Annotated in this window: 109 protein-coding genes and 2 tRNA genes (1 of these 111 only partly in view); 30 read left to right on the forward strand and 81 right to left on the reverse strand. The window is 63.4% G+C overall.

Translation table 11 applies throughout. The features are described 5' to 3' along the window. The first annotated feature begins 135 nt into the window (after nt 1-135). The 8 genes from mnmA to RSO41_RS05525 all read left to right on the forward strand — a co-directional run bounded on the left by mnmA (nt 136) and on the right by RSO41_RS05525 (nt 8,433). A complete protein-coding gene (gene mnmA / locus RSO41_RS05490; RefSeq protein ID WP_315618067.1) occupies nt 136-1,248 on the forward strand; it encodes a tRNA 2-thiouridine(34) synthase MnmA in 1,113 nt (370 codons plus the stop codon). Continuing rightward, a complete protein-coding gene (hflD, locus tag RSO41_RS05495) occupies nt 1,245-1,883 on the forward strand; it encodes a high frequency lysogenization protein HflD (RefSeq protein ID WP_315618068.1) in 639 nt (212 codons plus the stop codon). Before mnmA ends, hflD begins: the two co-directional genes overlap by 4 nt. A 28-nt stretch (nt 1,884-1,911) precedes the next feature. Beyond that, complete coding sequence (gene purB / locus RSO41_RS05500) at nt 1,912-3,291, forward strand: adenylosuccinate lyase (RefSeq protein ID WP_315618069.1); 1,380 nt, start codon at nt 1,912-1,914, stop codon at nt 3,289-3,291. Nucleotides 3,292-3,479: 188 nt separating this feature from the next. Beyond that, complete coding sequence (locus tag RSO41_RS05505; RefSeq protein ID WP_315618070.1) at nt 3,480-4,655, forward strand: cupin domain-containing protein; 1,176 nt, start codon at nt 3,480-3,482, stop codon at nt 4,653-4,655. A gap of 4 nt (nt 4,656-4,659) precedes the next feature. Further along, nucleotides 4,660-5,094 carry a GNAT family N-acetyltransferase gene (locus tag RSO41_RS05510; RefSeq protein ID WP_315618071.1) on the forward strand — a complete coding sequence of 145 codons (435 nt, stop codon included), beginning with the start codon at nt 4,660-4,662 and terminating at the stop codon, nt 5,092-5,094. A 328-nt stretch (nt 5,095-5,422) separates the two neighbouring features. Beyond that, nucleotides 5,423-7,021, forward strand: a complete 1,599-nt coding sequence (locus RSO41_RS05515) for an isocitrate lyase (protein WP_315618072.1) — start codon at nt 5,423-5,425, stop codon at nt 7,019-7,021. A 472-nt stretch (nt 7,022-7,493) separates the two neighbouring features. Beyond that, nucleotides 7,494-7,715, forward strand: coding sequence for a hypothetical protein (locus RSO41_RS05520; RefSeq protein ID WP_315618073.1), 222 nt, complete (start codon nt 7,494-7,496; stop codon nt 7,713-7,715). A gap of 250 nt (nt 7,716-7,965) precedes the next feature. Then, nucleotides 7,966-8,433 carry a glycine zipper 2TM domain-containing protein gene (locus RSO41_RS05525; protein WP_315618074.1) on the forward strand — a complete coding sequence of 156 codons (468 nt, stop codon included), beginning with the start codon at nt 7,966-7,968 and terminating at the stop codon, nt 8,431-8,433. Nucleotides 8,434-8,519: 86 nt separating this feature from the next. Here RSO41_RS05525 and RSO41_RS05530 read toward each other — a convergent pair whose 3' ends face one another. Then, nucleotides 8,520-8,801, reverse strand: a complete 282-nt coding sequence (locus RSO41_RS05530; protein ID WP_315618075.1) for a hypothetical protein — start codon at nt 8,799-8,801, stop codon at nt 8,520-8,522. 210 nt (nt 8,802-9,011) lie between these two features. On the opposite strand from RSO41_RS05530, the gene RSO41_RS05535 reads away from it, so the two are divergent. Continuing rightward, on the forward strand, nt 9,012-9,494 hold the full coding sequence (locus RSO41_RS05535) for a peptidylprolyl isomerase (protein WP_315618076.1): 483 nt from the start codon (nt 9,012-9,014) through the stop codon (nt 9,492-9,494). A 149-nt stretch (nt 9,495-9,643) separates the two neighbouring features. Here RSO41_RS05535 and RSO41_RS05540 read toward each other — a convergent pair whose 3' ends face one another. Then, nucleotides 9,644-10,273, reverse strand: a complete 630-nt coding sequence (locus RSO41_RS05540; RefSeq protein ID WP_315618077.1) for a CDP-alcohol phosphatidyltransferase family protein — start codon at nt 10,271-10,273, stop codon at nt 9,644-9,646. Nucleotides 10,274-10,290: 17 nt separating this feature from the next. After that, nucleotides 10,291-12,429, reverse strand: a complete 2,139-nt coding sequence (locus RSO41_RS05545) for an FAD-dependent oxidoreductase (RefSeq protein ID WP_315618078.1) — start codon at nt 12,427-12,429, stop codon at nt 10,291-10,293. A gap of 150 nt (nt 12,430-12,579) precedes the next feature. On the opposite strand from RSO41_RS05545, the gene msrA reads away from it, so the two are divergent. Continuing rightward, nucleotides 12,580-13,203 carry a peptide-methionine (S)-S-oxide reductase MsrA gene (gene msrA, locus RSO41_RS05550; RefSeq protein WP_315618079.1) on the forward strand — a complete coding sequence of 208 codons (624 nt, stop codon included), beginning with the start codon at nt 12,580-12,582 and terminating at the stop codon, nt 13,201-13,203. Nucleotides 13,204-13,211: 8 nt separating this feature from the next. Here the strand turns inward: msrA and RSO41_RS05555 are convergent, their stop codons facing one another. Next, nucleotides 13,212-14,420 carry an MFS transporter gene (locus RSO41_RS05555; RefSeq protein ID WP_315618080.1) on the reverse strand — a complete coding sequence of 403 codons (1,209 nt, stop codon included), beginning with the start codon at nt 14,418-14,420 and terminating at the stop codon, nt 13,212-13,214. An 87-nt stretch (nt 14,421-14,507) separates the two neighbouring features. On the opposite strand from RSO41_RS05555, the gene RSO41_RS05560 reads away from it, so the two are divergent. Beyond that, nucleotides 14,508-15,386: a LysR family transcriptional regulator gene (locus tag RSO41_RS05560; protein ID WP_315618081.1), complete on the forward strand. Its 879-nt coding sequence runs from the start codon at nt 14,508-14,510 to the stop codon at nt 15,384-15,386. 226 nt (nt 15,387-15,612) lie between these two features. On the opposite strand, the gene RSO41_RS05565 is transcribed toward RSO41_RS05560, so the two are convergent. Together RSO41_RS05565 and RSO41_RS05570 are read right to left on the reverse strand one after the other, a co-directional pair. Continuing rightward, on the reverse strand, nt 15,613-16,254 hold the full coding sequence (locus RSO41_RS05565) for a C40 family peptidase (RefSeq protein ID WP_315618082.1): 642 nt from the start codon (nt 16,252-16,254) through the stop codon (nt 15,613-15,615). Nucleotides 16,255-16,469: 215 nt separating this feature from the next. Continuing rightward, nucleotides 16,470-18,929 (reverse strand): DUF1266 domain-containing protein, encoded by a 2,460-nt coding sequence (locus RSO41_RS05570; RefSeq protein WP_315618083.1) that lies wholly within the window; start codon nt 18,927-18,929, stop codon nt 16,470-16,472. A gap of 194 nt (nt 18,930-19,123) precedes the next feature. On the opposite strand from RSO41_RS05570, the gene RSO41_RS05575 reads away from it, so the two are divergent. Together RSO41_RS05575 and gabT are read left to right on the forward strand one after the other, a co-directional pair. Next, nucleotides 19,124-20,569 (forward strand): NAD-dependent succinate-semialdehyde dehydrogenase, encoded by a 1,446-nt coding sequence (locus RSO41_RS05575; RefSeq protein ID WP_315618084.1) that lies wholly within the window; start codon nt 19,124-19,126, stop codon nt 20,567-20,569. A gap of 34 nt (nt 20,570-20,603) precedes the next feature. Then, nucleotides 20,604-21,902, forward strand: a complete 1,299-nt coding sequence (gene gabT / locus RSO41_RS05580; protein ID WP_315618085.1) for a 4-aminobutyrate--2-oxoglutarate transaminase — start codon at nt 20,604-20,606, stop codon at nt 21,900-21,902. Nucleotides 21,903-21,971: 69 nt separating this feature from the next. Here gabT and RSO41_RS05585 read toward each other — a convergent pair whose 3' ends face one another. Together RSO41_RS05585 and RSO41_RS05590 are read right to left on the reverse strand one after the other, a co-directional pair. After that, the gene (locus RSO41_RS05585; RefSeq protein ID WP_315618086.1) at nt 21,972-22,217 is read right to left on the reverse strand and encodes a GlsB/YeaQ/YmgE family stress response membrane protein; all 246 of its coding nucleotides are present in this window, start codon (nt 22,215-22,217) and stop codon (nt 21,972-21,974) included. Between the two features lie 51 nt (nt 22,218-22,268). After that, nucleotides 22,269-22,820, reverse strand: coding sequence for a DUF924 family protein (locus RSO41_RS05590; RefSeq protein WP_315618087.1), 552 nt, complete (start codon nt 22,818-22,820; stop codon nt 22,269-22,271). A gap of 220 nt (nt 22,821-23,040) precedes the next feature. Between RSO41_RS05590 and RSO41_RS05595 the strand changes: the two genes are divergently transcribed. Next, nucleotides 23,041-24,636, forward strand: a complete 1,596-nt coding sequence (locus tag RSO41_RS05595) for a solute:sodium symporter family transporter (protein ID WP_315618088.1) — start codon at nt 23,041-23,043, stop codon at nt 24,634-24,636. A gap of 16 nt (nt 24,637-24,652) precedes the next feature. Here RSO41_RS05595 and RSO41_RS05600 read toward each other — a convergent pair whose 3' ends face one another. Beyond that, nucleotides 24,653-24,802: a hypothetical protein gene (locus RSO41_RS05600; RefSeq protein WP_315618089.1), complete on the reverse strand. Its 150-nt coding sequence runs from the start codon at nt 24,800-24,802 to the stop codon at nt 24,653-24,655. On the opposite strand from RSO41_RS05600, the gene RSO41_RS05605 reads away from it, so the two are divergent. Genes RSO41_RS05605 through RSO41_RS05620 form a run of 4 tightly spaced genes read left to right on the forward strand, consistent with a single transcriptional unit; the run spans nt 24,796 to nt 29,449 of the window. Next, on the forward strand, nt 24,796-25,821 hold the full coding sequence (locus RSO41_RS05605) for a GlxA family transcriptional regulator (RefSeq protein ID WP_315618090.1): 1,026 nt from the start codon (nt 24,796-24,798) through the stop codon (nt 25,819-25,821). The two genes, RSO41_RS05600 and RSO41_RS05605, sit on opposite strands and share 7 nt — an antisense overlap. Continuing rightward, on the forward strand, nt 25,812-26,981 hold the full coding sequence (locus RSO41_RS05610) for an MFS transporter (protein WP_315618091.1): 1,170 nt from the start codon (nt 25,812-25,814) through the stop codon (nt 26,979-26,981). The genes RSO41_RS05605 and RSO41_RS05610 overlap by 10 nt, the downstream gene beginning before the upstream one ends. Nucleotides 26,982-27,005: 24 nt before the next feature. Then, nucleotides 27,006-28,397: a YcjX family protein gene (locus tag RSO41_RS05615; RefSeq protein WP_315618092.1), complete on the forward strand. Its 1,392-nt coding sequence runs from the start codon at nt 27,006-27,008 to the stop codon at nt 28,395-28,397. Then, nucleotides 28,394-29,449: a YcjF family protein gene (locus RSO41_RS05620; RefSeq protein ID WP_315618093.1), complete on the forward strand. Its 1,056-nt coding sequence runs from the start codon at nt 28,394-28,396 to the stop codon at nt 29,447-29,449. The genes RSO41_RS05615 and RSO41_RS05620 overlap by 4 nt, the downstream gene beginning before the upstream one ends. 9 nt (nt 29,450-29,458) lie before the next feature. Here the strand turns inward: RSO41_RS05620 and RSO41_RS05625 are convergent, their stop codons facing one another. From RSO41_RS05625 to RSO41_RS05700, 16 genes are all read right to left on the reverse strand, one after another. Further along, nucleotides 29,459-30,685 (reverse strand): YbiU family protein, encoded by a 1,227-nt coding sequence (locus tag RSO41_RS05625; protein ID WP_315618094.1) that lies wholly within the window; start codon nt 30,683-30,685, stop codon nt 29,459-29,461. Between the two features lie 12 nt (nt 30,686-30,697). Next, a complete protein-coding gene (locus RSO41_RS05630) occupies nt 30,698-31,819 on the reverse strand; it encodes an ABC transporter ATP-binding protein (RefSeq protein ID WP_315618095.1) in 1,122 nt (373 codons plus the stop codon). 19 nt (nt 31,820-31,838) lie between these two features. Continuing rightward, nucleotides 31,839-32,717, reverse strand: a complete 879-nt coding sequence (locus RSO41_RS05635) for a carbohydrate ABC transporter permease (RefSeq protein WP_315618096.1) — start codon at nt 32,715-32,717, stop codon at nt 31,839-31,841. Then, a complete protein-coding gene (locus RSO41_RS05640) occupies nt 32,710-33,651 on the reverse strand; it encodes a sugar ABC transporter permease (RefSeq protein WP_315618097.1) in 942 nt (313 codons plus the stop codon). The genes RSO41_RS05635 and RSO41_RS05640 overlap by 8 nt, the downstream gene beginning before the upstream one ends. Before the next feature lie 59 nt (nt 33,652-33,710). Continuing rightward, the gene (locus tag RSO41_RS05645) at nt 33,711-34,988 is read right to left on the reverse strand and encodes an ABC transporter substrate-binding protein (protein ID WP_315618098.1); all 1,278 of its coding nucleotides are present in this window, start codon (nt 34,986-34,988) and stop codon (nt 33,711-33,713) included. Nucleotides 34,989-35,121: 133 nt separating this feature from the next. Further along, nucleotides 35,122-36,312: an AGE family epimerase/isomerase gene (locus RSO41_RS05650; protein ID WP_315618099.1), complete on the reverse strand. Its 1,191-nt coding sequence runs from the start codon at nt 36,310-36,312 to the stop codon at nt 35,122-35,124. A 184-nt stretch (nt 36,313-36,496) separates the two neighbouring features. Beyond that, nucleotides 36,497-37,981, reverse strand: a complete 1,485-nt coding sequence (locus tag RSO41_RS05655; RefSeq protein WP_315618100.1) for an ATP-binding protein — start codon at nt 37,979-37,981, stop codon at nt 36,497-36,499. Then, a complete protein-coding gene (locus tag RSO41_RS05660) occupies nt 37,978-38,703 on the reverse strand; it encodes a response regulator (protein WP_315618101.1) in 726 nt (241 codons plus the stop codon). Before RSO41_RS05660 ends, RSO41_RS05655 begins: the two co-directional genes overlap by 4 nt. Before the next feature lie 116 nt (nt 38,704-38,819). Continuing rightward, the gene (locus RSO41_RS05665) at nt 38,820-39,626 is read right to left on the reverse strand and encodes an HAD family hydrolase (RefSeq protein WP_315618102.1); all 807 of its coding nucleotides are present in this window, start codon (nt 39,624-39,626) and stop codon (nt 38,820-38,822) included. 96 nt (nt 39,627-39,722) lie between these two features. Continuing rightward, nucleotides 39,723-42,455, reverse strand: a complete 2,733-nt coding sequence (locus RSO41_RS05670) for a beta-N-acetylhexosaminidase (protein ID WP_315618103.1) — start codon at nt 42,453-42,455, stop codon at nt 39,723-39,725. Between the two features lie 83 nt (nt 42,456-42,538). Beyond that, nucleotides 42,539-43,897 (reverse strand): OprD family outer membrane porin, encoded by a 1,359-nt coding sequence (locus tag RSO41_RS05675; RefSeq protein ID WP_315618104.1) that lies wholly within the window; start codon nt 43,895-43,897, stop codon nt 42,539-42,541. Between the two features lie 283 nt (nt 43,898-44,180). Beyond that, a complete protein-coding gene (gene nagE / locus RSO41_RS05680) occupies nt 44,181-45,878 on the reverse strand; it encodes an N-acetylglucosamine-specific PTS transporter subunit IIBC (protein ID WP_315618105.1) in 1,698 nt (565 codons plus the stop codon). Further along, nucleotides 45,875-48,427: a phosphoenolpyruvate--protein phosphotransferase gene (ptsP, locus tag RSO41_RS05685; RefSeq protein WP_315618106.1), complete on the reverse strand. Its 2,553-nt coding sequence runs from the start codon at nt 48,425-48,427 to the stop codon at nt 45,875-45,877. Before ptsP ends, nagE begins: the two co-directional genes overlap by 4 nt. Before the next feature lie 30 nt (nt 48,428-48,457). Further along, nucleotides 48,458-49,477 carry an SIS domain-containing protein gene (locus tag RSO41_RS05690; RefSeq protein WP_315618107.1) on the reverse strand — a complete coding sequence of 340 codons (1,020 nt, stop codon included), beginning with the start codon at nt 49,475-49,477 and terminating at the stop codon, nt 48,458-48,460. Continuing rightward, complete coding sequence (locus RSO41_RS05695; protein WP_315618108.1) at nt 49,461-50,582, reverse strand: N-acetylglucosamine-6-phosphate deacetylase; 1,122 nt, start codon at nt 50,580-50,582, stop codon at nt 49,461-49,463. Before RSO41_RS05695 ends, RSO41_RS05690 begins: the two co-directional genes overlap by 17 nt. Before the next feature lie 45 nt (nt 50,583-50,627). Beyond that, nucleotides 50,628-51,362: a GntR family transcriptional regulator gene (locus RSO41_RS05700; protein ID WP_315618109.1), complete on the reverse strand. Its 735-nt coding sequence runs from the start codon at nt 51,360-51,362 to the stop codon at nt 50,628-50,630. A 234-nt stretch (nt 51,363-51,596) separates the two neighbouring features. Between RSO41_RS05700 and RSO41_RS05705 the strand changes: the two genes are divergently transcribed. The 7 genes from RSO41_RS05705 to siaD all read left to right on the forward strand — a co-directional run bounded on the left by RSO41_RS05705 (nt 51,597) and on the right by siaD (nt 59,718). Further along, nucleotides 51,597-53,537 (forward strand): exoribonuclease II, encoded by a 1,941-nt coding sequence (locus RSO41_RS05705; protein ID WP_315618110.1) that lies wholly within the window; start codon nt 51,597-51,599, stop codon nt 53,535-53,537. 128 nt (nt 53,538-53,665) lie between these two features. Continuing rightward, complete coding sequence (locus RSO41_RS05710) at nt 53,666-54,784, forward strand: glycosyltransferase family 1 protein (RefSeq protein ID WP_315618111.1); 1,119 nt, start codon at nt 53,666-53,668, stop codon at nt 54,782-54,784. After that, nucleotides 54,777-55,805 (forward strand): lysylphosphatidylglycerol synthase transmembrane domain-containing protein, encoded by a 1,029-nt coding sequence (locus RSO41_RS05715; RefSeq protein WP_315618112.1) that lies wholly within the window; start codon nt 54,777-54,779, stop codon nt 55,803-55,805. The genes RSO41_RS05710 and RSO41_RS05715 overlap by 8 nt, the downstream gene beginning before the upstream one ends. Before the next feature lie 98 nt (nt 55,806-55,903). After that, complete coding sequence (gene siaA / locus RSO41_RS05720; protein ID WP_315618113.1) at nt 55,904-57,931, forward strand: biofilm regulation protein phosphatase SiaA; 2,028 nt, start codon at nt 55,904-55,906, stop codon at nt 57,929-57,931. 39 nt (nt 57,932-57,970) lie between these two features. After that, nucleotides 57,971-58,504, forward strand: coding sequence for a biofilm regulation protein kinase SiaB (siaB, locus tag RSO41_RS05725; protein ID WP_315618114.1), 534 nt, complete (start codon nt 57,971-57,973; stop codon nt 58,502-58,504). A 13-nt stretch (nt 58,505-58,517) separates the two neighbouring features. Further along, complete coding sequence (gene siaC / locus RSO41_RS05730) at nt 58,518-58,907, forward strand: biofilm regulation phosphoprotein SiaC (protein ID WP_315618115.1); 390 nt, start codon at nt 58,518-58,520, stop codon at nt 58,905-58,907. A 19-nt stretch (nt 58,908-58,926) separates the two neighbouring features. Further along, a complete protein-coding gene (gene siaD, locus RSO41_RS05735; RefSeq protein WP_315618116.1) occupies nt 58,927-59,718 on the forward strand; it encodes a biofilm regulation diguanylate cyclase SiaD in 792 nt (263 codons plus the stop codon). Nucleotides 59,719-59,797: 79 nt separating this feature from the next. Here the strand turns inward: siaD and sucD are convergent, their stop codons facing one another. From sucD to sdhC, 9 genes are all read right to left on the reverse strand, one after another. After that, nucleotides 59,798-60,670, reverse strand: a complete 873-nt coding sequence (gene sucD / locus RSO41_RS05740; RefSeq protein WP_315618117.1) for a succinate--CoA ligase subunit alpha — start codon at nt 60,668-60,670, stop codon at nt 59,798-59,800. Further along, the gene (gene sucC, locus RSO41_RS05745) at nt 60,670-61,836 is read right to left on the reverse strand and encodes an ADP-forming succinate--CoA ligase subunit beta (RefSeq protein WP_315618118.1); all 1,167 of its coding nucleotides are present in this window, start codon (nt 61,834-61,836) and stop codon (nt 60,670-60,672) included. The genes sucD and sucC overlap by 1 nt, the downstream gene beginning before the upstream one ends. A 166-nt stretch (nt 61,837-62,002) precedes the next feature. Beyond that, nucleotides 62,003-63,442 carry a dihydrolipoyl dehydrogenase gene (gene lpdA / locus RSO41_RS05750; RefSeq protein WP_315618119.1) on the reverse strand — a complete coding sequence of 480 codons (1,440 nt, stop codon included), beginning with the start codon at nt 63,440-63,442 and terminating at the stop codon, nt 62,003-62,005. Between the two features lie 48 nt (nt 63,443-63,490). Beyond that, nucleotides 63,491-65,065 carry a 2-oxoglutarate dehydrogenase complex dihydrolipoyllysine-residue succinyltransferase gene (gene odhB / locus RSO41_RS05755; RefSeq protein WP_315618120.1) on the reverse strand — a complete coding sequence of 525 codons (1,575 nt, stop codon included), beginning with the start codon at nt 65,063-65,065 and terminating at the stop codon, nt 63,491-63,493. A 42-nt stretch (nt 65,066-65,107) separates the two neighbouring features. Then, the gene (locus RSO41_RS05760; RefSeq protein ID WP_315618121.1) at nt 65,108-67,939 is read right to left on the reverse strand and encodes a 2-oxoglutarate dehydrogenase E1 component; all 2,832 of its coding nucleotides are present in this window, start codon (nt 67,937-67,939) and stop codon (nt 65,108-65,110) included. A gap of 215 nt (nt 67,940-68,154) precedes the next feature. After that, nucleotides 68,155-68,865 (reverse strand): succinate dehydrogenase iron-sulfur subunit, encoded by a 711-nt coding sequence (locus tag RSO41_RS05765; RefSeq protein WP_315618122.1) that lies wholly within the window; start codon nt 68,863-68,865, stop codon nt 68,155-68,157. A gap of 12 nt (nt 68,866-68,877) precedes the next feature. Then, the gene (sdhA, locus tag RSO41_RS05770) at nt 68,878-70,650 is read right to left on the reverse strand and encodes a succinate dehydrogenase flavoprotein subunit (RefSeq protein WP_275286955.1); all 1,773 of its coding nucleotides are present in this window, start codon (nt 70,648-70,650) and stop codon (nt 68,878-68,880) included. 3 nt (nt 70,651-70,653) lie between these two features. Then, nucleotides 70,654-71,001 (reverse strand): succinate dehydrogenase, hydrophobic membrane anchor protein, encoded by a 348-nt coding sequence (gene sdhD, locus RSO41_RS05775; protein ID WP_315618123.1) that lies wholly within the window; start codon nt 70,999-71,001, stop codon nt 70,654-70,656. Then, nucleotides 70,995-71,372, reverse strand: a complete 378-nt coding sequence (sdhC, locus tag RSO41_RS05780) for a succinate dehydrogenase, cytochrome b556 subunit (RefSeq protein ID WP_315618124.1) — start codon at nt 71,370-71,372, stop codon at nt 70,995-70,997. The genes sdhD and sdhC overlap by 7 nt, the downstream gene beginning before the upstream one ends. A 455-nt stretch (nt 71,373-71,827) precedes the next feature. Between sdhC and gltA the strand changes: the two genes are divergently transcribed. Beyond that, nucleotides 71,828-73,114, forward strand: coding sequence for a citrate synthase (gltA, locus tag RSO41_RS05785; RefSeq protein WP_315618125.1), 1,287 nt, complete (start codon nt 71,828-71,830; stop codon nt 73,112-73,114). 114 nt (nt 73,115-73,228) lie between these two features. Next, the gene (locus RSO41_RS05790; RefSeq protein WP_315618126.1) at nt 73,229-74,113 is read left to right on the forward strand and encodes an NAD(P)-dependent oxidoreductase; all 885 of its coding nucleotides are present in this window, start codon (nt 73,229-73,231) and stop codon (nt 74,111-74,113) included. Nucleotides 74,114-74,561: 448 nt separating this feature from the next. Here RSO41_RS05790 and RSO41_RS05795 read toward each other — a convergent pair. From RSO41_RS05795 to gltX, 3 genes are all read right to left on the reverse strand, one after another. Further along, a tRNA-Glu gene (locus tag RSO41_RS05795) sits at nt 74,562-74,637 on the reverse strand. 23 nt (nt 74,638-74,660) lie between these two features. Continuing rightward, a tRNA-Ala gene (locus tag RSO41_RS05800) sits at nt 74,661-74,736 on the reverse strand. Between the two features lie 167 nt (nt 74,737-74,903). Then, nucleotides 74,904-76,382: a glutamate--tRNA ligase gene (gene gltX / locus RSO41_RS05805; protein WP_315618127.1), complete on the reverse strand. Its 1,479-nt coding sequence runs from the start codon at nt 76,380-76,382 to the stop codon at nt 74,904-74,906. A gap of 258 nt (nt 76,383-76,640) precedes the next feature. Here gltX and RSO41_RS05810 point away from each other — a divergent pair, with 258 nt between their 5' ends. Next, complete coding sequence (locus RSO41_RS05810) at nt 76,641-77,222, forward strand: helix-turn-helix transcriptional regulator (protein WP_315618128.1); 582 nt, start codon at nt 76,641-76,643, stop codon at nt 77,220-77,222. Nucleotides 77,223-77,231: 9 nt separating this feature from the next. Here the strand turns inward: RSO41_RS05810 and RSO41_RS05815 are convergent, their stop codons facing one another. Next, complete coding sequence (locus RSO41_RS05815) at nt 77,232-77,795, reverse strand: hypothetical protein (protein ID WP_315618129.1); 564 nt, start codon at nt 77,793-77,795, stop codon at nt 77,232-77,234. Nucleotides 77,796-78,134: 339 nt separating this feature from the next. Beyond that, the gene (locus RSO41_RS05820; RefSeq protein ID WP_315618130.1) at nt 78,135-78,698 is read right to left on the reverse strand and encodes a hypothetical protein; all 564 of its coding nucleotides are present in this window, start codon (nt 78,696-78,698) and stop codon (nt 78,135-78,137) included. A 1,060-nt stretch (nt 78,699-79,758) separates the two neighbouring features. Between RSO41_RS05820 and RSO41_RS05825 the strand changes: the two genes are divergently transcribed. After that, nucleotides 79,759-79,896 carry a hypothetical protein gene (locus RSO41_RS05825; RefSeq protein WP_315618131.1) on the forward strand — a complete coding sequence of 46 codons (138 nt, stop codon included), beginning with the start codon at nt 79,759-79,761 and terminating at the stop codon, nt 79,894-79,896. Between the two features lie 125 nt (nt 79,897-80,021). Here RSO41_RS05825 and RSO41_RS05830 read toward each other — a convergent pair whose 3' ends face one another. The 6 genes from RSO41_RS05830 to RSO41_RS05855 are packed head-to-tail and all read right to left on the reverse strand — an operon-like array spanning nt 80,022 to nt 88,787. Then, nucleotides 80,022-81,200, reverse strand: a complete 1,179-nt coding sequence (locus RSO41_RS05830; protein WP_315618132.1) for a hypothetical protein — start codon at nt 81,198-81,200, stop codon at nt 80,022-80,024. Continuing rightward, complete coding sequence (locus RSO41_RS05835; RefSeq protein WP_315618133.1) at nt 81,200-81,580, reverse strand: hypothetical protein; 381 nt, start codon at nt 81,578-81,580, stop codon at nt 81,200-81,202. The genes RSO41_RS05830 and RSO41_RS05835 overlap by 1 nt, the downstream gene beginning before the upstream one ends. Then, nucleotides 81,573-81,971, reverse strand: a complete 399-nt coding sequence (locus RSO41_RS05840; RefSeq protein ID WP_315618134.1) for a hypothetical protein — start codon at nt 81,969-81,971, stop codon at nt 81,573-81,575. The genes RSO41_RS05835 and RSO41_RS05840 overlap by 8 nt, the downstream gene beginning before the upstream one ends. Then, nucleotides 81,968-87,472 carry a phage tail protein gene (locus RSO41_RS05845; protein WP_315618135.1) on the reverse strand — a complete coding sequence of 1,835 codons (5,505 nt, stop codon included), beginning with the start codon at nt 87,470-87,472 and terminating at the stop codon, nt 81,968-81,970. The genes RSO41_RS05840 and RSO41_RS05845 overlap by 4 nt, the downstream gene beginning before the upstream one ends. After that, a complete protein-coding gene (locus RSO41_RS05850; RefSeq protein ID WP_315618136.1) occupies nt 87,472-88,068 on the reverse strand; it encodes a hypothetical protein in 597 nt (198 codons plus the stop codon). Before RSO41_RS05850 ends, RSO41_RS05845 begins: the two co-directional genes overlap by 1 nt. Continuing rightward, entirely contained in the window at nt 88,065-88,787 is a 723-nt protein-coding gene (locus tag RSO41_RS05855; RefSeq protein ID WP_315618137.1) for an NlpC/P60 family protein, read from the reverse strand. The genes RSO41_RS05850 and RSO41_RS05855 overlap by 4 nt, the downstream gene beginning before the upstream one ends. Before the next feature lie 109 nt (nt 88,788-88,896). Between RSO41_RS05855 and RSO41_RS05860 the strand changes: the two genes are divergently transcribed. Further along, the gene (locus RSO41_RS05860) at nt 88,897-89,118 is read left to right on the forward strand and encodes a hypothetical protein (RefSeq protein WP_315618138.1); all 222 of its coding nucleotides are present in this window, start codon (nt 88,897-88,899) and stop codon (nt 89,116-89,118) included. 25 nt (nt 89,119-89,143) lie between these two features. On the opposite strand, the gene RSO41_RS05865 is transcribed toward RSO41_RS05860, so the two are convergent. From RSO41_RS05865 to RSO41_RS06040, 36 genes are all read right to left on the reverse strand, one after another. Continuing rightward, complete coding sequence (locus RSO41_RS05865) at nt 89,144-89,440, reverse strand: hypothetical protein (RefSeq protein ID WP_315618139.1); 297 nt, start codon at nt 89,438-89,440, stop codon at nt 89,144-89,146. A gap of 12 nt (nt 89,441-89,452) precedes the next feature. Beyond that, entirely contained in the window at nt 89,453-90,163 is a 711-nt protein-coding gene (locus tag RSO41_RS05870; protein ID WP_315618140.1) for a phage minor tail protein L, read from the reverse strand. After that, nucleotides 90,160-90,510, reverse strand: coding sequence for a phage tail protein (locus tag RSO41_RS05875; protein WP_315618141.1), 351 nt, complete (start codon nt 90,508-90,510; stop codon nt 90,160-90,162). Before RSO41_RS05875 ends, RSO41_RS05870 begins: the two co-directional genes overlap by 4 nt. Further along, nucleotides 90,510-93,011: a phage tail length tape measure family protein gene (locus tag RSO41_RS05880; RefSeq protein WP_315618142.1), complete on the reverse strand. Its 2,502-nt coding sequence runs from the start codon at nt 93,009-93,011 to the stop codon at nt 90,510-90,512. The genes RSO41_RS05875 and RSO41_RS05880 overlap by 1 nt, the downstream gene beginning before the upstream one ends. A gap of 91 nt (nt 93,012-93,102) precedes the next feature. After that, entirely contained in the window at nt 93,103-93,642 is a 540-nt protein-coding gene (locus RSO41_RS05885) for a hypothetical protein (RefSeq protein WP_315618143.1), read from the reverse strand. Between the two features lie 61 nt (nt 93,643-93,703). Further along, complete coding sequence (locus RSO41_RS05890; RefSeq protein WP_315618144.1) at nt 93,704-94,096, reverse strand: hypothetical protein; 393 nt, start codon at nt 94,094-94,096, stop codon at nt 93,704-93,706. A gap of 94 nt (nt 94,097-94,190) precedes the next feature. Then, complete coding sequence (locus tag RSO41_RS05895; RefSeq protein ID WP_315618145.1) at nt 94,191-94,379, reverse strand: hypothetical protein; 189 nt, start codon at nt 94,377-94,379, stop codon at nt 94,191-94,193. 107 nt (nt 94,380-94,486) lie between these two features. Then, nucleotides 94,487-94,957, reverse strand: a complete 471-nt coding sequence (locus RSO41_RS05900; RefSeq protein WP_315618146.1) for a hypothetical protein — start codon at nt 94,955-94,957, stop codon at nt 94,487-94,489. A 9-nt stretch (nt 94,958-94,966) separates the two neighbouring features. Next, nucleotides 94,967-95,905 carry a phage tail tube protein gene (locus RSO41_RS05905; RefSeq protein WP_315618147.1) on the reverse strand — a complete coding sequence of 313 codons (939 nt, stop codon included), beginning with the start codon at nt 95,903-95,905 and terminating at the stop codon, nt 94,967-94,969. Nucleotides 95,906-95,974: 69 nt separating this feature from the next. Further along, nucleotides 95,975-96,490, reverse strand: coding sequence for a KilA-N domain-containing protein (locus tag RSO41_RS05910; protein ID WP_315618148.1), 516 nt, complete (start codon nt 96,488-96,490; stop codon nt 95,975-95,977). Between the two features lie 174 nt (nt 96,491-96,664). Continuing rightward, the gene (locus tag RSO41_RS05915; protein WP_315618149.1) at nt 96,665-97,042 is read right to left on the reverse strand and encodes a phage tail terminator-like protein; all 378 of its coding nucleotides are present in this window, start codon (nt 97,040-97,042) and stop codon (nt 96,665-96,667) included. After that, the gene (locus RSO41_RS05920) at nt 97,039-97,428 is read right to left on the reverse strand and encodes a hypothetical protein (protein WP_315618150.1); all 390 of its coding nucleotides are present in this window, start codon (nt 97,426-97,428) and stop codon (nt 97,039-97,041) included. Before RSO41_RS05920 ends, RSO41_RS05915 begins: the two co-directional genes overlap by 4 nt. Then, nucleotides 97,428-97,808 carry a hypothetical protein gene (locus RSO41_RS05925; protein ID WP_315618151.1) on the reverse strand — a complete coding sequence of 127 codons (381 nt, stop codon included), beginning with the start codon at nt 97,806-97,808 and terminating at the stop codon, nt 97,428-97,430. The genes RSO41_RS05920 and RSO41_RS05925 overlap by 1 nt, the downstream gene beginning before the upstream one ends. After that, the gene (locus tag RSO41_RS05930; RefSeq protein WP_315618152.1) at nt 97,795-98,199 is read right to left on the reverse strand and encodes a hypothetical protein; all 405 of its coding nucleotides are present in this window, start codon (nt 98,197-98,199) and stop codon (nt 97,795-97,797) included. Before RSO41_RS05930 ends, RSO41_RS05925 begins: the two co-directional genes overlap by 14 nt. Nucleotides 98,200-98,238: 39 nt before the next feature. Continuing rightward, nucleotides 98,239-98,445: a hypothetical protein gene (locus tag RSO41_RS05935; RefSeq protein ID WP_315618153.1), complete on the reverse strand. Its 207-nt coding sequence runs from the start codon at nt 98,443-98,445 to the stop codon at nt 98,239-98,241. 2 nt (nt 98,446-98,447) lie between these two features. Beyond that, complete coding sequence (locus tag RSO41_RS05940) at nt 98,448-99,413, reverse strand: DUF2184 domain-containing protein (protein WP_315618154.1); 966 nt, start codon at nt 99,411-99,413, stop codon at nt 98,448-98,450. 15 nt (nt 99,414-99,428) lie between these two features. After that, nucleotides 99,429-99,854: a hypothetical protein gene (locus RSO41_RS05945; protein ID WP_315618155.1), complete on the reverse strand. Its 426-nt coding sequence runs from the start codon at nt 99,852-99,854 to the stop codon at nt 99,429-99,431. Continuing rightward, on the reverse strand, nt 99,851-100,930 hold the full coding sequence (locus RSO41_RS05950) for a DUF2213 domain-containing protein (RefSeq protein WP_315618156.1): 1,080 nt from the start codon (nt 100,928-100,930) through the stop codon (nt 99,851-99,853). The genes RSO41_RS05945 and RSO41_RS05950 overlap by 4 nt, the downstream gene beginning before the upstream one ends. Beyond that, nucleotides 100,927-101,763, reverse strand: a complete 837-nt coding sequence (locus RSO41_RS05955; RefSeq protein ID WP_315618157.1) for a phage minor head protein — start codon at nt 101,761-101,763, stop codon at nt 100,927-100,929. The genes RSO41_RS05950 and RSO41_RS05955 overlap by 4 nt, the downstream gene beginning before the upstream one ends. Beyond that, a complete protein-coding gene (locus RSO41_RS05960; RefSeq protein WP_315618158.1) occupies nt 101,756-103,000 on the reverse strand; it encodes a DUF1073 domain-containing protein in 1,245 nt (414 codons plus the stop codon). Before RSO41_RS05960 ends, RSO41_RS05955 begins: the two co-directional genes overlap by 8 nt. 8 nt (nt 103,001-103,008) lie before the next feature. Then, the gene (locus RSO41_RS05965) at nt 103,009-104,274 is read right to left on the reverse strand and encodes a PBSX family phage terminase large subunit (protein ID WP_315618159.1); all 1,266 of its coding nucleotides are present in this window, start codon (nt 104,272-104,274) and stop codon (nt 103,009-103,011) included. Beyond that, nucleotides 104,255-104,830, reverse strand: a complete 576-nt coding sequence (locus RSO41_RS05970) for a terminase small subunit (protein WP_315618160.1) — start codon at nt 104,828-104,830, stop codon at nt 104,255-104,257. The genes RSO41_RS05965 and RSO41_RS05970 overlap by 20 nt, the downstream gene beginning before the upstream one ends. Nucleotides 104,831-105,376: 546 nt before the next feature. Further along, on the reverse strand, nt 105,377-105,616 hold the full coding sequence (locus RSO41_RS05975) for a hypothetical protein (protein ID WP_315618161.1): 240 nt from the start codon (nt 105,614-105,616) through the stop codon (nt 105,377-105,379). A gap of 1 nt (nt 105,617) precedes the next feature. After that, entirely contained in the window at nt 105,618-105,932 is a 315-nt protein-coding gene (locus RSO41_RS05980) for a hypothetical protein (RefSeq protein WP_315618162.1), read from the reverse strand. A gap of 75 nt (nt 105,933-106,007) precedes the next feature. Next, nucleotides 106,008-106,574, reverse strand: a complete 567-nt coding sequence (locus tag RSO41_RS05985; protein ID WP_315618163.1) for a hypothetical protein — start codon at nt 106,572-106,574, stop codon at nt 106,008-106,010. Between the two features lie 182 nt (nt 106,575-106,756). Beyond that, a complete protein-coding gene (locus RSO41_RS05990) occupies nt 106,757-107,395 on the reverse strand; it encodes a hypothetical protein (protein WP_315618164.1) in 639 nt (212 codons plus the stop codon). A 168-nt stretch (nt 107,396-107,563) separates the two neighbouring features. Further along, nucleotides 107,564-107,905, reverse strand: a complete 342-nt coding sequence (locus tag RSO41_RS05995) for a hypothetical protein (RefSeq protein WP_315618165.1) — start codon at nt 107,903-107,905, stop codon at nt 107,564-107,566. Between the two features lies 1 nt (nt 107,906). Further along, on the reverse strand, nt 107,907-108,119 hold the full coding sequence (locus RSO41_RS06000) for a hypothetical protein (RefSeq protein WP_315618166.1): 213 nt from the start codon (nt 108,117-108,119) through the stop codon (nt 107,907-107,909). Continuing rightward, nucleotides 108,116-108,421: a hypothetical protein gene (locus RSO41_RS06005; RefSeq protein WP_315618167.1), complete on the reverse strand. Its 306-nt coding sequence runs from the start codon at nt 108,419-108,421 to the stop codon at nt 108,116-108,118. Before RSO41_RS06005 ends, RSO41_RS06000 begins: the two co-directional genes overlap by 4 nt. After that, nucleotides 108,418-108,888: a DUF968 domain-containing protein gene (locus tag RSO41_RS06010; protein WP_315618168.1), complete on the reverse strand. Its 471-nt coding sequence runs from the start codon at nt 108,886-108,888 to the stop codon at nt 108,418-108,420. Before RSO41_RS06010 ends, RSO41_RS06005 begins: the two co-directional genes overlap by 4 nt. Before the next feature lie 133 nt (nt 108,889-109,021). Further along, nucleotides 109,022-109,471, reverse strand: a complete 450-nt coding sequence (locus RSO41_RS06015; RefSeq protein WP_315618169.1) for a recombination protein NinB — start codon at nt 109,469-109,471, stop codon at nt 109,022-109,024. Then, nucleotides 109,468-109,656: a hypothetical protein gene (locus tag RSO41_RS06020; protein WP_315618170.1), complete on the reverse strand. Its 189-nt coding sequence runs from the start codon at nt 109,654-109,656 to the stop codon at nt 109,468-109,470. Before RSO41_RS06020 ends, RSO41_RS06015 begins: the two co-directional genes overlap by 4 nt. Further along, nucleotides 109,653-111,119 carry a DNA (cytosine-5-)-methyltransferase gene (dcm, locus tag RSO41_RS06025; protein WP_315618171.1) on the reverse strand — a complete coding sequence of 489 codons (1,467 nt, stop codon included), beginning with the start codon at nt 111,117-111,119 and terminating at the stop codon, nt 109,653-109,655. The genes RSO41_RS06020 and dcm overlap by 4 nt, the downstream gene beginning before the upstream one ends. Beyond that, a complete protein-coding gene (locus RSO41_RS06030) occupies nt 111,116-111,364 on the reverse strand; it encodes a hypothetical protein (protein WP_315618172.1) in 249 nt (82 codons plus the stop codon). The genes dcm and RSO41_RS06030 overlap by 4 nt, the downstream gene beginning before the upstream one ends. Next, the gene (locus tag RSO41_RS06035) at nt 111,361-112,710 is read right to left on the reverse strand and encodes a replicative DNA helicase (RefSeq protein ID WP_315618173.1); all 1,350 of its coding nucleotides are present in this window, start codon (nt 112,708-112,710) and stop codon (nt 111,361-111,363) included. The genes RSO41_RS06030 and RSO41_RS06035 overlap by 4 nt, the downstream gene beginning before the upstream one ends. Continuing rightward, nucleotides 112,707-113,007: the 3' end of an ATP-binding protein gene (locus RSO41_RS06040; RefSeq protein WP_315618174.1), read on the reverse strand. 470 nt of this gene lie beyond the right edge of the window; only the last 301 of its 771 coding nucleotides appear in the window; the start codon falls outside the window, past its right edge; the stop codon is at nt 112,707-112,709. Before RSO41_RS06040 ends, RSO41_RS06035 begins: the two co-directional genes overlap by 4 nt.

Raw genomic sequence — 113,007 nt, forward strand, 5'->3', positions numbered from 1 at the left:
GAAGCTCGAAGCTCGAAGCTCGAAGCTCGAAGCTCGAAGCTCGAAGCTCGAAGCTCGAAGCTCGAAGCTCGAAGCTCGAAGCCAGGATAAGGTATAATCCTGCTCCATTTGCGACCCATTCAACCCGAGAGCGCCATGACAGCCACCAACGGCAAGGTCATCGTCGGCATGTCCGGCGGTGTCGACTCCTCCGTATCCGCCCAGTTACTGCTCGAGCAGGGCTACGAGGTCGAGGGCCTGTTCATGAAGAACTGGGACGAGGACGACGGCACCGAATACTGCACCGCCAAGGAAGACCTGGCGGATGCCGAGGCCGTGTGCGCCAGGCTCGGTATTCATCTGCACACCGCCAACTTCGCCGCCGAGTACTGGGACAACGTCTTCGAGCACTTCCTCGCCGAGTACAAGGCCGGCCGCACGCCAAACCCGGATATCCTCTGCAACCGCGAGATCAAGTTCAAGGTATTCCTCGAGTATGCCGAGATGCTGGGCGCCGAGTGGATCGCCACGGGGCACTATGTACGCCGTGCCGAGCGCGACGGGCACGCGCGCCTGCTCAAGGGCCTCGACGCCAACAAGGACCAGAGCTACTTCCTGCACGCCGTCCCCGAGGCCGCCATCGCCCGTAGCCTCTTTCCTGTCGGCGAGCTGGAAAAGACCGAAGTCCGCGAGATCGCCGAACGACACGACCTGGCGACGGCACGCAAGAAGGACTCCACCGGCATCTGCTTCATCGGCGAGCGACGCTTCCGCGATTTCCTTCGCCAGTATCTGCCCGCCCAGCCGGGCATCATCGAGACACCGGAAGGCGACGTCATCGGCGAGCACATGGGGTTGATGTACTATACCCTCGGGCAACGCCAGGGCTTGGGCATCGGCGGGCTTGCGAACTACTCCGATGCTCCCTGGTACGTGGCCGGCAAAGACCTTGAGCGCAATGTGCTCACCGTGGTTCAGGGCAAGCATCATGCCCTGCTTTACACCGACACCCTGGCCACCGAAGCCATGGACTGGGTGGCTGGCGAGCCACCGGCTCGCGAAGGCCGCTATCACGCCAAGACACGTTATCGTCAGGCCGATGTGCCCTGCACCATGCGCGTCCTTGAGGATGGCGGCGTCGAGGTGCATTTCGACGAGCCTCAGCGGGCCGTGACGCCCGGCCAGTCACTGGTGCTCTACGACGGAGACACTTGCCTCGGCGGTGGTGTGATCCGTGCCATCTGGAATGCCGCGGAGACTGCTGCATGACCGCAACCACCCCTATTCACCCGGCCCCCGACGCGCCTGCAGGGCGTCAGGCTCTGGCGCTGGCCGGCGTCTTCCAAGCCGCCAGCCTGGTCGACGAGCTGGCGCGTACCGGCCAGGTCGACCAACGCGCCTGGGACACCCTGGTCCACGCCACTCTGGATACCCATCCCGAGAGCTTCGAATCCATCTACGGAGGCCATCCCAACAACCTGCGCCAGGGCCTCGACACGCTCGAGGGCGTGCTGGGACGTCGCCAGGCCAACCCGGTGGTCATGCGCTACGGCTTTTCGCTTCTGATGCTGATGAGCAAACTGCGCGGCAACAACGCCATGATGGATGACCTCGGCCAACGCCTGACGCGCGTCCAGGGCCAGGCCGAACACTTCGGCGAGACCCACGAGAACATCATCGCCAGTCTCGGCGAGGTCTATCAGCAGACCCTTTCCACCCTCAAGACGCGCATCGTTGTCCAGGGCGACCCCTCACTGCTGCAGAGTCGCATGATGCCCGAGCGAGTACGGGCCTGCCTGCTGGCCGGCGTCCGTTTTGCCCTGCTCTGGCACCAGCAAGGCGGTCGTCGCTGGAAACTGATCTTCCAGCGCAACGCCCTGAAGAAAGCCCTCGACACCCTGTAACCGACCACGCCCACCCGGAACACGAATCATGCAGCCCACGTCTCTTCCCTTGTCCGCCCTCACCGCCCTGTCTCCCGTCGATGGCCGTTACGGTGGCAAGGCCGACATTCTGCGCGAGCACTTTAGCGAGTTCGGCCTGATCCGCGCCCGCGTCACCGTCGAGGTTCGCTGGCTGCAGCGTCTCGCCGCCCATCCCGGCATCACCGAGGTCCCGGCGCTTTCCGCCGAGGCCAGTGCAGCCCTGGATACGCTGGTACGTGATTTCTCGGTCAGCGATGCCGAACGCATCAAGAACATCGAGCGCACCACCAATCACGACGTCAAGGCCGTCGAGTACTTCATCAAGGAACGCATCGCCGACACGCCTGAGTTGCACGCCATCACCGAGTTCGTGCACTTCGCCTGCACCAGCGAGGACATCAACAACCTCTCCTATGGCGTGATGCTGACCGACGGCCTGACCACCCTGCTTCCGGTAATGCACCGGGTCGCCGATGACATCGCGCGGCTGGCCGCGGAACACGCCGACCAGCCGATGCTCTCGCGCACCCATGGCCAGACCGCCAGCCCCACCACGCTGGGCAAGGAAATGGCCAATGTCGCCTACCGTCTGCGTCGCCAGTTGAAACAGATCGAGTCGGTGGAAATCCTCGGCAAGATCAACGGCGCGGTGGGCAACTACAACGCCCACCTGACCACCTACCCGGAAATCGACTGGGAGGCCAATGCCCGCACCTTCGTCGAGGCGCTGGGGCTGACCTTCAACCCCTACACGACCCAGATCGAGCCCCACGACTACATCGCCGAGCTGTTCGACGCCGTGTGCCGCTTCAACACGGTGCTGATCGACTTCGACCGTGATGTCTGGGGTTACATCTCCCTGGGCTACTTCAAGCAGAGCACCGTGGCCGGCGAAATCGGCTCCTCGACGATGCCGCACAAGGTCAACCCCATCGACTTCGAGAATTCCGAAGGCAACCTGGGGCTCGCCAATGCCATACTCGGCCATCTGGCGGAAAAACTGCCGATTTCCCGCTGGCAGCGCGACCTGACCGACTCCACGGTGCTGCGCAATCTCGGTATCGGCCTGGCCTATGGCCTGATCGCCTATCAAGCCTCGCTCAAGGGGATCGGCAAGCTCGAAGCCAACGCCGCGCGCCTGAACGAGGACCTGGACGCCAGCTGGGAAGTCCTTGCCGAGCCGATCCAGACGGTCATGCGACGCTATGGCATCGAAAAGCCCTACGAGAAACTCAAGGAGCTGACCCGCGGCAAGCGCATCGATCAGGCCGGCTTCGCCGCCTTCATCGATACGCTGGAGCTTCCCGCCGCCGTAAAGGAAGATCTCAAGGCCTTGACGCCGGCGACCTATACCGGCAACGCCGAGACCCAGGCGCGCAAGCTGTAAGCTTCGAGCTTCAAGGATAAGCGGCACCGGAGACAGGCCTGAAGAGGGTCTTTTTCCAGGGATGGAAAAAGTAGCGCCCAGGGAAGGGTTTACAGCGCCCTCGCACAGGCCTGTCGCAGGGATAGCCGCGGCTCGACGTCACGCCCCCCCATCCACCAAGGCTTCTGCTTCAACAAGAGGTGGTCCCCATGTCTTCCGATTCTCCGCTGCAACTGCTCGGCGGCCGCACCGCCGCTGACTTTCTGCGCGACTACTGGCAACAGCAACCACTGCTGATCCGTGGCGCCTTTCCCGATATCGAGAGCCCACTCGAGCCCGATGAGCTCGCCGGCCTCGCCTGTGAAGACAACATCGAGGCCCGCCTGGTCGAGGAGCACGGCCCCGAAGGCCCCTGGCAGGTCAGCCACGGCCCCTTCGACGAGGCGACCTTCACCCGGCTTCCCGAGCGCGACTGGACACTGCTCGTCCAGGCGGTGGACCACTATGTTCCCGAAGTGGCCGAACTGCTGGAATGCTTCGACTTTCTGCCCCGCTGGCGGCTCGATGACATCATGATCAGCTATGCCCCGCCGGGCGGCTGCGTCGGCCCCCATGTCGACCAGTACGATGTCTTCCTGCTCCAGGCCAGTGGCCAGCGCCATTGGCAACTCGGCGGACGCGTGCCGGAAGATGCCCCGATCGTCGCCGGCGTCGATCTGCGCATACTGGAACGCTTCGAGGTCCAGCCCGGCCAGGACTGGGTGCTGGAACCCGGCGACATGCTCTACCTGCCACCGGGCTGGGCTCATCATGGCGTCAGCCAGTCCGACGACTGCATGACGTTCTCGGTCGGCTTTCGTGCACCATCGGCGGACGAAGCCATCACCTCCTTCGCCGACTACCTCGGCGAGCAGCTCCCCGCCTCACACCGCTATGCCGACGGCGGCATGGATGTCCCCGAGGACCCCGCCCAGCTCGACGACGCCTCGCTATCCCGCATGCGAGCCCTGATTCTCGAGACATTGGACGATCCCGCCCAGTTGGCTCAATGGTTCGGTCGCGTCATGACCCAGCCAAAGTATGTCGACCAACTGGTGCCCAACGAGACACCCACCGAGGAAGCCGAGCTTGTCGCCGCACTACACGCCGGCGAGACGCTGGAACGCAGCCTCGGCTCGCGCTTCGCCTGGCGCGCCCTGGATGACGAACGCGCCACTCTGTTCGTCGACGGTGACGGCATTGAATGCGCCACGCCCCTGGCCCGCGAACTGGCCGGTACCGCGCCCCTCGACGCTCGCCTGTTGGACGATCCCGAGGCACCACGGGTCCTGACTCAACTGCTGGATGCCGGTAGCCTGGACTGGTGTCCCCACGACGAGGAATGAACGCATGACACCCCCACTTGCCATCCGTGAGGGCGACTGGGCCGAACTCGGCATGGACGCCAGCGAAATCCGCCGCGTGGTTTTCATCGAGGAACAGCAGGTTCCCCAGGAAGAGGAGTGGGACGGCCGCGATGAAGACTGCCGCCACTTCCTGGCCATCGACAGGGATGGCAAGGCACTGGGGACCGCACGCTTGCTTCCCGACGGCCATATCGGCCGTGTGGCCGTACTGGAGGAGGCCCGGGGCCGGGGCATCGGCCTCGCTCTAATGGACGCTGCCATCGCCTCGGCACGCCGTCGTGGCGATCCCAGCGTGGTCCTGGACGCCCAGACCCATGCCTTGGCTTTTTATGAACGACTCGGCTTTCGTGCCTACGGCGACACCTTTCTCGACGCCGGAATACCGCACCGCAGCATGATACTGACCCTCCACGACTGACCCTCCTTTCCCATTCCTATCCGCGAAAGAAGACTACAGAAGTCCACCGACTCACAGGGCTTCTGTAGTCGAGCTACAACGTGACCTTCTCCCAAATATCAATGGTGAAAGCCCGCCATACGGGGCCATAGTGATCAACAAGACGAGTGAGCCAACACTCGCTGGTCAACGACTTTGTCGTCGAATGATGCGACATGAGCACTTTTCAGGTGTCGGCAAAGGCGAGAAAGGCAGCATGTCCATCGCCACGAAAGACGACAAAATTTCGCAGTTGCAGCACAGACGTGACCCAGCAGCAGTTCCTGGACCCGAACGAGAGGATCACCCCATGGCAGCATTCAATGACGAACGTCAGTCCCTGGCCCAGCATCGTGAAGCCCAGCGCGGCAAGTGGGACAACATCAATCCCGACCATGCGGCGCGCCTGCGCATGCAGAACCGCTTCCGCACCGGGCTCGACATCGCTCGCTACACCGCCGCCATCATGCGCGAGGACATGGCGTCCTATGATGCCGACCCCTCGACGTACACCCAGTCCCTGGGTTGCTGGCACGGTTTCATCGGCCAGCAGAAAATGATCTCCATCAAGAAACACTTCGGCGAGACCAGGGGACGCTACCTCTACCTCTCCGGCTGGATGGTCGCCGCCATGCGTTCCGAGTTCGGACCGCTCCCCGACCAGTCGATGCACGAGAAGACCAGCGTGCCGGCGCTTATCGAAGAGCTCTACACCTTCCTGCGCCAGGCTGATAGCCGGGAGCTCAACCACCTCTTCCGGGAACTCGACGATGCCCGACAGGCAGGCGATGAGGTGAAGCGCAAGGAGCTGCTCGACAGAATCGACAACTTCCAGACCCATGTGGTGCCGATCATCGCCGATATCGACGCCGGCTTCGGCAACGCTGAGGCCACCTACCTGCTGGCCAAGAAGATGATCGAAGCCGGTGCCTGCTGCCTGCAGATCGAGAACCAGGTCTCCGACGAGAAACAATGCGGGCATCAGGACGGCAAGGTCACCGTGCCCCATGAAGACTTCATCGCCAAGCTCAATGCCGTGCGCTACGCCTTCCTGGAGCTCGGCGTGGAAGATGGCGTGATCGTCGCTCGCACCGACTCCCTGGGCGCAGGGCTGACCCAGAAGATTGCCGTCAGTCGCGAACCCGGCGACCTGGGCGACCAATACAATCGCTACCTCGACGGTGACGAGATCGCCTCCGCGGACGATATCGCCAACGGCGACGTGGTCATCAAGCAAGACGGCAAGCTGGTCAAGGTCAAGCGCCTGGCCTCCGGGCTCTACCAGTTCAAGCCAGGCACCGGTGAGGACCGGGTGGTGCTGGACTGCATCACCAGCCTCCAGAACGGGGCCGACCTGCTGTGGATCGAGACGGAAAAGCCCCACGTCGGCCAGATCAAGGGCATGGTGGACCGCATTCGGGAAGTCTGCCCGGACGCCAAACTGGTCTACAACAACTCACCGTCATTCAACTGGACCCTGAACTTCCGCCAACAGGTGTTCGATGCCTGGCAGACCGAAGGTCGCGATGTCTCCGCTTATGATCGCGCCGACCTGATGAATGCCGAATACGACAATACCGAGCTCGCCGCCCTGGCCGATGAATGGACCCGGAACTTCCAGCGCGACGGCGCACGTGAGGCGGGGATCTTTCACCACCTCATCACCTTGCCGACCTACCACACGGCCGCCTTGTCCACCGACAACCTGGCACGCGGTTATTTCGGCGACGAGGGCATGCTGGCCTACGTGGAAAATGTGCAACGCCGCGAGATCCGCGAGGGCATCGCCACCGTCAAGCACCAGGACATGGCTGGCTCCAATATCGGCGACGATCACAAGGAATTCTTCCACGGCGAAGCGGCGCTCAAGGCCGGCGGCAAGGACAACACCATGAACCAGTTCGGCTGATCGAACGCATCGGCAACACCCTCGGGGAGGCTTCGGCCTCCCCTTTTACTGTCTGCTCATCCCATCCGGGCCTCACGTCTCACGCCCGTCGCCCGTCGCCCGTCGCCCGTGAAGGATACCGACAACATCCGCGACGATCCTTGCGTGATGTAGTCGAGTTACAACCGAGAGTGCACCCAAGGAGGCATTGTCGCTTTTGCTGTCCTGCACCATAGTCAAGTTACAGCGCAGGCCAGAGATTCGTTATCCCGATTCGCGACCCTGCACTGAGCTACGAACCGCGGCGCTTTTCCTGATGATCCGGGCGCCAAAGGCGATGGTCTTTCCAAGCTTGTGACCATTTCGCAACTGCAGCATCGGGCACTTACCCGGCCCGACATGAGTAGCCAACACACGACCATGCCATCGCGGATGGCGAACTTGCGCGAGACGTTATCCATTCAGCGGATGGCCACATCAAGAGGTGTTACACATGAACTGCATCGAACTGAGCCAACGAGCCGACCTCATTGCCAGCACGTTCAGCAAGCAGGATCTGGCCAAACTGGTACTGGCCCTGAAAGGGAACCGCGAATCTCTGCAGCACGCCGTCAAGGTCATCGATACCATCGACAATCGCATGGGCTACTCGCTCGACGATGCCTGGGACGAAGTATTGGCCGGCGACGTCCAGCCACTGGACGAAGCGGAATAAAGCGCCCCCCGGCCCCTGGTCATCAAGCCGCATTTGCCCACCCCGCCGCCAGGCGTGGGTGGGTTTTTCATCGAGGTGCCGGGACACCGGCCGCCGCCAGCGGAAAAAGCGCACGACATCGCCGGTTACTGGTCAAATGCGTGCCCCCGAGATAGACTCGAGGACAGATCCACTCACCATTTGCCGTTTTCCGACAGCACCTTACCGAACCGCAATGCTGTCGCGCCCACACCTGGCAAGGAGGTCAAACATGAAGCGTCTTCTCCCCGTACTGGTTCTGAGTACCCTGACACTCGCCGGCTGCGCCAACACCTCGCCCTATTCCGGCAATGTCTATTCCGGCGACCAGGCGAAGTCCGCCCAGAGCGTCACCCTGGGGACCATCACCGCCCTCCGCCCGGTCCAGATACAGGCCGACAGCCGTGCCGGCGGTATCCTAGGCGGCGGTGGCGGCGCCATCATCGGTGGCCTTCTGGGCAACCAGATCGGCGGTGGCTCCGGGCGTCAACTCGCCACCGTGGCCGGCGCCATCGGCGGTGCCGTGGCCGGCAGCAAGATCGAGGAATCTTCCAACATGATCAATGCCACGGAACTCGAGATCCGCAAGAACAACGGCGAACAGGTCGTCGTGGTTCAGAAAGCGGACCAGAACTTCCAGGTGGGACAGCAGGTCCGGCTGATCGGTACCGGCCGCAACGTCAGCGTCGCGCCCTACTGAGTCACCGTCACGTACATGAACGCATGAAAAAAGGGCCCGCAGAACTGGCTGCGGGCCCTTTTCTTCGTCGGAACGTCGAGGCGACGTCAGTGGAAATCGATCTTGTTCATCGCCCAGCACATCAGCTTGCCACCGATCAGAGCCAGCAGGCCAATGATCAACAGCGTCAGCAGCATGTCCACGGGACGCACGAGAGCCGTCGCTCCCAGCACCGCGATGGCGGGACTCCAGACCCAGCGATCATCCTCGCTGCGCAAGGCACCGGGGAGCAGCTTGTCCAGCATGTCACTGACAGACGCCTCCCAACGTTTCAGGCACAACAGCAGGATCACGGCGAAGGCGATCACCCAGATCAAGGTCACGATCATGACGTTCTCCACAACAGGACGGGAAGAAAGCGAGGAAAGCTCCAGTGCCCAAAGGGTATCCCCGCCCGCCACGGCACGCAACCAGCGGCCCTAGACGTGAATCCGGTTCAGGCGCACGAGAGATAAGCTGAAAATTCCCCAGAGCCACTGACAGAGCTAGAGATCCCACGTTACCATGCCACCTTACATGCACTCACCAAAGGTTCATCAATGCAGATTGCGCAAAATTCGGTTGTCGCGTTTCACTACACCCTGACCAACGATGCAGGTGAAGTGCTGGACAGCTCAGAGGGTCGTGAGCCGCTGACCTACCTCCATGGCGCCGGTAACATCATTCCGGGGCTCGAGAAGGAAATGGAAGGCCGTGCGACTGGCGACAAGCTTCAGGCTCAGGTCACACCGGAGGAAGGCTACGGCGAAGTACAGCCGCAGCTGGTGCAGGAAGTCCCGCGGGATGCCTTCCAGGGCGTCGAAAACGTGGAAGCCGGCATGCAATTCCAGGCGCAGACCCAAGGTGGACCGCTGATGGTCACCGTGACCAAGGTCGAAGGCGACACCGTCACCGTCGACGGCAACCATCCGCTGGCCGGCCAGCAACTGAACTTCGACGTCGAGATCGCCGAAGTTCGCGAGGCCAGCCAGGAAGAGATCGAACATGGCCATGTGCATGGCGAGGACGGCCAGGAGCACTGAGTGCTCGTCCGCGCCGAGCCGATGGTTCGATATCGGGAGCGGCCGATGGGTCGCTCCCGTTTTATGTCCGCCCTTTCCCCCCTTGTTGTGCCTCCCTTCGTGGTGCCCTCACCTGCCCTGGTCTCCTCGTGACTGCCTCGTGCAAACGGTCATGACCTATCCCCCGACAGCCTTGCCAGGGTCCAGTACCCGCCCCACAGTCGCGTCGCAGTCGTGATCAAGCAGACCACGGCAAACAATGTCGCCAGTACGGAGAACTGTCCGGGCCACAGGCAGAACGCCACCAATGCCAGTACTGTCTCGGTACCTTCTGCCAGACCATGCAGATAATAGAAGGCCTTTCTCTGAAAACGGGGCCGCTCCAGATCATGGCGGGCCGACATGATGGCGAAGGCCAGGAAGGACGTTCCAGTACCGATGAAAGAGAACAGCAGCAAGGCGCCGGCCAGAGCGTTGGCCGCTGGATCGGCCAGGACGAATCCCATCACCACGGCGGCATAGAAGACGAAATCGAGCCCGATATCGAGAAAGCCCCCGGCGTCGCTGGTACGACCGACATGCCGTGCCAGGGCACCATCCAGCCCATCCCCCACCCGATTGATCAGGATCACCACCAGGGCCGCCGTGTAGGCTTGCCATGCCAGCAGCGGTAACGCCAGCATGCCGACCACAAACGCCGCCAGGGTCACCTGGTCGGGGCGCACACCGGTGTGTGCCAATCCGTTCGCCATCAAGCGCAGCGGGGTCTGGGTCAACGGCATGGTCCAGCGGTCGAGCATAGCATCTCCTTGTGTTCTCAGCGCCGACGCCAAGCGAAATAGCGACCCAGCCAGGCAATCACTCGCTCCGGCTTGTGAGCATTCTTCCAGGCGCCAGCGGTAGCCTTCACCGCCTCGGAACGGGTCGGATAGGGATGTACGGTACCCAGCAGCTTGTTCAGGCCGATGTCGTGCGTCATCGCCAGGGTGAACTCGGCGAGCATCTCGCCGGCACCATGCCCCACGATGGTGGCGCCCAGGATGCGGTCCTTGCCGGGTGTCGTCAGCACCTTGATGAACCCATCGCGGCGTCCGTCGGTAATGGCGCGATCCAGCTCGTCCAGGCCATAGCGCGTCACTTCATGGTCGAGGTCGCGTGCCCGGGCCTCGCGCTCGTTGAGCCCGACCCGCGCCACCTCGGGATCGGTGAAGGTCACGGCCGGCAGGGCCCGATAGCTGACCCGGAAGCGCCGAAACTCGCCGAACAAGGCATTGACCGTGGCATGCCAGGCTTGATGGGCACTGGCGTGGGTCAGCTGATAGGGGCCGGCCACGTCACCACAGGCCCAGACATTGGGCAATACCGAACGCAGTGTCTCGTCCACCGACAGAGTACCGTCCTCGCGCAGCTCGACACCCAGTGCCTCGAGCCCCAGACCGGATACGTCGGCACGCCGCCCCACCGCCACCAGCAATCGATCGAATGGCAGCGTCTCGCGGGTACCGTCATTCTCGATTTCCAGGGAATGCCCGCCTTCCTGTTCCATTACGCACAGTGCCCGTGTCGAGAGCCGTACCTCGACGCCCTCCTCGACCAACCGCGCGACCAGGGCAGCAGAGACCTCGCCATCTTCCCGCGGCAGCAACTGCTCCCCCCTTTCCACCAGAGTGACCCGACTGCCCAATCGGGCGAAACTCTGCCCGAGTTCACAACCGACGGGGCCGCCCCCGAGAATCACCAGACGAGACGGCAGTGACTCGAGTGCCCAGAGATTGTCGGACGTCAGCGCTTCAATGCCCTCTATACCCGGCAACGAGGGTATTCGTGGCCGTGCGCCGGTGGCGATGATGACATGCCGTGTCGTGATCAGACGCTCGCCGACCCGCACCCGCCAGGGGTCCTCGAGATGCGCCGCGCCCTCGACCACCTCGACGCCCAATCCCTCATAGCGCTCGCGGCTGTCATGAGGCGCCACTGTCTCGATCGCTCGATGCACATGCGCCATCACCTCGGCGAAGTCCACCTCCGGCTCGCCGACCCGCACCCCATGCCGCGGTGCCTCACGGGCCTCCGCAACGATCCGGGCAGACCGGATCAACGCCTTGGAGGGTACACAGCCGGTATGCAGACAGTCGCCGCCCATGCGTTCGCGTTCGATCAGGGCGACTCGGGCCCCGACGGCCGAGGCGATGTAGCTCGCCACCAGGCCCGCCGAACCGCCGCCGATCACCACGACGTCCTGTTCGAAGGCGGCCGGCCGGGCGAAACGGCGACTCAGCCGGCGTCGCTCGACAAGCGAGACCAGCCCCCTGGCCAGCCAGGGGAACACGCCGATCAACACGAAGGCACCCAACAGGGTCGGCGACAGAATGCCCGACAAGGTCGTCAGTTCTCCTAGCTCGCGCCCTGCATTCACGTAGACGGCTGTACCGGGCAGCATGCCGAGCTGGCTGACCCAGTAGAAGGTGAGCAGGCGCATCCGCGTCAGCCCCATCACCAGATTGATGACGAAGAACGGAAATAACGGAATCAGACGCAACGTGAAGAGGTAAAAGGCACCCTCGCGTCGAATACCGGCGTTGATACGCTCCAGTTGGAGAGCAAAGCGGCGTTCCAGCGGTTCGCGCGCCAGGGTCCGAGCGATCGATGCCGCCAGGGTGGCTCCCAGGCTGCTGGCGAAGGAGATGATCACCAGCCCCCAGCCCAAGCCGAACAAGGCGCCTCCCAGCAGCGTCATCAACGCCGCCCCCGGCAACGAGAGTGCTGCCATGGCCACATAGAGTACAAAGAACGTCCCCACTGCCATGACAGGCCTTGCTTCGCGCCAGGCATGGAAGCGTGCCTGCTGGGACTTGACGGCTTCGAGACTCAGGTACTGGTCAGCGCCGCTCAGAAAGAAGGCCGCGACGGCCACGACGATTACTGTCAGCAGTAACAAGCGACGCTTGTTGGTCAAGATCAACCTCCGATCGGCCAGGGTCAGGCAGGATACGACGGTGGACTCCCTTTGACAGGGGTTGTACGGAACCCTGACATCATATAATCATCGAATCCACAGGGCACTCGACTTTTCCGTGCCGGACGAGTTCTTCCAAGGAGCGTTACCATGCCGATTTCGTCACTCCATGCACGATGCTGGCCGTTGCTTCTAATCGCCGGCCTCGCGCCTTCCGCCATGGCCGACGACAACAAGACTGCCAGCGCCGTCTTCGCCGCCGGCTGTTTCTGGTGCGTCGAGGAGGCCTACGACAAGGTCGAAGGAGTGGTCGGCACCACATCGGGCTTCAGTGGCGGAGACGTGGCCAACCCGAGCTATGACCAGGTAGTCGCCGGTGGCACCGGCCACACCGAGGCGGTGAAGGTCGAGTACGACCCCGCTCGAGTCGACTACGCCACCCTGCTTTACGTGTTCTGGCGCAATGTCGACCCCTTCGCCGAGAATCGGCAATTCTGCGACCAGGGTCCGTCCTATCGCAGCGCGCTCTTCCCGATGAACGCCGAACAGCGGCGACTCGCCGAGTCCAGCCGCGACGCGGTGGCCGAACGCTTCGACCGAGACGTCGCCACCGAGGTCAGCGACTTCGACGCCTTCTACCCGGCCGAGACCTACCACCAGAACTTCTACGACAAGAACCCGCTGCGCTACCGGTTCTACAAATCCGCCTGCGGCCGTTCGGAACGACTCGAGGAAATCTGGGGCGACGAGGCCGAAGCCAGTTCGGCGTCCTGAGCTCGCCTTCAGGGCCGAGCCGGCTCGATTGCCGCTGCCCGCCAACGATCACCGCGACGCAACCACCAGGCGATCGTGCAGGTTCCGGCCAGGATCAGCCAGGAACCGAGCACGACCCCCTTCCAGTTCGCCATCCACCAGAAGGGTTCAAACCATAGCCCGCCCAGGCTGGCTCCGGTGTAATAGAACACCAGGTACAATGCCGAGGCACTGCCCCGATCCTGCTGTGCGTGGCGTCCCACCCAGCTCGAGGCCATCGAATGGGCCAGAAAGAAGCCGAAGGCATTGAGGGTCAACCCCGCCAGGATCAAGGGCAGCCGATCGGAAAGCGTCACGGCCGTACCCGCCATCAGCAGCAGGATGCCGACCACCATGCAGGTCGGCTGGGAGATCGAACGAGACAGGCGGCCAGAGAGCGTCGAGCCCAGGGTGCCGCCGAGATAGGTCAGAAACAGCAACCCGAGCCAGCGTTCCCCGAGCTCGAAGGGAGGTTGGGCCAGCCGGAAGGTGATATAGCTGTACTGGTTGATGAAGACCAGGAAGTTCAGCCCGCCCAACAGGTAGGCGCCCAGCAGCACGGGGGTTCGCAGATGTGCGGCAAGCCCGGCCCGGGCCTCCCTCAGGCGGAATCGTCGCGGCTCGAAGCGCCGTGCCGGTGGCAGAAGGCGCCAGAATACCAGGACCCCGACCAGGGTCAGCCCGCCCACCATCAGGAAGCTGGCCGTGATACCACCTGTCTCGGCCACTGCACCACCGATCACACGTCCACCAATGCCGCCCAGGGTATTGGCGCCAATGTAGAGCCCGACCGCTGACAATAGAGCCGGCCTTTCGAACTCATCCCCCATCCAGGCGATCGCCACTGCCGGCAGCCCGCCGAGCACGAAGCCCTGCACGGCACGAAGCATCAGCAGGACCTCGAACCCTGGCGCCAGAGCCAGTGCGATCGACAGCAGCCCGGCGAGTACCAGGGTCAGTCGCATGATGCCGGCGCGGCCAATGGCATCCGACAAGGGGCCGAATACCAGCAATGCCGCGGCCAAGGAAAGTGTCGAGACCGACATCACCAGACTGGCCGCCAGCGTCGAAATCCCATGGACCTCGCGCATCATCGGCAGCAGCGGCTGCGGAACATAGAGATTGAGAAAGACCAGCAAGGACCCAAGGCACAGGGCCAGGGTCGCGCGCCACCAGGCGCGACTGCGAACGACGATCATGACCACCTCCGGCTTGGAGGGCCATGATCGTCCGGCTATCATGATAAGCCAAACAGAATATTTAGATGACTTTCATCATCAAGGCTTATGACCCTACCCTTCGACCTTCGCGCCCTGAGTGTCTTTCTGGCAGCTGCCGACTGCGGCGGCTTCGGGGCCGCTGCCCGGGAACTGCATATCGCACAATCCGCGGTGAGCCAGTCCATCGCCAACCTGGAACGCCGTCTCGAGCTGACGTTGTTTCATCGCCATGAACGCCGAATTGCCCTCACGCCAGAGGGCGAGGCCCTGGTCGGGCATGCCCGCCAGTTGCTCGAGCGTGCCGAAACCGCCCACCTGGCCATGCGCGAACTGCACGACCTCGTCAAGGGCGAGGTCCGCATCGGCATCCCCTCGATGCTCGGATCCTATTATTTCCCCCCCTTGCTGATGGGCTTCAAGGCACAGTATCCGGGTATTCGGCTGACGGTGGTGGAAGCCGGCGCACGACGCTTGCAGCACATGGTCGCCAGTGGCGAACTGGACCTGGGGGTCGTCATCGATGATGGTGCCAGCCAGCATCTGGAGAAACGCCACTTGACGCGGGAAGAGATGGTCATCTGCGTGCCTCGGGAACACCCCTTCGCCGAACACGACGCCGTGACCCCGGAGACCTTCTTCGCCGAACCCCTGGTGCTGTTTCAGGACGGCTACTTCCACCGCGAGTTCATCGACGCCTTGTCACAGCGCTGCGGCACCGAGGCGGACATTGCCTTCGAGTCCAATCTGATTCCTCTGACCAAGGCCATCGTGCGGCGTGGCTTCGGCATCACGACCTTCCTGCGGCGCGTCGTGGAGGAGCCCGAACTGGCGGCGGTCTCTCTCGAACCGCCTAGTTGGATGAACCTGTCGCTGGCCTGGGCCAAGGGCGCCTACCTGTCCCGGGCGGAACAGGCCTTCGTCGACTTCGTCATCGCCAATCGTTAGACACGACCAGCAGGATCAACACGACCTACCCCTTAGGTCTTTACGAAAAGTCGGCGAGCGAAGGTGAGGGCTAGGCCCGTTCCTGACGGGCCCGCGCATTTCCCACATCCGTGTGGGTCACAAGGCGAAATCGGTCGAGAAAGCGCAGTTTACAAGGAGTAAATGAGCATTTTGAGACCTGATTTCAACACCGTATCACCGAGTGCAGGCACTTTTCGTACAGACCCTAACCCTCGCCGGACGCCATCACACTGCTATCGAGCCTCTGCGCCAGATGCCGCGTGTCCAGCGCACGTCGGCTCTGCCAGTAATAGCGTCGCCAGTACTGATTATCCAGGGAAGATAGCTTGACGCCACGGGAGGAAGACGCATGCAGGAAGCGGCCATCGCCGACATAGATGCCCACATGCCGATAGGCGCCGGGGGGACGGAAGAACACCAGATCGCCGGGACGCAGCTCATCCCGGGAGACTCGTCGTCCCTCATGGACCTGGCGTGCGGTGGTACGCGGCATCTCGAGGCGGAACGTATCCGCGAAGACATTCTGCACCAGTGCCGAACAGTCGATCCCGCCGCGCGAGGTACCTCCCAGACGATAGGGAGTGCCCAGCCAACGCTCGTGCTGAGCCAGAAGAGCCCGGCGGACCAGGGTAGGAGGAGGGTTGCGCAACTGCCGCGCCTGAAGAATGGGATTATCCACCGGCGACATCATCGGCCCGGTTCCCGGAGGCATTCCCGGCAGGTCACGGGCAAAATAGCTGTCCGGCGACGTTTCCGGCGACGAAGCCCCTCCCGAGGCGGCACAACCCGCCAGCATGGCACACGACAGCACCACGGGAACGAGGCGACGCGACGTCGGGTTGATCATCCCTGCTCCCTCACCCTGTCATACTCCCTTTGCTTTCTACCCTGGCTGACGGTCCTGGCTTTCCGGGCTACGTGACTGCCGGCATCGTGGCCGGCGCAGCCCGGTCATGCGCTGATGGACTTATAGCGCCTCAGCATAGACATTTTTTGCATAATAGCCAAGAACAGTGGCTTATGTGCAACAGCCTTCCCGTGTTGGTTGCCAGGACAGAGCGATCAATGAAGCAATCGTTCATCCCCCGGCAAGGTATCCACATGCATCGGCGCCCAATGGCGCGGGCGCGCCCCGGGGAAGTCCAGACTCGCCCAGGGACCTGCCAGCGGCGGCGCGGCGGCGAGCCAGCTCGCCAGGGCCTGACGAAAGCCGCCCAGGAAAGCCTCACGCTCGGGGGTTTCCCCCATGAAGAAGGAAAACCCGGCATAGAGGCCTCGCGCGTATTCTTCCCATCCCCCGTAATGGGTGGCGGCCAGCGTATGGGCTCGACGCAGCCTGGCGAGAAAGTCTGCCTCATCCAGCCAGCCCAGCTGCCGACCGGCGATGGCAAGGTCCACCGCCTGGGCCAGATCCCAGGCGGCGAGGTTCAGGTCGTTGCAGCCATCCTCATTGGCCCGGACACGCTGCAGTCGAAGCAGGTGGTTGCGCTCTTCCTCGCCACACTCATCGCTCTCCAGCGTCGTGATTTCCGACGCCAGGCGTGCCGGGTTGAGCGTATAGGGCGCGTAGTTGATCTGATACTCCTGACGGTCGCCAACCTCCAGCAGATAGTCGATGAACTCCGCCAGCCCCTCCGGGCCATGCACGGCATAATGACCATCCACCCATTCCCGTATCGAAGCGCACTCACGCTCGCTCTCCGGCTGCGGCAGACTCCAGATCGCGCTGTTGAGCGGGCCGACCAACGCCATGGCGGTGAACTGACTGAGCCCCGGGCGCGCGCCCGGTTCCCGCCACTCTCCACTCTGCCAGTCGAGCCAGTGAAAGAGACTGCCCGGGTCGTCACGGTGCCAGAGAATCTCCGCCGCCAGGGAGGGCTGATCAGGCTCGGGCAGAAGCGTTTCCCATTGCGTCCAGGCCGACAGCAGGCGACGGGCATCGATATAGAATCGACACAGGGATCCCTGCAGCGCCGACGCCAGCTCCGTCAGTCGCGAGGCCTCGAACCACCCGCTGTCCATCGCCATCTGCAGGTGGAAGGCGAACTTTTCCGCCATATGGATGGTCGCGGCGTGGCGGCTGGCCCGCCCCAGGGCATCACGTCCCGCCAGGTCATCGCCGGCGACCCGTCCGAAGGGCGTTCGGGAAGACGGCAAGGCACCATGGGCCGCATCAGCCGCGAGCTGGTTGAGATGATGCGCCTGAGCCGGCAGCCAGTAACGGGCCAACGCCTCCACACCTTCGTCGGCATGCAGGTCGAGAATCTCGGTGAGATAGCGTCGGGCATCTTCACTCCGCGCCGACGGCAGACTCGGTGTCCCCCCCTGGCGCATCGCCAGCTCGGGCTCCCTTACCGCTGCCAGGGCCAGAACCCAATGCCACGGATCGCGACGCCAGTCGCGCATGCGCTCTCGGGAGATATCGATCAGCTCGGGATCGATCAATTCCTGAAGGGCCGGTTTCCAGGGGCTCACCGGTGCATGCAGGAGCAGCCGCCAGTCGGCTTCGACACTGCCCAGTAGATCCTCTCCTTCGAACAGACTTCGGCCGCGTTGATAAGCCCGGGCGAGCGCCAGCCAGTCACTGTAGCGGCGCTTCACCAGGTCCGCACCGTGAAGGGCAAACATCCGGGCCTCGTCGTCACTCAGCCAGCCGAGACAGTCGCCGGCCCAGGCCAGATCGATCAAGCGCAGCCAGTCCCAGGCGGCCCACTCCAGAGGCTCGCCTTTTTCCACGAACCCAAGCAGGACACGGCCGAAATCACGATCTCGCGGGGCGAGCCCGGCATGCCAGCGGCGACGTGCCTCGTGATCGGCCTCGCTCAAGCGATTGGCATCGAGGTCCCAGCCTTGCCGGTCACCCTGGGCGCCCAGCCACAGGAGCACCCGAATCAGCTCATCACGTCCCGTCACCTGCCAGGCCTCGGCCAGCCAGCCTTCCAGCCCATGCCAGTCCAGCGCCTCCGCCGGCACCTCCAGTACCGGGCTGAAGGCGGCCCGCAACCGCCATACTCGTGCCTCGGGCTCCTCGGGCCACAACGCCGGCGTCTGTCGGTTGGCAAGCAGCCAGTCGCGCAGCATTTCCCAGGTCACCCCCTCGCCATCACGCTCGAGCGTGGACAGGGCTTCGCAGGCCTCGACGAAACCGTCATCGCCGTGAACCCAGCCTGTATCATTGCGCGCACGGCGCAGCGCCGCCAACCAGTCATCGAGGCTAGCATGATGGGCATGAATCTCTTCGGCCAGGCGCTGCCCCCATTGCCGGGCCCGCGCCTCGCTCAACCACTCGGCCGCTCCCGCCAATGCCGTGACTTCCAATGCGGCCAGTAGCCGCGCCGGATCGGGATGGGCGCTGTCCAATGCCTCCAACAGACGCCAGCCCAGTTCACCGCGATCGACGACGTCAAGGCTTGCCAGGCGTGTGCGCGCCGTCTCTGGCGCGAGCGCGAGGGGATCGGGCGCGAAGGCCCAACCGCACAACACCAGCTGCTGGGCCCACCAGGCATTCATGGGATCGACCAAGGCACACCTCGCCACACATCAGGATCGGGGAACGCAAGACGCGTCCCTGTGAATTCGGCGACACAGTGTAACGGAAAGCTGGCGTCACGCCGATGCTTGACCACCTTACCGCGAAAGATGCCGCGGGGCTTGGCGCCATGTTGTAAATAATGCACACTCGTAAAACAAGATAGTCACCAAGCGAGTCTGCCCTCATGAACGCCGATACCTCACTGCTTATCGACAAGGCCTACGTGGCCGGACAATGGCGTGACGCCGAGCGTCGCTTTGCCGTCACCAACCCTGCCACCGGCGAAACCCTGGCCAGGGTTCCCGATCTCGATGCCGAGGACGCACGGCAAGCCGTGGCCGCTGCCGAAGCGGCCTGGCAGGGCTGGCGACGCAAGCCGGCCAAGGAACGCGCCTCGCTGCTGCGCGCCTGGTTCGACCACATCATGGCCAACCAGGATGCCCTCGCTCGGCTGATGACCCTCGAACAAGGCAAGCCGCTGGCCGAATCCCGTGGAGAGGTCGCCTATGGTGCCAGCTTCGTCGAATTCTACGCCGAACAGGCCAAGCGTGTGGCCGGTGAAACGCTGCCCAGCCATGGCGCCGATAAGCGCATCCTGGTGCTGCGCGAACCCATCGGCGTCGTAGCCGCCATCACGCCCTGGAACTTCCCCCTGGCGATGATCACCCGCAAATGCGCCCCGGCACTGGCCGCCGGCTGCACGGTAGTGATCAAGCCCGCCGAGGCGACGCCCTTGACCGCACTGGCAATGGCCCGGCTGGCCGAAGATGTCGGCATCCCCGCGGGCGTCATCAATGTGGTAACCGCGGCTCGGCCCGCCGAGATCGGCGAGGTACTCACCACCGATCCGCGAGTGCGCAAGGTCTCCTTTACCGGCTCCACTGCCGTGGGCAAGCGTCTACTCGCCCAATGCGCCGGCACGGTCAAGAAGACGTCCATGGAGCTCGGCGGCAACGCTCCCTTCATCGTCTTCGACGACGCTGACCTGGATGCTGCCGTGGAAGGTGCTGTGGCTTCGAAGTTCCGCAACTCGGGGCAGACCTGCGTGTGCACCAATCGCGTGCTGGTGCAGGCCGGTGTCTACGAAGCCTTCCTCGACAAGCTGGCCGCCCGCGTCGCCGAACTCCAGGTCGGCAACGGCCTGGAGGACGGCGTGGCTCAGGGACCGCTGATCAACGATGCTGCCGTGGACAAGGTCCGCGAGCATATCGCCGATGCCCTCGACAAGGGCGGTCGCCTGGTCTGTGGCGGCCAATCTCACGAGCTGGGCGGAACCTTCTTCCAGCCCACGGTGATCGGCGATGTCGACGGCAGCATGCGCGTGGCCACCGAGGAGACCTTCGGCCCGCTGGCCCCGGTATTCCGCTTCGATACCGAGGAGGAGGCCATCACCATGGCCAACGCCACCGAGTCCGGGCTGGCCGCCTACTTCTATGCCAACGACTACCGCCGCATCTGGCGTGTCATGGAAGCCCTCGAATATGGCATGGTGGCGGTCAACGAAGGCCTGCTTTCCACGGAACTTGCGCCTTTCGGCGGCGTCAAGGAATCCGGGCTTGGGCGCGAAGGGTCGCACCACGGCCTGGATGAATACACTGAACTAAAATACGTCTGTGTCGGCGGCTTGTAATCGCCTACTCACTTCACGATCCCGGGAGATTCTCATGAACAACGCCCAGCTCAACGAACTCAAGCAACGCTATGTCGCCAGCGGCGCCGCCAGTCCCGCCACGGCGTTCGCCGATCACGCCGAGAACGCCGAGATCTGGGATGCCGACGGCAACCGTTTCATCGATTTTGCCGGCGGCATCGGCGTGCTCAACATCGGCCATCGCCATCCCAGGGTGGTCGAAGCGGTCAAGGCCCAGCTGGACCGCGTGATGCACACCTGCCAGACGGTGATGCCCTATGAAGGCTACGTGAAGGTGGCCGAGAAGCTCAGCCAGGTCACGCCGGTTCGCGGCCATGCCAAGGTCATGCTGGCCAACTCCGGCGCCGAGGCCCTGGAAAACGCCGTCAAGGTCGCTCGTGCCGCTACCGGCAAGAACAATGTGATCTGCTTCGACGGCGGCTATCACGGCCGCACCTTCATGACCATGGCCATGAACGGCAAGGTCGCCCCCTACGCCACCGATTTCGGCAGCATGCCGGGCAACGTCTTCCGTGCGCCCTTCCCGGTGCCCTACCACGGCGTCAGCGAGGACGAAGCCCTGCGCGGCCTGAAGATGGCACTCAAGACCGATGCCAACCCCAAGGACACCGCGGCGATCGTGCTCGAGCCGGTGCTCGGCGAAGGGGGCTTCTACCCGGCCCCGCCCAGCTTCCTCAAGGCGATCCGCGAGATCTGCGACGAGCACGGCATCCTGATGATCATCGACGAGGTGCAATCCGGCTTCGGCCGTACCGGCAAGCTGTTCGCCATCGAGCACAGCGGCGTCGAGCCCGACATCATCACCATGGCCAAGAGCATGGCGGACGGCATGCCGATCTCCGCCGTGGTCGGCACCGACAAGCACATGGACGCCTCCGGCGGCAACTCTCTGGGCGGCACCTACACCGGCAGCCCGGTGTCCTGCGCGGCGACCCTCGCGGTTCTCGAGGTCTTCGAACAGGAAAACATTCTGGAGAAAAGCCAGGCGCTGGGCGACAAGCTGGCCGAGCGCTTCGCCGCCTGGCAGCGTGACTTCGCCTGCATCGACAATGCTCGCAACATGGGCGCCATGGCCGCCTTCGACGTCGTTGCCGACAAGACCGCGCACACCCCGGATGCCGACCTGACGGGAGCGCTGTGCAAGAAAGCTCGCGAGAAGGGCCTGATCCTGCTGTCCTGCGGCATGTACGGCAACACCGTCCGCTTTTTGATGCCGGTGACCATCGAGGACGCAGTGCTCGAAGAAGGCCTGGACATCATCGAGACCTGCCTGAAGGAGCTGGTGGGCAGCCAGGCCGCCGCTACCGCCTGAGGCTCCCTCCCCGGAACCAGCGCGCCGCCCTACGGGGCGGCGCTTTTTTTCATGGCAGACAAGGCGTGGTTACCCGGATTTTCTGACCTTGGCGATGACCCACAGCAGCACCACGGCCCCCACCACGGCGGTCACCAGCGAGCCGATGAACCCGCCGGAAGACAGGCCGAGCAGACTGAACAGGAAGCCGCCGACCACCGCGCCGACGACGCCGACGCCGATATTGCCCAGCAGCCCGAAACCGCCGCCACGCATGATGTTGCCGGCGATCCAGCCCGCCAGGCCCCCGATGATCAACCAGGCGATGATACCCATGCCGTTCTCCTTTCCGGTTAGTGATTTCCATGATGTTGCCTTGCCAGGATGTCAGAAGGAAGACCCTGGCTGTTCGAGAAACGCCAGCTCCTCGGGCGTCGAGTTTCGCCCCAGGATGGCATTGCGGTGCGGGTAGCGACCGAAGCGGTCGAGTATATCGCGGTGTCGGTGTTCGAAATCCAGGTTGCGCTCCAGGCCGGGTTGGTCGAAAAGGCGCAGCGCCTCGTCGTGGATGGCCCGCGACTCGCTGTGCATGTAAGGCATATAAAGGAAGGCTCGCTCCCCGGTGGCAAGCGCCTGGTCATCGCCCCGGGCGACCGCTTCCTGGGCCAGGACCAGGGCGATGGGATCGGCGGCAAAGGCCCGGGCCGTGTCGCGGTGGATATTGCGCGAAAATTGATCGAGCACGATCACCTCCGCCAGCCTGCCATGTGGCGTTTCTCGCCAGCGCCATAGTTCGCCGCGCAGCGCCGCCGCGAGCGTATCGGCGAAACGCTCGGCAATATCGGCATCCAGGGCCGGATCCTTGCGAAACCATTGCGTGGAATCCAGTGTCTCGAACCAGAAAGCCAGTACCCGCGCCGGTCCTTCTTGTATCGTCATCTCATCACTCCTCGCTTCATGGCCACCAGGCGCGACATCCAACCGGGTAGCCGGTCACGGTCGGCGAGTCCCGCACGACCGAAACATACTAGACGAAAGGCGTATGGCATATAAGCTCACGACTCCTAAACTCCCCGCGTCGCTGTAAATTTACGAAATTTTACGTCGCAAGGCGCGAGCGACACGGCAATAAACTCTGATGTTTACGGAATCTTCTGACATGCATGCCCTGACTCTCGCTTCCTTCCTGTTCTTTACAGGTCTGGTGGCCTTCATCACCTGGCGGATCACCCGCCGCGACGATCACAAGAGCGCCAACGGCCTCTTCCTGGCCGGCCGCAGTCTGACGTTCCCATTGATCGCCGGCTCGCTGTTGATGACCAATCTCTCCACCGAGCAGATGGTCGGCCTCAACGGCTCGGCCTTCAGCGACGGCCTAAGCGTGATGGCCTGGGAAGTCGTCGCCGTCATCGCCCTGGTGCTGCTGGCACTGTTTTTCTTGCCACGCTTTTTGCGCAGTGGCATCGCTACCGTACCGCAGTTGCTGGAAATCCGCTTCGACAAGGCCACCCAGCGCATCACCAATGTGATCTTCCTGCTCGCCTATGCGGTGATCCTGCTGCCGATCATCCTCTATTCAGGCGCCATGGGACTGCAGGGCATGCTCGACCTGCATGGCCTGACAGGCATCCAGTCCGATACCACCCTGCTGTGGCTGACCGTCTGGCTGGTGGGGCTGATCGGTTCGCTCTACGCCCTGTTCGGCGGCCTGCGTACCGTCGCCGTGTCCGACACGCTCAACGGCATCGGCCTGCTGATCGGCGGCTTCGTGATCGTCTATTTCGGCCTGCAGGCGATCAGCGACGGTAGCGGCGTGATGGCCGGCTGGGAGACGCTCAAGCAGACCCATCCCGACAAGCTCGACTCCATTGGCGGTGCCGACCAGCAGGTTCCCTTCTTTACCCTGTTCACCGGCGTCTTTCTGATCAACGTCTTCTACTGGACCACCAACCAGCAGATCATCCAGCGAACCTTCGCCGCCAAGAACCTGGCCGAGGGCCAGAAGGGCGTGCTGCTGACCGGCTTCTTCAAGCTGCTCGGCCCCATCTACCTGGTGCTGCCCGGGATCATTGCCTACCACCTCTATGCCGATCAGGGCATCAAGGCCGATGAAGCCTATGGCCACCTGGTGTTCAACGTGCTGCCGCCCTACCTCACCGGCTTTTTCGCCGCCGTGATGGTCGGTGCCATCCTGTCCTCCTTCAACTCGGCCCTGAACAGTACCACCACGTTGTTCAGCCTCGGCTTCTACAAGGGCGTGCTGAACAAGGAGGCCAGCGAAGCGCAGGTCGTGCGCGCCAGCAAGATCTTCGGCTGGATCATGGCCGTCATCGCCATGACCATCGCCCCCCTGCTGGCCGGCCAGGAGAGCCTGTTCGGCTATCTGCAGAAGATGAACGCCATCTACTTCATCCCGATTCTGGCGGTGGTCCTGGTCGGCCTGCTGACGCGACGGGTGCCGGCCATGGCCGCCAAGATCGCCCTGGTCGGCGGCTGTCTGCTGATCTTCGCCGGTTACTTCATTCCGCCGTTCGACAAGCTGCCCCTGGTCATGCACGAGTTCCACTTCGTCGCTGCCGTCTTCGTGCTGCTGGTCGTGGGCATGCTGATCATCGGTAAACTGCGTCCCCGAACCGATGCCTGGGTTCACGAGGACAGCGGCGCGGTCGATCTCACGCCCTGGAAGGGAGCGGTTCCCGTCGGCATCGTGCTGGTGATCCTGGTCATCATCATGTACGCCGCCTTCGCCGGCTGACCCACCTCACCCTTCCTCACCCGCCTCGACGCCCCGCTGCCATGCGGGGCGTCGTCGTTTCCGGCACCACCATGTCCTTTTCGGTGGGATATTGGTCATTGTGGACACCTTCGCCTTCCGCCAGACTCCAGGGCATGCCGTTGCGCTCAGGAGTCGTCGATGACATCCCCATTACCCCATGCACGTCGCGTCGCGCTGCTCGCCTATCCCGACTGCCAGGTGCTTGATGTCGCCGGCCCCTGGCAGGTCTTCGCCAGCGCCAACGCGCTCGCCGACCGGACACTCTACGAGCTGAGCCTGGTTGCCCGTTCCCCCGGCACCCTGGTCACCAACGGCGGCCTGATGATGATGGCCGACCTCGACTGGCAGGGACTGGCATCCCTCGGCGCCCCGGACACCTTGCTGATTGCCGGCGGCAGTGGAATCTTCGCCGAATGCCGGGCCGGACACCACCTCGACGAGCTAAGCGAGATGGCACCGCATATCAGGCGCCTCGGCGCCATCTGCACGGGTGCCTTCCTGTTGGCCCGGGCCGGGCTACTCGACGACCACCGAGCCACTACCCACTGGCGCCATGCCGACATGCTGGCACAGACCCATCCGCGGGTACGTGTCGAGCCCGATGCCCTCTACGTCAACGATCGCGACCGCTATACCAGCGCCGGTGTGACAGCGGGCATCGATCTTGCCTTGTCACTGGTCGAAGCCGACCACGGCACCGCTCTCGCGGGCCGCGTCGCCCGCGAACTGGTGATGTTCCTGCACCGTCCGGGTGGCCAGGCCCAGTTCAGCGAGGCGCTGTTGCATCAGCAACGAACGACCGGCCCCTTGCGCGAACTGCTCGACCACCTGCACGCCGACCCCGCCGCCGATCATGACCTCGAGAGCATGGCGGCGCAGGTGTCGGTCACGCCGCGTCATCTGTCGCGACTGTTCCGGCGTCACTTGGACACCACACCAGGCGCCTACCTGACCCGCCTGCGACTGGAAGGCGCACGCATGCACCTGCTCGACGCCTGCCCCGGCCCATCGCTCGAACGCCTGGCCGCCCGGTGGCGATTGGGCCACGCCGAACAACTGCGGCGGCTCTTCCACCGCCGGTATGGCGTCTCGCCATCGGTCTATCGCCAACGCTTCGGCGCCCGCCCCCATACCCCGCCTACCGAGGAGGCCCCATGCCCCTGACCGTTTCCCTGCTCTCGCTCTGCCAGGCCTTGCTGGTGAGCGGCAATATCCTGCTGATCGCCGTCTCCCCGCTCATCGGCGCCCAGCTCGCTCCGGCCCCTGCCTGGTCCACCGCACCAGTGGCAACGCAGTGGCTGGGCCTGATGTGCGCCACCATCCCGGCCTCCTTGATCATGGCCAGGCTGGGGCGCCGTCGCGGCTTTGTGCTCGGCAACCTGATGGGCATCGCCGGTGCGTGCCTCGCCGTGCTCGCCTTGCACTCGCAGCGCTTCGGCCTGTTCCTGATCGCCACCTGGCTGATCGGGATCGGCATCGGCTTCGGCCAGCTCTATCGCTTCGCCGCCGTCGAGGCCGCCCCCGAAGGAGGACGCGACCGCGCCATCGGCCTGGTGATGGGCGGGGGCGTACTGGCGGCCTTCTTCGGTCCCTGGCTGGCACGCCACAGTCACAGCCTGGCCGACACCCCCTATCTGGGCAGTTTCATCGGTCTGGGCGCACTCTATCTGTTCGCCCTGGTCCTGCTTGCCTTCGTGCGCATGCCCGCCGGCACCCACGACGCCACCGCCGGCGAACGGCGCCCATTGAGCGAGATCGTTCGCCAGCCGGTCTTCGTGCTGGCGGTGGTCAGTGCCATGGTCGGCTACGGCGTGATGAACCTGGCCATGACCGCCACGCCGCTGGCAATGGCCGAGGCCGGGCACAATTTCGATCACGTCGCCGCTACCATTCAGTGGCACGTGGTGGCCATGTTCCTGCCGTCCTTCGTGACCGGCCGGTTGACCGCCCGTTTCGGGGCGCCACGGATGATCGCCTGCGGCTGCCTGCTGCTGATCGCCAGTGCCCTGACCGCCCAGTTCGACGCCGGCCTGGCGGGCTTTCACGGCGGCCTGATCCTGCTCGGGGTGGGCTGGAACTTCACCTTTCTGCCGGCCACCGGTCTACTCACGGAAACACACAGCCCTGCCGAGAAGGCCCGCACCCAGGCCGCCAACGAATTCCTGGTGTTCTCCACCGCGGCGATCACCGCGCTGCTGGCGGGACCCGCAGCCTCCAGCCTGGGCTGGCCGCTGCTCAATGTCGTGCTGATCCCGTTGTGCGCCGTGCCCCTGGTGCTGCTCGGCCTTGCCTTCCGCGCCCATCGCCCACAGATTAGAGGCTGACATGGACGCCAGGCGGACCCTTGAATGCCCCAGGATTTGACACGCGACCTGCAGGACCTGATCGAACGCGGCCGTGACCGCCAGTTACGCCTGGCGGTCACCGGCCTGTCACGCGCCGGCAAGACCGCCTTTCTCACTTCGCTGGTCGACCAGCTCCGACACGCCGGCCTCGAGGCACGGCTGGACCTGCTCGCCGCCGCCCGGGAGCAACGGCTGCTCGGCGCCCAGCGCGTCGCCCAGCAGGACCTGGGCGTGCCACGTTTCCCGTATGATCAGGCGATGCAGGCCCTCGGCAGCGAGCCTCCGAGCTGGCCGACACCGACTCGTGGCATCAGCGAACTGCGTCTGAAAATCCGCTACCGCCGCGCCCACGCTACCTGGTGGCGCGGCCATACCGCCGAACTGACGCTCGACCTGTTCGACTATCCGGGGGAATGGCTGCTCGATCTGCCGCTGCTCGATCACGACTTCGCCAGCTGGAGCCGCACACAATGCGAGGGCGACGGCCCCGCCCGACGCGCCCTGTTCGAGGAGTGGCACGCCGCCATCGCCGATCTGGACCCCGCCAGCGACGTCGACGAAGCGCGTCTCGCCGAACTCGCCGAGCACTACGCCGTTGGCCTGCGCGCGGCTCGCGAGGCCGGTTTCTCCGACCTTCAACCCGGCCGCTTCCTGCTGCCCGGCGACCTGGCCGGCGCCCCGGTACTGCAGTTCTTCCCCCTGCCCGGTCTCGACGACTGGACGCCCGAGGCCCTGGCAGCTCTGCCCGACACCAGCCTCTACGCCACCCTGTCGAGGCGGTTCACCTACTATCAGCAGCATATCGTGCGGCCTTTCTACCGAAACCATTTCCGGCGCTTCGATCGCCAGATCGTGCTCATCGATGTGCTCGGCGCCCTCAATGCCGGTCCGGAACGCTTCGAGGACCTGTCGCGCGCCCTGTCCCGCTTGATGCAGAGCTTCGATTACGGTCAGCGCAGCCTGCTGTCGCGATTGTTCACGCCGCGTATCGACCGGCTGGCCATCGCCGCCACCAAGGCCGACCACGTTACCCCCGAGCAACATGTGCGCCTGGTGGCATTGCTCGAAGCCTTGCTGGTCGAGCCGCTCAAGGACCTGCGCTTCGCCAACGTGCCCGTCAAGGCCCTCTCCCTGGCCTCGGTGCGCGCCACCGAGGTCCGCGAAGTCACCCGCCAGGGGCGCACGACGCCGGCCCTGCGCGGTACCGACTTGAACGGCGAGTCCGTGCTGACCTTTCCCGGCGAAGTGCCCACACGCCTGCCCGACGCCGCTTTCTGGTCGCGCCAGGGTTTTGATTTCACGGCCTTTCGCCCCCTGCCACGGGCACCCGGTCCCTTGCCCCATATCCGCATGGATGCCGCCCTCGACTGGCTGATCGGAGACAAGTTGACATGAACGACGCCCCTCAACGGGACACGCCGGACCCCAGACCGGGTCAGCGGTTCGAGTCCGAGACGCCCACGCGCGAGCCGGACCCGGCGCCGGCCCGCCGCTTCGACAGCGACCTGGCGAGTCGAGCCCTGTCCCCGGGCGACGAGCCGGACGATCGCGTGCACCCGGATCCGTCGACACATCTCGGCCGACCGCGCAAGCGGCGCTGGGGACTGCTCGGCATGCTCGCCGGCGCACTGGGCCTGGGCGCGGCCGAGTTCGTCACCGGTCTGCCCGCCAGCGTGGCCAGCGGCGACTGGCTGACCACCGGCTGGCAGCTGCTCGGGCTCGGCGCCGTGGGACTGGGCGGTCTGGCGATCCTGCGTGAACTCTGGCGGCTGCGCCGACTCGGCCGGCACAACCGCCTGCGCGAGGCACTCACCCGACTGCCCGAGTGCTCACCCGAGCAGGCCATGGCGCTGGCACGACGCCTCAAGACCCAGCTCGACCTGCATGACGATCATCCTCACTGGCAAGGCTTTCTCGCCGCACGCGAGCCCCATCACGACGGCCGGGATCTCGCCCCGCTGCTGGCCCATCACCTGCTGGCGCCCCGCGACCGCGAGGCACGGCGACTGATATCGCGCATGAGCGGCGAGACCGCCGTCATGGTGGCGGTCTCGCCGCTGACTCTGGTCGACATGGGCCTGGTCGCCTGGCGTCACCTGGCCATGATCGACCGGCTGTGCCGACTCTACGGACTGGAACTCGGCTACGCCGCCCGGATCAGCCTGCTGCGCGACGTGCTCCGGCAGATGGCCTTCGCCGGCGCCACGGAGCTGGCCAGCGACGCCAGCATGCAGATGCTCTCGCTGGATCTCGCCGGCCGGCTTTCCACCCGGGCCGCCCAGGGTCTCGGCGTCGGCCTGCTGGGCGCACGACTCGGGCTACGCACCCAGCGCCTGACCCGCCCGCTGACGTTCGACGACACGGAACGCCCGCGCCTGGCCGACTTGCGCCGGGAGCTCTGGCAGCAACTGCGCCGCCTGGAGGACAAGGACAAGCCCTCATCTTGAAGGCTCGATTTACCCTCCCATCTGCTGACGCCCCCGCTCGCCGAGATCCGCCGGCCGTGCGCGGCCGGTGAAGTCGACCTCGAAGTCGTCCGGGGCGAAATCGGGCGGCGTGCGTCCCTCGACGAAGGCCTGCCATTGCCCCGGCAGGTAGGCCGCGTTCTTGTCGCACCAGGGGGCGGCCCCGATATACATGACGTTGCTGTCATACTCGCCTTCATGCTCGGGGTCCACGGCGTGCACCACGTCACAGTGCCACCAGATGGTATCGCCGGGATCGAGATCCGGGATCGGCGTCAGGGCCTCCAACAGGGGCGCGTGCCAATGAGGATCGATCGAGAGCGCACGGCCGGGCCGCGCACCGCACAGGTCGTCCTCCGGGACATCGTCCTGCAAGGCCCGCAGCAGCAGATAGCTCATCACGTTGGCGACGGGAATCAGGTTCAGGGTCCCGGCGCCCGAGCGTTGCGGCGTCAGCGCCGTCCAGCCCTGGAAGGTGCGGAACATCGAACATACCGCCGGCGAGGCGATCTCGCGTACTTGCGTGCGTCCCAGGCCTGCGAAGGGGTCGAAGCGCTCGGGCGCTCCGCGGAAGACATGCCGATAGACGTGGCGAAACCCCTCGTCGAGCCAGCGCTCCACGGAGCCGCCATCGACATGCGGCGACAGTCCCAGGCTGCCGGAACCAGGCGGCCGGCGGCGCAGCCGGTCGACATAGCTGGCCAGGTGGCCAGGATCGAACTCTTCACCGGCATCCCACAGGCGGTTGAGGAACACCTGCACGTCGCAAAGCCGCTCGTCCTGACGCGCCTGCACCTGGGGCGACGACCAGTAGACGCCGTAGATCTGCGGCTTGCCCTGCTCGAGCTCGCCGAAATACGAATCCTCGGCAGCATTCGCCAGGCGTTCCATGAAGCGATTTCGGTCGAGGTAATCACCGATCTGTGTATTCCAGTGGCGTGCTCGCTCGGCCGGGAAGACCCCCGCGACGGCACAGGCACCGCGCTGGCGAATGCGCTGCCGATCGGCTTCGGAGAGTCGACCGGCGATGAGATCATCGGCCGCGAAGCGGGGTATCGGCTGCTCGCCGGCGACGCGCTCCGCCTGGATGCGCTCGATCTGTGCCAGGATGTCGTCCCGGGCACGTTCGAAGGCATCACGGTAGCCCGGCAGGTCGCGCTTCAGACGCCGCTTGGTCTCGCGAATCGTGTCGGAAAGCTCGGTGAATTCCTGTGTCATGGCGTTCTCTCCTCAGGCCAGGCGAGCTTCGGTTTCGGCTTCGAACAGCACGGCACGCCGCATGTCGACGCGCAGGCCTAACCGCTCGCCCGGAGCAACGCGGCAATCGGGCCCTACCCGGGCCGTGATCTCGGTGTCACCGAGCGGCAGGCGCAGCAGGATATCGGCCCCGGTAGGCTCGACCACGCTGACCCTGGCCGAGAGTGGCGTGCCCTCGGCCCGATCGCCCAGCCGCGCATCCTCCTCGGCGAAGTGCTCGGGTCGCAGCCCGAGCGTCAACGTCCGCCCGACGTACTCGGCCAGCGCCGGCGTTTCGCGGGATGCCGGCCACGGCAGCGTCAGTTCCGCTTCGCCGTCGGTGGCGATGTGCAGCCGATACGCTCCGGATTCGCCATCCAGCCGTGCCTCGATGAAGTTCATCGAGGGCGACCCCATGAAGCCCGCCACGAACATGTCCGCCGGGTTGTTGTAGACTTCGTCCGGCGAACCCAGCTGCAGGATACGACCATCGCGCATCACGGCAATGCTGTCGGCCAGGGTCATGGCCTCGATCTGGTCATGCGTCACATAGACGATGGTGGTCCCCAGCCGCTGGTGAAGCTTCTTGATCTCGGTGCGCATCTCGACACGCAGCTTGGCATCGAGATTGGAGAGGGGCTCATCGAAGAGATAGATCTGCGGCTCCCGCGCCAGGGCGCGCCCCATGGCCACGCGCTGACGCTGGCCACCGGAAAGCTGCGCCGGCTTGCGATCCAGCAGGTGCGAGATCTGCAGCAGGTCGGCGACCCGTTCCACGGCGGCCTCGCGCTCGGCCTTGGGCACCTTGCGCATTTCCAGGCCGAAGGCGATATTGCCGCGCACCGTCATGCTCGGATAGAGCGCATAGGACTGAAAGACCATGGCAATGTCGCGCTCGGCGGGGGTTCGCCAGGTGATGTCGTCGCCGCCGACCAGGATGCGCCCCGACGTGACCGGCTCCAGGCCGGCGATGGCATTCATCAGAGTCGACTTGCCGCACCCCGATGGCCCCACCAGGATCAGGAACTCACCGGAGTCGATGGCCAGGCTGACCTCCTCGAGCACCCGGGTCGTACCGAATTCCTTGCAGACATTGTCGATTTCCAGAGCTGACATGGCGAATTACCTCGCGTTGTTATCCTTTTACCGAGCCGGCGGTGAGCCCCCGGACGAAATACTTGCCGGCCAGTACATAGACCACCAGGGTCGGCAGCGCGGCGATCATGGCGGCGGCCATATCGACGTTGTATTCCTTCACCCCGGTAGAGGTGTTGACCAGATTGTTGAGCGCCACCGTCACCGGCTGGGTGTCGTGGCCCGAGAAGGCCACCCCGAACAGGAAGTCGTTCCAGATCTGGGTGAACTGCCAGATCACCGAGACCACGATGATCGGCTTGGAGACCGGCAGCAGGATCCGCCAGAAGATGCGGAAGAAGCCCGCGCCGTCGAGCTTGGCCGCCGAGACCAGTTCGTCGGGTATCGACACGTAGAAATTGCGAAAGAACAGCGTGGTGAAGGCAATGCCGAACACCACGTGCACGAATATCAAGCCGACCCGTGAACTCGACAGCCCCAACCAGCCGAGCGTCTGTGCCATGGGCAACAGGATGACCTGGAACGGGATGAAGCAGCCGAACAGCATCATGGCGAACACCAGTTCGGCCCCCTTGAAGCGCCACTTGGTCAAGGCATAGCCGTTCAGGGCCCCGATCAGGGTGGCGATGGCCACCGCCGGGATCACGATGGCGAAGGAGTTCCAGAAGTAGCCGCTAACGCCGTCGCAGCGCATGCCGGTGCAGGCCGAGCCCCAGGCCTTCAGCCAGGGCGCCAGCGTCGGATTGTCGGGCAGCGCCAGCAGACTGCCGGCCCCGATCTCGTCCAAGGGCTTGATGGACGTCAGCACCATCACCGCCAGCGGCAGCAGATACCAGAGTGCCGCCAGGATCAGCACCAGGTGCAGCGCCAGGCGCCAGGCGCGCGCCGCCGGGGTCCGGGCGCGAATCACATTATCCATGTCGACGACTCCGCAATTCCGAATAGAGATAAGGCACCAGGATCGCCAGGACGCCGCCCAGCATCAGAATGGCGCTGGCCGACCCCATGCCAATCTGAGACCGGGAAAAGGCATGGGCATACATGAAGGTCGCCGGCAGGTCCGAGGAATAGCCCGGACCGCCACCCGTCAGCGCTACCACCAGATCGAAGCTCTTGATGGCGATGTGCGAGAGGATCATGACCGCACTGAACACCACGGGACGCAGGCACGGCATCACGACCCGCCAGTAGACGCGCGGCAGGCTCGCACCATCGAGCTGGGCGGCCTTGAGGATGCTGTCGTCGATGCCGCGCAGTCCCGCCAGGAAGAGCGCCATGACAAAGCCCGAAGCCTGCCATACTGCGGCGATCACCAGGGTGTAGACGGCCATGTCCGGATCCACCAGCCAATCGAAGGTGAAGGACTCGAAGCCCCAGCCTCGCACCATGGCCTGGATGCCGAGACCGGGATTGAGCAGCCATTTCCACACCACCCCGGTGACGATGAATGACAGCGCCATGGGGTACAGATAGAGGGTTCGCAACACGCCCTCGCGGCGGATGCGCTGATCGAGCAGGATCGCCAGCCCCGCCCCCAGCACCAGGCAGAGACCGACGAAGAGCGCGCCGAATATGCCCAGATTGGTGGCCGCCACCCACCAGCGTTCGTTGTTCATCAGTCGCGCATATTGAGTGAAGCCGACGAAATCGTAGCTCGGCAGCATGCGCGAATCGGTCAGGGAGAGGATGAAGGTCCACAGCATGAAGCCGTAGACGAAGCACAGCGAAATCACCACGGACGGCGCCAGCACCAGCTTGGGCAACCAGGCCTGGAGATGACCGGTCACGCTGGGACGCGAGACCGGCGCGCCGCCAGGCCGCGCCGCCTCCCCGGGAGTCGAAACGGATTTCATAGGACTACCTCAGGCTCGAGAAGAATACGACGCCCGCTCCGGCGGGCGCCGCATGGACATCACATGGCCAGCTTGGCGGCCTGCACCAGCCGCTCGGCGGCCTGCTCGGCAGTCATGTCGCTCGAGTTGAAGTAGTTGGTGATGATATCGAAGAAAGCGCCCTGTACATCGCTGCGCATGGCCATGCGATGCGCCATGCTGGGCACCAGGGTGTCGGCGTCACGCGCCGCCTGGAAGTCTTCCATGGAACGCTTGGCGCAGCTGTCGAAGCCGCTCATGTCGAGGTCGGGGCGCGCGGGGATCGAGCCCTTGATCTGATTGAAGGTCTTCTGGAAATCCGGCTCCAGGATCAAGCGGGCCAGGGTCTGTTGCGCTTGTCGCGCGGATTCATCGCCGAGCTGGAACATGGCGAAGCTGTCGATATTGAAGGTGAAGGCATCCTCGGTGCCCGGCACCGGGGCGCAGACGTAATCCTCGCCGGCCTTCATGTCGGCGGCGGTGAACTCACCCTTGGCCCAGTCACCCATGATCTGCATGGCGGCCTCGCCGTCGATCACCATGCCCGTGGCCTGGTTCCAGTCACGCCCCGGCATGCCCTCGTCCATCAACTCGCGCAGGCGCTTGAAGGTCGTCAACGCCTCGACCATGGTGTCGCTCTGCAGCGTCTGTTCGTCGAGATCGACAAAAGCGCGACGATAGAAGTCGCTGCCGCCGAGACTCAGCACCACACTTTCGAAGGTGGTGGCGTCCTGCCAGGGCTGACCGCCATGGGCCAATGGCACGTACCCCGCCTCACTCAGGGTCTCGCCGGCGGCGAACAGTTCATCCCAGGTAGTCGGCATCTCGACGCCGGCATCGTCCAGCACCTCGGGATTGGCCCACAGCCAGTTGACCCGGTGCACGTTGACCGGCACCGCTACGTAGTGGCCGTCGTGACGCATCATGTCGGACACCACCTCGGGCAGCAATTCCTCCCAGTTGCCCTCCTCGGCCACGGCGTCGAGGTTGCCGAGCAGGCCGAGCTCGCCCCATTCCTGGATCTCCGGTCCGTTGATCTGCGCCGCCGCCGGCGGGTTGCCCGACATCGCCCGCGACTTGAGCACCGTCATGGCGCTGTCGCCGGCGCCACCGGCCACGGCGAAGTCCTTCCACTCATGGCCTTCCGCCTCGAGCAGGTCGCGCAACTCGCCCACTGCCTTGGCCTCCCCGCCGGAGGTCCACCAGTGCAGGACTTCCACCTCACCGGCCTGAACCTGCCCGGCGGTGCCCAGGGCCCCGGCCATCGCCAGGCCCAGCAGTGGCTTGCGAAGCCGGGGAAGAGTCGTGAATGCGCGCATGATGACGTCTCCTGAAGTGTTGTTGATTGTCGTGTTCATCATCCTGATACGCCGCCACTGGCGGCTCATGACACGCTAACGCACTTCAGTGCCCGGGCGGGGTTACCAAGTACTGGGTAGTATTGCCGAGATGTTACGAGGCTGAAACATGCCACCGCCCCAGGGCCTCGATCACGTCGTGACAGGCTCCCATGGTGTGATAGTCGACCTTGCCCGCCGGGCTCTTGACGTCGGAATAGCGGCGGTTGTCCGGGGTCAGGATGCGATACCAGCCGCCATGCCGGTGATCGATGAAATGGCGCCAGCTGTAGTCCCAGAGCCGCTCGTACCAGCGCCAGTAGTCATCGCGTCCCGTTCTTGCACCCAGCATGGCGGCCGCCGCAAAGCTTTCGGCCTGCACCCAGAAGTACTTGTCGGCGTCACAGATGTTGCCGCCCAGGTCGAGTCCGTAGACCAGGCCGCCAGAGTCCGGATGCCAGCCGGCCGCCACGCTGCTCGAAAAGAGACGCTCGGCGGCAGGCAACAGCCAGGCCTCGGGACGATGTCGTTCGAGCATGACCAGCAGCTTGGCCCATTCGGTCTGGTGCCCCACCTGGTAGCCCCAGGGACGAAACAGGTGACTCGGGTCATCACGGTTGTAGTCCCAGTCGGGCCGCCACTGGTCGTCGTAATGTTCCCAGATCCAGCCATGCTCATGATCGCGATTGGCGCCGACGATGGCTCGGGCGATGGTCATCGCCTGGCTCAGAAACGTCGCGTCGCCGGTCGCCTCGAAGGCCGATATCAGCGCCTCGCAGCCGTGCATGTTGGCGTTCTGACCGCGATAGCCGGACACCCGCCAGTGTCGGTCGGCCTCATCGGCGAAGCGCCCGTGGTGCGGTTCCCAGAACCGTCGCTGCAACATGTCGTGGGTCGCGTAGAGACCTTGCCGGGCTCCCGGCACATCGGCCTTGAGCGCTTCGGCATAGGCCAGCAGCACGAAGGCCAGCCCATAACAGTGGTTGGTGTCGTCCTCCACCTCGCCGTCGTACAAGGTCCAGGCATAGCCTTGATAGGCCGTCCGGAAATGGACACCTTCCAGGTAGTCGAGTCCGTGACGCGCCCAACGCCGATATTCCGCCTCGCCGCTGTGCCGGGCAAAGCGGGCATAAATCACGACATACCGAGCGCTCGATACCAGATGACGGTGCCAACGATCGAGGATCTCGCCATCGTCACGCAGGTAATGGAAGAACCCCCCCTGCGGATCGATGGCGCGCGGGTGATAGAACGCCATGGTCTCGCGTACATGGGCATCGAGAAAGTCGGGATCGAAGATGTTCAAGAGACTAGCTCCCTCCGGGTGGTTGATCGGAATCGGGACAGATGCGTTCTTGAACACTGTAAGGCGCCACGGCGATGCCGCCATCTTTCCTGATATTGCAAAGTGTTACCAAACAGCGCGTAAAGCATCGCCCAGTCGGGCGGTGATACAAGCGCGCACCGCGAAGCGCGGTGGGCAGGGAGTGTCAGAGCGTCTCGGTATCCGTTCGGGGAACGATCAGGCTTACCACCAGCCCGCCGTCGGGGTGGTTGTCCAGCGCCAGCTGCCCGCCATGCGCCTGAATGATGTGCCGGGCGATGCCCAGCCCCAGACCGCTGCCGCCGGTGTGGCGACTGCGCGACGGCTCGAGCCGTACAAAGGGCGAGAAGACCCGCTCGCGCTGCGCCGCAGCGATACCGGGACCATGGTCGCGGATCATCACCTGCAGATGAGCCGGCGTATCCTCGAGCCGCACCTCGGCGCACTGGCCATAGAAGATGGCATTCTCCAGCAGATTGGTAAGGCAACGCTTGAAGGCCAGGGGTTTGACGGCCAGCGGCGCGGCATCGCCCGATACCCGGACCTCTCCCCCCTGCAATGCCAACTCGGCGGCCAGCTCGTCGAATATCGCACGAGGGTCGATGGTCTCGATCTCCTCGTGCATATCGAGGCCCTTGACCGAGGCCAGCGCCCCCTTTACCAGCTGGTCCAGTTCGTCCAGGGAGGCGCAGAAACGCTCACGCAGCGACGGATCGTCGAGCATCTCGGCGCGCAGGCGCAATCGGGTAATGGGTGTCTTGAGGTCATGGGAAATCGCCGAAAAGAGTCGCTCGCGCTCCTCCACCTGATGCTGGATACGTCTCTGCATGCGGTTGAAGGCAATGGCGGTCGCTGCCACTTCGCGAGGGCCTCCCTCACTGAGCGGTGGGCTGTCGAGGTCGTCTCCCAGGCGTCGAGCGGCCCGCGACAGTCGCGCCAGGGTCCGGGTGGCACTGCGAATGCCGAGCCAGGACAGACCGATGACGGTCAGCAGCACGATCAAAGCCACGAACAGCCGATCTCCGGACAGCCAATTGCCGCCACGGAAGACATCCGATACCGGCAACAAGGTGGCGACATAGAGCCACTGATCTCGCTCCAGCGGCAGTTGTACCACCAGGATGGGCTGCGACAAGGGCGCACTCATCAGGCTGTGCTGTCCCCAGCGCGGCGGCATGTCCCGCAACAGCACCTCATTATTGAGCAAGCGCAGGGTATCGGGCTCGGTAAAGGTCACCTCGGCATCCATCACGCCGAGTTCGTCGCGCAGTACACCGTGGAAGTTGTCGATCACCAGGGCTTTTTCCGGCCCCTCGCCAATATCGTCCACCTCGATACGATGATCGTTGACGCTGACGAAGAAGCGTGTGCCCCCCATGTCGCGCAGCTGGTCGAGTACGATGTGGCGATAGTCATAGGGCAGGGAACGAAAGAAGCGCACCGTGGAGGCCACGCTATAGGCGGTGTTGCTCGACAGCTCGTCGAGCCGGGCGAGTTGGCCATCGCGCGCCTGAGCCGTCCAGATGGCGTAGCTGGCGAGCTGTGCGCCCAGCACCCCGACCACCATGATCAACAGGAAACGGCCACGCAGGGATCGCGGCAACAGGCGCGCCAGCGAGCGGCGCCAGCGCCGCCAGATGACACGCCTCACGCGATCACGTCCACCCGAGCCGCCAGCACATATCCCGTGCCGCGCACGGTGCGGATCAACTGCGAGTGCTGGGCGTCCTCGCCCAACCGCTGGCGCAGCCGACAGACGTGCACGTCGATGGAACGGTCCAGCGGCGGCGCCGGACGCCCGCGGGTCAGGTCGAACAGCGCCTCGCGGGAGAGTACCTGCTCGGCATGGTCGAGAAAGACCTGCAGCAACGAGAAATCGGCCCCGGACAGGGCGCTGCGCGCGCCACGCTCATCGATCAATTCGCGAGTCACACGGTCCAGACGCCAGTCGCCGAAGGCCACGACCCTCGCCATCCCCGATGCGCCCGTCCCGTCGCGGGGCCGACAGCGACGCAGTACCGCCTTGACGCGAGCCAGCAGCTCGCGGGGGTTGAAGGGCTTGCCCAGATAGTCGTCGGCACCGAGCTCCAGCCCGAGAATCCGATCGGTTTCATCCGGGCTGGCGGTCAACATGATGATCGGCATGTCACTGTCCCGGCGCACGTCGCGACAGATGGCGAAGCCGTCGTCGCCGGGCAGCATCAGGTCGACGATCAACAGATCGGGACGCTCGGTGGCGAGCAGGGCATGCAACGCCTCCGCGTCCTCGGCCATCAGGGCACGGTAACCATGGCGCGTCAGGTAGTCGGCGAGCAGGTCGCGGATTTCCGGGTCATCATCGACCACGACCAGAGTGGCGGCAGAGGTCGTCATCGGCACTGTCACCCGCATCGGTGGCGCTCGGCGAGCGCCGTGTCGAGTTTCGTCATGCCCGATACTCTAGGCGCGTCCCCGGGCGCTGGCGATACCACCAAGGTGGCAACACCCGGTCATGACAGCGAGAGTGCGAAGCGCTCGATCAGCCGTTGCGCCACGGCAGCCTGATCGTGGGAGCCGATGCGCATTGCGCCGGGGACCGCCTCGGCCAGGGCCGGATGGCCATTGGCCATCACGTGGGCCTCGCCGACCAGATCGAGCATTTCGATATCGTTGCGATTGTCGCCGAAGGCCAGGCAACGCTCGGTCGGGATGTCCAGTTGCGCCAGCAAGGCGGTCAGGGCCGCCCCCTTGTTCACCCCGCCGGCCATGATCTCCAGCGAGTTGTCCATGGAATAGGTGATGTGCAACTCCCGCTCCGCCCGGTGGCGTGCCTGCAGCTCCAGCTCACCGAGCGCGGCAGGATCACCGATGTAGAGCACCTTGCCCACGCCCTCGCCATCCAGGTCGTCGAGGTCGGCCACCCGATAGCCGAATCCCGTATGCGCATGCAGGGCCAGCAGTTCAGGGGCCGGCGCATCGATCAGCCATTCATCGTCATGGTAGAGGTTGAGCCGTACCGCCTCGGGACGCGGTAGCCGGATCAATTCACGTGCCAGCCCGGTCGGTAGATGGTGCGCCTTGACCAGGCGTCCGTCCGGCGCATGCGTATAGGCCCCGTTGGTGCTGATGATGTGGGCGTCGATGTCCAGCCGGTCGCGGAACGCCAGGATATCGCGATAGTGCCGACCGGAGGCCAGCACGATGTGGTGCCCCTGCCCCGCCAGGGCCCGCAGGGTATCAACCGTCACGTCCGCCAGGGCGTGATCGGCGCCGAGAAGGGTGCCGTCGAGATCCGTGACGATCAGGTGAGCCGTCATGCGTTGTCCCTCACACGATGAATGAGCGGCCAGTCTAGCAGCCCATCGCACCGCATGCCGCCCGGCGGGAGCGGCGCGGCGCGACGAGCCATGCAGTTAGAGCGAAACGGAACGGCTGTGGCGCTGCCCGTCGCGGCTGACGGTCCGCAGCAGGACGTCACCGTCGACCTCGGGCCTCGCCGCATCGTCGTAGGCTTGCCAGGTCTTGCCGCCATCCTGCGAGACCTCGATGGCGACACCCGGCAAGGCCACGTTGGCGACCAGCCGGCCCTCCTCGACTCTGCCGCCGGGCAGCGGCAGCCGATAGCCGATGCCCGCCGCCTCGAGCCGCGGCAGCTCACGTTGCCCCAGCAGGTTGGCAAAACGCTGCCAATCACTCATCAAGGCCTGTCGATCGACATGCTCGGTGACCCCGCCCTCGTAGGTAAGCCCCGCCACCGGATCACGCTCCCAGTCGGCGCGGTGCCAGGCTCGCTCGGCCAGGGCCAGCAGCCGGGGAAAGACCATCGACTCCATCTGCGCCTCGGTGCGCACCGTCTCGCTCCAGGCCTGGCCGGAAAGCCCCAGGGCGCCCTCCCAGGCCGGCTGACTCTCGGCGGCGAAGGTCTTGCCATCGCGATCACGGGAGGTTTCAGCATTCTGCGCCAGGCTCGCGGCGGAGAACGAGAACACCTTGCGGGTATCGGTGAAGCGCGTCGCCCAGTAGTACCCCCGCTCGTGAGGATTGACCTCGTAGGGCATGTCGAAATAGAGATAATCCGGGTTGGAGAGCACCACGTCGTAGCCACGCTGCTGCCAGTCGACGGCCGATTCGCTGCCTCCCCAGTAGAGAGTCTCCCAGAAGTTCACCGCGACCCGCTCGGTCGTGAAGTCGTCGGCATGCGCCACATCCTTGAGGCCGTCCTGCCAGGCCGACATGCCCTCGATGCCGTGCTCGGCGACCAGGTCATTGACGTGACGGGCGAAATAGCTCGGCAATTGCTCGACCGATGCCACCTCGCCCTCTTCCACCAGGCGCTGGCAGGCCGGCGACGCTTCCCAGGGATGATTCTCGTCGCTCTGGTCGATGGTGCCCCTCCAGTCCACCGGCTCGGCAGCGTCGATGTCCTGGAACCCATTGCCGAGCAGGATGTTCTTGGCCTCGTCGCCACCATAATGCCAGGTGCGCAACGCCAGTCCCGCCTCGCGATGCATCGCCGCCACCTCGCCGACCACCTTGTCGACGAATCGCAGGGAGGCATCGCGACAGGGGTTGAGGTAACTCTGCCGATCATAGAACTGCACGGAGAGCGTCTTCGAGGTGTCTCCCGGGTCCAGCAAGCGATACTCGTTGGCCGCCTGTTCATCGCCTTCGGCCATCAGCCGACGATAACGCGCCTCCATGGCCACCACCGCCGCTCGGGCATGGGCCGGCATGTCGATCTCGGGGATCACCTCGATATGGCGCGCCTTGGCATAGCGCAGAATCTCGATGTAATCCTCGCGACTGAAATGGCCACTGCCATGGGTCGCCCGAGTCGGCCCGGAACCGAGCTGGGGCAACAGGCAGTCATTTTCGTCCAGATCGTGACAACGCTCGCCGCCCACCTCGGTCAGCTCCGGCAGGCCCGGAATCTCCAGCCGCCACCCTTCGTCATCGCTGAGGTGGAAGTGGAAACGGTTGAGCTTGTAAGTCGCCATCCGGTCGAGCAGGCGCAGCACCGAGGCCTTGTCCTTCATGTTGCGCGCCACGTCCAGCATCACGCCGCGATAGTCGAAGCGTGGCGCATCCTCGACATCCAGCGCCGGCAGGTGCCCATCGGCTCCCAGGGCCCCCAACAACGACTGCACGCCGTAGAAGGCGCCGGCGGCATCGAAAGCGGTGATGCGAGCCCCTCGAGCATCCGAGACAAGTCGATAAGCCCCCTCCCGGGCCAGCTCACCCTCGAAGCTGTCCGCCGCCAGCCGCACCTCGATCGGCCAGCCTTCGCCCTCGCGCAACGCGATACCACGTCGCGAGAAAGTCGACGCCAACGCCGAACGACTGGTCGTCGATATCGCCGGCGCATCGAGCACAACGCCAGCCGAGAGGTCTGCCTCGGACGCGCCGATCTCGAGACGGCGCGGCGACGGCACGATCCCCCCACGCAGCGACGACTCCGGCATGGGACTGGCCGCGGCATTGCGCTCGAAGCGCCTCGCCGCGTTCATCACCACATTGGCGTCATCGGGAGTGCGCTTGATTCGCGCGCCCGTGATCGGTGCCACGAAGTCGTCGATATTCTCCGTTGCCGTGCTGTCGAGGGTGGCGGTGGCGTCCCCCACCGCCACATACCAGCGTGGCATGACATCGGTCATGAACAGTTGCCAATACTCCCCCACCACCGGGACCTCGAGACGTTCTCCCGCCGCCAGCCCATCGAAGCCGGAAGCGGGGTCGAGCCGATTGAGATCGCCGGTCAGGTGCTCGATATCCACCTGGTCACTATCGACGCGCAGCAGTCGTCGGATGCTGGGCAGGTAGATCGACCAGTCCTCGCGCTCGATGGCGGGTCCATGGTTGGTCAAGCCGATGGTGGCGGTAAAGCAGGAAGCATAGTCGGCGCCCAGGGCCTGACAGTCGACGCCATGGGCGGAGGCATGATTGGCGGTAATGCGGTAATCGACCTCGAGTTGATCGGCCAGGCGTTCGGCCAGTGCCTGGCCCTCCTCGGACTGGGCCTGCCCGACGCCGGGCAGCGCCAGCAGTGACAGCGCCCCGACCTTGAGCCAGCGATGGCGAGCGAGTGCCGTGGCGAGAGGGCGACGAACGAATCCATGCATCGGGCGAGTCGTGTTCGTGGTCATCATGCTTGTTCCTTATTGTCATGAAATGGCCATGGAAAGGACATCGGCATGCCCGGAGGGACACCTCCGGACACGGTCACGTGGGGTTACAGCAGGGAAAACGGCGCCACGATCAAGAACTTCACGTCGCGCTCGTCCTGAAAGGCATTCTTGAAACCGCCCCCGCCCCAAGAGGCGTAATCGGTGCGGTTGTCATAGTCGGTATAGTGCAGCTGGAAGCGAGTTCCTTCGGCCCAGCCGTCCTGCACGACGTAATGCACATCGAGGTTCCAGGCCCGTTCGCTGAAGCGTCGATCCGGGTCGGCATAGCCCGCATAGGGTTTCGCTCCCCAACCATGGGCGTAGGACACGCCGACGGCCCAGCCCGGCAACGACCAATCGTCGAGGTCATAGGTGACGCCGGCATAGATCGCCTTCTCATCGTGATGATTCCAGTCCGAACGAGCGTCCCACCAGATATCGAGGCGCCCGTTGGACGAGGCATAGGGCGTGGTCATGCGCGGCACGAAGTACCCCTGTGAACCGGGCGCCCGCACCCAGGTGAACGCCAGCCGCCAGTCGAAGGCACCGCGGGTATAGCGGGCCGTCATCGCTTGCTGCCAGGCGGTACCGTCGTAAACATCGTTTACCGAGCCGTCGTCGTGGGCGTCGTTCGCACCATAGAACTGATAGCTCAGCGACAGGGGCGAGCCGGCCAGCTCGGTGTCCCAGGACACCTTGGCGAATCCCTGGTTCATGTAGTCGTCGGCCTGGCCAAGCGCCGCCTCGAGCATCACGCCGCCATCGAAGCGATAGGACGCCCCCAGGGAGTGCAGGTAATCGATCTCCCGATCATCCGCCTGACGGAACTCATAGACATCGCGATACCAGGGCGCCTTGTAGGCATCGGTATAGAGATAACTCAGCGACAGACCGCCGATCTCGGTGCCAAACTCCGCGCCTCGATAGGTGCCCGGCAGGTAGGACCAGTTGGGCGCGATGACACTGGTGCCTCTGGGCTGCAGGTAGCCCATCCGCGCCCAGCTGTCGCCCAGCTTCAGCTTGAGGGCGGCGCGGTAGAGACTCGCACCGTTCTCCTCCTTGCCGTCCCACCGCTCGTCCCACAGGGTATCCGCCGGCCGGAAGTTGAACTCCGTGCCCTGATGCTGATTCTGGGCGTCATAGGCGGCGAAGGCCGCCAGATCCAGCCCCACTACACCACCGGCATAGCCGCTGGAGAAGTCGAGCGCCAGATTGGCGGTGGAGTGCTGGAGATTGGAAGCGTAACGGCCGGGGCGCCCTTCGCCGTTGGCTCCCCTGCCGCCCTCACGGCGATCACGATCACGGTAGATGTAGTAGAGATTGGCATCGAGACTGGCGCCTTTCCAGAAGCCTTCGGCCTCGTCCTGAGCCAGTGCCGGTGTCAGCGCGGGCCATAGCGATAACGCCGCGGCACTCATCAGCATGCGGCGGCGACTCCGCCTCCCGTTGAGCAACGTCGATATGGCGCGATGGCGATGAAACGACGACATCATTATCTCCTTGGCTTGTTGGCATTGTTATGCGGATAGCTCGATTGTCATGGGCCCGGCCGGGCCCGGCTCGACGGCCTCCTCCGCCGAGTTCTGGCGCGCAGGCACCCGTCACGGACCCGAAGGACCGTGAGGGATGACAAGGCGAGAAGGCGGCGGTCGGAAACGACCGCCGGGGATGCGCTCCGCTAGTCGCGCGGAGCGCCAGGCATGACGATCAGTCGCGTGCCGCCAGGGAAGCGGCGATGGCAGCTGCCTGTGGTCCGACCACCAGGTGCCAGGTACGCTCGCCGACGGCCATGGAGCCGAGGCAGCCCAGCGTCTTCAGCGCTGCCGTGTCGAGGGGTGCCTCGTCATGCAATTCGACGCGCAGCCGGGTACCGGCGCGAGCGGCCAGATGACGCAGGTTGTCACGCCCACCGAGCGCCGCCAGCCAGGCCGCGACCTGATCATCGGGAAGCGCGGCCTCGGCGGCGTCCTCCGTCGGCTGGCTCCTCGTGTCGGCATCCACGACCGGCGCGGCGACGCCGGCGTTCGCCACGGCGGCACGGATCTCATCGGCCACACCATCGGCAATGGGACCCAGGACGACCTGCAGACCGCCGCCCCCGAGTCGCATCACGCCGCGCGACCCCAGGGCCTTGAGCGCGGGCTCGTCGATGGCATCCGCATCGGTCAGCACCAGGCGCAGCCGCGTAGTGCAGGCACCGACGCTTTGCAGATTGCCGGCCCCGCCGAGGGCGGCAACGAAGGCCGGGCCTCGCTCGCCGGCCTGACCCTCTGCCGTCCGGGGGGCGCTCTCGGTCTCCTCATCGCGCCCCGGAGTGGGCAGGTCGAAGCGCTGGATCGCCCAACGAAAGACACCGTAATAGAGCACGAACATGGCCAGGCCGACCGGTAGCATCAGCCAGCCATTGGTGGACAGGCCATAGGACAACGCATAGTCGAAGGCGCCGGCCGAGAAAGTGAAACCAAGCTTGACGTCGAGCAGTTGCATCAACGCCATGGACAGGCCGGTCATCACCGCGTGGAACACATAGAGCAACGGCGCCAGGAACATGAAGGTGAACTCGATGGGCTCGGTCACACCGGTCAAGAAGGCGGTCAGCGCCAGGGACATCAGCAGGCCGCCCACCTGGGCGCGGCGTCCGCGCGGCGCGGCATGATACATGGCCAGTGCCGCGGCCGGCAGACCGAACATCATCACCGGGAAGAAGCCGGCCATGAAGCCACCGGCGGTGGGATCGCCGGCGAAGAAACGGTTGAGGTCACCGGTGGCGCCATCGAAGCTGCCGAACACGAACCACACGAAGCTGTTGAGCACATGGTGCAGACCGGTCACGATCAACAGACGGTTGATTGCCCCGTAGACGAACTTGCCGAGTGCACCGGCCTCGATCAGCCAGTGCCCCAGGCCATCGATGCCCGCCTGGACCGTCGGCCAGAGCCAGCCGAAGATGATGCCCAGCAACACCGCCGCCAGGCCCGTGGCAATCGGCACGAAGCGTCGACCGCCGAAGAAGGCCAAGTATTCGGGCAACTGGATCGCCTTGAAGCGATTGTAGATCAGCCCTGCCACGGAGCCGATGATCACCCCGGCCAGCACTCCCATATTGATGTCGGGGTTGAGAGTGGTGAGCACGGCGTCCAGCACCAGGTAGCCGACCACCCCGGCCAGCCCCGCCGCGCCGTTGCTGTCGTCGGAGAAACCGACCGCCAGACCGATGGCAAAGATCAGCGCCAGATGATCGAAGATCGACTGGCCGGCGGCGGCCACGAACGCGATATCCAGCAGGTCGGGTTGCCCCAGCCGCAACAGCAGGCCGGCCACGGGCAGCACCGCGATGGGAAGCATCAAGGAACGTCCGAGCAGCTGCAGCCCGGCCATGAGACGGGAGCCGAGTTCTTGCATCATGATGGGATCCTCTCGGGGGTTGTTGTTGTGGTGTCGGAAACAGATTCATGGAGATCGGCGAGGCGCCGACGCACGCTCGCGGCATCGGGCATCGCCAGCAGGTTCGGCAGTTCGCGGGCCAGGGAGGCGGCATCGAGTCGGCGGATCGTGGCCTTGACGGCGGCCACCCGGGCCGGCTCGACGGACAACTCGTCGACGCCCATCGCCACCAGCAGAGACGCGGCCAGGGGATCGCCGGCTGCCGCGCCACACACGCCGACCGGACAGCGTCCGGCGGCACCCTGGACGGTAGCCTGGATCAGGCGCAGCACGCCGGGATGCAGGACATCGGCACGGGCCGCCAGGCGCGGCTCCTCGCGATCCATGGCCAGGGCATACTGGGTCAGGTCGTTGGTACCGATGGACAGGAAATCGGCCTGATCGGCAAGACTCGCCGCGCAGAGGGCGGCACTGGGCACCTCGACCATGGCACCGAGACGGGGCCGCTCGGCGATGCCGCGTTCCGCGGCGACGGCCTCGAGCCGCTCGCGCACCCAGGCCAGCTCCCCGACCTCGCTGATCATCGGCACCATGATGCGCAGGGCGTCCAACGGTACGACACCGACCAGGGCGCGCAACTGGGTGTCGAGCAGCGCCGACTGATCATGCCACAGCCGGACCCCACGCACGCCGAGCGCCGGATTGGGCACCTCGGGCAGGCGCAGATAGGGAAGCTGCTTGTCGGCACCGATATCCAGGGTGCGAATAATCACCGGCTTGCCACCGAACGCCGTCAGGCTGGCCTGGTATTCGCGACACTGCTCCGCCTCGTCGGGCGCGGTCTCGCGTCCCAGGAACAGGAACTCGCTGCGCATCAGGCCGACACCGTCGGCACCGGATTCGGCCGCCAGCCGTGCCTCGTCGCTGTCACCGATGTTCGCCGCGACTTCGACCTCGCGACCATCACGCGTGATCGCCGGTTCGAAGGCCTCGGCACGTTCGGCCTCACGACGTTCGGCATCGTGGCGCAGGGCATCGCGGACCATCGCCAGGCGCGATGCATCGGGGGTCGGCTCGAGACGTCCTTCCCGGGCGTCGAGCACCGCATGCTCCCCGGTCACGCCCTCGAGGGCCTCGCCCATTGCCACCAGGCACGGAATGCCGCGCCCTCGGGCCAGGATCGCCACATGGGAGGTCGTGCCGCCGCCCTTCAGGCACAAGCCGGCGGGGGCACACTCGAGGAGGTCGACGAACTGCGAGGGCGACAGGTCGTCCGCCAACAGAATGGCTTCTTCGGGAACATCGGGGAGCGGGGGCGCTCCGGCCTCGGCGAACTCGGCCATGACATGACGTTGCAGGTCGCGGAGGTCGGCCACACGCCCTGCCAGCAGGGCATTACCGGTAGCGCGCAGTTGTTCGGCCTCGTCGTCCAACGCCTCGCGCCAGGCCTGACCGGCACTGCGCCCGGCCTCGATGCGTGCCGTGGCTGCCTCGAGCAGGCCCGGATCATCCAGCCAGGCCAGGTGCGCCTCGAAGATGTCCGCCTCAGCACGCTGACCGCGTCGCTCGGCCTCCTCACGCGCGCTGTCCAGGGAACGTCCGACCCGCTGCAGGGCACCCAGCAGTTCCTCGCGTTCGATCGTCACACCACGGCCATCATGGAGCACCGCCGGCAGCGGCAGGCTCACCGTCGCCAGCGGACCGATCGCCAGGCCCGGGCTGGCGACAAGGCCGGCGACGTCTCCGTCGGCGACCGACGTCGGCGCGAGGGGCGCGCCCGCTTCCGCGTTCGGCGATTCGACGCCCTCCGGCGTGGTCAGCAGTTCGATGACGGCATCCAGTGCCGACTCGGCGGCATCGCCACGCGACTGCAGGACGACCTCGCTGCCGGCGGCCAGACCGAGATTCATCAAGGCACTCACGCTGTCGCCGCGCGCCTCGATGCCGCCATGCACGAGCCGCATGTCCACGTCATGGCGTCGCACGATGGCGCGAAGGCGCGCCGCCGGGCGTGCATGTAGCCCGCTTTCCAGCGCCAGCGTCGCACGGCGCTCGCACCATGGGCCCGTGCGCTCGGCCGCCGTCTCGCCCGACATTACAGCGGGCGTCAGGCTCATCAGTGTTTCGCCGCGTTCGACACGCTCGCCCGTGGCACTCGCCTCGAGGCGCAGGCGCCAGCCGGCGTCATCGGTCACCACCAGCGGCGTAATCAGCGAGCTGGCCTGCTCGGCCAGCAACTCGGGATCGAAACGGCACAGTGGCTCGCCGGTTTTTACCCCTTGGCCCACCTCGACCAGGAGGTCGATACCCTGGCCCTGCAGTTCGACGGTATCCAGCCCCAGGTGCAGCAGGACCTCGACGCCCTGTTCGCTGCGCAGACTCAGGGCATGCCGAGTCCTGGCGCACTGCACGATCTCGCCGTCGCAGGGCGCGTGCAGGGTGGTCTCCAGGGGATCCAGGGCGATTCCCTCGCCCAGAGTGCCGTCGGCGAAGACCGGATCCGGGACATCGGACAAGAGGGTCACGATGCCGGTGGCCGGGGCCACCAGCGTCAGTTGGGAGGAAGACATGATCGACTCCGATGCGTTGTTGTTGTCGGCTTACAACGTGCAAGTGACCTTGCGCAGGTGCCGTGGCTGGTCCGGGTCGCTGCCCCTGGCCTCGGCGAGTTCTGCCGCCATTCGATAGAAGCTCTGAATCACCGACAGCGGTTGCAGGTCCTCGTGGCCGGCATCGCTCAACGTCAGATGGCGTCGAGCCACCGTCTCGTCGGCGGCCAGCAGTACCCGGGCGCCGAGTTCGCCGAGCCAGTCGGCGAGCTCCAGCAGCCCGGCCTGCTCGGCGCCGGGCGGCGCGAATACCAGCACCGGATAGCCTGTTTCGACCAGGGCCATGGGACCGTGACGTACCTCGGCGCCGCTGAACGGCTCGGCCTGGATCGCGCAGGTCTCCTTGAACTTGAGGGCCGCCTCCTGGGCCACCGCCAGGCCGGCACCGCGCCCGATCACCATCAGGCGGTCGGCATCGGCAAGCGTCTCGACCGCCTCGCTCCAGTCCTGATCGGCTGCCCGGCTCAGGCATTCCGGCAAGGCATCCAGGGCGGCCAGCAAATCTCGGTCCTGGGTCCAGTGGGCCAGCAGCTGGGCGGCGGCGGAGAGCGTCGCCAGGTAGCTCTTGGTAGCCGCCACGCTGCGCTCTTCGCCGGCGAACAAGGGCACCTCGACGTCACTGGCCCGACCCAGCGGCGATTGCGGCGTGTTGACCAGCGCCAGGGTGCGCGCACCGCCCCGCGACAGCGCCTCCTGAGTGGCGACCAGGTCCGGACTCTGGCCGGACTGCGAGATCGCCACCGCCAGTTGCCCGTCGAGGCGCCAGGGCGCCCTGGCCAGCGTCGACAGCGACGGCGGCAGCGAGGCCACCGGAATGCCCAGACGCTTCATGCAGAGATAGGCAAAGTAGGCCGCCGCGTGATCGGAACTGCCCCGGGCCACGGTCATGCCGCCGGTCGGCGGCCCCTCGCGGAGTTGCGCCCCCAGCGACGCCAGCACCTCGGCGTTGCGCAGCAGTTGACCGCGAATGCGTTCCGGGGCATTGCGCGCTTCTTCAAGCATCAGTGACATGAGCGTCTCCTTCGACGACGAGCCGGCCGCCGACATGGACGGCTCTCAGGTTCAAGCGGGAATCCAGTTCCACCAGATCGGCATGGGCCCCCTCGGCCAGACGACCGAGGTCATGGCGCCCCAGGAAATCGGCGGGATAACGGGAAAGTCGGTGGGAGGCCTCGGCCAGCGTCTGGCCGAGACCGACCAGGTTGCGCAACGCCTGATCCATGGTCAGGGTGCTCCCCGCCAGGGTGCCATCGGCCAAGCGCACGCCACCCAGACACTTGGTGACCGCCTGCTCGCCGAGGCGATATTCGCCATCGGGCATACCCGCCGCGGCAGTGGAGTCGGTCACCGCATAGAGATGCGGGATACAGCGCAGGGCGGCGCGAATGGCACCAGGATGTACGTGCAGCAGATCGGGGATCAGTTCGGCGTATTCCGCATGCGCCATGGCCGCCCCGACCATGCCGGGCTTGCGGTGATGCAGCCCGGACATGGCATTGAAGAGGTGGGTGAAGCCGCGAGCGCCATGCTCCAGCGCCGCCACGCCCTCCTCATAGCTGCCCAGGGTATGACCGACCTGCACGCGAACGCCTCGCTCGCTGAGCTCACGGATCAGCGTCAGGTGACCGGCCAGTTCCGGTGCCAGGGTCAGCAACACGATCGGTGCCAGCCGGCGCAGTTCCTCGACGTCCTCGAGCACACCGGGCCGGGCGTGGGACGGCTGGGCACCGAGCTTGCCCGGATTGATGTAAGGGCCTTCCAGGTGTACCCCCAGCACGCGACTGGCTTCCGGGTCCGGTGCCTCCAGATAGGACCCGACATCCCCCAGCACGCGCCGGGTATCGCCATCCGGCGCCGTCATGGTGGTGGCCAGCAGGCTGGTGGTACCGAAGCGCACATGCGTGCGCGCCACCGTGGCCACCGCCGTACCGCCTTCCATGACATCGGCACCGCCCCCACCGTGCACGTGCAGGTCGATGAAACCCGGCAGCAGGCGCGGCAGGTCGTTGTCCTCGGGATCGACCGGCTCCCCGTCGATGCGGCTGATGCGCCCGTCGTGCCAGTGCAGCTCGCCGAGCCGCCAGCCGTCGGGTGTCAGGATGTTGCCGTAACGCATGGTATCTCCCGGTGTTCTCTCGACATCAGATCTCGACGTCGGGTCTCAACGTGTCAGCTCGACAATGAAGTCGTAATAGTCGGTACGGCAGTAGGTGACCGTCAGCTCCGCCGGCGTGCCGTCGGCCAGATAGCCCTGACGGGTCACCTTGAGCAGCGCCTGGCCCTCCGGCACCTCGGCCAGCCCCGCCAGTTCGGCGTCGGCATTGACCGCCGTGACGTGCTGTAGGGCCCGCGCCACCGGCCGCCCCGCGTCCTCCAGAAAGGCATACAACGAGTCTTCCACCTTCTGGGGATCACCGAGTACCGACTGCGGCAGGCAGCTCTCCTCCACCGCCATCACTACGCCATCGGCCAGTCGCAGGCGCTTGAGACGCGCGACGCGGGCATCGCCGCCCAGGCCGAGGCGCAGGCTCTCGTCGGCCGAGGGAGCGGCCAGACTTCGTGACAGCCAGCGCGAACGTGGCGTGAAACCACGCTGGGTCAGCATTTCGGTGAAGCTCGCCAGGCGCGTCAGGGGTTGGTTGAGGCGTGGCGTAATGAAGGTGCCGGACCCTCGGGTACGGCGGATCAGCCCGCGCTCGGCCAACCGGTCCAGGGCCTTGCGGGCCGTGATCCGCGAGACATCCAACGACTCGGCCAGGGCCCGCTCGGAGGGAAGGGCCTCGCCGGCCTGCCAGGCGCCCTCCTCGATGGCGTCTTCCAGCCGGCTCGCCAGCTGGTGGTACAGCGGCGTGGACAGGTCGGGGTCGAGTCGCAGTTGTTGAAATCGACGATCCATGGTCGCTCTCGTGACGTATCGATATAGGACCAATATAGACCAACAACAATACCAATCAAATACCACTTGTCTTATACCTTGGTCCCCCAACCCTCGCTAAACAGCGTGATGCCCCCCCCTCACGGTGGATCAGCCTCGCTGGATGGCACTATCCGCGAGGGCCCTGCGCCGTGATTGGCGTGGGCCGGCGGAATCCGTATAGTGGCTCCCTTATCCCGCCATTCGATCGTTATCATGCTGCAGAACAACTCGGCGCTTGCTCAGCTCAAGCAACAGATTCGCGACAACACGCCTCGAGTCGAAGGCGTGATCAAGGCCACCGAGCGTGGCTTCGGCTTCCTCGAAACCGAGGATGGCACGTCCTACTTCGTGCCACCGCCCGCCATGAAGCAGGTACTGCATGGCGACCGGGTCGAGGCCGTCCTTCACGAGGAAGGCGAGAAGACCTCGGCGGAGCCGGATACCCTGATCGAGCAGGGGCTGGAACGTTTCATTGCCCGGGTCCGCAAGCGTGATGGTCGCCTGGCAGTGATTCCCGACCACCCTTCGATCAGCAATGCCCTCAAGGCACGCGTCAAGCGCAGCCTCGACGAAGCGTCGCTGGACGAGGGCGACTGGGTCGTGGCTCGCCTCGTGCGGCACCCGCTCAAGCCGGACGACCGTGCCTTCTTCACCCAGATCGACGAGCTGGTCACCAAGCACGACAATCCGGCCGCCCCCTGGCGCGTGACCCTGGCTCGCCATGCCCTGGAACAGGCCAGCCCAGAGGCCGGTGATGACTGGCCGCTGCACGATGAAGGCCTTCAGCGCGAAGATCTTACCGAGGCGCCCTTCTTCACCATCGATGACGCCAAGACCCGGGACATGGACGACGCCCTGCGTATCGAGCCCCGGGACAATGGAGGCTGGCGCCTGACCGTGGCCATCGCCGACCCCACCGCCTATGTCGTGGAAGGCGATGGCGTCGACCTGGAAGCACGCACCCGCGCCTTCACCGTCTATTTGCCCGGACAGAACGTCACCATGCTGCCGGAACGCCTGGCCGACGACCTCTGCTCGCTGTGGGAAGGCCAGGACCGCCCTTCCCTGGCCTGCGCCCTGGATGTGGAGGCCGACGGCTCGCTCGGTGACTATCGTTTCTTCGCCGCGACGGTCCGTTCCCATGCGCGACTGGCCTATGACGACGTCTCCGACTGGCTGGAAGGCCAGGGCCAGTGGAAGCCCGAGGCAGGCATCGGCGAGCAGCTCGAAGCACTACGCGATCTGACCGAGGCACGAACCGCCTGGCGCGCCGAACATGCCCTGGTCTTCAAGGACCGACCGGACTACGTCTTCGACCTGGACGATGCCGGCAATGTGCTGAACATCCGCACCGAGCAGCGACGCATCGCCAACCGCATGATCGAGGAATCGATGATCGCGGCCAATGCCTGCTGCGCGCATCTGCTGGCCGAGCATGTGGGCCATGGCATCTTCAATGTCCACCGCGCCTTCGAACCGGAAAAGGCCGAAGCCGCCCGCGACTTCCTGGCCGACCAGGACATCGAGGTCGCGCTGGAAGCGCTCACCGAGCTGCCACGCTACAAGGAGCTCAAGCGAGAGCTGGAAGGGCGTGACGACCCCTGGCTCGATGCGCGACTGCGCCGCTTCCAGGGCTTCACCAGCATGTCCGCCCGCCCCGGTCCGCACTTCGGTCTTGGCTTGGCGGCCTATGCCACCTGGACCTCGCCGATCCGCAAGTACGGCGATATGGTCAACCACCGCCTGATCAAGCGCGTACTAAAGGGAGAACAGGCCCCGGCAGAAGCCAGCCTCGAGCTCACCGAGCAGTTGACCGAACGCCGTCGCCTGAACCGCATGGCCGAGCGCGACGTCAAGGACTGGCTCTATGTTCGCTACCTCGGCCCGCACGCCGAATCCGGCGACGCCTTCGACGCCGAGATCATCGCCATCAACCGCGGCGGCATGCGGGTGCGCTTGACGGCCAACGGCGCGACCGCCTTTGTGCCCGCCCCGCTGATGCACAGCGACCGGGACAAGGTGGTCATCGACGACAAGGAAGGCCGCATCCAGATCGAGGGCGAGGAACGCTTCAAGCTCGGTGACCCGGTCCGGATCGCCTTGACCGAAGCCCGCGAGGAGACCCGCTCGCTGGTCGGCCGACCCGCCGACTGAGCGAACGCCTCTCGCCCGATGCGACACGAACGGCGGCCCTCGGGCCGCCGTCTTGTTTTCGGCTGTCGTCGAACTGTCGTAAATGATGCCTAGGCTGGGGACAGGTATCGGCATTCCGGGAGGGTCCCTTGCATCTCGTCGACGTCACCATGTTCCACGCCCCCGCCAGCGGCGGCGTGCGTACCTACCTGAGCGCCAAGCACCACTGTCTGTCCATCCACGACAACATCCGCACCAGCCTGCTGGTACCCGGCGCCGAGCGCGATGCCCTCGGTGGCCTGCATACCCTGCCCGCCTTGCGACTGCCCCTGGGCCAGGGGTACCGCTTTCCCTTGCGCCGTCGCCCCTGGCAAGACGCCTTGGCGGCCATGTCCCCCGACCTGATCGAGGCCGGCGACCCCTATGTCACCGCCTGGGCCTCCCTGGAAGCCGGACAGCGACTCGGCGTGCCGGTCGTGGGGTTCTATCACTCCGACCTGCCACGCCTGATGGGGGATCGCTTTGGCGGCGCAGTGAGGCATCGGCTGAAAAAGTATGTGGCCGATCTCTACGGGCGGTTCGACAGCGTGATGGCCCCCTGCCGGGCCATGGCCGAACGCCTCGAGTCATGGGGCGTGGAAGGGGTACGAACCCAGCCCCTCGGCGTAGATCTGGAGACCTTCCGACCGGACCGTGCCGATCCAGACCTGCGCGCCAACCTCGGCCTGTCCGACCAGACCCGCCTGCTGGCCTTCGCCGGCCGCAACTCCCGGGAAAAGAATGTCGATGTGCTGCTCCAGGTGATGCAAAGACTCGGCTCCCCTTACCACCTGCTGCTGATGGGGCCGGGCATGCCGACCCGGGTTCCCGACAATGTCACCGTTGTGCCCCGCTGCTGCGACAGCCGCGAGGTGGCCCGCACCCTGGCCAGTGCCGATGCCATGATTCACGCCGGTACCCGGGAAACCTTCGGCCTGGTGGCACTGGAGGCCATGGCCTGTGGCTTGCCGGTCGTCGCCGCCCGAGCCGGCGCCTTGATCGAGAATGTCCCGCTGGGCGGTGGCATTCTCTGCGAGCCGCTGGATGCGGCGGACATGGCCCGGGCGGTAGAAGAACTGTTCCTCAACGACGTCGAAGCGAGTGGTCGGCACGCGCATCGTTACGTCGAGCGCCGCTTCGGCTGGAAGAACGTCATTGACGGCCTGCTCGACCACTACACGACCCTGACACCCGGAGCGGACGAGTCCGGCCTTTCGCGGCATGGCTGAGCGACTGGCTCGACCGCGCAGGGAACGCAGCCTGCTGGCCCGCTGGGGCTGGCTGGGGCTGGCCCTGTCCATGGCCCTGGTGGTGCCCTGGTTGCTGGGCGGCGAGAACGTCGTCGATGTCCTGGTCGAGTTCCCGATCGACATGCTGGGCCTGATGCTGGTCATGACCATGACCTGCTGGAACCTCAACGCCCTTCGTCTGCGTCTGCTGCTGGACGGCCGCGCCGGCCGACTCGGCCAGGGCGAGGCACTGGCCATCGAGATGGCCGCCAAGTTCGCCCTCTGCGCCACCCCCGGCGGCAGCGGCGGTGCCGTCACCTTGCTGGCCCTGCTGGCCAGGCGCGGTTTCTCGCCGTCGCGGGGATCGGCAATCTTCCTGGTCGACCAGGGCTGCGACATGCTGTTCTTCCTGGCGATACTCGGCGTGCTGGCAAGCATCTCGCTGGGCGGCAATGTGGTCTGGCCCCACCAGGGGCTGCTGGCCATCGCCATGCTGGGCCTGGTCGGTCTCATGCTGCTGGTCGGTCTGTCGATCCTGAGACTCCCCCGGCTACTGCGCCAACGCCCGAGCCTGTGGTTACGACGCCTGTCTCCCCGCCGTCGCCGCTGGCTGGCCCGGCGACTCATCGGCTGCCGTCGTGCATTGATCGCCACACTCTGCCTGCCACCCACCCGGCTGGCGGCCATCCTTGGCCTGTGTGCGGCACACTGGCTACTGCGTTATAGCCTGCTGTACCTGGCCGTGCTCGGCGTGGGCGGCCAGGTGGAGTGGGCCTGGACCTTCCTGACCCAGATGCTGGCCATGGCAGCCAGCCAGGTCAGCATCCTGCCCGGCGGTGCCGGTGCCGCCGAACTCGGCGTCGGCGCGCTGTTGATGCCACTGATGCCCGCCACTCAGGCCGCCGCCGCCGTGGTCGTCTGGCGGTTGGTCACCTACCATCTCTATCTGCTGGCCGGCGCGCCAGCCTTCGCACTCCTGATGGGTCGCTGGCTGCGGCACTCGACAAGCCCCTCCCGATGACGACTCGTAGTCAACGCCGCCTTGTGGCATCGTGTAAGCTAAAACGAAAGTAGCGGGTCTCAACCCGCCGATGACTACGCAGGGAAGCGCTCTCTTCTATGGCCAGATACTGGGGACTCGGTGGCAAGTCCACCCTGACACTGCTGCTGGCGTGTCTCGTTGCCCTCGTGCCCGCCTTGTTGATCGCCTGGCAGGCACTTGATGACGTACGACGCCACTTCGCCTCCGGCTACGCCGAGCAATACACGCTGCTCCACATGCAGCGGATACTCACGCCTGTCTCACGGGATCTGGCACTATCACGACGCCTGGCCGATTCGGTGGTCACCCGGGAATGGCTGGACAATCCGCACGACCCTGCCCTGCGCGAGAGATTCTTCGATGAGGCAAGCGGCTATCGCCGCCAGTTCAGTGGCGATGCCTACTTCATCGTCGACCACGCCAGCGGCGACTACTACTACAACGACGGCCAACGACCGTTCAGCACCGAACCTCGCTACCGCCTGTCACCGGACGACCCGGCCGATGCCTGGTATGGCGACGTCGCCGATGACATGGGCTCCTACAGCATCAATGTCAGCCGAGACCAGAAGCTGGAACTGACCAAGGTATGGCTCAACGTCAAGATCCGTCGCAACGGAGAGCTGCTGGGACTGACGGGCGGTGGCATCGACCTGGGGCACTTTCTCGATCGTTTCATCCGTGATAGCCCAGCGGGCATCACGCCGATGATCGTCAATGCTCAGGGCGAGATCCAGGCGCACCCGGAGCGGCAACGGGTGGCCATCGGCCGTCATGTGGCCGATCAGGACATGACCCAGCGACGCATCCAGTCACTGCTCGATGACGAGGCGTCTCGAGACCGACTTCGGTCCGCCCTGCAAGAGACACGGCGGCATCCGGGCGGCGTGGAGACATTCGAGGCGACACTGGAGGGTGAACCTCGCCTGGTCGCCGTCGGTTATCTCCCAGCACTCGACTGGCTGCTGGTCAGCGCCCTTGATCTGCGTGCGGCTCCCTTGCTCGGCGACCACTGGCTGTGGCCGATGACGGCCACCCTGGCCTTGATTCTGGCGCTCTTGATGGTTGCCTTTTCCTACGCGACCGAACGTCTCATTCTCGGCCCCCTGCGCCGACTGCAGCGTTCCGCGCGAGCACTTGCCAACGGCGACTTCGACCATCGGCTTCCCACCGAGCGCCACGATGAAATCGGCGAGTTGTCACGCGACTTTACCCACATGGCGCGTCGTATCGAGCGTCATACTCAGGATCTCGAAGACAGGGTCCAGCAGCGCACCCAGGCCCTGGTCCAGGCCAACAACGAAATGGCCGAAGCCAGGCGTCAGGTCGATGCCTCCCTGGAGTACGCCAGCATCATCCAGCGGGCCATCCTGCCAAGCCGCCAGCTACAGGCGAAACTGCCCGGCCGTCACGCCGTACTCTGGCGCCCCAGGGACAGGGTCGGTGGCGATATCTACGTCTTCCACGCCACCGATCGCGGCTACCTCATGGGCATCATCGACTGCGCCGGTCATGGCGTACCCGGCTCGCTGATGACCATGCTCGCCCGCGCGATCATCGACAACGCCATCCTGAGAGTGGGCCCCGATGATCCGGCCGCTCTGCTCAACGAAACGGATCGACAGAATCGTGCCACCCTGCACAGGGATACCCTGCCGACATCCATCGCCACCAACATGGATGTCGGCCTGGTGTGGGTAGAGCCCGATCTCGAACGCTTGACCTTTGCCGGCGCCAAGATATCGCTCTACGCCAGCGACGGCGATGGCATCACGAGTTATCCCGGCGGCAAGCGCGCCCTGGGGCAGAAACGGGCCATGACGTACCGCAACGAGGTGCTGCCACTGCGCCGTGATTCAACCTACACCCTGTGTTCCGACGGTTTCCTCGATCAGGCCGGCGGTGAGCACGGCTTCGGTTTTGGCAACACGCGCTTTCGCGACATGCTGCAACGCCATGCCCGTGCTCCCCTGTCCGACCAGATCGCCGCCTTCGAGGCAGAGCTGGAGCGCTATCGTGGTGAACTGCCTCAACGCGATGACATCACCATGCTATGTTTTCGTTTCCATGCCATATCACCGGCTCCCCCGAACAGCGAGCGATGACCACTCGACCGCATCCTGACCGAAAAGAGAGGAAGCGTCATGGATCTACTGAACCTGCGCGACACTTACCTGCAACAGCACATCATGCTGTGCTTCAACGGCCCGATATCGCGCAGCCTCATCGAAGAAATCGGCAATGCCCTGCGCAACTACATGAATACGCAGGAAACGGCACCTTCCGCGGCCATGGATGTCTTTGCGGTCTACATAGAAATGACCCAGAACATCCGGCATTATGCGCGCCAACAAGGCTATGACGATGAAGCCGCCACTGCCACGGTGGCCGTGGCACGTGACGACCAGGGCCATTACCTGGTCTCGGCCGGCAACCTGGTGGAAATCGATGACGGCCGGCGTCTCGTCGATACCGTGGAAGGCCTGTCCGGACTCGATGCCAGCGAACTGAAGCGGGCCTACAAGCAACAGCTTCGTCGACCGCGTGACGAGAGCAATCCCAGCGGCGCGGGGCTCGGTCTGCTCGACATGGCCCGCAAGTCGACCCAGCCCCTTCAGGCCTCGCTCGAGCCACTGTCCTCGGGCCGCGCGTTCTTCAGTCTGACAGCCACCATTTAATCGGTCTCGACCCATGCACCAAGATCTGAACATTCCCGGAAGCCAGTCCACCCCCTTGATTCAGAGCGACTGGCAGGCTGGCCGACTCCACCTGCAGGGAGACTCTTATCCGGAGAACTCCTATGAGTTGTTCAGCCAGGTCATCGACTGGACCGAAGCCTTTCTCGCTCAGGCCTCACATCCTCTCGACCTCGACCTCGAGCTCGTCTACCTGAACACTAGTTCGGTCAAGGCGATGATGGACATCTTCGACCTGCTTGAGGACGCTCATCAGCAAGGGCGAGACGTCAGCGTGATCTGGCGCTACGACCCCCGCAACGAGCGCATCGCCGAGCTGGCCGAGGAGTTTCGCGAAGACTGTACCTTCGTCTTCACGATCACCCCCGGGCAGACGCCGGCATGAATGACCCGGAGGCAGTCGCATGAAACACCAGGAACCACCGTTGCTGGAACACGTCGAGGCCTTGCTGGCAGAACCGGCCAATCGCGACCATCCGTTGCATGATGCCCTCGAACGGCTGTTTCATCATCACCTCGAGCAGCAGGACAGACTCGAGCGCCTGATCTCCATTGCCGATGGTTTTCAGCAAAGCGCCCACGCAGACCTCAACTCGACCCGAGATCAGCTCGAGCGCCAGTTGAAACGCCAGCGCAAGCTGTCACGCATTGCCGATCGCTATCAATCGTTGCTGCGCGAACGCAACCTGGCATTGAAGGCAGCGTCCGCTGTCGACCCGTTGACTGGCCTCGCCAATCGCCGACGCCTGCACGAACAACTCGAACAACTCACGGCAACGAGCTCCCGCCATCACCGCCCCTTCACCCTGGCAATGGTCGATATCGACCACTTCAAGCGTGTCAACGACTATCACGGGCACGGTGTCGGTGATCGAGCACTGGAAATTCTGGCCAGCACACTGCAGGACAGCCTGCGCGCCTCCGACCATTGTGGCCGCTGGGGTGGAGAAGAGTTCCTGCTGCTGTTGCCGGAAACACCGCTTCCCCAGGCAACGTCGCTGATGGAACGTCTCGGCGAGCGGCTACGCGGACTGAAGATTCCCGTCGAGGCCAACATCAAGATCACCCTGACCGCCAGCATCGGGGTCGCCGAACATCGTCCCGAGGATGATATCCAGGCGACCATCCAGCGTGCCGACCAGGCCCTGCTGGCGGCCAAGCGCGAAGGACGCGATCGCTGGCGTGCCGCCGAGTGACAGGCACCCTCCACAACGAGAAAAGGGCACCCGGAGGTGCCCTTTTCCCTTTTACTGCATCGAAAGACGACGCCTCGGCTTACCAGCCAGCGGCATCCTTCAGTGCATCGCCGATCTCGGCCAGTGAGCGCACGGTTTTCACACCCGCAGCTTCGAGAGCACCGAACTTCTCGTCGGCGGTACCCTTGCCACCGGCGATGATGGCGCCGGCGTGGCCCATGCGCTTGCCGGGAGGCGCGGTAACCCCCGCAATGTAGGCGACCACCGGCTTGGAGACGTTCGCCTTGATATAGGCGGCCGCCTCTTCCTCAGCGGTACCACCGATCTCGCCGATCATCACAATCGCTTCGGTCGCCGGATCCTTCTCGAATTCCGCCAGGATATCGATGAAGTTGGAGCCCGGGATCGGGTCGCCACCGATACCCACACAGGACGACTGGCCGAAACCGTGATCGGTGGTCTGCTTGACGGCCTCGTAGGTCAGGGTGCCGGAACGCGAGACGATGCCGACCTTGCCTGCCTTGTGGATGTGGCCGGGCATGATGCCGATCTTGCACTCGTCAGGAGTGATCACACCGGGGCAATTCGGACCGATCAGGCGAGCACCCAGCTCATCACATTTCACCTTGACGTCGAGCATGTCCAGGGTAGGAATGCCCTCGGTAATGCAGACGATCAGCTTGATGCCGGCATTGGCAGCCTCGAGGATGGAATCCTTACAGAACGGAGCCGGCACGTAGATCACGCTGGCCTCGGCGCCGGTCTCCTCGACCGCTTCCTTGACGGTGTTGAACACCGGCAGGCCGAGGTGCTCCTGGCCGCCCTTGCCCGGGGTCACGCCGCCGACCATCCGAGTGCCATAGGCGATTGCCTGTTCGGAATGGAAGGTCCCCTGGCCACCGGTGAAGCCCTGGCAGATGACCTTGGTGTTCTTGTCGATGAGGATGCTCATTACTTGCCCTCCGCTGCCTTGACGACCTGCTGAGCCGCATCGGTCAGGCTGGTAGCAGCGATGATGTTCAGACCGCTGGAGGCCAGTTTCTCGGCACCCAGCTCGGCGTTGTTACCTTCCAGACGCACCACGACCGGGACATTGACGCCCACTTGCTCGACAGCGCCGATGATGCCTTCGGCGATCATGTCGCAGCGCACGATACCGCCGAAGATATTGACCAGCACGGCCTTCACGGAGGTGTCGGACAGAATGATCTTGAAGGCTTCGGCGACGCGTTCCTTGGTGGCACCGCCACCGACGTCGAGGAAGTTGGCCGGCTGGCCGCCATGGAGCTTGATGATGTCCATGGTACCCATGGCCAGGCCCGCCCCATTGACCATGCAACCGATGTTGCCTTCCAGGGCCACATAGTTCAGGTCCCACTTGGCGGCATCGGCCTCGCGCTCGTCCTCCTGAGAGGGGTCACGCATGGCCTGCAGGTCCGGATGGCGATAGAGGGCATTACCATCGAGGTTGACCTTGGCGTCGAGGCAATGGAGGTTGCCTTCCTCGGTGATCACCAGCGGGTTGATCTCGAGCAGTGCCAGATCCTTGTCGTGGAACAGCTTGGACAGCCCCAGGAAGATCTTGGTGAACTGCTTGACCTGGTTACCGGACAGCCCCAGCTTGAACGCCAGTTCGCGGGCCTGATATGGCTGAGCCCCGACCAGCGGGTCGATCTCGGCCTTGAGGATCTTCTCGGGCGTCTCCTCGGCGACCTTCTCGATCTCCACGCCACCCTCGGTGGAGGCCATGAAGACCACGCGCTGCGTGCCACGATCGACCACGGCGCCCAGGTAGAGCTCATCGGCGATATCGGTGCAGTTCTCGACCAGGATCTTGGCGACCGGCTGGCCCTTCTCGTCGGTCTGGAAGGTCACCAGGCTCTTGCCCAGCCACTGCTCGGCGAAGGCCCTGGCATCCTCGGGGCTCTCGACCAGCTTGACGCCGCCGGCCTTGCCGCGGCCACCGGCGTGCACCTGGGCCTTGACGACCCACTTGTCACCGCCGATCTTCTTGCAGGCTTCCGCCGCCTCTTCGGGGGTGTCAACGGCAAAGCCCTTGGACACCGGCAAGCCGTAATCGGCAAACAGCTGCTTGCTCTGATACTCGTGAAGGTTCATCGATTCATGCCATTGGTTGCATGTGACTCGAACGGTAACCTCGCCAGCACTCGCGTGGCGCGACGTTCAGGCTACCACCGCTCCCTTCCGGTACATCGCCGGAAGGGATGCGCCGCCTTCGGAAGGAGTGACAGATTGCCTCCTTCCACAAGCGGCGCTTCTTGTCTTACTTACGCTTCTTGCGATTGGCCATGTGAATGGCATGGCCACCCACCGCCAGCGCGGCTTCGTGCACCGCCTCGGAGGTGCTCGGATGGGCGTAGCAGGTCAGCGCCAGATCCTCGGCACTGGAGCCGAACTCCATGGCGATCACGCCCTGAGCGATCAGTTCACCGGCATGCTGGCCGAGGATATGCACGCCCAGCACGCGGTCGGTCTCGGCGTCGGCAACGACCTTGACCTGACCGTCCGGCGCGTTGTTGGCCAGAGCACGGCCATTGGCGGAGAACGGGAAGGAGCCAGTCTCCACCTTGATGCCGGCGGCCTTGGCATCCTGTTCGGTCATGCCGACCCAGGCAACTTCCGGCGCCGTGTAGATAACGCTCGGGATGGCATCGTAGTTCATCTCTGCCTTGTGGCCGGCGATGATGTCGGCCACCATGACGCCCTCCTCGGAGGCCTTGTGGGCCAGCATCAGGCCACGTACGCAATCACCGATGGCATAGACACTCGGTACGTTGGTACGGCATTGGTCATCGACGCTGATGAAACCGCGCTCGTCCAGATCGATGCCGACCCCATCAGCGATCACGCCCTTGGTGTAGGGACGACGACCGACACAGACGATCAGCTTGTCGAACGTGATCTCCTGTTCGCCCTTGGCATCGGCATACTTGACCACGACCTCGTTGCCCTTGACCTCGGACCCGGTCACTCGAGCACCGAGCTTGATGTCCAGCCCCTGCTTCTTGAACAGTTTCTGGGCATCCTTGGCGATGGTCTTGTCGACCATCGGCAGGAAGTCATCCATGGCCTCGAGGATGGTGACCTCACTGCCCAGGCGGCTCCACACGCTGCCGAGCTCCAGGCCGATCACGCCGGCACCGATCACGCCAAGACGCTTCGGCGCTTCCTGGAATTCCAGGGCACCGGCGGAATCGACGATGAGATCCTCGGTGAGCGGCGTCGGGGGAATTTCCACCGGCACGGAACCGGCAGCGACGACGATGTTGTCGGCCTCGTAGGTCGTGGCCTTGCCATCATGGTCGGTCACTTCAACCTGCTTGTTGCCGGTCACCTTGCCGGTACCGTCGATGGCGGTCACGCCGTTGGCCTTGAACAGCGCGCTGATACCACCGACGTTCTTGGCGATCACCTGCTCCTTGAACTCGAGCATCTTGGCGATGTTCGGCGTGGGCGCCTCGATGTCGATGCCGATTTCCTCGAAATGGTCACGCGCCTCGACGAACTTGTGAGACGACTCGAGCAGCGCCTTGGACGGGATGCACCCCACGTTCAGGCAAGTGCCGCCATGAACGGTCTTGCCTTCCTTGTTGACCCACTTCTCGACGCAGGCGGTCTTCAGGCCCAGCTGGGCGGCCCGAATGGCGGCGACGTAGCCGCCGGGGCCCGCACCGATGACGATCACATCAAACTTGTCAGCCATGTCGGCTCCTATCGTTGCTCTTCGCTGAGAGGCTCGTTATCCCGCGGCTCAGATATCCAACAGCAGACGCGCCGGATCTTCGAGCAGTTCCTTGATGGTCACCAGGAATTGCACCGCGTCCTTGCCATCGATCATGCGGTGATCGTATGACACGGCGAGGTACATCATGGGGCGCACTTCGACCTTGCCGTTCACTGCCATGGGGCGCTCCTGGATCTTGTGCATGCCCAGGATCGCGGTCTGCGGCGGGTTGAGGATCGGTGTCGACAGCAGCGAGCCGAAGATACCGCCATTGGTGATGGTGAAGGTACCGCCCTGCATCTCGTCGATACCGAGCTTGCCGTCTCGTGCCCGCTTGCCGAAGTCGACGATGCCCTTCTCGACATCGGCGATCTTCATGCTGTCGGTGTCACGCAGCACCGGCACCACCAGGCCACGGTCGGTGGAGACGGCCACGCCAATGTCCTGGTAGCCGTGATAGACGATATCGGTGCCGTCGATGGAGGCGTTGACGTCGGGGAAACGCTTGAGTGCCTCGGAGGCCGCCTTGACGAAGAAGCCCATGAAACCGAGCTTGGTGTCGTGGGCCTTGAGGAAGGTCTCCTTGTACTGGGCGCGCAAGTCCATCACCGCGCCCATATCCACCTCGTTGTAGGTGGTCAGCATGGCGGCGGTCTGCTGGGCCTGCACCAGGCGCTTGGCGATGGTCTGGCGCAGCCGGGTCATCGGCACGCGTTTCTCGACACGCTCGCCCTCGACGGCCGGCGCCGCCGCGGCAGCCTGTTTGGCAGCACCGCCGGAGGACTTGGCCGCTTTCTTGGCGGAACCGTCCTTCACGGCTTTCTGCACGTCTTCCTTGAGGACGCGCCCGCCCTTGCCGGTGCCTTCGATCTTGTTGACATCCAGATCGTGTTCGGCGACCAGCTTGCGTGCCGCCGGCGCGAGGATCTTGTCCCCGACCTTCTCGTCGCTCTCGCCATCGTCGGCGGATGCCGGTGCCTTTTCCTCGCCCGCATTCGACGCGGCATCGCCACCGGCGCCTTCGCCGAACAATGCCAGCACGGCCTCGGACTCGACCTGGCTGCCTTCTTCGGCCTTGATCTCGGTCAAGGCACCATCGGCAGGTGCCACCACTTCGAGCACCACCTTGTCAGTCTCGATCTCGGCCAGGACCTCGTCACGCTTGACGGCTTCGCCGACCTGCTTGTTCCAGCTGGCCACGGTGCCTTCCTGGATGGATTCGGGGAAGGTGGGAGCCTTCACCTCGTGTTGAGCACCACCGGCAGCAGGCTTGGCATCGGCCGTCGCACCGCCGGCATCACCCTCTCCGGCGGCCGGTTCGCTGGCCTCGGACTTGCTCTCGTCCTGAGCTCCGCCGCTCGCCTGACCTTCCCCGAGGCGCCCGAGGACCTGCTCGGACTCCACGGTATCGCCTTCTTCCGCCAGCACTTCGCTCAAGGTGCCAGCCTCGGGTGCGACGACCTCGAGCACCACCTTGTCGGTTTCGATCTCGACGATCAGTTCGTCACGCTCGACGCTCTCGCCCGGCTTCTTGTGCCAGGCGGCCACGCTGCCTTCGGCAACGGATTCCGGAAAGGTGGGTGCCTTGATCTCGGTAGCCATGTCGTTTCCCTTGTGTGTTCTCTCTCGTCCCGGTGGCTCGCCTCAGAGGTTGAAGGCGTCTTCCACCAACTGGCGCTGCTGTTCGGTATGCACGGACATGTAGCCCGCTGCGGGGGCGGCGGAGGCCGGGCGACCGGCGAACTTGAGCCGTCCGCCCAGCCCAGCCTTCAGGCGCTCGACAGCAATGCGCATGTGATGCTGGCTCGGATACCAGGCGCCCTGGTTCAGCGGTTCTTCCTGGCACCACACCACATCGGTGGCATTGGTATAGTCCTTGATCGCCTCGAAGAGCTCTTCCTCGGGGAAGGGATAAAGCTGCTCGAGCCGCAGGATGGCCACGTCATCGCGGGCATTTTCCTCGCGCCAGTTGGCCAGGTCGTAGTAGACCTTGCCGGCACACAGGACGATGCGCTCCACCTTGTCGGCGTCACGCTTGCCCTGGTCGGGCAGCACCATCTGGAAGTGGCCATTGGCCAGCTCGTCGAGATTGGATGTGGCTTCCTTGTGGCGCAGCAGGCTTTTGGGCGACATCACGATCAGCGGCTTGCGCAGCTTGCGAATCACCTGGCGGCGCAGCAGGTGGAAGATCTGCGCCGGCGTGGTCGGCACGCACACCTGCATGTTGTGCTCGGCGCACAGTTGCAGGAAACGTTCCAGGCGCGCCGAGGAGTGCTCCGGCCCCTGCCCTTCGTAGCCATGGGGCAGCAGCATGGTCAGGCCACAGAGCCTCTCCCACTTGGTCTCGCCGGACGAGATGAACTGGTCGACCACCACCTGGGCACCGTTGAAGAAGTCACCGAACTGAGCTTCCCAGACCACCAGATCATTGGGTGCCGTGGTGGAATAACCGTACTCGAACGCCAGCACGGCTTCTTCCGAGAGGAAGGAGTCGTGGATGGTGAAGGCAGGCTGCCCTTCGGAAAGGTGCTGCAACGGCACATAGGTGGTGCCATCGTTCTGGTTGTGCACCACCGCATGACGGTGGGAGAAGGTCCCGCGGCCACTGTCCTGGCCGGTCAGGCGTACCGGGTGCCCTTCATCCAGCAAGGTGGCATAGGCCAGGGTCTCGGCGAAGCCCCAGTTCGCCGCCATGCCGCCGGCCTGCATCTTGCGACGGTCGTCATAGATCTTGGCGACCTGGCGCTGGACGGCGACACCATCCGGGATGGTGCACATCTTCGCCGCCAGGGCCTGCAGATGCTTCAAGTCGACACTGGTGTCGGTGAAGCCGGACCACTCGTGCCCGAGGTAAGGCTTCCAGTCGACGAACAAGGCCGTGTTGGGCTGTTGCACCAGGGCATTGGCCACATGGTTGCCGGCCACCAGGTCGTCCCGGTAGGTATCGACCATGGACTTGATGTCATCTTCGCTGAGCAGCCCTTCGCCCACCAGGCGCTTGGCATACACTGCCCGAGAAGAGGCATGGTCCTTGATCTTGCGATACATCATCGGCTGGGTGCCGGACGGCTCATCGGCCTCGTTGTGGCCGCGCCGGCGATAGCAGACCAGGTCGATGACCACGTCCTTCTTGAACTGCTGGCGATAGTCCAGGGCGACCTGGGTGGCATGCAAGACGGCATCCGGGTCGTCGCCATTGACGTGGAAGATCGGCGACTGGACCATCTTGGCGATATCGGTGCAGTACTCGGTGGAACGCGAATCCTCCGGGTGGGACGTGGTGAACCCCACCTGGTTGTTGATCACGATGTGCACCGTGCCACCGGTACGGTAGGCGCGGGTCTGGGACATCTGGAATGTCTCCATGACCACGCCCTGACCGGCGAAGGCCGCGTCACCGTGAACATTGATCGGCAGCACCTTGCCGCCATCCGCATCGTCGCGGCGGTCCTGGCGAGCCCGCACCGACCCTTCGACCACCGGAGCGACGATCTCCAGGTGAGACGGGTTGAACGACAGCGCCAGGTGAACTTCACCTCCAGGGGTCATGACGTTGGAACTGAACCCCTGGTGGTACTTGACGTCACCGGAGCCACGCTCGACCACCTTCTTGCCGTCGAATTCGTCGATCAGCTCGGAAGGATTCTTGCCGAGGATGTTGACCAGCACGTTGAGCCGGCCGCGGTGGGCCATGCCGATGACGACTTCCTTGGTGCCGTAGCCGCCACTGCGCTGGATCAACTCGTCCATCATGGGGATGAAGGACTCCCCGCCTTCCAGACCGAACCGCTTCGTCCCTGGATACTTGGAGGCCAGATAGCTTTCCAGCCCCTCGGCAGCGGTCAGACGCTCCAGCACATGCTTGCGCACATCCTCGCTGAACCTGGGGGCGCTGCGCACCGACTCGAAACGTTGCTGCAGCCAGCGTTTCTCCTCGGTGTCGACGATATGCATGATCTCGCAGCCGATGCTGCGGCAGTAGGTCTGCTGCAGCGCCTCGACGATCTCCTTCAGCGGTGCCTTGTCGGCTCCCAGGAAGAACGAACCGGTCTGGAATTCGGTGTCCAGGTCGGACTTGGAGAGCTGGTGGAAGGAGAGGTCGAGATCGGGAACGGGCGTCGGGCTACGCAAGCCCAGGGGATCGATATCGGCCTTCTGGTGTCCGCGAACGCGGTAGGCGTTGATCAGCTGCAGGACCTTGACCTGCTTCTTGTTCTCGCCACTGCCGGACGAGGCGGCCTGCGCGGTACGCCGCTGCTGGCCTAGCTGATAGAACTGTTCGCGGGTAGGGGCAAGCGGAACGTCGTGGGTGGCGCTGCCGTCGGGTCTCGGCAGTGTATCGAAGTACTCTCGCCATTCGTCGGGAACGGCCTCGGGATCATCCAGATACTGCTCGTAGAGCGCTTCCACGTAGTGGACATTACTGCCACTGACGTGAGAGGAGCGCCACATCAACTCCATTATGCCTTGTTGCATCTCTCGGTCACCCTGCACTGATGGGGTGGTTCGGCATCGCACGGCTCATCCGTGACGACATCGGTGGCGGCCAACGATGGTGGACCCGCCCTTGATTTCGATGGCCAAAAGCCGGTGCACAGGGCACCGGCTTTCGACGAATCACCGGGTCAGGGCTGCGACGATACGCCGCAACTCAGGGCCGGTGAGTATGATAACAAGCCGCGGGCCTCGATTTAAGTGGCATTCGCCAGCAACATCTCGCGGATCTTGCCGATAGCGCGTGTAGGATTGAGTCCCTTGGGACAAACCGCCACGCAATTCATGATGCCCCGGCAGCGGAATACGCTGAACGGATCCTCGAGTTCGGCCAGGCGTTCACGGGTGGCTTCATCACGCGAGTCCGCCAGGAAACGATAGGCCTGCAGCAGCCCGGCCGGCCCGACGAACTTGTCCGGATTCCACCAGAAGGACGGGCAGGACGTCGAGCAGCAGGCGCAGAGGATGCACTCGTAGAGGCCGTCGAGCTTGTCGCGATCCTCCGGTGACTGCAGCCGCTCGATGGCCGGCGCCGGGTTATCGTTCTGAAGATACGGCTGAATGCGCTCGTACTGCTGGTAGAACAGGCCCATGTCGACCACCAGGTCACGGATCACCGGCAGACCGGGCAGCGGGCGCAGCGTCAGCTTGCCCTTCTTGACCACCTCGGAAAGCGGTGTGATGCAGGCCAGGCCATTCTTGCCGTTCATGTTCATGCCGTCGGAGCCGCACACCCCTTCACGGCAGCTACGACGAAAGGCCAGGCCGTTGTCCTGTTCCTTCACCATGTGCAGGACATCCAGGACCATGATGTCACGGCCCTGAGTGTCGATCTGGAACTCCTCCATGTACGGGGCGGAGTCCGTTTCCGGGTTGTAGCGATACAGAGATACCTGAAGCGTGGACATCGTGACTCCCCCTTAGTAGGTGCGAACTTTCGGCTCGAACATGTCGACGGTCTTGGGCGCGAAGTTGACCTCGCGCTGCCCCAGGCGCTTCTCTGCCGGGAAGTACATCGAATGCTTGAGCCAGTTGGCATCGTCGCGATCCGGATAATCGTAGCGAGAGTGCGCACCACGACTTTCCTTGCGCTCCAGGGCCGCGATGGCGGTGGCCTCGGCGACCTCCATCAGGTTATCCAGTTCCAGCGCCTCGACACGCGCCGTGTTGAAGGCATTGGACTTGTCCGGCAGATAGGCATTGGCGATCCGCTCGCGCAACTCGGCCAGCTGCTGAACGCCCTTCTGCATGTTGTCCTCCTGACGGAAGACACCGAAATCACTCTGCATGATCTCCTGCAGGGCACGCTTGAGCTCGGGTACGGTTTCTCCGCCTTCGGACTCGTTCCAGCGATTGATCCGACGCATGGCGGCCTCGATATCGTCATCGCTGGCCGCAAGGTAGTCGATCCCTTCGTTGAGGGCACTTTCGATGAACATGCCGGCGGCACGCCCGAACACCACAAGATCGAGCAGCGAATTGCCGCCCAGTCGATTGGCCCCATGCACGGAGACGCACGCTGCCTCGCCCACGGCATACAGGCCGTTGACGATCTGGTCGTTGCCATCGGCATCCTGAGCGATGGCCTGGCCATGCACGTTGGTGGCCACCCCTCCCATCATGTAGTGGCAGGTCGGCACCACCGGGATCGGCTCCTTGGCCGGATCCACGTGGGCGAAGGTCTTGGACAGCTCGACGATGCCCGGCAGACGCTTGCCGAGTACCTCTTCGCCGAGATGGTCCAGCTTGAGGTAGACGTGATCGCCGTTCTCGCCGCAACCACGCCCCTCGAGGATTTCCATGACCATGGAACGCGCGACCACGTCGCGACCGGCCAGGTCCTTGGCATTCGGGGCATAACGCTCCATGAAGCGTTCGCCATCCTTGTTGACCAGATAGCCCCCCTCGCCACGACAGCCTTCAGTCACCAGCACGCCGGCGCCATAGATACCGGTGGGATGGAACTGCCACATTTCCATGTCCTGCATCGGGATGCCGGCACGCAGCGCCATACCGATACCATCGCCGGTATTGATCAAGGCGTTGGTGGTGGACGAATAGATACGCCCGGAGCCGCCGGTGGCCAGGACGGTAGCCTTGGCCTTGACATGCACGACCTCACCGGTCTCGATGTCCATGGCGATGCAGCCCACCACGTCACCATTGGCGTTCTTGACCAGGTCGACGGCGTACCACTCATTGAGGAAGGTGGTATTGTTCTTCAAGTTGTTCTGGTAAAGGGTATGCAGCAGCGCATGGCCGGTACGGTCGGCCGCCGCACAGGTCCGGGCCGCCTGGCCGCCCTTGCCGAAGTCCTTGGACTGGCCACCGAAGGGGCGCTGATAGATACGCCCGTTCTCGAAACGCGAGAACGGCAGCCCCATGTGCTCGAGTTCGAAGACTGCCTTGGGGCCCTCGGAGCACATGTACTCGGCCGCTTCCTGGTCGGTGATGTAATCGCCGCCCTTGACGGTGTCGTACATGTGCCAGCGCCAGTCATCCTCGGGATCGGCCGAGGCGATGGCGCAGGTGATTCCCCCCTGAGCAGAGACGGTGTGCGAGCGGGTCGGGAAGACCTTGGACAGCACAGCGGTCTTCTTGCCGGACTTAGCCAGCTCAAGGGCGGCCCGCATGCCGGAACCGCCGCCGCCGATGATGATGGCGTCGAATGTCAGACTACGCATGTTGGACATGGATCAGGCTCCCCACAGAACTTGGATGCCCCAGACCAGGAACACGAAGATGGCCAGGATGATGATGGACTGGGCGGCGACACGGATGCCGGTCGGCTTGATGTAGTCGGTGGTCACGGTCCACAGACCGACCCAGGCATGAGCCGCCAGCGACACGAAGGCCAGCAGCGAGAAGATCCGCATCCAGGTCTGGGAGAACAGGCCACTCCAGGCAGCATAATCCAGCCCCGGGGAAAACAGCAGGTAGCCGACGATGAAGAGTGTATAGAGGGCCAACACAATGGCCGAGGCACGCTGCACGAGCCAGTCGGAAAGCCCGCTGCGGCCGAGGTTCGTGATATTGGTTACCATACCCAGACTCCCGCCAGAATGATCAGGACCGCACTCACCACCACGGTGATCTGCGCCTTCTTGACGCCACCCTCGAGGGTCACGCCGATGTCGATGTCCATCAGCAGGTGCTTGATACCGGCCACGAAGTGGAAAGCCAGTGCGGACAGCAGCCCCCAGGCGATCAGCTTCGCCAGGAAGTTGCTGGCCAGAGCATTCTGCACGGTCGCGAAGCCTTCGGCCGACGACAGCGACGCATCCAGCGCCCAGAAGCCGAAGATCAATCCGATGAAGAGAATGACGCCGGTAATGCGATGCGCAATGGACGTCAAGGCGGGAAGGGGGAACTGTATCGTGGACAGATCCAGATTTACGGGTCGTTTGCTATTCACGGCTCTATACACACTCTCTTGGCCCGCCGCTGGGCGCTTGGGCATGCCCCGAAGCGGGCGGTGGTTTCGGGAAGGGGCAATACGTGACCGACGCGGTCACGTATTGCCGTTTCCTGCCAGTCGCGGAACAAGATTATAGGGTCCTGCCCCATTCGTGACAAATCGCCCCTCGTCCAAACGACCATGACGAAGGGCGTCAAACCGAAAAATTTCGCCTGTTCGAGTCCCCCTTCTTCTCCGTCCCGACAGACCATCCGAAGGCCGCGTCATGCATGGTGCGAAGCACCATTTCATGTACAAACCCCATACAACACAAGCAAATAGGTAACACTAATGGCGCCGATAGACCAATTGACAATCACGAAGACGCTTCTATAGTGGGCGAACCTTTTTGCTGGCAAGTCCTGCGAGATAGCGACTTATCGGCTCATCAAGAACACGTAGAGGAGGCCATCATGGCTGACAGGAAAGCGACTTTGACGGTAGAGGGCCTAGACAAGCCGATCGAACTGCCGATCTACTCCGGCACTCGCGGGCCGGACGTGATCGACGTTCGCGGCCTGGGCTCGGAAGGTCTCTTCACCTACGATCCCGGCTTCATGGCCACCTCTTCGTGCCAGTCCGCCATTACCTACATCGATGGCGGCAAGGGCATGCTGCTCCATCGTGGCTACCCCATCGATGAGCTGGCCAAGCATTCCGACTTCGTCGAACTCTGCTACCTGCTGATGTTCGGCGAGCTGCCGAGCAAGGACGAGTATGACGCATTCACGAATCGCGTTACCTCGCACACCATGGTGCACGAACAGCTGGCCAACTTTTTCAAGGGCTTCCGCCGCGACGCCCACCCAATGTCGATCCTGTGCGGCGTGGTCGGCGGCCTGGCGGCCTTCTACCATGACCATCTGGACATCACCAAGCAGGAAGATCGCGAGATCAGCGCCATTCGCCTGATCGCCAAGATGCCGACGCTCGCGGCGATGTCCTACAAATACAACATCGGCCAACCCTTCAATTATCCTCGCAATGACCTGAACTATGCAGAGAATTTCCTCTACATGATGTTCAGCAACCCCTGCGAGGGCTACCAGATCAACCCGGTGTTCGCCAAGGCCATGGATCGCATCTTCATGCTCCATGCCGACCACGAGCAGAATGCCTCCACGTCCACGGTTCGCCTGGCAGGCTCCACCGGTGCCAACCCCTTCGCCTGCATCAGCGCCGGCATCGCCGCCCTCTGGGGCCCGGCTCACGGCGGCGCCAATGAGGCGGTACTGAACATGCTCGACGAGATCGGCGACGAAAGCGAAGAGAACATCCAGCGCTTCGTCGATCGCGCCAAGGACAAGGACGACCCCTTCAAGCTGATGGGCTTCGGTCACCGGGTCTACCGCAACTTCGACCCACGCGCCAAGGTCATGAAGGAGACCTGCGACGAGGTACTGGCACAACTTGGCCGCGCCGACGACCCACAGCTCAGGATCGCCAAGCGCCTCGAGCAGATCGCTCTGGAAGACGAATACTTCATCGACCGCAAGCTGTATCCGAACGTCGACTTCTACTCGGGCATCATCCTCAAGGCCATGGGCATTCCGAAGAACATGTTCACCGTCATCTTCGCGGTGTCACGCACCATCGGCTGGATCTCCCACTGGCACGAGATGATCAGCGACAGCTACAAGATCGGACGTCCGCGCCAGCTCTACGTGGGCCACGACAAGCGCGACTATCCCACCAAGTGATACCGCAACGAGGACGTGACGCGTACTGATCGAAGGCCACCCCCGCGGTGGCCTTTCTCGTGTTACCGACACCACCCGACAGCCCCCGCCAACCTCTGAACCCAGGAGTGTCACATGAGCCAGACAATCAGCCGTATCGCCTTCATCGGCCTCGGCGTCATGGGTTACCCCATGGCCGGTCACTTGGCCAGGGCCGGTCTCGAGGCCCACGTCTACAATCGCACGATGTCAAAGGCCGACGCCTGGGTCGAACGCTTCGGCGGCCATCGTCACGCCACACCACGCCAGGCCGCCGAGCAGGCCGACCTGGTACTGCTCTGCGTGGGCAACGATGACGATGTCCGACACGTCACCCTGGGCGACGATGGCGTCCTGCACGGGATGCAAGCAGGTAGCCTGCTGGTCGACCACACCACGGCGTCTGCCCGATTGGCGGAAACCCTCGACACGGCCTGTCGCGAACGCGGTATTGGCTTTCTCGATGCTCCGGTGTCCGGTGGTCAGCAGGGCGCCGAGAACGGCGCCCTGACCATCATGTGCGGCGGTGCCGACGCCGACTTCGCTCTGGTCGAGCCCTTGCTCGCCCACTATGCCCGCGCCATCAACCTGATGGGGCCTGCCGGCAGCGGCCAACTGACCAAGATGGTCAATCAGGTCTGTATCGCTGGCCTGATCCAGGGGCTCTCGGAAGGGTTGCACTTCGCCGAACGGGCCGGGCTCGACCAAACCCGGGTCATGGAGGTTATCTCGCAGGGTGCAGCAGGCTCGTGGCAGATGGAGAACCGCCATCGCACCATGATCGACGACGAGTACGACCACGGCTTCGCGATCGACTGGATGCGCAAGGACCTGGCCATCTGCCTGGAGCAGGCACGCCACCTCCAGGCACGCCTTCCCGTCACCGCCCTGGTGGATCAATTCTATGCCGACCTCCAGGCCATGGGAGGAGGACGCTGGGATACCTCCGCCCTGCTGCGACGACTGCGCGCCTTCGACTGAATAGTGTCTCAAACCATGTCTCAGGGGGCATCCCATGCCCCCGCTTGGCTCGCCCGCTTGCCTTGAAGCCTTTTCCACACATTCTGTGGATAACCCTGTTCAAAACCTTTCCAAAACGTCCCTGAATCGCCATGAACAGCGGCTCGCTCTTAAATTGATCAATTTTTAACCCAACAACAACCGACTGATTTTATTAGAATTTCTCAGGAAGCCCGGTACCACGCGGGCTGGCAGCGGGTCACTGCCGGCTATCACACTGAAAGAACAAGGAACGTGGACAAGTCAAGCCCGAAAACGGGTTTTGCGACCTCGAGTGAGACGCATGCTCATGCAAAAGACGGCACCGATGACAGGGCAATCGATACCGGTACGGCATGCCTACGACAAGACCGCTCATCAATCGATGGCGAAAGGAAGACATCACGCAGGATGAAAGGAGAAATAGGAGTGGCGTCCCATAGGGGGTTCGAACCCCTGTTACCGCCGTGAAAGGGCGGTGTCCTGGACCACTAGACGAATGGGACGCATCGACTTCGAAGCGAGATGGTGGTGGAGCCTAGCGGGATCGAACCGCTGACCTCAACACTGCCAGTGTTGCGCTCTCCCAGCTGAGCTAAGGCCCCACATCTCGTGAAGACGGGACGTATAGTACTCACAACCCGCCCCTTCGTCAATAGTTTTTCAGAGGGAAGGACGAAGAAGGAAGAGGGAAGACTGGAGCCCTTTCTCCCTCTTCGAGGCGCGAAGCGCCATTCTTCCTTCTTCAAGCTTCAAGCGGCGCAGCCGCGTCTTACAGCTCTCTATACGCTTTCTCGAAGCGCTTGGTCTGCTTCTTGGAGACACCGCCCAGCACCTCGATAGCGTGGCGCAGGCGAGCCCGGGTCATGTCGGACCCCAGGATGGCCATGGCATCCATGACCGAGGTACTCGATGGTGAGCCGGTGATGGCGATGAAGACCGGCGCCAGGAAGTCTTTCATCTTGAGCTCGAAATGAGCAGACAAGGCCTTCACTTCACCGAGCAGAGCTTCCTTGTTCCAGGTCGGCACGCCCTCGAAACGCCAGACCAGGAACTGCAACAGCTTGAGCAAGGGCTCGCGCTCGAGTTTGACCTGGCCGAAGCTTTGCTCGTCGATAGCCGGCAGCCCCGAGAAGAAGTGCCCCGCGAGAGGCATCACCTCGGAGAGTGTCTCGACCCTCGGGCGTACCTGCGGCAGGATCTCGCGCACATAGGACTCGTTGAAGGCCCATTCCTTCAGCGCTTCCAGCAGCGCATCATCATCGAGATCCTCACGAATATAGAGCCCGTTGAGCCAGGTCAACTTCTGCAGGTCGAAGACCGGCCCACCCAACGAGACGCGCTGGATATCGAAATGGGCCATCATCTCGTCGAGGGTGAATTTTTCCCGCTCGTCGGGCATCGACCAGCCCATGCGACCCAGGTAGTTGGCCACCGCCTGCGGCAGAAAGCCCATGCGCCGATAATAGTTGATCGACGTAGGATTCTTGCGCTTGGAAAGCTTGGACTTGTCCGGGTTACGCAACAGCGGCATGTGGCACAGTGCCGGCATCGGCCACCCGAAATACTCATAGAGCAGTTGATGCTTCGGGGCGGAATTGATCCACTCTTCACCACGCAATACATGCGTGATGCCCATCAGATGGTCATCGACCACGTTGGCCAGATGATAGGTCGGCATGCCATCCGACTTGAGAAGGATCTGCGCATCCACCTGCGCCCAGTCCACCTCGATGGTGCCACGCAGCATGTCCTCGACCACACAGGTCCCGACGGCCGGCACCTTCATACGCACCACATGCGGCCATCCCTCACGCTCGCGACGCGCCACCTCTTCCTCGGGCAAGGCCAGGTCATCGGGCTTCAAGGCCAGGTGCAGGCCAGCAGCCTTGCGCTCCTCTCGCAACGCATCGAGCTCTTCGCTGGTGCGATAACACTTGAAGGCATGGCCGGCGTCGAGCAACTGCCGAGCATACTCGGCATAGATATCGCCGCGCTCACTCTGGCGATAGGGCCCATGAGGCCCGCCTACATCCGGCCCTTCATCCCACTCGAGCCCAAGCCAGCGAAGGGAGTCGAGTATCATCTGCTCGGACTCGGCAGTAGAGCGCAGACGGTCGGTATCTTCGATGCGCAGGATGAACTGACCACCGTGCTGACGAGCGAAGCACAGGTTGAACAGGGCAATATAAGCCGTACCCACATGGGGATCCCCGGTGGGAGACGGCGCGATACGAGTACGTACGGTCATGTCGTCCTAGGTCCGATCGATGAAAAAGAGACCCTGGCATCAGGGCAATTGGCCGCATTATACCCACCCGACAGCACATCCGCAGGGGGATTCGGGTCCGCCCCCCCTGACAAAGGGCAGCGGCGCCTCCCCCGGCATTCGCTCACGAGCACATTGGCATTTTTCCAACCAGTGGTTGCAGCGTTGATGCACGTTATTGCACAGTTCAAGCGGATCACGGAGGATGCCCCTCCCTCAGCCCATAGACAGGACGCTCACATGGATACTCTCGGTCCACGAATCAAGCAACTGCGGATGGAGGCCCAACTCAACAAGGCTGCCCTGGCTCGCCGAGTCGGTGTCTCCGACGTCACCATATCCTATTGGGAGTCCGGCACTATCAAGCAGATCGGACACGAACGCCTGGTCGCCCTGGCCAGGGCACTGGGGTGCCCCCTTTCCGCCTTGCTGGACGGCAGTAAGGAAAGCCCCCGGCCCGAAGCCCTCACCGCCCAACGCTCACATCCGCTACCCTGGGAAGCCGACAGGTTCGGGGGCAACGCATTGCGTTCCGCACACACGGCTCACGAGGGGTGCCATCTGGTTTCCCCCGCTCCGGGGTCCGACTTCGATTTTCTGGGCCCGGAAGACCTGGCCGGGATTCTCCCCGTCACGGACTTCGAGCAACCGGGGCTCTACCTCATCGAGCTCGACGACCAGTTGGCGATTCGGCACGTCTACCGGAACGCTCAAGGGAAATTGCTCGGCCAGGCTCAGGATGACCGACACCCCGAGACGCCACTGTCTCCCGACCGCCTTCTGGGAAAGCTGGTCGCGCTCTGGCGGCGCCATTCCGTGTGACATGCCGACTCATTCCATGGGAGCCATCTCGACACCGCCAGGTGTGATACGCAGAGGCCACTGCATCTCGACGACCTGCCCCTGACCATGCTCAGTTGTCACGACCCGAGGTCCGCCAAGGTGTTCCCCTTTCTGTCCCAGCCGTGCCTTGACGGATGCTGGCTGAACACTGACGGGCGGCATCGTCACGCGAACGCGGTAAGCACCTTCCGGAAGACCGCTTCCCGGCCCGAAGGGGCCTGCAACAAAACCGCCCTCTTCAACCACGACACTTTCCCGCCAGCTCACGCCACTGGCATCCCGTTCCGCGATCACCCGCAACCGGGTGTCCGGCGGCAGGTTGGTTGTCCCCTCGACCATCAGGCGACTCGCCTCATCCAGTCGTATCGATGCGCTAAAAGCGACATCCTGATCGAAGGGCTCTGGCTCGACGGCAGCTGTCGTGCTGTTTTCCTCGGGCTGCGCAACCCCACCGAGGCGTTCACCAGACTCGTTGCCCTGTTCTTCGCCGTTGCCACAACCTGCCAGCAACGACAGCATGATGCCCGCCACGACTCGACGCCATCCTTTCATGCACGCTTCCTCGAACCCGGGATGAACTGCCAGAGTAGCACTCCACCCCCGCCCCTTCCGACACATTGATGAAGGCCACGACGCTGCAGGTCCGTGCCAATCTTGCTGCGGACGGTCGACACGATCTCGAAAGCGGGCCGGAAAAGGCCCACCCACACGACGCGAAATGAGCCATTAACCCGGCAAGCTTTTATGTCGAGTGAATCGCGGCACAGGGACGTGCCGCCGCCGGCCGTCAGGCCGGCGCAAGCCCGCGCCACACCAGAAGATCCACGCATCTTCGCCAGCGTGGTGCGGGCGACAATCCAATAGATCAGGACGATCTATTGGATTGCCAGGTTAATGGTCAAGCGTATTCAGCATCGTGAGCACTGACGTCTTGGACTTGAGGGGTACCTGCTGATGCAGGCGGGTCGACAGTTCACGCACGGTAATCAACCCGCGAATCTGTCGATGTGCACTGTCCCGCACCAGGCAATAGGGCTCGCCTGCTTCACGCAGGGTCGCCACCAGATCCGCTACCGTAGCGTTTTCCAGATCCTCATAGTCGAGTGCCGGCATGGCCGAGCGGGTCAGCATCAGATCGGCAGCGGTCAAACTCGCGCGCCCGATACCGAGAGTCGTCTGGGCGGCGATCAGGTTCTGTTCCGAAAGGCGCTCCCGGGACAGCAATCCGATGAACTCCCGCTGATGATCGACCACCAGCTTGCAATCCACCTGTTGGGTCTCCATCAGGTCGGAAGCCCAGAGGGCCGGCGTCGAGGCACTGATCGCACGGGGACGATGCTGACGGAAGTCCATCATCAGGCTCAGTGCCGGCGAGTGTCCTTCGATATCGAAGAATTCCTGTGGGGTGACCAGATGATCGGCGATATCGAGTCGTGACAAGGGCAAGAATTTCATTTGGCAAACCTCTGAAGAGTCCGCACTGGCATCTACCGGAGCGCGGCGCATTCTCGAAAACGGCTCATGACGAGCCCGATTGTCGGAAAGAAACCTTCAGAGGTAGCGTGGCGGCGCCCGGATGGACTGGGACGTTCGCCGCCGCAGGCCATCTCTCGCCGAGGGAGAAACCTGACCCGTTGCCGAGACAGCCCACGACGCAGTAAAGACGGGAGCAGGAGGCTCGTCGAGATCCCCATCGTGGGCATCCGTCAGTATCGCCTCGGGGTTGAGGCTATCCCACGAAAAGGCCGCCTGCGTCTTGCCTGATGCCGATATGCCTTCCGCGCCCGCTGCCGACGTCGGCAACATGGCCCCGAAGGCCAGGAATGCCAGACAGATAGCAAGGAAGCGGCGCATAGACAGACTCATCAGCCGGTGGAGGCACTCGAGTACATACCAGGACTCACCACGCTACTTCAACGACCTTATAAGCACAAGAAGGTTCCATGCCTGCCATGTCATCGTGGCCACCCAGCAACGACTCACCACCGCAGTCCCACGCATCGGAAAGCCGCTCGATGCGGCCGGCATGTCATCTCATACCCGACTCTCGTTGAGGCTTCAGCCCTCCCCCAGCCTCTCAGGCATAAAAAGCGCTCTACACTCACACGAGACGCCCTTGTCTATGCCGAATCGCCCTTCTTTCGTACAATACCCGCCATCAGTCACCGCGCTTCCGAAATACCGGCAGTGATGTACCTCCGGCCTGTCGACAACGGGCTTCACGAAAACCTGGTACACCAGGACCGATATCAAGTGGTACGAGTCTCACTGTGATCGGACGAGCTCCATCACAAAGGTTAACGAACGGCTATGTCGACAAACGATTCTCTTTCCGCGGCCCGTCGGTTCAGTGTCGCACCGATGATGGACTGGACGACAAACCCCATGTGAACTGGGCTTCAAGAGGGCTTGGTACACTGCTGGTACACTCCGCATTCACTCCACGTCATCAGCTTGCGCTGCACACCTCAAGGCATGACGCTATGCTGGCCGTAGGCCCAAGGAGAATGACGCCATGCCCACCCAGCCCCGCACATACCCACCCCGCACCCTCACGCCCGAGCAGATCGTCGAGCGGCTGCGTCATCGGCCATACGACCGCGCTGCCAGGGAGGCGGCGGATTTGATCGAGGAGCTGCTGCGGAAGGCGTGACGCGACATGCCGTCCTTGGCGGCGGCGCACTCCGTGTGCGTCGCATGCTGTGGGCGTCACATCCCGAGCATAGCCATATCACCCGGGGCGCGCTGTGAGATGACGCCGAACTATTGCGCGCGAGATCACTGCGCTTCGGAGTAGCTGCACGCCAACAGCTCGTCAGCCCGGACCTCGCCCCACTGCTCGACCATCATCCCTCGCAGGGTCGAGAACAGCGGGCTGTCGTGATCGACGTAGCGGCAGTCGCGCCACATGCCGCGCAGCTTTGCGCCTACGTTGCTGAACTCGGTTTCGAATACCTCAGCCTCGTCGTCGGTCATGCGGTCCCAGACGTCGAGTTTGTACGTCGCCGGGCGGAGATGCTCGACGGTGATGTCGGCCTGGGGCTCGGCGGTCGTCTCGACCTCGTTGCCCTCGTCATCCGTTGTCATCGGCATCAGCAGACGTAGCGGAATAAACGTGTCGTCCGGCACGTCGATCAGCTCATGTGCGACGCGATTGCCGCGCGGGTCAGTCACGATGCTGTAGACGCGGACTGTGATCGTGCCGTCGCCGGCCGTCTCGGTTTCGATCAGGCAGCGACGCGCTCCGTCTCCCGACCGGGGTAGTTCGGCCCGCCAGCCCTCGGCGGCAAAACCCAGAGCGCCGCTGACGCGGTAAACGCCCGTCTCGACATGCTCGGCAGTGACACCTTGGGCCTCGGTGTTTGCCGTGCCTGCGCCCGCGAGTTTGTGTTGACCGTCCTCGGTCTGAGCACCGAGGCGGAATATCGGCGAGGCTTGTTTGATGAATCCGTTTGAGTCAACAGTGGTGTTGCCGGTATCCCAATGCCTCCGTAGTGGTGTTAGTTCACCGTTCTGGTATGCGCGGGTCCACATCTGTCCTCGTTGAGCACCGCCGAAGTGCTGGACAAATGTGTCTGTGAATTGGTCTCCATTCCAGAAGCCTCTGAGAACTGTTCCTGCGCCGTCGATACTATCCTGGCCTACGTCATATCCGTAAAGCCCTGACTTGAGAGACGTGATCTCAGCAATATTGTCCACATCGGACATTCTAGGCGGCTGAGGGGAATCGCTACCGCATCCAACGCCATATTTCTGCATCTCCGTCAGCGCCGCACCCGCGAACTGCGGAATCTGGTTGGCGTTGTCCAGCAGCGCCAGATCACCAAGCGTTCCGCTCTGCCCTACATCGATACCCCCTTTCAAGACATCGATAACCTCCCGCGTCCTCTGCTCCAGAGTCACAAATTGATCGAGTAGCGCCTGGCGTGCTGCATCAGCCTGTTCTTCGGTAGCCATTATCGTTCCTCCGGGCATGAAAAAACCGCCTCGAGGGCGGCTTGGTAATCGGTATAAGCGCGGTGCATTTCTGCGGGTGTGTCAGCGTTTCGAATACGAGCCTTGGCGCGGATGCGAGCGGCTTCCCGTGCCGCCTCCGATTCGCACCACTCCCGCCGGGCGGCTGTCACGCTGTCGATGACGGATTGCAGCGTGCAGCCCAGGGCCTCGGCCTCCGCCTGCAGGATGGGGCCGTCACCTGCCTGGGCCTCGGCCCATTTTGCCTCGCGCATGGCGGCGATTTGCGGCGAGGCACTGGGCGTAACCTGATCTACCTCAGCCAGATAGTGGGCCTTGGCGGCGTCGAGGTCGGCGTGACGCCGAACAGAGAGCTTAGCCAACGGTCACCTCCACGGTTTCATCCAGATAACGCGGGTGCGACAGCGCGATGCGATATGTGCCGGGAACGTCGAACTCGACCTCATCATCGCCATCCGCGATCAGCTCCTGCCCCATCGCACCGATGACAGTGTCAGCCGGCAGCCCGATGAAATGCACGACCAGGTCGCCGACGCTGCACTGCGGGTCGAATGCGGAGCGCGCCACGGCGACCCGCTGATCAATGTCGATGTAGTGCGTGTCATCTGAAACGCTCTCATCGACTTCCACCCACGACTCGCCCTCACCGCACTGCATATCTGCCTGATTCTCACCGCACTGGCAGGTCGAAAGAATCTCCGGCGATCCTTCTTGATAGATAGCGATAGTGATCTCGCGTATGCGATCTGTCATTTGCGCACCGCCTTGAGTCCGATATATCGGTTCATGATGAAGTGACGAGTGCCACTTGTAACGCCGCCTTTGACCTCAAGACGAAATGTCTGGTTGCCGTTTAATGGCCCAGTGAGCCAAGGAAACGAGCAAATCCCAAGGCTAGCTTTATCAAGAACGCCGCTTGCGATAATGTTGCCGTTTCGAGTAAGCCGGTATTGTAGATTAGAGAGAAGTTCGTAAACCTTGTCGCTGTCTGATTGGGCGTTATCTCTCGCCTCCCAAAGCCAGTGAAACATTACCTCGACTCGGGCTCCCCGCGGGTTAACCGTTGCGGTCTGGAGAGTCCCCCATGTACTCATGGGAACGAGCCCTCTTGCCGCTGTGAATCGTGATACTGGGATGATGACCGCCTGATCAGCGATCTTTACTGTATTGACCGCAAGGTCGCCAATTCTCCCTCGACCGATATAAGCGAATGCCAGTTTAGCCCAGTCAATTTCTCCATTATCAATATCTGCATTCTTGATATTGACGTTCTGGATATTCGCCCAGTCGACATTCAGGTTATCGACATCGATATACTGAGCCTTGAGTCGGCCCTGGTTATCGACGATAAAATTGCCGCTTGAGTCAGTCAGTTTGCCGAACGTCAGCGACGCGATCAGTGCCTCGCGCAGCAGCAGTTGCCCGTTGTCATAGATAAACCCGAGATCGGCGTTGTCGGGATCATCCGGGTCGGCAATGTAGAGTCGGTCGGCACTGATGCCGAACAGCGCTTCCTGCCCGTCATTGCCCAACACGATGCCGCTGATGCGGTTGTTCGCCTGCACTTTGAGTGACCACATCGCATTGATGCGCTCACCTTGAGCTGCAGCATCGTCAATAGCAGTTTCGGCCTTAGTTTGGACGCCAGCAATATCCTCGCCGAGCTGTACCTGCACGGTGTCGATACGCTCCGCCATAGCGGCGTCAGAGCGCGACGCGACGACATTCGTGAATACCGGCTTACCATCGGTTGTGTCCTGAGCAGAGACAACGATTCGACCCTCGATAGCGCCGGCAGGCACCGTCACCTGCGTCGGCTCTGTAGTCTCCCAGTTGCCTCCCGCGACCGGGGTCATGTTGACAGTCTGGACGGTTGGCCAGTCGAAATTACTGCCGCTGGAATCCCGCCACTGCACAGACAATCTAAGAGTGCCGTCTGTGTTGGCTCTGGCGGTGTAGTCCATCTTCACCGTGTAGATGTCCCCGGGAGAAACCGGGCGATACGGCCCCGATATGTGACGATTTCCGCCAGGGTAGTCGGCGGTAAATTCAGCAAAATGCGCGGCGGGGGAGTTGGCGTCGACGGGTGGTCCTCCCGGGTCGCGCTCGACGATATTCACATCATTGGTGCTATTCCACAGCGACCCATCACCGGTGCTGAAAGAGCCATCGGCAATCAACGACTGATTATCAAGTTCGGCCCGCATCTCAGACCGAACAGTGCTCAACCCGTCGGCTGTAGCTGCCTCGATGTTCTCGAAACGCTGGACAAGATAGTTCTCGCCCTCGCTGAAATTCAGCGACACAACATCATCAACGCGGCCATTTACTCCGCCAACGCTGCCCTCTACGGTCTCGAACCTGTCGATCAATGCAGACGACGACGAGAGATCCAGGTTAATGACATCGTCAACGCGGCCGTCGACGTTGCTCACGTTGCCCTCGACCGACTCGAATCGCTGAATCAATGCCGATCCCGTCGCTATGTCGAGATTCCGAATATCCTGTATCGAGCCCTGCGCATTACTGACATTGCCCTCGATAGTCTCGAATCGGCTGATCAGCGCTGTGGCAGACGACAAATTGAGCTGACGGATGTCCTTGGCGGCGGCATGCGCGGCGGCGACACCAGTATCCGGGTCATTGACCGTACCCTCGAGGGTGCTAAACCGCTCGATCAGCGCGGAATCTGGCGAGATGTCCAGGTTCTGAATGTCCTGAATCGAGCCCTGGACGTTGCTGACATTGCCCTCTATGGTCTCAAATCGACTGACCAACGCTGTAGACGACGACAGGTTCATCTGCCGAATGTCACGCGCAGCCGCATGCGCCGCCGCCACGCCTGTGTCGGGGTCGTTGACCGTGCCCTCGATGGTTTCGAATCGACCAATCAGCGCTGACGATGGCGAGATGTCGAGGTTTACGACGTCCTGTACGGCGCCGGACACATCGCCGACGCTGCCCTCTATGCTCTCAAACCGGTTGATGATCGCCGTATTCTGGCCGAGGTTGAGGTCGATAATGTCCTGCGCGAGGCCGCTTGCATTGCCCGCCTCGCCCTCGAGCTCGTTCAGTCGGGTGATCAGCGCAGAATCGGCCGAGATGTCGAGGTTCTCGACGTTCGTCACGCGCCCGTTTACGTCATCGACACTCCCTTCGATCTGGCCGAACCGCGTCAGCAGGGCAGAGCCGGGCGACAGTGCGAGGTTGACGATGTCGTTGATCCGACCGTCGGCGTCCTCGAATTCACCCTCCAGCAATTCCTGACGCTGGAGCAGCACACCGTCTTTGCTGATCCGATTGATCGTCTCGACGGATTGGGATGCGCTGCCGACGGCATTCTGCACCGATGACACCGACGATGTAACAGCCTCGAGAATGCCGTTCAGCTCGTCGATCCGCTGCGTCTCGATGATCGACGCCTCGGCATCGTCGGTCCGTTCCTCGAGAGTCGAGACATCCAGGGCCAGGTTGTTGACCGCACCCTCATTCGATTCCGCGAGCGCCTCAACACTGGTGATCCGGTTAACGGCATCGCCGACGTTGGTCTCGATGTCGCCGACGCTGTCCTCGATCGTCCCGAGGCGCCCCTCGGCATCGGTCAGGTCATCGCGAATCTGGTTGGCTCGCCCGTCGAGGCGACCGACCTCGGTTGTCAGGTCGCTGCGAATCTGATCGGCGCGGCCCTGCACATCGGCAATCGCGCCCGAGTTTGTGCTGATCTGGTCGAGCTCGGAACGCAGCTCATCATCGACCTCTGTGCGGCCGATCTCGCCGGAGATGGCGGTGATAAGCGCAGACGGATCGCCCTCGGTGGTGGCCTGCACCGGGTACCAATCGGACTTCCCGTATGCATTGGTCCCGCGGACATAGTAGTAATACGTCGTCAGCGGCGTGCGCTCGTTGTCGGTGATCGTGGTGCCGGTACCAACATGCACGGCATTCGAGAGAATGTCGCCGGTTTCCAGCGGAGCGCTGGAGCGCCAGAACTCGAACTGCTGCCCCGGGTACTGGCCGACCGGATTGAGCGTGATATAGAGGGTGCCGACCGAGATGTCTACGCTATCCGGCGGCGTCGGCATCAGCAGCCCGGCGACATTGGTGGTCAGTGTCGCCCAAGGCGAGACATTTCCGATCCCAGTGACGCCCGCAACGCGAATTTGCCACTGCCCAGGGCCGGTGTCTCGCTCGCTGACCGAGGTTCCTTCACCGGTGTAAATGGTCCGCCAGCTGACGTCCTCAGGCCCCTTCACCTCGAGGCGGTAGCGCATCACCCGAGGGTCGTCGCTGGGCGTCCAGCTGATCGACAGTCCCTGATGCTCGGTGCCACCGGCCAGGTAGGTGAACGCCTGGACGTCGATCGACAAGGGGGCGATCACCGGGCCGGTGGGCACCAGGCTATCCGGGCGCTCGGGCAGGTCGAGACCTTGCTCAACCCGAGCGAATTTGTCGGGGTCGTGAGCCAGTGCGGTGATAGCGTAGGTATGAGCGTCCTCCTCGGTGACGCTCAGCACACGGAAATGCTCGGGCTCAACGCTGGATGACGAGAGCACCCACATAGCGCCGTCTACAGGCTCGGCGGACAGCGGGCTGGTCAACTCGACGGCCTGCCCGTCGAACGACGCAATTTCCCTGCGCTCAATGCCGCCGCTCGGCATCACCACGTCGAGATACCAAGTGCCGTTGCTGGTGTCGTCGGGCACAGCATCCAGCGTCAGGCTCTCAATGCCAGTCGCCAGCAGGCGACCTGTCAGACGCGCGCCGGCGCGGGCGGGGTCGGACACGGCAATAATCTCGCCGGGGCGCAAATCAGCGTGATCCAGGCCGGCACGATAGCTCAGCGTCTCTGTCTCGGCTCGCTCACTGTAGAGGATCCATTTGCCCATGCGATGGGCCTGGCCACGGCTGGTGCAGCCGGCAGCCACCACCTCGGTCTTCCGCCATCCGTATTGTTGGATAGCATCCGGATCCTCGATCACCTCAATCTGCTGACGATAGCCGTCTTCAGGGTCGTTCCAGGTAACCAAGGCCACCGAGTGCCGAGCCTTGAGACCGGAGCCCTCGCGCTGAAACTCGCCGCCGATCACGTTGGCCGGCCCCACCAGCTTCGCCGGCTCAGCCGGCATGTCGGCCACTGCCATCACGGTGTTGGTACCCCAGTAGGTCATCCCTCGAAAGGCACTGGCCAACGTCTGCAGCGCCGTGAATGCCTCCTCAGCATTGGCCATCTGGGTGTTGAAGGTGAACCGCGGCTCCTCGCCGCCATACCCATCCGGCACCAGTTCGTCGCAATACTGGCCGATGGTGTACAGGCCCCACTTATCGACATTGGCCAGGTCGGCGCCGTAGCGCGCATTGCCGGCCAGGTCGTAGTAGATCCAGGCTGGGTTGTCGCTCCATGCCAGCTTGAACGAGCCATCCCAGATTCCGCTGTAGGTGCGCGCCTCGGGGTCGTAGTTGCTGGGCACCCGGATAATGCGCCCCTTGAGGTCGTAGCTGCGCGAGGGGATGGTGCTGCCAAACTGCTGGGCGTCTACCTCGAGGGCCACCAGAGCACTGTCGGGATAGCTCAACTTGGCGTCGATGACCTCGGTGTAGGAGGCCCAGTAAGTGTCGTTGCTCAGCACCGCCGAGTCGCTATCTTCGGTGAGGCGGCGAACGCGCACTTCCCAGGGTGCACTCCCCGGCAGCTCACAGCGATAGGTCCGCTGGTAAGGGCTGGTGGTCTTTCCCTCGATGAGATCCCGGCGCGCCTCCTGCCAGGCGCCACCATCCGGCCGCACGTCGATGGCCACCTCGACGCTGGTACCCAGCAGGTCGCCATTCTCCTTGTTCTGCCTGGAGAGTGCCGGCAGCTGTACAGTGACCCGGACGGCGTCAGCGGCCTGATTCGTGATGCTGCGCACAACAGGACTACCCTGCGTCACCTGGACGGAGACGTCTTGCACGGTCTCCACCGCCGGGAAGCCGGGAATATGCGCCTGGTCCGGATCGCCTTCTCGGGTGTACACATTCACGCCATCGAAGTTGAACGAGCCATCCTCGTTCTGCAGTGGCGTGTCGTCGAGGTAGATAGACTTCAGGTCGTCAGCTAGACCGACTATCGGGCCCTCGCCGATCAAGTCGATAATCCGCGCCTTGCTGGCAGAGCGAAGGGTATTGGGCGCCTCGCGCGGCACGCGCTGGCTGCCTCCGCCGCCCTTGCCGCCTTTCTCTCCCTGGATCTGTTCGGCGTTTTTGAGAATCGGGTCCATCAGATCTCCTCGGCGTTCATGCCAGCGCTGACCACCACGCTGCCAGCCCTCACGCGGCCGTATACGAGCGGCACCGGCAGCCCTTGGGTCGATGTGTTCACAGGGCCGTCAAAAAGGAATGACGGTCGCTGGTCGGGGCGCTCACGACTGCCGTAGTCTCCCGCCTGAGGCGAAGGGGCTAGCATTTGCGAAATGCCGCCCAGAGCCATGCTGACGCCCAGGCCGCCAACAGAGCTGCCAGTAATAATCCCAGCGCTTAACGCCCCGCCGGCGGGGATAAACGTTGCGGCAGCAACCAGCGCCACTCCGGCGATCACCTTGCCCACGCCACTGTCACCCCCAGCGCCGGACACGGCCGGCAGCAAGTGCAGCTCGCCAGCATCAGCCAGCCCCAGGGCAAGACCGTCCTCGCCCAATGGCTCACCGGTATCGAGCGGGCCACGAATGACATGCCAATCACCGGCGCGAATAACGTCGCCGAAGCCGGGCAGCTGAAAAGACAGCGCTCGCACCGCCTCGGCCGGATCGCGCACGTCCAACGAAAAAGGACCGCCGAAGCGGTCCCCTAAAGCGCCATGAAGGTGAATGGCTTTCATATATCCAGCTCCTCATGTCTGAGCCAGTGCGTGATATGTGGCAGCCAGCGAGCAATGGGCTCACGCATGGAAAGCCGAGTGGCGTCCACCGCCTGCCGGCCAGTTTTGTGGTGCAACACCAGGTCATCGCCGAGGTAGATTCCGCCGTGGTTGGGCACAGGGCTGCGTAGCTGGGCGAAGAACATGTCGCCGGCCCGGGCCTCGTCGGGCTCGATGCGGCGGAACCCAGCCTGCGGAAAACCATCGGTGTAGAGGTCCTGGCCGTGCCGCCACCATTCCCAGCTGCGCGGAAACTCCGGCAGGTCAATGCCGTGCTCAAGGCAGTAGTAATCACGGATCAGCGCATAGCAGTCGGTGATGCCGTGGACAAAGCCTCGCCCGACCAGCGGCTCGCGCTCGCCGTGCCCCCACCAACGAATAGGCGTTGAGCTCTCGCCATCGGTGGCCACGATGCCCCAGGGCACACCGCTGGCCATCTGCCCCCGCATGTCCGCCTCACTCGGGCAGTCGGGGTAATCGGGGTGCGAATGCACGATGGCCAACAGCCCGCGCCCAATAGCTGACGCCATGTCCCGCTTGCCGACAGCGAACGTCGAGCGCGGCTCATGAGCCACGTTCTCGACGCGCCGACACTCGTCAGGAGTGATCAGCCACGCCGCTTCATATGGGTACGCGGCCACCGCCTCGGCACGGATTCGCGCCTGGTGTTCATCGAACATCAGCGTCTCGTCAGTTATGGATAGGCGTTCAGGCTGGGGAAATGCCCAGTTGATGGCATCGGGCAGCCGGGCGAGGCTCAGGGCTCACACATCGCTAATGGAGTGAGATATGAATGATGCACACGTTGCAGGGAACACGATTGCTCATGCCGCAGTGCTTCGCCAGCTGGTCAAGCAAACATATAACGAAAAAGGAAGTGACGAGGCCCAGGCTATATATAATGCGGCCAGAAAAATCCTAGAGCGCATGAACGATGGCGACTTGAAAAACGAGGCCATGGCTGAGCTACATGGGATTTTCGACGGCATGGCGTCTAGCGCTAGCGAGTAAGCGGTTAGGTATAAGTTGGCCCGAGCTACTTCGGGCCATCCCACATGATCCGCTCGAGCTCGTGCATTCGGCGCACCAAGACTGAATTATCTTTTTCTACAAGCCGGTGCTCCAAAGACGCCGCCCTTTCTCGGTAATCTTCCAAGCCACCCCTCAGAACATCACAGTTCGCTTCCACGTCCTCGACGCGCGATTGGGCCGCCTCTAGCCGCTCCTCCAGGGCCGCGATATAGCGCTTCTGCTCATCGATCTGTGCCTGCAGTTGCTGATCCGGCGTGAGTGTCAGGTCTTCTGTTTGCGCCATGTCAATTCGTCCGCTCATGCGTCACCTCACTTATCGAACCCGGCCCACACCGGGAAATGCTCGTGTCGGCAGAACCGCGTTCTGTCCGAACCTCAGACGGCAGTCGCTCAAGCGCTTACCGCATACGTCGTCGCCCTGGCCGGGCGTGGCCACAGCGCCACTCGCTTCCCATTCGCCATCACCAGCATACGGGCACGTCACACCCTCGTAGCGATACTGGGCGCCGTCCCACCACCGGTATGTGTGAGTGCACGTATCCCGCAGCACCTGGCGAGCCGGCAGCTTCAGCCCCTCCTGATCCATCGGCGCCGCCAGTGTGAACTCGAACGCCGTGCTCGTCTGGCCGCTCTTGCGCTCCACGGCATAGTGATCGACAGGAAAGGTGGCCAGCGGATCGGGGGCACGCCCATCATCCAGGTGCTGCCGGAAGGTGCGAATACGCCGCACCGGGCAGCCAAGCAAGTCATCCGCCGCCAACACCAGCGACAGGAATGCCAGCTCCATAGCGCTGACGCGAAGCGTGGGTTGCGGTAGAGGACCCTTTCCGCTCCACTCGAAACCATCAGCTTCGATAGGTAGCGGCGTGTATTCATAGCCGTTGAAACGCGCTGGACCACCGTCGACAGCTTCGTTTGTCCATCGCAAAACGCCTTGCCCGTGACGACTGGCGTCGAGCTCGAACAGCACCACCACAGGATCCTGGGAGAGATGCTGAACATCGGTCGCAATCACCTCGCTCATGGATTGTGGTCCTCAGTAAAGACGGCAGACACCCGATAAAGCTGGTAGTCGGTATACACCCGACTGGGCGCCTTTCGGCACACAACTTTGACTTCTTCACCGGTCTCGGGGATCGTCCAGTGAAAAGCCCTCACGCCTTGTTGCGATAGAAGAAAATCCTGAATAGTGTCGGCCTGGGATTTGGTGAGCAGCTCCCATTGCAAGGTCCAGGTGCGAGTGGTCGCATTAATGCCCGAGGGTCGCCGCTGTGCGTAGCCATCCCCAAACTGGGCCGTATCAACTCGGAACTGCGGCTGTTCATCTAGCCCATAACTCGGGTTTCGGCCGATGTCTGGCAAGACTTCCATCACGCCCCCTTACTCAGTATGCCGCCCGGTCGCTGCTGTTTTCGCATCACCCGAACAATCTCTGCCTCAAGCCCGCGAGCCGCTTGCTTTCCTTGGCGGCGGGCGTCTTCGTCGCTCACGCCTGGCTGAGCCTGCATAGTGATAGGCGCATGAATAGTTATGCCTCCAGAGGATCGGGGGGGATGAGTCGCGCCAGAAGACGGCCCGACATACCCGCCATTGGCATAGCCCTTGTTCAACCGCTCGAGCATGGGCCGAACGCCGGGCTGCTTCACCACTTCTCGGCGCACAACAAACTCTTCACCGTGGACTACGCCTTTCGGCTCATACTTGCCGCCGGGGCCTGTCCATCCGCCTCCGGCAAAGCCCGCGAAGCTGCCCGCGCTGGACGACCCGTATGAGGTAGCGAAAGCGTTACCGCCACCGCCGAACAGGCTCCCCGCAAGGTTGCCGATCAGGCCGCCCCAGTCGGTTTCCTCGACAGCCCCAGCCAGTGGATCAGTGATGGTCTGGCGGACAATCATCCGGCGCAGATCCTCAAAGAAGCCCCGCGCCACGTCGCCCAGGTCCTCGAAATTGACGATCGCGTCCTCGAGGGCGCTGGACATCGTGCCGCCGAACTCCTTGGCAAAGTCGTTGCCGCGCTCCATCTCTTTGTTGACCTGGCCGATGGAGTCGTAGGCGTCCTGCCAGTTGCCCTGGTTGCGCTGCGATTCCTCGAGCCGCTGCCAGGCTTCCATGTAGCGTTCGACACTCATTCGGCCATTCAGCAAGGCCGTCTGCAGGAGTATCTGATCCTGGCGGAATTCGCGCTGAGCCTGCTGGACAGGGAACAGCGTATCCTCGAGCGACCGAAGGCTGGAGTTGTACTGCTCGATGGCACGCTGACGCTCACGGGCGGCCTTCTCGGCTTCGCGGGCGGCTTCCTTGGCGGCCTTTTCATTGGCCTTGTAAGCCTCGGTGGATTCGACGACGCTCTGGCGCTCGTCCTGCCAAGCCTGGATGGCACCCTCGATCTCGCCGCGACGATCCTCTGATTCAGTGTTGGCCAGCTCCTGACGGAGCGTCGCGATATTGCCGTCTATCTCGGCGATGCGCTGCTTTTTGGTCTGCTGGGCCTCGAGCAGCTTGTCGATCTGCTCGTCGTGCTTAACCTGCTTATCTACCGCGTCGCTTTGCCGCTCCTGGGCTTGAGCACTAGATCGCTCCTGGGCCAATAGGCCGATCTTGATAGCCAGCTCCTGCTCCAGTCTGGCCAATGCTGCTCGAGACCTTGATTCCCCGCCAGCGTTGCTGAATCGCCCTTCTGATAGAGACTCCTCTATACGGCCAATCTCGCTTTGTATCTGCGACACCTCCTGCTGCAGAGTGTCATCTCGACCGACATTGAGAAGCCCGTCCCACATCTCTTTTGCGGCGCCGGCGACGCCGCGAGCAGCACTCTCGATCCAGCCAAGGTTCTCGGAGACGTCCGACGCACGGTCCCGCATCGTGTCGGCGTACTCATTCATCGCGACACGTTGGGCTTCCATCTCGCGACCACTATCGGCCAGAGCGCGGATATTCTCGTAGGTCTCGACGGTCAGGAAATTGTACTGCTCGTTGAGCTCGGCAATGGCGTCAACGGGATCGTCGGCGATCTTGCCGAATTGCTTGATGGTCTTGTCGATAGCCTGGCCGGTGGCGTTCTCCATCAGGATGGCGGTGCGCGTGACGGTCTCGAACTGGTCGGCAGTAAACCGGCCTGACTGAGCTACCTGGTTAAGCGCGGCGGCCGCCCGGTTCTGTGTCGTGCTGGCCAGGTTGTCCATCTGCGCGGCCAGCGTCATCAACTCATCAGTCGTGGCGCCGGACTGCTGGCCGGTCATGGTCAGCGTATTGTTGAACTGTTGCGCCTCGTCCCGGCCAGACTCGAACGCCACGACCAGCGCCGTAGTGGCGCCGGCTGCGAGAGTTAGCGGATTGATCAGGCCGGCAATGTATCTCGTCATCCCGCGAAGAGCGGGGCCGATGCCGCCGAAGACATCCCGGAGCTGGCCGCCTTGCTGCAGGAAGACCTGCATCGGTGGTTGGCCAGCCGCCAGCGACGTAAAAATGTCAGTGAACTGCATCGGGAGCTGCTGTTGCGCCTGACGCAATTGAGCCGCCGACATGCCGGCTCGATCATAGTCCCGAGCCGCTCGCCGAGTGGCCGAAGCGGCACGATCCACGCTGTCGGCATAGCGCTCTGCCTGTACCGGCTGGAACAGACCCTTCTGCCCGCTGCGCACCTGATTCTGCACCTGCTGCATACGCTGGAGAGCGCCGCGAGTGCTGTTGACGTTGCGGGTCAGTACGCTGGCCTGGCTGGCCTGCTGACCCATCGCAGACGCGACGCCGCCGGTAGCCGTCGTGACCCGCACACCGGCATCTTCCAGCGCCTGCAGGGCGCGCCGCGTATCCTGGGCACGTTGCTCGGCACTACGCGAGTCGATGACGATGCTGAGGCGGGATTCGGCCATTCTCAAGCTCCAGGCACAAAAAGGCCCGCCGTGGCGAGCCTGGAAACAAGAAGCCCCGCTCAATGGCGGGGCCGGTCAATTTCGGCTAATGCTATGTGCATTCCGAGTCTGGCAGGTATTGAACAACAACATTGATCCAGCCGGGAACCATCGGGGATGGCTCAAACACAGACATAGTGACGGATTTCACTCCATCGCCAAGATCATGCTCTGCCTGAGGGTAAGTGTATTCATCGTCACCCAGTTGTGTCGCTGCACCATACTGCGTAACCAGGTGCTTTTTCACTGGCGGGGTGTCGCCATCCTCGAAATATTCAACAATTGAAACGGCGCACAAAACCTCTTCGCTATTAAAAACGTAGTCGACACTGTGCTCATCAGGGTAGTCATCAGGAGCCCAGTCACTGGGAGCATAGCCGGGCGCTTTATTCGCCCCATAAACTTGCGCGTTTGGCCACTTGTAGCTATCTGAAATCTCAGAGCCTGGAATGCGCGTGGCATCCATCAGCTCCTTGGCGTCGCCAATGGTAATGCCCGATTTCAGACCGAATATGCCGTCCCACGGCGGCGCATCCTTGCATCCAGCTAGAGCTAAGCCGGACGCTATCGCCATTGCCGTCCATTTCCTCATGCGTCCTCCAGCTTTGATTCGAGACCGTGGCTCACTCGCTGCGCTGTCCATAGTCGAACTGCTATTCAGAGGGTAGTAGCGTCTTGAAATCAAGCAGATGGTCTTCCCAAGGGCTGTTATACGCCCATCCTTGAACCTCAGTTCCGTCCTCGTCCTCATTCATCAGAAGGTGCAAGTACGTGACACGAGCCATCGGGTTGCCGACCATCTTTACGGTTAGCTCTGCGTTGTCGCCATAGAAGTGCCCTGACGTATCAATCCGGCTTCCCATGAGCCCCGTAAGAGCAAAGCTCTCTTCTGCGTGGTTTTTGTATGTCTTAAAGGTCTTCTCGACCGAAGCTGAAGTCGCCCATTTCTGGTGATGGTCAGGATCTTGCTTTAACTCAGACTTATTGGTCGCGCACCCTGTCAAAACCACTACCACGCTACTAGCTACCACTGCCGCCCACTTCATTATGTTGCCCCTGCGTTGTTGATTTCCGCCAGCATAGCGAATCAGGGGCGTGCAATGCCATCCGAACTACGGCGAGCAGTGCAGGCGAGATAACCTACTGCTCGAGAGCCACGTCATCCATCCGCATGATGGCGAAGATGAACTCGCGCTCCGGGATAGGCGGCGCGAATCGGTCCAGGTAAGGGCCGATCTCGTGCAGGGACAAGGGCAGCCGGCCCACCCCTCCCATCCCAGCGACCACTCGTCGCCCGCGCTCGATCAGGGTGAAAGCGTCCACCAGCATGGCGCTGAGACCGTCCAGTTCGGGCCGAGGGTTGTCGACCTTGATGAACTTGGAGATGGCCTCGAACTTCTCTTCTGACCCCCACTCGTTCTGCCACCGCAGCTCGGCTATGGCTTTTTTTCGGCGTCCTTGGCGAGCGAGTAGGCGTCATGCTGCATCTGCTGAGCCTTGCTGGACACCCACATGAAGAGCTCGATGTCCTTGCGGAGAAGCTCCTCGCCGACCTCGTGATCGTAGGTCACCGCCTCGTCGTCGAGCAGGAACTTGCCGTCTTCCCGCCCCTTGGTTCGGATGTCGAGCAGGATATAGCGAGCCATCAGGCTGCATTGCGCCTCGAACTCCGTTTGCTCTTCACCCGACACCTCGGCCAGGTCGTCGGTGAAGCGAAGGTCGCCACCGCTCTCCGCCTTATCCAGCAGCCGTCGCATCTTTTCCTGAAAGACGGCGCGAAACCGGTTCATGCCTACGGAGTAGCGGTCATTGTCCCAGCGGGCCACGAGCATCTGAGTGTCATCGTCGTAATCGAACCACTTCGTCTCGTTGACGTCGCCGCCGCGCCCTTTGCGTGAAAGTGCCATGACGCCTCCTTATGTGCCCGGCAAGGTTCGGGAGACCCGCACGGATGACCCGATGTTCGAGTCTTTCAGGGCAGTGAAGCTGACCGCGGGTCGGAGCACAGCGTCACGGCCACCCGATGGCATCTCGACGCCCAGCTTGGTGCGGGGTGTCTCGATCAGGTAGCTATTGCCCGCCGTACCGTCGTTCATGTCGAGCCGGACGCCGAACTCCTTCTCATTGATCGACTGCTGGAGCAAGCTGAAGGTGCTCTCGGTGAGCGCCAGGGAGATATTCCCCGTCACCTGGGCGGTGCCCTTGAACTGGTGCGGCACCTCATGGCCGATGCAGGGGTCTTCCTGGTAGTTGCGGTTGATCGTGATGTCCATCGTGTTGACGCAGACATCCATCGCCGTGTCGCCCTCGATGACCAGCTCGTTGACGTCCTGGGCCGCATTGATGGGTTTGGTGGTGGTCTCATCCTCGAAGGTGTCGCCGCTGAAGTCGTAGTCAGCGTTGTAGTCCTCGCCCACGATGGAGAACGACCCCGAGACAACCTCGCCGGCGGACAGGGAGAGCTGGAGCTGCGAGACGTTGGCCTCACCGATCATGTAAGCCTTGCCGGCGGCACCGACGTCCATGTACTGGACCAGGAACTCGAGCTTGGGCGTGTCCTGGCCGATGGTTATGGTATGCAACGTCGGGTCGCTGCCATCGACCACCCACTCGCTCCCCATCACGTTGCGGATGATCATGTCGTAGGTCTTCGCTGAAAAAGCGATGGACACGTCGCCGCCCACGGTGATCGATGTCAGCAGCATGGATGAATCCTGTCCGCTGGAATCGACCTCGTTGGGGTTGCTCATGTTGGTAGTGATGCCGGGGCTGCCATCGGTGCGGCGCAGCACCTGCCAGGGGTTGCCGGAGCCGGCCAGGCGCATCGACACCTTGAGCTGATTGGATTCAGCCATTGGGGTTTACCTCTCGGTTGGGCACAAAAAAGCCCGCTCGGGGCGGGCGTTGAAGGGGTGCGGTGGAAGTCAGGCGGCGTCGAGCGCCAAAGGCATCTGAAGCTGGTCTCGCCAGTACTCGACTTCGGCGACCATTGGCGGCTTCTTCCAGCGGTGCCGGGCAAGTTCACGCCCAGCGTTGCTTCCGCGCTCGTTTTGCTCTTCAAGTCGCTCTTCGGCGATTTCGAGCTGTCGCCAGGCGTCAGGCCCGCTGCGCAACAGGGTATCGATCTGCATGTCGCACCAGACTGCGAACCTGTCGTCGAGCCAGCGCGCGAAGTGCACTGCCAGCTTCGGATGAATCCAGGTACCTTGCTGCTTGCCGCCGCGGCGAGAATCGACCAGACCGAAGTGGGATTTTCCCACTTCGCTGACCTCGCCTATCGCGCCGGCGAGCGCCTCCATATAGCTCAACGTGGTTGGGAGCCGAAGCCATTCGACCGGCCGCTTACCGAACCGCTTGGCGATGTCAGTGGCATTGATCCAGCCGTCGGCGCTGAACCGAACGGGCTGGCCTTGATAGGGGAAGGGGATGATGTTGCTCATCGCGATTACCTCATGAGAAAGAGCCCCGGTCGCCCAGAATCAACGGCCCCACAGAGAACAACCGCTGTTCTCCCGAGACCCTTTCTGATGAGGCTCTGTGGTGATTGCGCCTGGCGTGGCGCATAAAGAAAAGCCCCGGCGGATGCCAGGGCTTGGTGGTGCTAGGTGCTGTGCTCAACAGCGGTAGGGTATGGACACGTTCACGCGGTACCAGCCATCGAGCTCGCCGAAGTCCTCCGGCGTATAAGCCAGCGTGTCGATGTCGCCGATGGACTGGTAGGCCATGTGGTTGCCGATCCGGGTGGCAATGTCATAGGCCGCGCCCCATCCTTTCTCGCGCAGGGCGTAAATCTGGAAGATCGCCAACCCCTGCATCCGGGGGTATGGGTCGCTACCCACCTCTGCCGTCAGCGTTTCGCCAGGATTGACGACCATCCGCAGCCAATTACCTTGATGATCTGCTACAGGGCAATTCGGTATCTCCAGCGGCTCAGGCCCCGGCCAGGCACGGGCATGCTCCACCAGGCCAGCCACCAGCTCCTGATAGTTCATGATGATCCCAGCTCCTTGATGGTGTTGAACGCCCCAGCATAGGTGCCGGCGGTATTCGGGTTGGGGTGGCCGGCCTCGACGTACTTGCCGTAGGGCGTCCGATTCACGATGTGGAACGAGTCGCCCGGCTTGAGCGCTGCCATGGCCCGCCTGGCGTCCGCCAGCGTGGTGCTGCCGGTCACGTCGCGCTTGTTCGGGTCGTAGCTCTCGTCGGGCGTATTGACCGAAAAGTTCGTGTTCGCGCGCAGCCGCGTGGTGTCGCGGGCGATGTTGTAAGTCACCGCCCTGGACGCCTGCTCGCAAAGCTCGCGGAACAGCACCATAGTGTCGTCCTCGACCTGGTGCGCGAACTCAGTCGGGGGCATACTCCATCCGCCTTTGGCCATCAGTTAATCCTCAGATGCACGGAATAGGTCGCCTGTAGCGGGTCGGGTTCCACGCTCACCACGCGAGCCTGGCTGCCGTTGTCGAGCGTCACGGTGTCGTCGACCTGCGGCATTTCGCCGACAGCGCTTGCCAGCATGCCGACCTTGATGTCGGCGCTATCGAGGTCGAGTGACTGGATCTCGGAAAACGTGAACGTCTCGCGCCAGTAGCTTCCGCTATAGGTCAGCGTGGCTGGCTCATAGGTTCCGGTTCCAGGGTTGTATTCTCCGCCGCCTGGCAGCGTGCGCTCGGCTGTAAAGGCGAAGTAAGCCTGACCCAGCTCATCATCATTGGCGAACGCTTCAGCGAGATCCGCCTGCAGCACTTCACGGGTACCCATAGCCATGCCCCACGGTGATGCCCATCGGGATAGTGCGATACGCCTCGATCAGCGCCAGAGCGAACTGCACGCGCTCCGGCAGAGCGGCATGCTTGCCGAATGCATCGGATACGTCGGAGAAACGCTTTTCGCTCTCGGCGCTGCCGGCCTTGACGCGCTTCTGCGTCATGACGCCTTGCGTCTTGGTGGCGTACAGGCTGCCATCCGCCGCCGCCGCCGACAGCTCAGCCCCGGCAGTGATGATCTCGCTGGGCACCGGGGCGGGTAGCTGGATGCGTTGCGCCGACAGGTAGGCATTGGCCATGCCCACAAAACGCTCTTTTTCACTCTCGGACGCCCAGTCAGTGCCGAGCTTTTCGTCGACGTCTGTGACGGTCACGTATTGCGTCATGACAGCCTCGGAATCAGGGAGGCCCCGCAGGGCCTCGGGTTACTCGGCCGCTTTCTGTTGCGGCTGCTCAGCCTTCTCGGCAGGCTTTTCGGATTTGGCGCGGCCATCGATCTTGGCCAGTACGCCTCGCTTCACCAGTCGGGCCAACCCCGGCGCCTTGTCATCGACCTCAAGGGTCTGCTTCGGGGCGGCGAACTGACCGCCTACGCTGACGACGCCCAGGCTTTCGTTACGGTACTTGGCCATGATCAAACCCCCACGGCTTTGGTGAGCGACAGCGGACGGTAGACCGCCACACCGGAGCACTTGGCGATGCAGTCGATCACCATCTCGAGGTTGCGCTTCTCGGCAGGAAGCTGCTCGAACGGGCGCGGGATCTCGATGGACAGGTTGTCGACGTCGCGCTCGTACATCACGGCGGTGGACTCGTTGCCGTTCGCCCCGGTCGGCTCCAGCTCGGTCGAAGCGATGATGCTGACGTTCGGGTAGAGCGACTGGAAGCGCGCCATCACGCTTTCCCAGTTGCCGCCCTCGTTGACGTTCTTGCGCATCAGCGCAGAGCGACGGGTCGGGGCCAGTGCCAGGGTGTTGGGCGTGTGGTAGTCGTAGGACTGGATCTGCACGGCGTCGTACATGGCCAGCAGGTCGTCGAGGATCTGTTGCCCAGTAGTGCCGGAATCAGTCCACGCACCGTTGACGGCGGTCTCGCCGATGTTCGGGTGGTTGGTGAACCCGTAAAAGCCGTGAGCCTCGTCGCCGACCAGGGCCACCTTGTTGGTGAGCTGGTCGATAGCGCGACGCGCGGTGCGACCCTTACGCTCGGGCAGGTTGGTGCCCATGGCATTGGCCAGACGCATCTCGTCCAGGCTGTAGCCATAAGAGTCACCCATGCTCTTGAGCTTGAGCGTCTTCTCGGTGCCGGTCACATCCACGCGCGGCAGATCGTCGGCATAGTTCGAGATGAACTTGGCCATGCCAACTTCGTCGTACTCGCGGTACGTGAACGACTCGGCCCACTCAGGCACCTCGGTGGACACCGGCACCATCTCGAGACCGGTCAGGCTCGGGGTGATGGTCTCGTAGATGCGAGACTTCACATAGTCGAGCTGACGAGCCAGGAAAAGGCCTTCGTCCTCTCGCACGACGCCCAGTCGGTCGCCGGCATCCATTACCGCCGACAGGTCGGCAGCGTCATAGTTCATGTGCTGTTTCATGGTCAGCGATCCTTATTAAGAGAAGGGGTGGGCCAGCTCGACGCAGGCGAGGCGGGTGCCATCGCTCATCACTTCGAGCCCGGATCGGAATACGGCGTTGGTCACGGCAGTGCCGGCGTCAGCGTCCTGCACCTTGCCAGCGGCATCGGTCTCGACAGCGCCGCCATCCGTGACGGTGCCGGCTTCAGTCACCACGCACCAGGCCAGGCCGCGCGTCAGAACGGAAACGTCGTCGTGCTGCGCGTAGGCGTCGATCTTGGTGTGGGTGTGCAGGGCGATACCGGCAAGGCGGGTGCCGGCCCCCTCGACTACGGCGCCATTGGCGTCCACGCCAACTACGTGCCCGAAGTTCACGGCGGCGGCGGCCGGGAACGATTCAACGCGGTCGAAGCCGGCATCGGCCTTCAGGCCCGCGCGGGCCTTATCCATTTCATAGATCATTGGTCATCCTCCACTTTCTCGCCGCGCATGCGGGCGGCCATGCGTTCACGGGCATCGGCAGCACCGCCGCTGGATTTGGGCTGAGCGCCATCGGCGCGCGGGGTGGCGGCCTTCCGCTGGTCCGCGGCGTCATCCCGGCGCTTGCCGGCGTCGGCCACAGCCAGGTCATAGGCGGCATCAACGTAGGCGTCGGCCTTGTCGGACAGGTCGGCACCGTCACCGCGGATGGCCTGGATAACGCCTTCCTTGATTTCGCGGTCCTTGGAATCTTGCTTGACCTCGACCTTGTGCTCTTTGGCCTGAGCCTCGAGCTCCAGCCGAGTGCGAGCCTGGGTCACAGCGTCCTGCTTGATCTGCTCGACCTTGCCCTCGGCGTCGGTTTTTGCTTGCTCGGCAGCATCGGCGCGGGCCTTCTCTTGCTCGAGCTTGGTATTGGTATCGTCGAGATCGGCGCGGGCCTGCTTGTAGGCCTGGCCTACCTCGGGCGCGGCGTCATACTCGATGCCGTTGTCGAGACGCACTTTGTCCATAGTCGGATCACCTTCATCGTCGTCGGTTGGTGTTGCGGCATCGGCCGCGTCGAGGTTGAGGCGGGCATTACCGGCCCGGCCTGTAGGAACAACCGCAAGATGGTTCACGCGGATGTTCGTCTGAATGGCGTCGTAGCGCTCGCCGTTGTACTCGCCGGGCTCCTCGATCAGATCGACCTTGTAGCCCACTGAAAGCTCTTTCCATCCGTCCTGCTTAATGACGCGCGGATCGTGGATGACGATGTCGCCAGACACGTCGTCGCCATCCTGCCGGCCTCCGCTGGTCACCGTGCCGATCTGGTGCTTCTTCACGGTGGCCGCCGTGACCTCGCCGTGATGACCCTTGGTGATCGGCTTGTTGCGGTAGGACTGCAGGCTGTCCTGAGCGAAGACGTCATCGGCACGGCGTAGCTCACGGCGAATGCCGCCCTTGCCATCCCTATACGTAAAAACGCCCGTGCGAGTCAGCACAGGCGAGTCTTCGAGATACCCGTCCTCGGTGAACCGGGCTTTGATCGGCGCCCGGTCGTAGCGATAAACACTCATTGCAATGTCACCTCGTCTCGGGGCGGCCATTTCGGGGAGGCCCAACAGCGACAGTGGATAGGCTGGCCGGGGTGGCCATCCCGGGGCGGCTTCGACCACTTGAAGGCTTCGCGCTCCCGCCGCCGGTGATGAGCACGCTCACGCCAGTCCAAGACGCCGCGCCAGTAGTATTCGTCGATGCCGATGGCCTGCTGTCGATACTTCGTGATCTGCGCGTTCAATTTCGAAATCTGGTCGTTCGCGATCAGTTGCGCCCGGTTGACCGGCTTGTCATAGGTCGCCCGGATGGTGTCGCGCAGATCGGTGGCCGATTGGCCCTCGTTGATCGCGCGGATGATCACGCCCTGCAGGTCATCGACATATCGCTCGGGGATGGACCGGATCAGCTTGAGGTTTTCCAGCTCCCAAGCCCGCATCAGCTTATCGAGGTCAGGCTCGGCCTTGCTGTAGGGCTCGCCGTAGACACGGCGGACCAGTTTCACGAACTGGCGCAGGTTGAAGCGGCTGACGCGCTCGCCGAACTCGGTCACGCCGACATCAGAGGCTGACGCCGGCCCAGCCATACCCTCGAAGACCTGCTGGGCACGGCGACCGAGGAGCGCAGCCAGGACAGTGCCGAGGATCTCGTTCAGCCGGTCGGCCCAAGTACCCTCGTTCTCTTCCTCGCTCTCACCCAGGGCATCGCCGCGCATGCCAGCCATCTCGACCAGACGCGGCACCTCCGGCATCATCAGCTCGTTGACGGCGCGCTGGCACCGGCGGGCGTACTGCTTGAGGGTCTTCGTGTACTCGCGCTCGATAGCCTCGGGATGCGCCCATTTCGGCTCAGCCATCGCTTAGCGCCTCCAGGCCGTACATCCCTTCGCGCTCCATGTGGTCGCGCAGCTCTCGCTCGCTCACCGAGCCTGTCTCAAAGTCGACCTTACGAGCCTCGGCCTCATCACGCGCTGCCTTGGCGTTGTTTGCGCGAATTTCGGCCTGCTCTTTCTCAGTCGGCGTCCACAGGCTGGGCCAGCGGATCGACCAATCGGATGGCGCGCTGACACCTGACTGCCGGGTGATGGCATCGACAAGCCGCTCAAGCGCCGGCTGCGCTCGGGTTTTCTGGATGCCTTCGGCCAGGTCGTAGAGGTTGCTGGTGTCGTTCTCGCCGGTGTTGTTGAGACCGCCGGCAGACTGCATGAACAGCGACGTGACCGGGATGCCTGAGTCGGCGGACACGGCCACCTGGAACTCGGCGATTAGGTCTTTGATGCCGGTCAGATTGAGGTCGTAAACCTGGTAGTCGTCCTCAGCATCCACGGCCACACCGTTCATGAGGCTGCGCACCTCGTCCACCAGGTCGACGCGCTGGCGAACCAGCTTCTCTTGGCCGTTCTGGATCAAGGTGGCCAGGCCACTCATCTTGTGCACGGCCTGCTGCTTGCGCTTGAGCACCTCGAGAGCCAGCGTGAGCGCACGCTCGTAGCGATTGATCGTGTGGTAGGCAGCATCAGCGGACGGACGGCCCGCCCAGGGCACCGACTTTCCGACCTTGAGCCGGGCCGGCAGGGGCTCTCCAGGCACCGGCAGCAGCCTGGACTCGTGCACCACGAAATAGCCAGCACCGGAACTGTTACCAGTGATCAACGGACGGACATGGTAGGTTTCAGGCTGACCGTAGGTCGGGAGCTGCGGGTCGTCATAGTAGCTGCCCGGGGCTACCGATAGCTGGCTGTACTCGACCACCCGAATCTCGGTGATGGTGCCGACGCTCTCGGGCAGAGGCTCGTCCAGCGTGCCGGTGTCGGTCAGCAGCATCAGTGCCGCGGCGCCGTCCAGGCTCGACCACCGGATGGCGTCGGCCAGAACGCCCATGACGTCGAGCCGATCCAGCTCACCCATGATGCTCCGCTTGTCGTCGCCCTTGATCTCCACGCCCCGCGACACCGCCATGTCGGCCGGAATGTCGATCACCCGAGCCGCGATACCGCCTCGGGCGTACATAGTCGCCGGATCGGTAGGCGCAACCTGGCGGCGGCGATCACCCAGCATTGCCGAGCGATAGCCGTCCTCGTGATATGTCGGCATGGTGTCTCCTAACTGGCCATGGCGGCGAAACGCTGGCGGTAATTGTTGCCGCCGATCATCGGCTGCAGGGCGTAGCGGGATGCGTCGATGTAGTGGTTGTGCGCATCGACGATCTTGGTCAACACGTCACCGGTGAGTCGGTCCACCTTGTAGCTGTACAGCCGGGCTTCCTTGAGGAATTCGGTGCAGCGCGGATGGATGACGATCTCCTGGTAGCTGCGCAGGTGGGCGATACCGTCCTCGACGCTGCCGCTCCACTTCTCGACCGGCTCAACAAACGGGAGATTGTTGCGCTTGCCGTCGCCATCGGAGCGGACGTGATTGATCGTCTCAGGGCGTGCCGAGTCGGCCCGGGCTGTGTGTTTCTCTATGCCAGGGATACGGTCGATCAGGAACTTGGCGATATCGTCGTTCTCGAGCCCGACCTTGCCGGCCTCGTGCTCGATCCAGAGCCGGCGGTCGTATACCCAGCACTTGATGCCGGTCGTCGGGTCTTGGGAAAAGCCCCAGTCGATACCGTAGTAAGGGCCATCCCAGTCCTTCCCGGGATCGAACTCAGCCACCCGGTACTTGCCAGCGAGAATCTGCGCGTCGCTGTTCTCGCGGTAGGCGCCGTCCCAGATCCAGGCGTAGGTCTGGTCGTCGAGAGTCTCGCGGTCGTTGAGCCGCTCCTGGTCGAGCACATCGGGGAACCACGGATTGTCCGTGTAATTCAGCTCGACGATCTTGGCGCCGGCTGGCGTGTTCTTGCGGAAGCGGGTATCGGTCGGGCTGCCGTCGAGCTCAGGGTTCCAGGTCACCCAGACCTCGGAGCCTTCCTCGCGGACCGTCGGCAGCAGCTTCTGCCAGGCAATCTCGCTGACGTTCTCCGCCTCATCGACCCAGGCCAGCAGGATGCGGGCCTTGGACTTGATGCTGTCCAGGTTGTGGCGCAGGCCGGCGAAGGTGTACCAGACGAGCCGGTTCTTGGTGCGGATGTACTTCTCGCCGATGTCGAAATAGGCGTTGAGCCACGGCACCGAGCGGATCGCCTGCTTGACCTCCTCCATCGAGGAGTCTTCCAGGCTGTTCATGTATTCCCGGCCGCACAGCACGACACCAGACTGGCCGGCCTCAGCGAGCACGTAGGCCCGCACAGCTGACATCAAGGCAAAGGTGCGCGTCTTGGCGCTGCCCCGTCCGCCGTATGCCCCTCGATAGCGGATGCTCTCGCCTGGCCTGTCCGTGAATACCGGTATCAGCTTCGGCGGTAGCTCAAGCGTCGCTGTCGTCATTGGGCGCTACTAGCTGGATGGTCGTTGGCTTCGGCGTCATGCTGCCGTCTTCGCTGGAGTGATCATGCCGCTCTCGCCATGCCTGAACATCGACGTGCTTGCCGAGCATCTCCAGGTTCTTCACCTTGTCCGGCCACTTGATCTTCTTCAGCAGGCCGATCTGTTCGCGCTCCTCGCCCTGGCCATCCCAGAGTTCGGCCACATCCAGACCTGATAGCGTGCGGCGCCATGACTGGGGCCACTCCCTGACAGGCAAGATGCTGCCGTCGTCAGCCAGGATGTCGGCCACGTCCATCTGATCGATCTCGACCAGGCGATGGAGTACGTAATCGGCATCGATCCTGGTGCGTTCCGAGCGATGTGCTTTACGCTGCTCAATGGCATCCGTGATGTTAGGTTTTGACAGGTTCTGCGCACCTGTCTGACGCGCCGTCCTCTCGCTGTACCCGGCCCGGATGGCGGCCTGCGTCGCGTTCAGATCGACGAGATACTCGTCCACGAACCGAGACTGCCGAGGGGTCAGCTCGACAGCCCCTTTGGCAGCCTTCTTCGTCATATCGTCTCTTTCCTCTCACTCGCATTGATGAGCGCCCGCTCGGGCTGTGTTGAGACTGTCGTGGGACAGATGGGGCGCTCAGCGATACGTTGTATAGGGGTTGTAATGTTTCGGCGTCTCTGACGGCACCAATCAGCGAATCCTTGCGATCCTGTACAAGGCCTGTATCAATAATCGCTTCCAGGTTGGTCGGGTTCGTTGCTGTCGGTGCAGTCGTTACGATGGTCCGTGGCCTTCGGGCAACGCTTGTTCCCGCAGTCAGGGCAGAGCGTCATCGCGCAGTACGTGTGAACCATCCTGCCGGGCGGCATCTTGCGCAGCCATTCGTCCTGGCAGCGCCGGCAATGGCAGATACGCCCACCGGATGCCAGGCTCCCGCTAGCGTCGTAGTAATCCGCCGGCCTTGGCTTGCCTGATTCGGAGTGCTGGCCCACGAAGTTCTGGAAAAGCTCCATCATCCCCTCCAATTCAGCAGCAGGCCCGCAACGAACACCGCGATCAGCGCCCAGGCATAGACCCGAGCGCTGGCGTTGCGGATGCTTTGCCTCACAGCGCCTGTTTTACCTTGGCGCCAATCGAGCCAAGGATTGCTGCGCCGGCACTGGCGACCTCAATCGGGATCTCGACGCCGGCGAATGTCGAGAGCGCCCAGGACAGGACGACCGGCAGGCCTACGCCCAGGCCATCGGCGTTCTGGCGTGCGCCATCGGCGAAACGAGAGCGCTTTTTTAGCGGTGCCACACCTACGGTGGGCTGGTTGGGATCAGTATTCGCTTGATCTGTCATATCATCGTCCTTCGAGCCGGGAGACTCGGTTATCTAGATCGTCGATCCGGCTATTCAGTTGGTCGCGGTAGATCCGGGCATCATGGTTCGTCATGTACTGGCTATCCGCGTCTCTTAGGTCGTTTCGCAACTGCTCGGTCATCGTGATGAGCTGGGAGATGCGCTCGTCCTGGCGGGCCGTGGTCTCAATGAGCTTGAGCGTGGTGATGCCCTGCCAGGCGATGAGGCCGGCGACCAGCGTAAGGAGCAAAGTCTGGAGATGGCGCTCGAATATCGGTTTGGCTCGCACTTGAGTATCGGGATTTGAATTCGTCATCCCGCCTCCTTGGTGGGCCTGCGTACAATAATCATGGGTGTCGCTCGCGGCACTCTTGTGGTCCCGTCGAGCCAATCAGGGGGCGATCAGCCGGGAGTTCTTGGGTTGCTGGCCTTCGATCAGCATGTTCTGGACCTTGGTGCTCGCCTCATCCTTGGTGATCTTTCCGTCGCCGTTCGCATCCAGGCCGGCGTTCTGCCGGTAGGCGATGCCGCTGGAGAACAACACGCTGCCTCCCGGCTCACCGACGTATTTCGGGAGCAGGATGGCCATGTACATGTCGGGCAGCGTGCGGATGCGGCGGTGGTACGGCTGGAAGTAGTCCTGCACGTAATCGAGCTGGCGAGTCGGCGTCATCTCAGCCAGTTGCTCGGTCGTGGTACCGAGCCCTCGGGCCGTGGCCGGCATGAACTGGATCAGGCCGGTCGCGCCGGAGCCGGCCGCATTGCGAATCGAGGGGCTGAACGTCCGCCCACTCTCGAAAGCGATACAGGCCATCACATGCCCCGCCTGGTCCATCGACCAGCCGAAGTCGTCACACATCTCGATGACACGCTCTGCGAACGCATCATCAACATGAGCCGCCCACGCGAGACGGATGGCGCCATGCGGGATGGCGGCAACGTGATCGAGCCACTGCATAGACGCTCCGGGCAGATACGAAAACGCCCGCGTGCCGAATGGGCAGCGGGCGGGAGATAGGGCAGAACGAGAGACGCCCCAACCGGGAAGTTGAGGCGCTGGAATGAGGTTGACGCGACCCTGTGAACGAAGTTCGCGCCATTATGGGGAATGTACCTCAATATCTCCTTATGTGCAACCTGTTAGCTCGCCTTCTGCCACTCCCGCATGTCCGCCACGCAGCGCTCTATGACATCCTGCCCTGCCGCGTCCTGCTCATAGATCGCATCCAGCAACATCTTCCAGACATCACCCCAATTCTGCCCCCAGTTCTTGGCCTCGATGGGCTGGCCCAGACGGGCGCGAATGTGCTTCTGCACCTTCCAAGGCCTGTCGAGCGCGCGCCCCTCGGGATTGCCCTTGCTGTCCAGCGCCTCGGGGATCGCGTGTAGCTCGACCCAGGCCCGTTCCATGGCTGCCAGCGCCACGTAGTAGAGCATGCGCTGCTTCTCTGGCTTCCAGCGGGGATAGCCCGGCATTCGTCTACCGACCATCTGAGCGGCGGACAGAGCGCCGAGTGACTGGGCTTGCTCCAGCGCCCGGGCATTGAGGACGCCCCGCGCATTGAGCGCGTCACCAACCGCCTTGGCCGGAATCGGCAACGCCTCGATGCAGTGCAGGACGCGGCCATACTCCACCCCGACGGCAGCGCCCTGCCCGCCTCGGACCGAGGTATCGACCATCACTCCAAGCTCTTGCTGCTCGCGTGTCACCTCGGATTGGCTGCGCAGACCGTCGTCGCGTGCCAGCGCCCATGCCTGTCGCGGGTCGTTAGTCACCATTCGCCATCTCCTCCGCTATCCGTTTCGCCTCGTCCGCTTTCCGATACCACCCGACGGTCTCGTTTCCATCGCTTAGCTGGTACATGGCCTCGCCCTGGCTGACCCACTTCGCGATGCGGAACCGTCCGTCCTCGGAGCGAATGCAGACGCTTGAAACCTTGAGCCACTTCACTCGAACACCTCCATTGCCCAGCCACCGCCAGCCTTCTTGGGCCTCGCCTGGACGGCGACGAAGCGGAACGGGAACAGCTCGGCAGCCATCTTGATCTTCACCCGGGCGTCGTCGTGCCAGCGCCCTTTCACCTCCCGGATCTCGATCAGCCCGTCTGCCCGCATGACGGCGAAGTCCGGTGTGTAGAACGTTTTGTCCGCCAGCCGGAATTTCAGCCCTTCAAAGCTGTACCAAAGGATCTCGCCAGCCTGCTTTTCCAGCTCAAGCTGGGCGGCATAGGCCGCCTCGGTGCGGTTCATCTTGCCGGCCTTCATTCGGCCCAGGGCGAGGTCGTGCATCTCAATCCCCTTCCGCGAGGTGGTGATTGCCCTCGATCAGCTCGTCGGCCAGTGCGAGAGCCGCCCTGTCCATCTCCCGCTTCGCGGACTGCAGGGTGCGCAACGCTGCGTGGACGTGACTGGAGTCTGCGTTCACGTATTCCTCGAACAGCTTGTCGTGGCGCGACTTCGCCTTCGCCAGCCGCTGCCCCGCCTTCGATGTCACCATGATCATTGGTCACCCTCCCCTGCCTGCCGCTGATACTCCTCCCAACTCCCGTAACGCTCCTCCATTTGCTCGCGGAATGTTGGCGGTCGCCCCTCTTTCCAGCCGCCGATTTCGCGCAGCTTGGCGATAGCTCCTCGAAAATCGCTGGACACGCTCACACCGCCCGCCCGACACGCGTCAGCCGCAAAACAGGTATTGTGCGGGCAGTCAATCTCGTGCCGACTGAATCGCAGCGCACCGCATACCTCACAGCCATGCAGACCAGCATCGCCATGCCGGGGCGGTGGCTCGAAGGTGTTATTGCTCATGCCGCCTCCTGCCTGTTGATGAACTCGAGCGCTTCGCTCAGCGCCTCGCGGACCTCCCCGTCAAACTCCTGCATCCCCAGCGCAATCGTGTGGCGCAGCCAACGGGGCTGATGAGCCAATGCCTCGGGGCTCGCATGGATGGCCTCATGGCAACTCCCTGGCCCATCGCAGACCGGCATGGCGAAACTGTCAGGTGCTTTCAGGGCCATGCCTCCCAGTTGCCAGATACCAATGACGTGGTGAGCCGAATTCGCAGGGCCTCCACAGCAGCAGCACGGCAGCGACCGCACGAACCGCAGATAACGCTCGCTGCGGAAGCGCTTGTCGTTATTCCGCGAGGCACTACGGCGCTTGTGTCTCACGGATGCCCGTTCTGTTGACGACAAGCCGCGATTCTCCCGCTTGCGGTTCATCGGGGCCTTGGCGCGGAGCGGGGTGCGGCGCTCTATCGGTCCAGTGCGTTTCATGGCTTGCCTCCGATGCTCACAACTCCACCGACTAGCCATATCTGAGAGATAATCAGCGGCGTCTCGCCATCCGTCCCTGCCGCAACCGTCAGGGCAAGCCAGCCGGCCGCCATGAGCATGCAGATTGCTGCCTTCATGCCGCCTCCCTCGCTTCCCGGTATTCATCCAGCACACGCAGCGCCGGGTCAGACCACACAACGTCATGGTCGGCACCGAAGGCGTCGATCAACGTCAACAGGTCAGCGAAGCGCTGCTTGGTCATCTTCGAGGTGCGGCCGCCGATCATGACGAATCCACCTTCGAGCCCTGGCACCACGTCCTGACGCTCCAGGGCCGCCGAGAAAATGTCCTTCCATGCCTCCTTGGGCAGGTAGCGGCCATGCCACTCGACCTGCTTGGATACGTCGGTCAGGACGGCCCACAGACGGGCATTCTGGTCCAGGCTTCGCTTGTCGCTTGGCCGGCGCAGCGCCACCTCGACCGCCCCGCCCTGGAGCGCCTTATTCACCATCTCCCACACGGCGCGCATTTTGGTGTGCACGTCGCCCAGGCCGTCGATGCGGTAGGTCAGCTCTTTACTCATGCCACAGCCTCCCATGCCGGTGGATTGACCGTCTCGAGCACGTAGACGCGCTCCAGAATGGCGTCGTGATAGGCCATGATCGTCATGGCGTCGCCGTGCCGAATGATGCTCTGCGGCCAACCAGTCATCTCGGCCTCGTACTCGGCCTCCTCAATGGCGGCCAGCGGGTCGGTGAAAATGCTCATGCGGCAAACTCCTTATCGACGATCTGAATCTTCCGTCCAATCCATTGCATGCACGGCACGGCCATGCTGTTTCCGATAGCCTTATAGCGCGGACCGTCGGCGGCGACAGGCTTGTTTCGATACGGGATCGCGGTGTGGCCGTCGGGGAATCCCTGGAGGCGTTCGCACTCGACGGGCATCAGGCGGCGGACGCGCAGCCCCTGGAAGACGGGGTTGAGAACGCCGGCCTCTTTGCCGGCTTTGGCGCCGCCGGACTTGTGCCAGTTGCTGGTCAACGTGTCGGCGGTTGATTGGCAGACGTGCGGAAACTGGTCGCTCAGGCCGCGCCCGTGATCCGCCTTGACCGTGGGGAATACTTCGCCGCTGGGCGGCGCCCCAGCCCCACGACGAAGATTGCCGGGCTGGAATGCCACAGGCTGTGCCACGTAATGCTGCTGCTGGACGCCGTGGTCAGCCGCCAGGGCTCCGGTGATCTGGCCGTCTCCGCCTACCTGGCGAACCTCGCTCCGACTGTTCTGGGCGAAGCAGACGGCCGGCATCACGCCGGCATTGGCGTGGCTGGCGGCGTAACCGCCGGCGCGCAGGGTGGGCGATAGGTCGGCCTGGGCGTCAGCGCCATAGTCCTTAGCAGTGAAGGCGATGGTCGGCACGCCCCGGCCGGTGCCGTCCTCGCTGCACCCCTTGCCGTTGTTGGCGGTGTTCAGGGCGTGGGTGATGTCGCCGGTGATGGCGCAGGCCACGCCATGTTGCTTCCCGGCCTGAAGCGTAAACATTGGATCGCCGCTCTCGCCCACGCCTATGCCGGCTCGCCTGTCATCGGTGGATTTGCCGGTTCTAGCTCCTGGCTCGAGGATTGGCACCGCAGGGCCATGTCCAGCATCGGCGGCAGTGTCTTGCCCCTGGCCTCGGCTCGGCGGAGGATTCCCCGACAGGCCTTCGCGCTCAAAAAGTACCGCTGCGGCACGTCGCCAGTCTCCAAGATGGCCGACAACGAACACACGGCGGCGTCGCTGGGCCACTCCGAAGAACTGAGCGTCAAGCACTCGGTAGCTGAACCCATACCCGAGTTTGACCAACCCCCCAAGGAAGGCACCAAAATCCCGTCCTCCGTTGCTCGACAGGACGCCGGGGACGTTCTCCCATACCACCCAGCGGGGGCGATATTGGTCAGCAATGGCAAGAAAGGTGAGCGCGAGGTTGCCACGCGGGTCATCCAGTCCTCGGCGCAGTCCGGCGACGCTAAATGACTGGCATGGGGTTCCTCCGACGAGAACATCGATAGCTGCATCGGGCCACTCCTTGAAATTAGTCATGTCGCCCAGGTTGGGGACGTCAGGCCAGTGGTGGGCGAGCACGGCTGACGGGAAGGGTTCGATCTCCGAGAAGAATTGCGGCTCCCAGCCGAGCGGCTTCCAAGCCACGCTGGCGGCTTCGATGCCGCTGCAAACGCTGCCGTACCTCATGCCGCCCCTCCCTGGATGACCAGCTCATACCGCACGCCATCCGGCTCGGCATGTTCCATGATCGTCCAGCCCAGCTCCCGCAGGCGCTCGATGGCAGCGGCAAACGCCGCGCTGTCGGCCCGGCACCCGGTGCTCATCTCGATGGCATGCGCGATCTCGTGCATGGTCAGCGGCTCGCTGTAGTAGAGCGTGCCCAGGATCTCCATCGGCAGGTCGACCTGGTGGAGTGATGTGACGTTGGTCATGCGCTGAACTCCTCTGCGTAGCGCCGCGGCGCCAGATCCTCGAATCGGGCATGACCAAGCCGCGACACTGCATGCACGGTGTCGGTCACGCCCTCGCGTTGCTTGCCGATGATGATCTCGGCCAGGCCTTTGTTGTCAGGGTTATCCGGGTTGTAGACCTCGTCCCGGTACAGAAACAGGATCGTGTCGGCTTCCTGCTCGATGGCGGACGAATCCTTGAGGTCGCCCATGTTCGGGCGCTTATTGGGCCGCTGCTCGAGGGAGCGATTGAGCTGAGAGAGCAGCATCACCGGGCAATCGAACTCTTTGGCGATAGCCTTGGCGCCGGCCACCACTTCCTCGATGCCGAGGTCATGGCGCTTGTAATTGCCCTCGACCTTCACCTTGCCCAGATAGTCGATCATCACCAGTCCGACCCGACCGTGACGGTCGTAAATTTCTTTGGCCTGAGCACGAATCTGCGAAATGGTCCGCGGCGTATCGTGGTTGATGTACAGGTCAGCGTTCTTGATCTGTGTCACCGGGTAGGCGATTCGCGCGATATGCTCGTCGATCTCATCCCAGTGGCCTCGAGGGTCGCGGAGAGCGGCAATCGGGATGTCACCTATCCCGGCCACCAGACGGTTGAAAAGTGCCGGACGCTTCATCTCCAAGCTTTCGATCAGCATCGGCGCCTGGTTGTCCAGAGCAGCGCGCAGGCTGTTCATCATGAACGCCGTCTTGCCCATCGACGGGCGACCGCCAACCACCACTAGCTCGCCGGGCTTCATGCCCATGGTTTTCTCGTCAAGGTCACGCAGGCCGTAGGGAAGGCCCATTGACTCTTCTTCCCCGGCATGGCGACGCTGGAACGGAGACAGGAACTCGTCTCCAATGTATTCAGCGGCAGTCAGCAGGCGGTGACGCGACGAACGGCGCAACGATTCCAGGCGGCCCTGCAGCTCTGTGATCAGGTCAGCCGTTGGCAAACCGCGATCAGCGATTCGCTCCTCGGCCTCCGGCAAAGTGCCGATCAGTTGTCGGCGCTGAGCCAGATCGGCGACCACCTCGGCGTAGTGCGCACCATTGCTCGCCACCGGCACAGCTCGGGCGATCTCAGCCAGGTCGGCAAAGGTGCCCACGCTATCCATCAATCCGTTGGCTTCGAGATGATCGCCCAGCGTCACCAGGTCGCATGGCTTGCCATCGCGTGACAGGTTGACGATGCCGCCCCAGACGGTCCGATGGGCTGGAGCACAGAAATCACCAGGCCGGACGATCTCAGCCAGTTCCGCCACCTGGTCGTTCTCGATCATGGCGGCGCCGATGACCGACAGTTCAGCCTCTTGGCTGTACAGCGTATTCATGAGCGCCCCCGATAAGATTCCCAGTTGAACAACACGACAGGGCTGGTCTCGCGCAGGCGGTCCACTACCCGCTCGCCGAGCCAGGATCGGAGGTCGTCGCTCATGAGGTTGGTGATGATCACCGTCGGGCGGCAGGCATCGTACCGCTGACCCAGGAGGCTGTAGGTCAGGTTCAGTTCGTTGTCCGATCCCTTGCCGACGCCGATCTCATCGATCACCAGCAGTGGGGCCGCCACCAGCTCGTCGAGGATCTGCGCTTCGGTTTCCCCGTTGCCGCTGTAGGAGGCCCGCACCCGA

Source organism: Halomonas sp. I1, assembly GCF_032334135.1.
GTDB lineage: Bacteria > Pseudomonadota > Gammaproteobacteria > Pseudomonadales > Halomonadaceae > Halomonas.

What these genes read in the sequence shown, in the direction of transcription:
- RSO41_RS05590 (WP_315618087.1), bottom strand. Translation starts at nt 22,820, where the DNA reads ATGACGATACAAGAAGGACCGGCGCGGGTACTGGCTTTCTGGTTCGAG.
- RSO41_RS05860 (WP_315618138.1), top strand. Translation starts at nt 88,897, where the DNA reads ATGAATGATGCACACGTTGCAGGGAACACGATTGCTCATGCCGCAGTG.
- RSO41_RS05640 (WP_315618097.1), bottom strand. Translation starts at nt 33,651, where the DNA reads ATGAAATCCGTTTCGACTCCCGGGGAGGCGGCGCGGCCTGGCGGCGCG.
- RSO41_RS05675 (WP_315618104.1), bottom strand. Translation starts at nt 43,897, where the DNA reads ATGCTGATGAGTGCCGCGGCGTTATCGCTATGGCCCGCGCTGACACCG.
- RSO41_RS05820 (WP_315618130.1), bottom strand. Translation starts at nt 78,698, where the DNA reads ATGAAATTCTTGCCCTTGTCACGACTCGATATCGCCGATCATCTGGTC.
- RSO41_RS05505 (WP_315618070.1), top strand. Translation starts at nt 3,480, where the DNA reads ATGTCTTCCGATTCTCCGCTGCAACTGCTCGGCGGCCGCACCGCCGCT.
- RSO41_RS05510 (WP_315618071.1), top strand. Translation starts at nt 4,660, where the DNA reads ATGACACCCCCACTTGCCATCCGTGAGGGCGACTGGGCCGAACTCGGC.
- RSO41_RS05970 (WP_315618160.1), bottom strand. Translation starts at nt 104,830, where the DNA reads ATGACGAAGAAGGCTGCCAAAGGGGCTGTCGAGCTGACCCCTCGGCAG.
- RSO41_RS05845 (WP_315618135.1), bottom strand. Translation starts at nt 87,472, where the DNA reads ATGGACCCGATTCTCAAAAACGCCGAACAGATCCAGGGAGAGAAAGGC.
- RSO41_RS05540 (WP_315618077.1), bottom strand. Translation starts at nt 10,273, where the DNA reads ATGCTCGACCGCTGGACCATGCCGTTGACCCAGACCCCGCTGCGCTTG.
- siaD (WP_315618116.1), top strand. Translation starts at nt 58,927, where the DNA reads ATGAAACACCAGGAACCACCGTTGCTGGAACACGTCGAGGCCTTGCTG.
- odhB (WP_315618120.1), bottom strand. Translation starts at nt 65,065, where the DNA reads ATGGCTACCGAGATCAAGGCACCCACCTTTCCGGAATCCGTTGCCGAA.
- sucC (WP_315618118.1), bottom strand. Translation starts at nt 61,836, where the DNA reads ATGAACCTTCACGAGTATCAGAGCAAGCAGCTGTTTGCCGATTACGGC.
- RSO41_RS05525 (WP_315618074.1), top strand. Translation starts at nt 7,966, where the DNA reads ATGAAGCGTCTTCTCCCCGTACTGGTTCTGAGTACCCTGACACTCGCC.
- RSO41_RS05925 (WP_315618151.1), bottom strand. Translation starts at nt 97,808, where the DNA reads ATGGGTACCCGTGAAGTGCTGCAGGCGGATCTCGCTGAAGCGTTCGCC.
- RSO41_RS05875 (WP_315618141.1), bottom strand. Translation starts at nt 90,510, where the DNA reads ATGGAAGTCTTGCCAGACATCGGCCGAAACCCGAGTTATGGGCTAGAT.
- RSO41_RS06015 (WP_315618169.1), bottom strand. Translation starts at nt 109,471, where the DNA reads ATGAGTAAAGAGCTGACCTACCGCATCGACGGCCTGGGCGACGTGCAC.
- purB (WP_315618069.1), top strand. Translation starts at nt 1,912, where the DNA reads ATGCAGCCCACGTCTCTTCCCTTGTCCGCCCTCACCGCCCTGTCTCCC.
- RSO41_RS05980 (WP_315618162.1), bottom strand. Translation starts at nt 105,932, where the DNA reads ATGACGAATTCAAATCCCGATACTCAAGTGCGAGCCAAACCGATATTC.
- RSO41_RS05605 (WP_315618090.1), top strand. Translation starts at nt 24,796, where the DNA reads ATGACATCCCCATTACCCCATGCACGTCGCGTCGCGCTGCTCGCCTAT.
- RSO41_RS05630 (WP_315618095.1), bottom strand. Translation starts at nt 31,819, where the DNA reads ATGTCAGCTCTGGAAATCGACAATGTCTGCAAGGAATTCGGTACGACC.
- ptsP (WP_315618106.1), bottom strand. Translation starts at nt 48,427, where the DNA reads ATGTCTTCCTCCCAACTGACGCTGGTGGCCCCGGCCACCGGCATCGTG.
- RSO41_RS05660 (WP_315618101.1), bottom strand. Translation starts at nt 38,703, where the DNA reads ATGACGACCTCTGCCGCCACTCTGGTCGTGGTCGATGATGACCCGGAA.
- RSO41_RS05560 (WP_315618081.1), top strand. Translation starts at nt 14,508, where the DNA reads ATGACCCTACCCTTCGACCTTCGCGCCCTGAGTGTCTTTCTGGCAGCT.
- RSO41_RS05610 (WP_315618091.1), top strand. Translation starts at nt 25,812, where the DNA reads ATGCCCCTGACCGTTTCCCTGCTCTCGCTCTGCCAGGCCTTGCTGGTG.
- RSO41_RS05575 (WP_315618084.1), top strand. Translation starts at nt 19,124, where the DNA reads ATGAACGCCGATACCTCACTGCTTATCGACAAGGCCTACGTGGCCGGA.
- RSO41_RS05620 (WP_315618093.1), top strand. Translation starts at nt 28,394, where the DNA reads ATGAACGACGCCCCTCAACGGGACACGCCGGACCCCAGACCGGGTCAG.
- RSO41_RS05585 (WP_315618086.1), bottom strand. Translation starts at nt 22,217, where the DNA reads ATGGGTATCATCGCCTGGTTGATCATCGGGGGCCTGGCGGGCTGGATC.
- RSO41_RS05945 (WP_315618155.1), bottom strand. Translation starts at nt 99,854, where the DNA reads ATGATCTATGAAATGGATAAGGCCCGCGCGGGCCTGAAGGCCGATGCC.
- RSO41_RS05690 (WP_315618107.1), bottom strand. Translation starts at nt 49,477, where the DNA reads ATGTCACTGATGCTTGAAGAAGCGCGCAATGCCCCGGAACGCATTCGC.
- RSO41_RS05830 (WP_315618132.1), bottom strand. Translation starts at nt 81,200, where the DNA reads ATGGCTACCGAAGAACAGGCTGATGCAGCACGCCAGGCGCTACTCGAT.
- RSO41_RS05840 (WP_315618134.1), bottom strand. Translation starts at nt 81,971, where the DNA reads ATGACAGATCGCATACGCGAGATCACTATCGCTATCTATCAAGAAGGA.
- RSO41_RS05705 (WP_315618110.1), top strand. Translation starts at nt 51,597, where the DNA reads ATGCTGCAGAACAACTCGGCGCTTGCTCAGCTCAAGCAACAGATTCGC.
- RSO41_RS05930 (WP_315618152.1), bottom strand. Translation starts at nt 98,199, where the DNA reads ATGACGCAATACGTGACCGTCACAGACGTCGACGAAAAGCTCGGCACT.
- siaB (WP_315618114.1), top strand. Translation starts at nt 57,971, where the DNA reads ATGGATCTACTGAACCTGCGCGACACTTACCTGCAACAGCACATCATG.
- RSO41_RS05960 (WP_315618158.1), bottom strand. Translation starts at nt 103,000, where the DNA reads ATGCCGACATATCACGAGGACGGCTATCGCTCGGCAATGCTGGGTGAT.
- RSO41_RS05635 (WP_315618096.1), bottom strand. Translation starts at nt 32,717, where the DNA reads ATGGATAATGTGATTCGCGCCCGGACCCCGGCGGCGCGCGCCTGGCGC.
- RSO41_RS05760 (WP_315618121.1), bottom strand. Translation starts at nt 67,939, where the DNA reads ATGCAACAAGGCATAATGGAGTTGATGTGGCGCTCCTCTCACGTCAGT.
- RSO41_RS05995 (WP_315618165.1), bottom strand. Translation starts at nt 107,905, where the DNA reads ATGCACGACCTCGCCCTGGGCCGAATGAAGGCCGGCAAGATGAACCGC.
- RSO41_RS05700 (WP_315618109.1), bottom strand. Translation starts at nt 51,362, where the DNA reads ATGGATCGTCGATTTCAACAACTGCGACTCGACCCCGACCTGTCCACG.
- RSO41_RS05885 (WP_315618143.1), bottom strand. Translation starts at nt 93,642, where the DNA reads ATGAGGAAATGGACGGCAATGGCGATAGCGTCCGGCTTAGCTCTAGCT.
- RSO41_RS05645 (WP_315618098.1), bottom strand. Translation starts at nt 34,988, where the DNA reads ATGCGCGCATTCACGACTCTTCCCCGGCTTCGCAAGCCACTGCTGGGC.
- RSO41_RS05950 (WP_315618156.1), bottom strand. Translation starts at nt 100,930, where the DNA reads ATGAGTGTTTATCGCTACGACCGGGCGCCGATCAAAGCCCGGTTCACC.
- RSO41_RS05920 (WP_315618150.1), bottom strand. Translation starts at nt 97,428, where the DNA reads ATGGCCAAAGGCGGATGGAGTATGCCCCCGACTGAGTTCGCGCACCAG.
- sdhA (WP_275286955.1), bottom strand. Translation starts at nt 70,650, where the DNA reads ATGTCCAACATGCGTAGTCTGACATTCGACGCCATCATCATCGGCGGC.
- RSO41_RS05670 (WP_315618103.1), bottom strand. Translation starts at nt 42,455, where the DNA reads ATGATGACCACGAACACGACTCGCCCGATGCATGGATTCGTTCGTCGC.
- hflD (WP_315618068.1), top strand. Translation starts at nt 1,245, where the DNA reads ATGACCGCAACCACCCCTATTCACCCGGCCCCCGACGCGCCTGCAGGG.
- RSO41_RS05530 (WP_315618075.1), bottom strand. Translation starts at nt 8,801, where the DNA reads ATGATCGTGACCTTGATCTGGGTGATCGCCTTCGCCGTGATCCTGCTG.
- RSO41_RS05520 (WP_315618073.1), top strand. Translation starts at nt 7,494, where the DNA reads ATGAACTGCATCGAACTGAGCCAACGAGCCGACCTCATTGCCAGCACG.
- RSO41_RS05600 (WP_315618089.1), bottom strand. Translation starts at nt 24,802, where the DNA reads ATGTCATCGACGACTCCTGAGCGCAACGGCATGCCCTGGAGTCTGGCG.
- RSO41_RS05565 (WP_315618082.1), bottom strand. Translation starts at nt 16,254, where the DNA reads ATGATCAACCCGACGTCGCGTCGCCTCGTTCCCGTGGTGCTGTCGTGT.
- RSO41_RS05615 (WP_315618092.1), top strand. Translation starts at nt 27,006, where the DNA reads ATGCCCCAGGATTTGACACGCGACCTGCAGGACCTGATCGAACGCGGC.
- RSO41_RS05815 (WP_315618129.1), bottom strand. Translation starts at nt 77,795, where the DNA reads ATGAAAGGATGGCGTCGAGTCGTGGCGGGCATCATGCTGTCGTTGCTG.
- RSO41_RS05900 (WP_315618146.1), bottom strand. Translation starts at nt 94,957, where the DNA reads ATGGCACTTTCACGCAAAGGGCGCGGCGGCGACGTCAACGAGACGAAG.
- RSO41_RS05975 (WP_315618161.1), bottom strand. Translation starts at nt 105,616, where the DNA reads ATGACAGATCAAGCGAATACTGATCCCAACCAGCCCACCGTAGGTGTG.
- RSO41_RS05870 (WP_315618140.1), bottom strand. Translation starts at nt 90,163, where the DNA reads ATGAGCGAGGTGATTGCGACCGATGTTCAGCATCTCTCCCAGGATCCT.
- RSO41_RS05625 (WP_315618094.1), bottom strand. Translation starts at nt 30,685, where the DNA reads ATGACACAGGAATTCACCGAGCTTTCCGACACGATTCGCGAGACCAAG.
- sdhD (WP_315618123.1), bottom strand. Translation starts at nt 71,001, where the DNA reads ATGGTAACCAATATCACGAACCTCGGCCGCAGCGGGCTTTCCGACTGG.
- RSO41_RS05915 (WP_315618149.1), bottom strand. Translation starts at nt 97,042, where the DNA reads ATGAACTATCAGGAGCTGGTGGCTGGCCTGGTGGAGCATGCCCGTGCC.
- RSO41_RS05855 (WP_315618137.1), bottom strand. Translation starts at nt 88,787, where the DNA reads ATGTTCGATGAACACCAGGCGCGAATCCGTGCCGAGGCGGTGGCCGCG.
- RSO41_RS05890 (WP_315618144.1), bottom strand. Translation starts at nt 94,096, where the DNA reads ATGAAGTGGGCGGCAGTGGTAGCTAGTAGCGTGGTAGTGGTTTTGACA.
- RSO41_RS05825 (WP_315618131.1), top strand. Translation starts at nt 79,759, where the DNA reads ATGCCCACCCAGCCCCGCACATACCCACCCCGCACCCTCACGCCCGAG.
- RSO41_RS05935 (WP_315618153.1), bottom strand. Translation starts at nt 98,445, where the DNA reads ATGGCCAAGTACCGTAACGAAAGCCTGGGCGTCGTCAGCGTAGGCGGT.
- RSO41_RS05715 (WP_315618112.1), top strand. Translation starts at nt 54,777, where the DNA reads ATGGCTGAGCGACTGGCTCGACCGCGCAGGGAACGCAGCCTGCTGGCC.
- gltX (WP_315618127.1), bottom strand. Translation starts at nt 76,382, where the DNA reads ATGACCGTACGTACTCGTATCGCGCCGTCTCCCACCGGGGATCCCCAT.
- RSO41_RS05515 (WP_315618072.1), top strand. Translation starts at nt 5,423, where the DNA reads ATGGCAGCATTCAATGACGAACGTCAGTCCCTGGCCCAGCATCGTGAA.
- RSO41_RS06020 (WP_315618170.1), bottom strand. Translation starts at nt 109,656, where the DNA reads ATGAGCATTTTCACCGACCCGCTGGCCGCCATTGAGGAGGCCGAGTAC.
- RSO41_RS05880 (WP_315618142.1), bottom strand. Translation starts at nt 93,011, where the DNA reads ATGGCCGAATCCCGCCTCAGCATCGTCATCGACTCGCGTAGTGCCGAG.
- gltA (WP_315618125.1), top strand. Translation starts at nt 71,828, where the DNA reads ATGGCTGACAGGAAAGCGACTTTGACGGTAGAGGGCCTAGACAAGCCG.
- RSO41_RS05965 (WP_315618159.1), bottom strand. Translation starts at nt 104,274, where the DNA reads ATGACGACAGCGACGCTTGAGCTACCGCCGAAGCTGATACCGGTATTC.
- RSO41_RS06030 (WP_315618172.1), bottom strand. Translation starts at nt 111,364, where the DNA reads ATGACCAACGTCACATCACTCCACCAGGTCGACCTGCCGATGGAGATC.
- msrA (WP_315618079.1), top strand. Translation starts at nt 12,580, where the DNA reads ATGCCGATTTCGTCACTCCATGCACGATGCTGGCCGTTGCTTCTAATC.
- siaA (WP_315618113.1), top strand. Translation starts at nt 55,904, where the DNA reads ATGGCCAGATACTGGGGACTCGGTGGCAAGTCCACCCTGACACTGCTG.
- RSO41_RS05695 (WP_315618108.1), bottom strand. Translation starts at nt 50,582, where the DNA reads ATGCGTTACGGCAACATCCTGACACCCGACGGCTGGCGGCTCGGCGAG.
- RSO41_RS06000 (WP_315618166.1), bottom strand. Translation starts at nt 108,119, where the DNA reads ATGATCATGGTGACATCGAAGGCGGGGCAGCGGCTGGCGAAGGCGAAG.
- RSO41_RS05910 (WP_315618148.1), bottom strand. Translation starts at nt 96,490, where the DNA reads ATGAGCAACATCATCCCCTTCCCCTATCAAGGCCAGCCCGTTCGGTTC.
- RSO41_RS05865 (WP_315618139.1), bottom strand. Translation starts at nt 89,440, where the DNA reads ATGAGCGGACGAATTGACATGGCGCAAACAGAAGACCTGACACTCACG.
- dcm (WP_315618171.1), bottom strand. Translation starts at nt 111,119, where the DNA reads ATGAGGTACGGCAGCGTTTGCAGCGGCATCGAAGCCGCCAGCGTGGCT.
- RSO41_RS05595 (WP_315618088.1), top strand. Translation starts at nt 23,041, where the DNA reads ATGCATGCCCTGACTCTCGCTTCCTTCCTGTTCTTTACAGGTCTGGTG.
- siaC (WP_315618115.1), top strand. Translation starts at nt 58,518, where the DNA reads ATGCACCAAGATCTGAACATTCCCGGAAGCCAGTCCACCCCCTTGATT.
- mnmA (WP_315618067.1), top strand. Translation starts at nt 136, where the DNA reads ATGACAGCCACCAACGGCAAGGTCATCGTCGGCATGTCCGGCGGTGTC.
- RSO41_RS05940 (WP_315618154.1), bottom strand. Translation starts at nt 99,413, where the DNA reads ATGAAACAGCACATGAACTATGACGCTGCCGACCTGTCGGCGGTAATG.
- RSO41_RS05985 (WP_315618163.1), bottom strand. Translation starts at nt 106,574, where the DNA reads ATGCAGTGGCTCGATCACGTTGCCGCCATCCCGCATGGCGCCATCCGT.
- RSO41_RS05895 (WP_315618145.1), bottom strand. Translation starts at nt 94,379, where the DNA reads ATGCTGGTGGACGCTTTCACCCTGATCGAGCGCGGGCGACGAGTGGTC.
- RSO41_RS05990 (WP_315618164.1), bottom strand. Translation starts at nt 107,395, where the DNA reads ATGGTGACTAACGACCCGCGACAGGCATGGGCGCTGGCACGCGACGAC.
- gabT (WP_315618085.1), top strand. Translation starts at nt 20,604, where the DNA reads ATGAACAACGCCCAGCTCAACGAACTCAAGCAACGCTATGTCGCCAGC.
- RSO41_RS05955 (WP_315618157.1), bottom strand. Translation starts at nt 101,763, where the DNA reads ATGGCTGAGCCGAAATGGGCGCATCCCGAGGCTATCGAGCGCGAGTAC.
- RSO41_RS05555 (WP_315618080.1), bottom strand. Translation starts at nt 14,420, where the DNA reads ATGATCGTCGTTCGCAGTCGCGCCTGGTGGCGCGCGACCCTGGCCCTG.
- RSO41_RS05850 (WP_315618136.1), bottom strand. Translation starts at nt 88,068, where the DNA reads ATGAAAGCCATTCACCTTCATGGCGCTTTAGGGGACCGCTTCGGCGGT.
- RSO41_RS06005 (WP_315618167.1), bottom strand. Translation starts at nt 108,421, where the DNA reads ATGAGCAATAACACCTTCGAGCCACCGCCCCGGCATGGCGATGCTGGT.
- RSO41_RS05810 (WP_315618128.1), top strand. Translation starts at nt 76,641, where the DNA reads ATGGATACTCTCGGTCCACGAATCAAGCAACTGCGGATGGAGGCCCAA.
- RSO41_RS06035 (WP_315618173.1), bottom strand. Translation starts at nt 112,710, where the DNA reads ATGAATACGCTGTACAGCCAAGAGGCTGAACTGTCGGTCATCGGCGCC.
- nagE (WP_315618105.1), bottom strand. Translation starts at nt 45,878, where the DNA reads ATGATGCAAGAACTCGGCTCCCGTCTCATGGCCGGGCTGCAGCTGCTC.
- RSO41_RS05765 (WP_315618122.1), bottom strand. Translation starts at nt 68,865, where the DNA reads ATGTCCACGCTTCAGGTATCTCTGTATCGCTACAACCCGGAAACGGAC.
- RSO41_RS06010 (WP_315618168.1), bottom strand. Translation starts at nt 108,888, where the DNA reads ATGAAACGCACTGGACCGATAGAGCGCCGCACCCCGCTCCGCGCCAAG.
- lpdA (WP_315618119.1), bottom strand. Translation starts at nt 63,442, where the DNA reads ATGGCTGACAAGTTTGATGTGATCGTCATCGGTGCGGGCCCCGGCGGC.
- RSO41_RS05905 (WP_315618147.1), bottom strand. Translation starts at nt 95,905, where the DNA reads ATGGCTGAATCCAATCAGCTCAAGGTGTCGATGCGCCTGGCCGGCTCC.
- RSO41_RS05535 (WP_315618076.1), top strand. Translation starts at nt 9,012, where the DNA reads ATGCAGATTGCGCAAAATTCGGTTGTCGCGTTTCACTACACCCTGACC.
- sucD (WP_315618117.1), bottom strand. Translation starts at nt 60,670, where the DNA reads ATGAGCATCCTCATCGACAAGAACACCAAGGTCATCTGCCAGGGCTTC.
- RSO41_RS05790 (WP_315618126.1), top strand. Translation starts at nt 73,229, where the DNA reads ATGAGCCAGACAATCAGCCGTATCGCCTTCATCGGCCTCGGCGTCATG.
- RSO41_RS05665 (WP_315618102.1), bottom strand. Translation starts at nt 39,626, where the DNA reads ATGACGGCTCACCTGATCGTCACGGATCTCGACGGCACCCTTCTCGGC.